A 96574-nucleotide genomic window follows, 5' to 3' on the forward strand; every position below is an offset into this window, starting at 1 on the left:
GCGGTCACCGGATCGTAGCCCACCTGGGCCGCCACGATGCCGTTGACCGTGATCTTCTTGACCTGCCCGATCACCCACTTGCCCGTGTTGTTCTCGTATTCGTAGCTCTCCTGCTTGGAGAACCCCAACGAGCTGGATTTGGTCGCGCTGGTTTGCTGGGCGAAGGCGTCGAAACAACGGACGGCGCCGCAGAGATCGACAGACGAGGAAAAGGTCGCGCCGTCCTGGGAAGTGACGGCCTGCAGCAACGGGCGGTGATATTCGGCCGTGAATCCGTCGCCCCCGGGCTTCAGACTGCTGCCATAGCTGGCCGGATAAGCCTGATCCGCCCCGCTCAAATCGTAGGCGTTCTCGACCGTGCGCAGCACGGCGGTCTCGCCGGTGCCCTCCTCCACCTTGAGCAGCTTGCCTTCGTTGTAGCGATAACTATTGCCATAGGTGTAGCGGATCCATTTTCCATTCGGACCGGTCACCGTGGTTTTGCTGGAACCTGCGCAACTGTCGGAGGTGCAGTGGGGCAATGCGCAGTTGTAGGCGCTCCAGTTGCACACCGGATACATGATCGTCGTACCCGGATACCGGTAGCTGCTGATGCCGGGAACGTAGGAATAATTCCACTCCGCAGCCGCCAACCCGGGTCCGGAAACTCCTTTTTTCAACAACGTGAAGCTGTTGTCCGAGTTGGCCCACAAATTGACGTCGTCGGTCGTATTGTTGCCGCTGCCTGCTGGCGCGCCTACGGGATAGGTCGTCACGTGCCCGCAGCTGACAGGCACGTTGCTGCGCCCGTGTTTCTGGATGTTGACCGTAAAAGTGCCCAGCGCTCCGGCGGGATGCTTGAGGGTCCCCACGGGCGCCAGCGATGCATTCAAGGGCGTTTCCGGATTGGTGCAGGAACGCAGGATCTCCCCCGTGGGCGCTTCGTTGTACTTTATCTCGGCGTTGGTGAACTCCGCGAAGCCGATGTTCCAGGCGCTCCCGTCCGGCAGAGTCACCGAACTCAGCGTCTTCCGGCCGGAAGAAGTATCCGCATAGGCATAGTTCCAGGAGCGGGTGCCATCGCTCACGCTGGAAACAAAGCTGCCTGAATAGCTGACCGTCAGCTGCCGGCCATCGCTGGCCTGCATGCCCGTCATGCGCGCCGGCGCATTCCATGCGTTGGAATAGGTATAAGTCACCCAGTTGCCGAAGCGGTCCTCGACACGGGTGGCGTAGAGCGCATTCTTTCGCCGCGTCTGGTAGGCATAGACCGGATGCCCGTTCACATCCAGCATATTTCCCTTCATATCGGGCATGCGGTACTGCGCCATCCAGTTGAACCAGTACCGCGTGCCATCGGCAGTGGTGGCGATGAACCCCTCTCCGGTCGCATTGAGCACCGTTGAAAGACAGGCGATATGGGTCTTGCCGTCGCCCGTCACCCAGGGGTAAGGCCCGCCGGACGATGGCTTGGCGATGGCCGGCTTGGCGACCAGTACATCGCCTCCCGACCCGGGCAGATCGAGATTCAAGCCTTGCCAATAGTCTTCGTAAGTGTAGCCGCCACCAGGAAGAGCGGGAGGCGCGGCCACGGAGCAACGACTGCCCGGCGAGGCGCCAGGCGCATTCCAGTCGGGGGTATGCACGGCGTTTATGTTCGGAAGATCGACAGACCAGTCGGCGAGCATGTCCTCGCTGTAATAGTCCTTGCGGTTCATGACCGTGTACGAGCGCGAGAAAGCCAGCGGCAAGCTGTCGTTGCCCGGCAGGCTCACGTCGGTCGCAGAGAACGACAAGGCGCCATTGGACAGCTGGACTTGATCGCCCGCGAAGTCGGGCCCAAGCGGAGAAACGGCCTGACTGGCCTTCAAGCGTTGGCCGGTCTCCTGCCACGCGAACTTCCCCGCCGTCTGCGCGCTGGCAGAAACATGAAAGAACAACAGCATTACCGCTACGGCTACGCGAACCATCCTTTATCCCCGGGCTCCTGGAGCCGTTCTATGGCTATGCTTCGAATTCGGTTACTCGACCTGGTTCTCGCCGACGACGGCGTAGGTCTTGGAATCGACGAATATCTCGACGACTCTTTCGCCATTGACGGCCGCCTTCTCGGGATTGCTGACCGTTATCTTGAAAACCAGCCGGCCCGTCGCCTCAGGAATGGCCTCGACGGTGTAGTCGCCGGAATCCAATCCGCGGGTGCGCGCCAGATAGCCGGCGATCTCCACCGTGGCTTCCACGCGAATGCCGGACGACGCCTTTTCCGCTGTCTGCGCCAACAACGACAGCGGCAGCAAAGCCGCCAACAGGAAAACAAATCTTTGCGACCCTCTGCCCACACGCGCCCCCTGCATCGGCTTAAGAAAATCCCCGCCCCGCTCAGAACCTCATTGCGAGGCGCTGCCGCGTCTGTATATCCCGCGCGTTGCCGAAAGGCAACGGTTGACGATTAATGTTCCACGGCTCACGGCATGCAACCGGGACATGCCGCCTTTGGGCGGAATGCTTACAGTCGTTTTTCGCCCGAAAGGGCTTACGTATCTTTACGAAAAAAGCGGGCCGAAGCCCGCTTTTCTTCAAATCCGGCAAGAAAGCAACAGCTTACTCGGCCGCCACGCCCTAACCTTCTTCCGCGACCTTCATCGACAATAGAAATCATGTCTTTCCGAGTGGGTGCGCCCCGACCTGCATCGTGCACGTCCTTGCAATGCTAAAGGACCGTCGGCGTAATCCGCAACACCTTCCCATCCACCGCATCCGTCAACACATAAATCGCCCCCTCCGGTCCCTGCCGCACATCGCGGATGCGCTGCTGCAACGCACCGAGCAAACGCTCTTCGTGCGTAACTTTGTCGCCATCCAACTCCAAACGAATCAACTCACTCGACGCCAACGCACCAAGAAACAAATTGCCGCGCCATTGCGGAAACAGATCGCCGGTATAGAACGCCATGCCGCTAAGTCCTGGCGATACCGCCCAGACATGGTGAGGCTGCTCCATACCCGGCGCCGAATTGCCGACCGATCCGGGCACGGGCTCGCCGCTGTAATCCTTGCCATGAGTGATGACCGGCCAACCATAATTGCGTCCGGCTTGCGGAATATTGAGTTCGTCGCCGCCCATCGGGCCGTGTTCGCTGGTCCATATCTGCCGCGTCACCGGATGCAGCGCGGCGCCCTGCATGTTGCGGTGGCCGTACGACCAGATTTCCCCTCTTGCGCCGGTACGCTTGACGAAGGGATTGTCGTCGGGAATGCGACCGTCAGGCCAAATCCGCACCAGCTTGCCTTGCAGCTTGTCCAATTCCTGCGCGGCAGCGGCCGCCACGCGGTTGTCGCCCTGGGTGATGAACAGATGCCCGGCATCGTCGAAGACCAGGCGTGAACCCACATGAGTGCCGTGCGAAAGTTTCGGCTCCTGGCGATAGACCACCTTCGTATCCTGCAGCGCCCCGCCCTGCAGGCGCCCGCGCACCACCGAGGTGCCGGCCTTGTTGCCGCGCAGGGTGGGCTCGGCAAAGGACAGATAGACCAGGTTGTCGCTGGCGAAGGTCGGCGATACCGCCACATCCAGCAGACCGGCCTGGCCATCGACGAAGATCTTCGGCAAGCCCGTGATGGGCGCCGACACCTCGCCCGCTGCGGAAATACGGCGCAGGCGGCCAGGCCTTTCGGTGACCAGCATGTCGCCGCCCGGCAGGAAGGCCAGCCCCCACGGATGCTCCAGGCCGGCGACCAGCTCGGTCACCGCGTAAGACCCCTTCTCGGACGCGTGCACGGTGGGCGCTGCGTTCACCGCACGCGGCTCACTGGCCGGGGAAGCAGGCTCCTTGCCGCCGCAAGCCGACAGGCCGAGCAACAGGAGGACAGCCAGAATGCGCATGGCAACGACTCCGTGGAAATGCAGGGATGCCCGGATGTTAGCACCCGCTTCCGGTAGCGGGCGGGAGACGGCGGCGCCCGGCCTCCTTGCCCGCGTACTGGCCGGAATCAGGCCCAACCCGCGTTCATGTTGTTAGCACCAAGGGAGATTGGGGGATCCGCATGCAGCACAAGCAACAGATCAAGAAATTCATACTGGAGAACTTCCTGTTCTCGGACGACGAGTCCGCGATAGGGGACCAGGACTCGTTGATACGTGGCGGCATCATCGATTCGACGGGCATCCACGAACTGATCTTCTTCCTGGAAGACGAGTTCAAACTGACCATCGTGCCGGATGAAATGATCCCGGCGAATTTCGATTCGATCCAGACCGTCGACGAATTCGTCCGCCGCAAACTCGCCGTCTGACCAGCAGGCCGCACGTGAACGGATTACCTGGCCGCGTCGCCCGCATCGCCCGGGAAACACCGCAGCGCACCGCTTTGGTGGATGGTGCGCGCATAATCGATTACGGCCAGTTCTGGCAGCAGGCGCAGGCTTTCGCTACTCGGCTGCACGAACAGGGCCTGGCGAAGGGCGATCGCCTGGCCTTGTTACTACCCAATCGCATCGAAGCCGCCGTCGCCTGCTATGGCGGCTGGCTGGCCGGTGCCGTGGTGGTGCCGTTGAACGCGCAGGCGCGCGAGCGTGATTTCGCGCCCTGGTTACAGCATTGCGGCGCCCGCCATGTGGTCTACGAACAAGGCCACCGCGATGCGGAGCTGGCGCTGGAGCAGATCGGATACGGCGGTAGCCGCACCGTGCTGGCGGATGGGGAGCCCTTGCTTCCGTCGTCTGAAGAAACAGCCGCACCGGAAATCCAGATAGTCGAAGACAGCGACACCGCGCTGATTCTCTATACCTCCGGCACCACAGGCGCACCGAAAGGAGTGATGCTCAGCCACGCCAATCTCGCCGCCAATGCCGAAGCGGTGGTGTCCTACCTTGGACTGGGACCGGAAGACCGCGTGCTCAGCGTGCTTCCTTTCTATTACGCCTACGGCGCATCGGTCCTGCATACCCATCTCATCAGCGGCGCCTGCGTGGTGCTGGCGCCCAACCTGCTGTTTCCGCACTTGGTGCTGCAGTCGCTTTCGCAGGAACGCGCCACCGGATTTTCCGGCGTGCCTTCGACCTATGCGCTTCTGCTTCAGCACACCGCCTTGGGCGAATACGATTTCTCTTCGCTGCGCTACCTGACCCAGGCCGGCGGGGCGATGTCGCCGCAGCTGACCCAGCGCCTGCGCGCCGCCCTGCCCCATCCGCGCTTGTTCGTGATGTACGGGCAGACCGAGGCGACCTCGCGCATCAGCTGGTTGCCGCCGGAAAAACTGGACGAGAAACTGGGTTCGGTGGGCATTCCCGTGCAAGGCATGCGATGGAAGGTCCTGCGCGAAGACAGCAGTCCCGCCGACGTCGGTGAAAGCGGCGAAGTGTGGGTGCAAGGCCCCAACGTGATGCAGGGCTACTGGGACAACGCGGCCGCCACCGCCAGCGTGCTCGCCGAAGGCTGGCTGCGTACCGGCGATGTGGGTTACCTGGACGGCGACGGCTACCTGTTCCTGCAAGGACGCCGCAGCGACATGATCAAGACCGGCGCGCACCGCGTGCACCCTACCGACGTGGAGGAAGTGATCGCCGAAATTCCGGGCGTGACCGAAGTGGCCGTTGTCGGCGTGGAAGACGAAATCCTGGGCCAGGTGATCAAGGCTTTCGTCGTCGCCAGCGACCTGCCGCCGCGCGCGGAAGACCGCATCAAGGCGCATTGTCGCGCCCGCTTGGCCCCCTACAAGATCCCCAAACACGTCGCCTTCGTCGACGCCCTGCCGCGCACCGCTTCCGGCAAGGTCCGGCGCGTCCAACTGATGGAACCACAGAGCACAACATGACCACTCTCGACGCCAGCACCCTTGATATCGACTACGAAGCCGAAGCGGATCGCATCGCTGCGAAACTGCGCGAAGTCACCGCGCGGCAGCTGCACCGACGCGGCCTGGTGGTAGCCATTTCCGGCGGCATCGACAGTTCGGTCAGCGCCGCGCTGGCGGTGCGGGCGCTGGGCCCCGATCGCGTGTTCACCCTGATCCTGCCCGAACAGGACTCCTCCGACGACAGCGCCGCGCGTGCGCATATCCTGGCCAAGCATCTTGGCGTGCGCACCGAGACGGTGGACATCGCGCCCGCACTGGCCGCGATAGGCTGCTACACGGCGCGCGACGCAGCGGTGCGGCATGCCTTGCCGGAATACGGCGAAGGCTGGAAATTCAAGATCGTGATCGACGGCGGCACCGAAGGCCGCATCAACCGCTTCCGCCTGATCGCGCAATCTTCCGACGGTGCGATGGTCGAACGCGAGTTGCCGCTGCAGGATTACCTGACCATTGTGGCGGCCACCAATTTCAAGCAGCGCATCCGCAAGACCCTGGAGTACTTCCATGCCGACCGCCTGAACTACGGCGTGGTGGGCACGCCCAACCGGGTGGAATACGACCAGGGTTTCTTCGTCAAGAACGGCGACGGTTCTGCCGACGTCAAGCCCATCGCGCATCTATACAAATCGCAGGTGTACGGCATGGCGCGTCACCTGGGCCTGCCGGAGCGCGTCTGCGCCGCCATTCCCACCACCGACACCTACAGCCTCAGCCAGGGCCAGGACGAATTCTATTTCGCCCTGCCCTACCAGCAGATGGACATCGCCCTGTGGGCGCTCAACCACGACGTGCCCGCGAGCGGCCTGGCTGCGGCGCTCAAGATCAGCGAAACGCAGGCGCAGGCGGTGTATGAAGACATCCGCAACAAGCGCCGCACCACCCGTTACCTGCATCAGGCCCCGGTACTGATGAGTCCGGTGGTCGAACTCGACTGAACCCGATGAACGATCTGTCGCCGCCGCCGCAGTACGTGACCCGCGACGGCGACGCCTTGCGCGACCGCGATACCGTGCTGTCGATCTGGCACGGCAACCTGGGGCAGGAAGATCGCATTGCGGCGAAGTACGAATGGTTCTATCTGGGCTGTCCGTTCGGGCCGCCTGTATTGCAGCTGCTGCACTACACGCCCGATGCCACGGATATAGGCACCGCCTGCGCGGGCCGCCGCCGCATGCTGTGGCGTGGCGAGGAGATACGCGCCGGCGTGCTGGTGGATCTGACGGTGACGCCGGCGCATCGTTCGCTGGGTCCGGCCCTCATCCTGCAACAGGGATTGATCCAGTCGGGCCGGCAGCAGCTGGATCTGCTGTACGGATTTCCCAATCCCAAGGCGGCCGCGGTTTTCAAGCGCATCGGCTACGAAAAATTCACCGACATCGTGCGTCATGCGCACGTGCTGCGCCATGCGGGATATCTGCGCAACAAGCTTCCCGCTTGGCTCGCCGTGCCCTTGGGCGCACTGGCGGATATGGTGTTCGCGGCAAAGGACAGGCTGGCGCGCGCTTTCGGGCCGCGGTTGGCTTATGCGTGGTCGGATCGTGCCGATCCGGCGATGGACCGATTGTGGCGGGATTCGGAAAAAGGCAGCGGGCTGCTGGCCATTCGCGACAGCAAACATTGCAAATGGCGGTTCGACGACTCCCCTTTGGTGCGCACGCGCTACCTGTTCCTCACTGCAGCGGGCGATGCGGGCATGCAAGCCTGGTTCGCCACGCAGGTGGAAGCGGGCACCCTGCATGTGCGCGACTTCTGGTCGGCCGCCGGCCGCGGCCGCATGGAACGTTCGCATCTGCTGGCATTGCTATGCGCCGCGCGCGAAGCCGGCCACGCATCGGTTTCCATGGAGATCGCAGCCGACGATGCGCGCCTGGAAAACTGGAAGCGTTGCGGCTTCGTCGAACGCAGCCGCCGGCCTGTGTTCGGCCGCTGGAGCCGTGACGAAACAGCGGATCCTCAGGCGATGGATCTGTTCCTGACTTCCGCGGATGAAGACGAATAGTCCAGCGAGTCTGCGTGCCCGGGAATTCCAGGCGATGCGTGCCGGCGCCGTTGCCGCCCGCGCGTCAGGCCAACCGTCTGCTCTGCCTGCGGAACAGGTAAAGCGCCAGCCAATCGGGACGGAACCGCCCCTTCGCATCGACCACCGTATCGGTTTCGAAGCCCGTCCGTCCCAGCAACCAGCCAGGCTTTGGCGCCACCGGGTTGAGCACCGGCACGCTGGTGAATACGAGTTCGTAACCCGCCTGGCGGGCGCGCTCGGCGATTTCCGGCGTATGGGCGCCATGCGGAAACGACATGGATTCGGCGTTGGGAAGCGGCTGCCCGAGATGCCGCGCCAACTCTGTCCGCGCACCGCCCAGTTCGGCGTCCACATCGGCCGCGCGCGTCATAGGCGTGTGGGTCTTGCCATGCAGGCCCAGCGCTACTCCACCTGCCTGCAACTTGCGCAGTTCGCCCACATCGACCATGTGCCGAAGGCCGTCATCGAGCGCCTGCAGATATGGGGCCAGTATTTCGTCCCTGCGCCCGGCATCTATTTTTTCGAGCCTGGCGATGGCGTTGCGCAGCGAGCCCATCGACTCGTCCTGCGGCGTCCACGCTTCGGCCAGCGCGGGCGCCATGGCGCGGGCCAGCTCATCCACCCGCAACAGGCCGCGGCGCCAGGCGGAAATCAGGCGCTCCTGAAAAAAGGGCTGCTGCGTTCCCACTGCGTCGGCCACCACGAACATCAATCCCGGCAATCCTGCGCGCTGCAGCTCCGGCAATGCGTAGTCGGCATTGTCGGACCAGCCGTCGTCGAAGGTGATCAGCAACGCATGCGGCGGCAATGCCGCGCCGGTGCGGTGCGCTTCCAGCACCTGCTGCAGCGAGACGACGTTGTAATGGCGCTTGAAGAACGCCAGCGATTCGGAAAGATGGGCGATGGACAGCGTGTAGTCGGGATCGCAGGTACGCCAGCGCGGATCTTCCGGACTCAGCGTGCGGTGGAACATCACCACGGTTAGACTGCCGGCATTGCGCAGGCGGTGGTAGAGGCCCAGCAGACCGCTGGCGTAAAGCAGTTTTTTGGAGAAGTCCTTCATGGCGCCAGCGATCGAAGTTTCCGCGATTATACCCACATACAACCGGCGCGAACTGGTGGTCCGCGCGATAGATTCGGTGCTCGCCCAGACCCGGCGCGTCGACGAAATCGTGGTGATCGACGACGGCTCCACCGACGGCACCGAGGCCTATTTGCGGGAACGTTACGGCGACCGTATCCGCTATGCCTGGCAGCCCAACGCCGGCGTCTCCGCCGCGCGCAACCATGGCATGTCGATCGCACGGGGCCGTTACTTCGCCCTGCTGGACAGCGACGACGAATGGCTGCCGGAAAAGACCGCACGGCAAGTGGAGTGGATGGAAGCCCACCCTGATTTCGGCATGGTCATCTGCGACGTGGAACGCGTGGACGGCGATCACCGCCTGATCGACGTGTTCCGCCGGCGCGACACCATTCCCGAAGACGGCTGGGTCCTGCGCTGGATCATCCACAACCCCGCCCTGGCGCCCGCGTCGGCCATGCTGCGGCGCGAAGTGGTGGAAGACGTAGGCGGGTTCGACACCGGTCTGCGCACCGCCGAAGACATCGACTTCCATCTGCGCGTGGCGCAGCGCTGGCGGATCGGCGTGGTGGAAGCCTCGCTGGTCCGCGCCATGCGCGGGCACGACGGATTGTCGGCCGAATCCTCCACGTACGACGACTACGTGCGCGTTGTCGAGCGGGCCGTCGAGAACGCCAAGGGTATGGTCGACGATACCGAGCTGCGACGCGCGCTGGCCGCTACCTACGCACGCAACGCGCGCGGAATGCTGATCCGCAAACGCTGGCGCGATGGCTGGAACCTGGCGGCGCGGGCGTGGCGGTTGACGCCCGACCGGGCCCTGCGCGGAGATCTGCTGAAACTGGTCCCTTTCGGTTTGCGTCGCGCCGTGCGCAGCCTGCTTCCCGGTTGAATCGGGCGTTGCGGCTGTCGCCGCGCGGTTGTTGCCGCAGACCGGATTCCGCTGCCGCGGATCAGCGCGCGCCCCGCCCGAACATCACCACTTCCACCGTCTGCAGCAGGATCATCAGGTCGAACACCAGGCCGTGGTTCTTCACGTAGAACAGATCGAACTTCAGTTTTTCCTCCGCGTCCTGCACGGACGCGCCGTAGGGATAGCGCAACTGCGCCCAGCCGGTGAGGCCCGGCTTCACGCAATGGCGCACGCCGTAGTAGCGGATTTCGTCCGACAGCAGATTGACGAAGTGCGGGCGCTCCGGCCGCGGCCCGACGAAGCTCATGTCGCCGCGCAGCACTGCGAACAACTGCGGCAGTTCGTCCAGGCGGGTCAGGCGGATGAATTTTCCTACCCGCGTGCTGCGGTCGTCGTCCTTGCTGGCCCAACGCGCCACGCCGTCTTTTTCCGCGTCCACGCGCATGCTGCGGAACTTGGTCAAAGTGAAGTTCTGGCCGCGCTGGCCCACCCGCGTCTGGCTGTAGAGGATCGGCCCTTCCGACTCCAGGCGTACCGCCAGGGCGACGATCAGCATCACCGGCCATGCCATCAGCAGCAGAATGCTGGCGGCGATCAGATCGAAGAAGCGCTTGCTCAATCTGCGCGGCGTGGAATAGTCGAAGCCGCCGGAGAACACCAGCCAGGACGGGTCCACCACATTGAGCTGCACCATGCCGGCTTCGCGTTCGAAGAAGGTGGAGATGTCGATGACCGATATGCCGCGCTGCACGCAGGTAAGCATGTCTTCCATGGGAAGACCGCCGCGGCGCTCGTCGGGAGCTATCACCAGCTCATCGATCTGCAGGCGCTCGGCCAGCTCGTGCAGGCCGCTTTCCGGCATTTCCAGCAGATCCTTGCTGACCAGAACCGCCTGTCCCGGCACCGGCACGAAGCCCACCACCACGAACGAACGGCGGTCTGACTGGCGACGCATGCGGCTGTTGATCAGCTCCGCGTTCTTGCCCGCGCCGAACACCAGAATCCGCTGGCGCAGCGAATCGGCGCGGATTACGCGCACCGATATCACCCGCACCAGGATCACGCCCGCCAACCCCATCGCCAGCGACATGGCCAGCACGCCGCGGCCTATATAGGTAGGCGGAATCAGGTAGTACAGGACCACCAGAGCGACGCCGCCGAAAGCGAACGACAGCGTCGCCCGCAACAGGAAATCCAGCCGGTTGTGGCGGACGTGGACCTGATACATGCCGAAGGCGGCCATCGCTCCGGTGATGAACAGCGCCACCAGCACCGCGCGCAGCGGAGCCTGCTGGGAGAAAACGAAGTGGCTTTCCGGATCGTTGTGGAAACGGATCCAGGCCGCGAACATGACCGCCAGGACCAAAGCCAGCATTTCGGCGAGCCAGAGCAAGCGCACGGCGCGGGTCTTGCGGCTTGCGTTGGCGGACTTCATCGGTCGCTTCCCACGACGGACGCGCACAGTCCGTACTGACGGCGGTGCAGAAGTTTTCCGGCGGGAGCGTCGCCGCTTCCACGCAATGTCATCGAACCAGGCATCTGTTCCCCCGTGGCGTGCCGTTCAGCGCTGGCGCTCCTTTGTTCCGGCCTCCCGCCAGGGGCCGCCGATCCAGCGCTCACCCACATGGCGTGGGCTACCCAGTACAACGCCACAGGGGTGACGATCCGGCCAAGGCCGGAATCCTTGTTCTCCTCTCCGGCAACGCAGGCGGCCCAGAAACGATTCCAGCCGCCTATGCGGCGGCTGGTCGTCAGCGTATCAACGGAAGGGCCGGTCCACGCCCATGCAGGTCATTTCACTATGAAGCGCCGATAGCGCTTGGCCGGCGACTGGCGCCAGACCGTTGGCCTGGCCTGCTGCCCCCGGACGGCAGGTACCGGCGCCTGCGCGGAGGACTGCGTGGGCGCGGGAGCGGCAACCTGCCCGCCCCGGGGCGGAATCATCGGCTGCGAGCCGTTGACGCGGATGGGGGCGCCGGTCGATTCGAATTGTTCCAAAGCGCCTATGTCGATCGTTCCATCCAAAGGCGTGCGCGGCTTCTGCGCCCCTATCGCCATTTTCGCGCGCAGCGGCGGGTCGAAAGCGGCCAGCACCAGAGGCGTCGGGAAAGGGAATGCCGCAGGCGTCGCGGGTGAATTGTTGCCGGCGTTGATCAACGGACTTCCGGCCAGCGGCCGCAGCGAGCGCTGGGCGACGCTGGTCAGCAACGGGTCGGCGCCGCGCAAGGTCCCGGTCCATTCCGCAGGCACCAGGCTGGCCGAAGCCTGTACCCAGTTGTTGCTGCCGGCGACCTTCCGGCCTCCGGACCACGGCTCACGGCTCTGCGGTCCGCAAGTGGGGACACTGACGTTGCTGGCAGGATTTTCCCGCACGATCGCAGGCGTCCCGGACGGCTGATAGACCACGTTGTTGTGCATCTCCAGCGATCCCTGGCCAAGCTGCACCAGCACCGCGTTGACCGCGCCCGTACGATCGAAAACGATCGTGTTGTTGGCCAACCGGGTTCTGCCCTGATTGCGGCCTTCCAGATCTCCCCCGATACGCAACGCGTTACCCGAACGGCTGCTGGAATTGTGGATGATCACGTTGCCGACCACGTCCGCGTCCTCTCGCCGGAGGTCGGCGGTCCATGCGGGCTTCTGCGTCTCGCAATCGGGCCCTATCAGCTCGATCTCGTGCAGATTGGAGCCCTCGATCCAGTTGTAGTAGATCTCCGCCCTCTGATGGCGCACCCGTACCAGCACTCCGCCCGTGGCGTCGTGCACATAGTTGTAGCGCATACGGAACACGGTATCGGGAAAAGCCACCTCGTCCGATTGCATGTAGATGGCATGACGGGTGTCGCCCTGGCCGGAATTGGCTATCTCGCTGTATTCCAGCGTGAACGCGCCCGAGTTCTGGTCGGCGGCCAATATTCCATGCGACGGACAATCGTGGATGTAGGCATCGCGGACAGTGACGTCATGCGCCTCGCTGAAGACGCAGGTGCTGGTGCCGCCCCTGACTTCGAAGCCTTCGAACACGATGTGGTTCGATTGCTCGAACTTGATCGTATGGCCGCCGCCCTGCAATACCGGGCGCGTGGCGCCGGCGACGCGGCGCCAGCGGATGACGACCGGATTGGCTTCGGTGCCGCCGTCGTCATCGCCCACCACGATCCCGCCGGTGTAGGTGGCGTTGCCGTCCACTTCGACGATATCGCCTGCTGCCAGATTGTTGCTGCTGAAGACCGCGGATAGCTGCGTGTATTGACGGCCAGACGGTCCCACCGTGTAAGTGGTGGCCGACGCGGCGGCAGGAATCATCGCCAGTAGACCCGCCAGACACAAAAACCTTTTCAAACATTGCATTTGCTTTTAACCCCCAGCGCCATGGCGCCGTTGATCCCCTGCCCGCACATTGTCCACATTCCGGCGTGAACGCCCCGCTAAACGGGAAGGACGAACAGACGCTTCGGACGGACTTTCCGCACATTTCACCCGGCACCAGATCGCCACGGCGGTCCCGAGGGGCGACAGCCGACAGAAGGAACGGTTGGTAGAGAGGGCGACTGTCTCGCCGGCACCCGGGCCATCGATGCCGGATGATTGACGGCTCAATTCAGTTCGTGCAAAATTCCGCTTCTAATGCGCCCGTAGCTCAGTTGGATAGAGTACCTGGCTACGAACCAGGCGGTCGGGAGTTCGAATCTCTCCGGGCGCACCACCGAGAAAGAAACAAGAAGCCAGCAGGCAACTCGCTGGTTTTTTTGTTTGCGCGACCGATGGCAACTCCGGCCGGCGGAATCCCGGCTGGACAGCGAAGCATCCGCGCAGCAGGCGCCGCTCTTCCGGCGATACGGAGCGGAAGACCGCGGACACAAAAAAAACCCTGAAAATCAGGGTTTTTTTGCTAGTGGCGGAGAGTGAGGGATTCGAACCCTCGATAAGGCTTTTGACCCTATACTCCCTTAGCAGGGGAGCCCCTTCAGCCGCTCGGGCAACTCTCCGGGATTTCGAAGCGGACAGCAATGCACCGCCTCAGCCGTTTAGGATACCGGCTGACAGAGGTGACGGCAAACGAAATCGTCAGCTGGATGAGCTGCTTTCTGCGGGTTGCGCGGGCGCGTTGGCATCTTCACCGCGTTGGATGCGCTGATAGATTTCTTCGCGATGCACAGCCACGTCCTTGGGCGCAGTGATGCCAATGCGCACCTGATTGCCCTTGACGCCCAGCACGGTCACGGTGACCGAGTCGCCGATCATCAAGGTTTCGCCAACTCGGCGAGTCAAAATCAACATTTAATTTGTCTCCTTAATCCGGCAAGAGTAGTGCCGGGAGGGCGTTTTAGCCTTAACGGAGGCGTAAACGCTTCCTGATTCATTCATCAACGTGAAACATGGTAACGGCCGGCCACTAGGACCCGCAAGCTCGCGTTTCGTGGATTTAGGGCCGTATCCGTTGGGCTACCCAAGCCGGAACGTCCGCCAGCGCCGAGGCAAGGGCGGGCCCGTCCTCACCACCACCCTGGGCGAGATCCGGGCGGCCGCCGCCCTTGCCCCCGGTCTGACTGGCGATGTGCGCCAGCAGTTCCCCCGCTTTGACCCGGCCCATTGCGGAGCCGTTCACCCCGGCCACCAGCGAAGCCTTGCCCTCGGCTGCTCCCGCCAGGACGATGACCGCATCGCCCAGCTGCTGCTTGAGCCGGTCCATGGCGTCGCGCAGCGCCTTGGCGTCGAATCCTTCCAGCCTGACGGCCAGCACGCGCACGCCCTCGATTTCCACCGCCGAGCCCGCCAGATCCGCAGTGGCACCGGAGGCAGCCTTGGCCTTCAGGCTTTCGAGTTCGCGCTCCAGCTTTTTCTGGCGCTCGGTCAGCTGCCGCACCTTCTCGACCACCTCGCCAGCGCTGCCGCCCAGCAGGGCCGCCGCTTCCTGCAGGCGCTGTTCTTCGGCGGAAACCAGATCGAGCGCGCCCTGCCCGGTCACCGCTTCGATGCGGCGCACGCCCGACGACACGCCGCCCTCGCTTACGATCTTGAACAGGCCGATATCGCCGGTGCGGCCCACGTGGGTGCCGCCGCAGAGTTCGGTGGAATAGCCGCCCATCTTCAGCACGCGCACATGCTCGCCGTATTTCTCGCCGAACAGGGCCATGGCGCCGAAATCCAGGGCTTCCTGCATGCCCATGTTGTGCACTTCGGCAGCATGGTTGGCGCGGATTTGCGCATTGACGCGGCGCTCGATCTCAGCCAGCTCGGCCGCGGTCACCGGCTGGAAGTGCGCGAAGTCGAAGCGCAGCCGGTCCGGCGCCACCAGCGAGCCCTTCTGCTGCACATGCGTGCCCAGCAGCTCCCGCAACGCCGCGTGCAACAGGTGCGTGGCGGAATGGTTGAGGATGATGGCGGCGCGGCGCGGCGCATCGACCGAACCCAGCACGTGGTCGCCGATCTTCAGGCTACCGGCCGTAACCCGGCCTACATGGCCGTGGAATTGGCCGGCGTATTTCAGCGTATCGCTTACTTCGAACTTGACGCCCTGCTCGGCCAGCACGCCGGTGTCGCCGACCTGGCCGCCGGATTCGGCGTAGAAAGGCGTGCGGTCCAGAATCACCACGGCCTCGTCGCCGGCGCCCACGGAGTCGACCGGGCGTCCTTCCTTCAACAGCGCGGCCACCACCAGTCCGCCGGCATCCAGCGCGTCGTAGCCCAGGAATTCGGTCGGCTTCAACTTCGCCACCAGCTCCGCGGGCAATCCCGAACCGGAAGAGAATTTGCCGGCGGCGCGCGCGGTTTCGCGCTGCTGCTCCATCGCCGCGTCGAAGCCGGCCATATCCACCGACAGCCCGCGCTCGCGCGCGATGTCCGCGGTCAGGTCCACGGGGAAGCCGTAGGTGTCGTACAGGCGGAAAGCGTCCGCGCCGGGAATCACTCCCTTGGCGCGCGAGGCCACGTCATCGAAGATGCGCATGCCCGAGTCCAGGGTTTCGGCGAAGCGCTCTTCCTCGGCCTTCAGGGCGCGCTCCACCAGGTCCTGCGCCGCCGGCAGCTCGGGATAGGCCTCGCCCATCAGCGCGACCAGGGTCGGCACCATCCTGTGGAAGAACGGCTGGCGTACGCCCAGCATCCAGCCATGGCGCAGGGCGCGGCGGATGATCCGGCGCAGCACGTAGCCGCGGCCTTCGTTGGACGGCAGCACGCCATCGACGATCAGGAACGAGCAGGCGCGGATGTGGTCGGCGATCACGCGCAGCGACTTGTTCTCCAGGTCCGCGGTGCCGGTCAGCTCGGAAGCCTTGGCGATCAGGGTCTGGAAGATATCGATTTCGTAGTTGGTGTGGACGTGCTGCAGGATCGCGGCGAGGCGCTCCATGCCCATGCCGGTATCCACACAGGGCGCCGGCAGCGGCACCAGGGTGCCGTCGGGCTGGCGATCGAACTGCATGAACACCAGGTTCCAGATTTCGATGAAGCGGTCGCCGTCCTCATCCGGCGAACCCGGCGGGCCGCCAGCGATATGGTCGCCGTGGTCGTAGAAGATCTCGGTGCAGGGACCGCATGGTCCGGTGTCGGCCATCTGCCAGAAATTGTCCGAAGCGTAAGGCGCGCCCTTGTTGTCGCCGATGCGGACGATGCGTTCGGCAGGGATGCCGACCATCTTGTTCCACAGCTCATAAGCCTCGTCATCGGTGTGGTACACCGTGACCAGCAGGCGCTCCTTGGGCAGCTTCCAGACCTCGGTCAGCAGTTCCCAGGCCCAGGCGATGGCATCTTTCTTGAAATAATCGCCGAAAGACCAGTTGCCGAGCATCTCGAAGAAGGTGTGGTGGCGCGCGGTGTAGCCGACCGAATCCAGGTCGTTGTGCTTGCCGCCCGCACGCAGGCAACGCTGGACGTCTGCCGCGCGCACGTAACTGCGCTTTTCCGCGCCCAGGAACACATCCTTGAACTGGACCATGCCCGAGTTGGTGAACAGCAGGGTCGGGTCGTTGCCGGGCACCAGCGGGGCCGAAGGCACGATGGTGTGGCCCTTGCCACGGAAGAATTCGAGGAAATCGCTGCGGATCTGGCTGCTGCTGAGCTTGGAAGTAGTCATCTGGCTGGCATTTGGCGGGCGGGCACGTCTGAAGTGCCGCGGCACCGACAGGATGCGGACGCGCGCTGGAGCAGACAACCCAATCCGCAAAGGTTAACAGGCCGGAACGGATCAGTCCTGCAGGTCGCCGCGCAAAGCCGACCTGACCGTATCGCCATCAAAGCCGCGCCGGTACAGGAAATCGGCCGCCTTGCGGCGCTGCACCGGGTCGGCCGAAGCCAGTTCCAGACCAAAACGACGGCGGACCAGATCCTGGGCCGCCTGACGCCAGTCGCCATCGAAGGCCTGCATGGCGGTCTCGATGGTGTCGCCATCCAGCCCATGAGTGCCCAGTTCGGCCCGGATACGGATCGGCCCCTGTCCATGCGCGGCCCGGGTGCGCACCAGCAGTTCGGCGAAGCGCGCATCGCTCTGCCACCCGTCGCCAGTCAGCCTTTCAATCGCAGCCGACGCGGCCTCGCTCTCGATTCCGCGCTCGGCCAACTTGCGGGCCAGCTCCTTGCGCGAATGTTCCCTCCGCACCAGCAGGGCCAGCGCCCGCTGCGTAGGCGTCAGTTCCCGCTGCTTGCGCTTGCGGGAACCGGACGGCGGGACATCGGCATCCCGAGCAACGGCATTGGGACCAGCGGCATCTTCTTCCGGCACGTCGACTTGGCTCCTGATCGAAAAAGCGGCGCGTCCTTGCGCCAATCCCGATCAAATCTCTGCGTCCTCTTCGACCTCGTCCGGCTTGACTTCGGTCGGCTGGAACTTGTCTCGCAGTTCGCCTTCCAGGCGCGTGGCGACCTGCGGGTTGTCCTTGAGGTACTGGCGCGAATTGTCCTTGCCCTGGCCGATGCGTTCGTCGCCGTAGCTGTACCAGGCACCTGCCTTGTCCACCAGTTTGGCTTCCACGCCCATGTCGATCAGCTCGCCTTCGCGGCTGATGCCTTCGCCGTACAGGATCTCGGTGACGATCTGCTTGAACGGCGGGGCCAACTTGTTTTTGACCACCTTGATCTTGGTCTGGTTGCCGATGATTTCGTCGCCCTTCTTGATCGCACCGATACGGCGGATATCCAGGCGCACCGAGGCATAGAACTTCAGCGCGTTGCCGCCGGTGGTCACTTCCGGGCTTTGGCCCGGCATCATCGCGCCGATCTTCATGCGCAGCTGGTTGATGAACAGCACCATGCAGTTGGAACGCTTGATGTTGCCGGTCAGCTTGCGCAGCGCCTGGCTCATCAACCGGGCCTGCAGGCCGGGCAGCTGGTCGCCCATTTCGCCCTCGATTTCAGCCTTCGGCGTCAATGCGGCGACCGAGTCGATGACCACCATGTCCACGGCGTTGGAGCGGACCAGCATGTCGCAGATTTCCAGCGCCTGTTCGCCTGTATCGGGCTGCGACAGCAGCAGATCGTCCACGTTGACGCCCAGCTTGGCAGCGTAGATGGGATCCAGCGCATGTTCGGCGTCGATGAAGGCCGCGGTGCCGCCGCGCTTCTGGCACTGGGCGATGGTCTGCAGGGCCAGGGTGGTCTTGCCGGAAGATTCGGGACCGTAGATTTCCACCACGCGGCCCTTGGGCAGGCCGCCGATGCCGAGTGCGATATCCAGCATCAGCGAGCCGGTGGGAATGGCCTCGACCGCTTCGATGATCTGGTCGCCCATGCGCATCACCGAGCCCTTGCCGAACTGGCGTTCGATCTGGGTCAGGGCCGCGGAAAGTGCGCGCTTCTTGTTCTCGTCCATCGTGGTGTCCTTGGTGGTTTGTCGGGTTGAGGGCAATTTAGCGGCCATGGGTCGCACAGGTTGCGACGCGAACTGCCGTGATCGAAATTAACTTTGCAACGCGGACTGGGGCTAGCGGACAACGGCTTGAAGACGTGTCGGAAATTTCCTGTTTGATAAATAAAGCCTTTTTCTTATTGGTGGACGAACGATGGGACGGCTGCGATATCAGCGATTGGGACGCACCAGACCGCAATACAGGCCTTCGATGGCGAAATCCTGGCCGGGCATGACCTCGATCGGCGAATAGTCGGGATTGCGCGGCAGCAGACGGATGCGGTCCTTGCCTATCTTCAGGAGCTTGACGGTGATTTCGTCGTCGATGCGCGCCACCACGATCTGCCCGGAACGTGCGTCCGGGGTGCGGTGCACGCCGATCAAATCACCATCGAAGATGCCTTCATCGCGCATGGAATCGCCCTGCACTTTCAGCAGGTAATCCGGCGCCGGGGCGAAGAAGGCGCGATCCAGCAGCACGAAATCGTCCGAACGTATGTCGGCGCCGATCGGCAGGCCGGCCGCCACGCGCCCCAGTACCGGCAGGCGAAGTGCGTTATCGGGAAGGACGGCTTCAGGCACAGGGATATCGGTATCGTCGTGGACCAGACGGATACCCCGCGCCTGCCCGGGCACCCGGCGGATCGCGCCGGCGGCCTCAAGGGCCTCGATGTGGTACTGGGCAGCGCGCACCCCGCTGAAGCCGAAAGCCTTGGCGATTTCGGCCTGGGATGGCGGCACGCCGTCGGCGCCGATGCGCTCGGCGATCATGGCCAGGATGGCTTGCTGGGTGTCGGTCAGATCCATGGTTAGTAGTAATACTACTAACGAATCTGGAAAGCAACTATTTCGTGATCAAGCCCTTGCCGACGCCGTGCTGCCTCATGAGCCGTCCTTGGACAAGGGTGAAATACAGCTCCAACGGAACAACGAAAACAAACAGCAAGGTTCCGTCGGCGCGATAGGCGTCCCGCAGCAATCGCAACCCAGTCGGGAGTTCCGCGCCTGTCGCGCTCGCCCAATGCTCGTATTGAGGAATGACAAAGATCGCCTGAATCGCAGACACCAATATAGGAAACGCCAATGCAATGAAGACAACCGCAATGGCCGCGCTTTGCCAGACGTACTCGCCGACGAAACCGTTGCGCCAAATGCTCAACAGATCGCTTCGGATGGCTCGCCAATGTCCCCGGTTGAGCCAAGCCGCAATGGCTATGACCAGAAAGCAGGCCGATAACAACTCGTCCAGGACCGACAGCAGCGCTGTCATCCAGGACGTGGAGCCGATGGCAGTCAGCTCTCCCACCACGAAACTGATCAGTGAGGAACCCGCCCAAAACGCCAAGCACATTGCCAGCGCCCGCATTCCCGGCCAACCAGGCCGCCACCAGCGTGCAGGAGCGGTATCGTCGAGCGTGGAAGGATTCAGGCAAAAGAACGGTGTCGCGAAAAAGACGAGCATCGAAACGGCCATTGCGACCAGTTCCAGCCCGTCGTTGTCATGAAGAACGAACGACACCGCGATCCAGCCCACGCACCACAGCACGCCCGGCAACCAGAAAGCCGGCGCGCGCAATGGCCATGCCAGCGCTGCGCGAGCGTGCCCATCGCGGTCCCACCAATTGCGCAATGCGCCTAGCAGCAGTGGCGGCAACATGAAGAAGAGAAATACCGCGAACAGCACCTGCGGATAGGGTCGCACGGTAGCGAATTCCAACAGCTCAAAAGCACCCCGATCAGATTCCATCGTCAGGATACCGGGCATGCCCCAAGTGAGCGCCAGCAAGAACCAAAGCCAGCCAGTGCACCAGCCTCCAGTCAGCGACGCGAATGCGATCCAGCGCCAACTTCCCCGGTTCCAGAGTTTCAATTCCGCTCAGCCCGCCAGCCCGTCCAGCCCCCGCAGCGCCGCCGCCACGGTCTGCCTGCGCACCGCTTCCCGGTCGCCATCGAAGTGGAAGACCTCGGCCCGCGCATAGCCACCACGCCGTTTCCAGCCTATCCACACCGTTCCCACCGGCTTGCCCTCGCTGCCGCCGCCGGGTCCGGCGATACCGGTGACCGCCACGGCGATGCTGGCGCCCGAATTGACCAGGGCGCCGGACACCATTTCTATCACCGTTTCCCTGCTGACCGCGCCGTGGACTTCCAGCGTCTCCGGACGCACTCCCAGCAGCGCCTGCTTGGCCTCGTAGCTGTAGGCGGCCATGCCGCAATCGAACCAGTCGGACGAGCCGGCGATATCGGTCACCGCCTTGGCGATCCAGCCGCCGGTGCAGCTTTCCGCGGTCACCAAACGATGGTGCGTATCGCGCAGGCGCACGCCGAGGTTCTGGGCGAGCGTGAGCAGATCGTGGTCGTTGGGGATGGACATTGGCGGCTTTGACGGCTTTGACGGAATGGCGACGGAGCTGCCGTTGTATCGGAAAAGCAGGCGGCTGTCTGCTACGTGCGCCCACGCCCAACGAAAACGGCCCGCCACTTCCATGGCGGGCCGCTGGTTTTCCGACCTTGCGCGATCAGTACTGGATGCGGAAGGTCACGCCATAGGTGCGCGGTGCGCCCAGGAAGGCGTTGTAGGTATTGCGCGGGTCGTTCGGAGTGGGGCTGGCGGTCTGCAGCGGACCGTCGAAACCCACCTGCACATACTCTTCGTCGAAGATGTTCAGGCCCCAGAATTCCAGCATCCAGCGCTTGCTCTTGGCGCCGATGCCGAAGCGGGCGTTGACCACCGTGTAGGCGTCCTGCATCTTCTCCACGTCCAGATCGGAACCGGTATTGAATTCGGAGGTGTACTTGGCGCCGATGTTGAAACGGCCCACCAGGCTCGCGCCGAAATCCCATTCGTAGGTCGCCGACGCGGTGCCCGACCACTCCGGTGCGAAGCTGGTCTTGTTGCCGGGCAGCTTGTACAGGGCCCCATCCGGTCCCACGAAATCGGGCGTGGGCATTTCGTCGCCGTAGAAGGTGTCGGCGTACATCAGGCCGCCCTGCAGCATCAGGCCCTTGCTGGGCTGCCACAGGATTTCGGTATCCACGCCGCGCGAGGTGACCTTGGGAATCGAACGGACCACGAAACTGGTGCCCAGGAAGCTGTTGAGCTGGAAGTCGTCGTAGGTCTGGTGGAACAAGGTCGCGTTGAGCAGCAGGTTGCCGTCCAGCCAAGTGGTCTTGGCACCCAGTTCGTAGCTATCCACGAACTCGCCGTCGAACGAAGTGTCGTTGACCGGGACGATGCCCTGCCCGCCGCTGGACAGGCCGTTGGAGGTCTGCACGCGATCCAGATTGAAGCCGCCGCCCTTGTAGCCGCGCGCCGCCGAAACGTAGGTCATCACGTGGTCGTTCCAGCGGTAGGCCGCCTTGAGCGTGCCGGACCATTCCTTCTCCTCGCGCTCCTGGTGGGTCGAACGGCCGTTGTGCAGCGCGTTGGCCCAGGGCAGGCAGCTGAAGCCGATGATGTTGCCGATCAGCGCCTGTTGTTGCGCAGCCGGCAGGGAGGCGAACGGAATGCCGCGGGTGGTCAGGGCGGTCGCGATGCGGCCGATGGCAGCCGCGCTGGGCGCGCCGGTAGGACCGAAATACGATGCGCAGGCCGGCGCGCCGTTCGGATTGGAATAGACCGAGTCCAGGGTCTTCTTTTCCCGGGTGTAGCGCAGGCCCAGGGTCAGGTCGAGCGCATCGGTCGCGTGCCAGGTGTTGTTGGTGAACAGCGCCACGCTCTTGGCGTTCTGGTCGTAGTGGTCCAGCGCGCCCAGGCCCGGCGCGAAGGTGGTGCCGAAGGCGCGGCCGGTGGTTTGCGACAGGAACAGCGGAGCGGTCGGCGATGCCGCCAGCGCCGGGTTGATCCGCGCCAGCAGGGCGGTGGACAGGAAGGCTTCGTAACCGGTGCCGATGCTGTAGGAATCGTGCCGGGTCAGATCTTCGTCGGCGTAGAACGCGCCCACCATCCAGTCGATGCTGTCGGTGGCGCCGGTCAGGCGGAATTCCTGGCTGAAGGTCTCGAAGCGGGTCAGCGATTCGTCCTCGTTCGCGTTCCGGTACAGCAGATCGGCGCCGGTGTAGTCGAAGTCCAGCGCATTGATCGACTGCCAGTCGCGCAATGCGGTGATCGAAGTCAGGGTCGCGCCGCCGAACCAGGGCGATTCCCAGTTGACTTCGGCCGAGATGCCCTTGTCCTTCATGTCCTGCTCGGTGCTGCGGTTGCTGTGGGCGATGCGTGCGAACGGATCGGCGACCGTCGGGATGGAACCGGCTCCGCCCACGCCGTTGATGATCGCGGCGGTCGAGCCGACCACGGTCTGCACGGCCGAGCAGCAGTTTTCCTCGCGGCTGGTGAAGTCGCCGATGAAGTTGATGTCCAGGTTGTCGGTCGGTTCCAGCAGCAGCTGGGCGCGGATGGAGTGGAAGTTCTGGTCGTTGTCCTCGTCCACCGTGCGCGGGCCGCGCGAGGGTTCCACATCCAGGAAACCGTCGCGCTTGCGCTTGGTGGCGTAGATACGGAATGCGGCGTTGTCGCTCAGCGCATCGTTGTACGAGCCCGAGACGCCGATGGCGCCGTAGTTGCCGACGGTGATCTCGCCTTCGGCGCTCTGCGAGTAGCTTGGGCGGCGGGTGACGATATTGATCACGCCGGCCGAGGTGTTCTTGCCGAACACGGTGCCTTGCGGGCCCTTCAGCACTTCCACCCGCTCCAGTTCGCCCAGGTCGCCGAAGCCCACGCCGTTGCGGGCGCGGTAGACGCCATCGATGATCACGCCGACCGAAGACTCCAGGCCGGCGTTGTCGCCTACCGTACCGATGCCGCGGATACGCGCGGTGGTCAGGGCTTCGCTCTGGGTACTGGTCACGGTCAGGCCGGGAACCAGCACCTGCAGGTCCTTGATATCGCGCACGCCGGTATCTTTCAGCAGCTGCTCGGGCAAGGCGGTGACCGAAATCGGCACGTCCTGCATCGCCTCTTCGCGCTTCTGCGCGGTCACCGTCATGGTGGCCAGCGTGGTGGGCTCGTCATCGGTTTTCGCCGGCGACGCGGCCTGTTGGGCTTGCGCCTGCGATACGGCAAAAAGCGCTGTGAACACAGCGACTGTCAGCATCTTGTGCTGCGGTTTTGCAACGACCATTGTTATCCCCTCCCAGGGTCATCGAATCGCAAGTTTTTGATAAATACGGTGTTGTTCTGAGTCCCCAAAAATATGTGGTAGTGGACGCTTCCCCACGTCGCCTCCCGAACTTAACACTATCTTTACGATACGGCATTTTGCAGTGCACCCATACCAAGTTTCCCAAATCGGGATGGCCTTAATGTTTCAACCGATTCGCGAGCCCGCCCACGGACCGCTAGACTTCCCCTTCCCCCCAGCTCCGGCCTTGACCTTGATTGTTGATTCCCGACCGTGAGCGATCCGGCGACCCTTACCCATACGCCGCTCATGAAGCAATTCTTCGCCGCCAAGGCGGAGTATCCGGACCTGCTGCTGCTGTTCCGCATGGGCGACTTCTACGAACTGTTCTACGACGACGCCCGCAAGGCCGCGCGCCTGCTGGACATCACCCTGACCCAGCGCGGCAGTTCGGCCGGCGCGCCGATCCCCATGGCCGGGGTGCCCGTACACGCCTACGAAGGCTACCTGGCGCGGCTGGTGGCCTTGGGCGAGTCGGTGGCTATCTGCGAGCAGATCGGCGACCCCGCGCTGGCCAAGGGCCTGGTGGAACGCAAGGTGGTGCGCATCGTCACTCCGGGCACGGTGACCGACGAGGCGCTGTTGAACGAGCGCCGCGACACCTTGCTGATGGCGGTCTCGCGTGGAAAGTCAGGCTATGGGCTGGCATGGGCCGACCTGGCCGGCGGCCGTTTCCTGGTCAACGAAGTCGACAGCGCCGATGCGCTGGAAGCCGAACTCTCGCGCCTGGAGCCGGCCGAGCTGCTGATCGCCGATGAGGAAGGCTGGCCTGCGTTCCTGACCGCGCGCACGGGCCTGCGCCGGCGCGCCCCCTGGCTGTTCGACGCCGACAGCGGACGCCGACAGCTGTTGCAGTTCTTCCGCCTGCACGACCTGAGCGGTTTCGGCATCGATGACCGCCCCCTCGCCACTGCCGCCGCCGGCGCCCTGCTCGGCTACGTGGAGGAAACCCAGAAACAGCGCCTGCCGCACCTGACCGCGATCGCGGTGGAATCGGCGGGCGATGCCATCGCCATGAATGCGGCCACGCGCCGGCACCTGGAGCTGGACACGCGCGTCGATGGCGACACCAGGCACACCCTGCTCGGCGTGCTGGATTCCACCGTCAGTCCGATGGGCGGACGCCTGCTGCGGCGCTGGCTGCACCGTCCGCTGCGCGATCGTCAGGTACTGGGCCAACGCCACCAGGCCGTGGCGGCGCTGATCGAAAGCCGCGCCGACGACGCGCTGCGCGAACGCTTCCGCGCGCTGGGCGATATCGAACGCATCCTCACCCGCGTGGCACTGCGTTCGGCGCGCCCGCGCGATCTGTCGACCTTGCGCGACGGCCTGGCCATGTTGCCAGGCATCCGCGAAACGCTCGCCCCGCTCGATTCCCCCCGGCTGCGGGCGCTTTCGGCCGAACTGGGCGAACACACCGATACCGCGCACCTGCTGGCCGCCGCCATCGCCGAGCAGCCGCCGATGAAACTCAGCGACGGTGGCGTGATCGCCGCCGACTACGATGCCGAACTGGACGAACTTCGCCGCCTGAGCACCCACGCCGACCAGTTCCTGATCGACCTGGAAACGCGCGAACGCGAAAGCAGCGGCATCAACTCGCTCAAGGTCGGCTACAACCGCGTGCACGGCTACTACATCGAGATCAGCAAGGCGCTGTCCGAACGCGCGCCGGTGCACTACACCCGCCGGCAGACGCTGAGCAACGCCGAGCGCTACATCACCGAAGAACTCAAGTCCTTCGAGGACAAAGTGCTGTCAGCGCGCGAACGCTCGCTGTCGCGCGAAAAACTGCTGTACGAGCAACTGCTCGACACGCTGGGCGTAGCGCTCGAGCCGCTGAAGCGATGCGCCTCGGCGCTGAGCGAGCTCGACGTGCTGGCCGGCTTCAGCGAGCGCGCACAGGCCCTGGACTGGTCGCAACCCGAACTGAGCGATAAACCGGGCCTGCGCATCGAACGCGGCCGCCACCCGGTAGTGGAAGCGGTGCGCGAGGAACCCTTCGAACCCAACGACCTGGTACTGGGCGGGGACGATCGCGGCGGCGAACCACGCATGCTGATCATCACCGGCCCCAACATGGGCGGCAAGAGCACCTACATGCGCCAGAACGCGCTGATCGTGCTGCTGGCCCACATCGGCAGCTTCGTGCCTGCCTCGCGCGCGGTGATCGGACCGACCGACCGCATCCTCACCCGCATCGGCGCCGGCGACGACCTGGCGCGCGGACAATCCACCTTCATGGTGGAAATGGCCGAGACCAGCTACATCCTGCATCACGCCACCGAGCAGTCGCTGGTGCTGATGGACGAAATCGGCCGCGGCACTTCGACGTACGACGGGCTGGCGCTGGCCGATGCCGTAGCGCGGCACCTGGCCGCGACCAACCGCTGCTACACGTTGTTCGCCACCCATTATTTCGAACTCACAGCGCTGGCCGAACCCGGCAGCGGTATCGCCAACGTGCATCTGGATGCAGTGGAGCACCACGATAAAAACGGCGGCGATTCGCTGGCGTTCATGCATGCGGTGAAGGACGGCCCGGCCGATCGCAGCTTCGGCCTGCAGGTCGCCGCGTTGGCTGGCTTGCCGAAGACCACGGTGCAACAGGCGCGTCGTCGCCTGGCGGAACTCGAACAACGCGGTGGCGAAAGCCATGCCGCGCAGATGGCGCCGCAGGCATTGGACGCACCGCAACAGTTCGGCCTATTCGCCCCAGCAACCTCTGCGGCGCAGGAGGCACTGGCCGCACTCGACCCCGATGAGTTGACGCCCAAGCAGGCGTTGGAAGCGCTGTACCGCCTCAAATCACTGCTGTAGGTCGGGGCTACGCCCCCGACGTACGGATACCCAAACGACACGAGCGTCGGGGACGTAGCCCCGACCTACGATTGCGCATCGCACCATTGAACGACACTATCGAATTGGTTGCGAAAAACGATTTTCATTAATCGTTCGCATTGGCTAACCTACTGACTGATCGCCAACGTCAAAGGACGCCAGCCATGTGCATCTCCGCAGGAAGAGTTGGCCACCCACCGCTCCTGCCGCGTCCTGATGCCTCGCGAAACGCCGATTTGCCGCCAGCCCGTCATGAGGCTCGCGTATCCACATGCAAGCTGCGCATATGCACCGGAACGTGACCGCATAAAGCGATCGCATCGGATGTTCGCACGCCAAAACAATCCCAAACCGAAAACCCCAACTGCCAGAGGTAAAGAACCATGTCTACCGAAGCGAAGTGCCCGTTCCACCAATCCGCCGGCGGCGGCACGACCAACCGCGACTGGTGGCCCAAGCAACTGCGGCTGGATCTGTTGAACCAGCATTCCGCCAAGTCCAATCCGTTGGGTGGGGATTTCGACTACGCAGAGGAGTTCAAGAAGCTCGACTACCACTCGCTGAAGAAGGATCTGCGCGGGCTGATGACGGATTCGCAGGACTGGTGGCCGGCCGACTTCGGCCACTACGGTGGCCTCTTCATCCGCATGGCCTGGCACAGCGCCGGCACCTACCGTATCCAGGACGGCCGCGGCGGCGGCGGCCGCGGGCAGCAACGTTTCGCACCGCTCAATAGCTGGCCGGACAACGTAAGCCTGGACAAGGCGCGCCGCCTGCTGTGGCCGATCAAGCAGAAGTACGGCCAGAAAATTTCCTGGGCCGATCTGATGATCCTCGCCGGCAATGTCGCATTGGAAACGATGGGCTTCCGCACCTTCGGTTTCGGCGGCGGCCGCCCCGACGTGTGGGAACCCGACCAGGACGTGTACTGGGGCCGCGAGACCACGTGGCTGGGCGGCGACGTGCGCTACGCGCACGGCGACCCGGGCGTGGCGAAAGGTGGCGACCAGGCCGTGCTGGTGTCCGACGACAAGGCCGATGGCGACGCGCACAGCCGAAATCTCGAGAACCCGCTGGCCGCCGTGCAGATGGGCCTGATCTACGTCAACCCGGAAGGCCCCGACGGCAACCCCGATCCGCTGCTGGCGGCGAAGGACATCCGCGATACCTTCGCCCGCATGGCGATGGACGACGAGGAAACCGTCGCCCTGATCGCCGGTGGCCACACGTTTGGCAAGACGCATGGCGCCGGACCAGCCGATAACGTCGGCCCCGAGCCCGAAGCAGACGAGCTGGAGGCCCAGGGTTTCGGTTGGCACAACAAGTTCGGCAGCGGCAAGGGTGGCGACACCATCACCTCCGGCATCGAGGTCACCTGGACCCAGACCCCGACGCTGTGGAGCAACAAGTTCTTCGAGAACCTGTTCGGCTTCGAGTGGGAGTTGGAGAAATCGCCGGCCGGCGCACACCAATGGGTGGCCAGGGGTGCGCCTGAGGACGTGCCGCACGCGCATGACGCCTCCAGGAAGCAGCGCCCGAAGATGCTCACCACCGATCTGTCGCTGCGCTTCGATCCGATCTATGGGCCGATCTCAAAGCGCTTCCTTGAGAATCCACAGTCTTTCGCCGATGCCTTCGCTCGCGCCTGGTTCAAGCTGACCCATCGCGACATGGGGCCGCGAGCGCGCTACCTGGGCCCGGAAGTGCCGAAGGAAGAATTGGTGTGGCAAGACCCGATTCCCACCATCGACCACGCCCTGGTGGACGCAGCCGACATCTCCGCGCTCAAGACGAAGATCGCCGCGTCCGGTCTGTCGATATCCGAACTGGTCTCCACCGCGTGGGCCTCGGCGTCGACCTTCCGCGGTAGCGACAAACGCGGCGGTGCCAACGGCGCACGCATCCGCCTCGCCCCGCAGAAGGACTGGGAAGTGAACCAGCCCGGGCAACTGGCGAAGGTGCTGAAAGCACTGGAACGCATCCAGTCGGAGTTCAACCTGGAAGCGAGCGGCGGCAAGAAAATCTCACTGGCCGACCTGATCGTGCTGGCTGGCGGCGTCGGCGTGGAGCAGGCGGCGAAAGCGGCGGGCAACGACATCAGCGTGCCATTCAGCCCAGGACGTGCGGATGCGCGTCAGGACCAAACCGACGTCGAATCGTTCGCGGTGCTGGAGCCGATCGCCGACGGCTTCCGCAATTACACCAAGGGACGTTACAGCGTGCCTGCCGAAGCGCTGCTGGTCGACCGAGCGCAACTGCTCACTCTTACCGCGCCGGAGCTGACGGTACTGGTTGGCGGCTTGCGCGTGCTGGGTGCGGGTGGCGGCAAGCACGGTGCGTTCACCGATCGACCGGGCACGCTGAGCAACGACTTCTTCGTCAACCTGCTGGACATGGGCACGGAATGGAAACCGGCCTCTGAGGCACGCGAAGCCTTCGAGGGCCGTGACCGCAAGACCGGCGCCACCAAGTGGACCGCGAGCCGCGTCGACCTGGTGTTTGGTTCCAACTCCGTGCTGCGCGCGCTTTCCGAGGTATATGCAAGTTCCGATGCGCAACACAAGTTCGTCAGGGATTTCGTGGCCGCCTGGACCAAGGTGATGAACCTGGATCGCTTCGATCTTGCCTGATCCGGGAGGAGCAGGTTCCTCTTCGGGCATCAGCGCGGCCGACCAACGGCAGGAGGCCAGGCAACATGGAAAGGGCGCGATTTTCGCGCCCTTTTTTGAGCGCCGGCACACCCTTCGCTTCGGCCTGAGGTCAAAGTGTGAGTACAGCCCTGCTCCGAATAGGGATAGCATGGCTGTCCGCTTCATACCCACGTCCTGGAGGACGCCGACATGAGCACCAACAGCCTCGCCGAAGAACTGTTCCAGCAATTGCAGGGCGCACCGTTGCAGCAGGTTTCCCAACAACTGGGCACCGGCCAGATGCAGACCGCCAGCGCCATCAGCGCGGCATTGCCGCTGCTGCTGGGCGCATTGGGCAAGAACACTGCCGAACCCCAGGGCGCCGAAGCCCTGTTCGGCGCCCTGCAGCGCGATCACACCGGCCTGGACCTGGGCAGCGTGCTGGGCGCGGTCCTGGGCGGCAGCGCAGCCCCGGCGGCACAGAGCAACGGTGCGGCGATCCTCGGCCACATCTTCGGCGGCGCCCAGCCGCGCGCAGAGGCCAGCCTGGGCCAGGCCACCGGCCTGGGCGGCGACAAGGCCGGTCAGCTGATGAAGATCCTGGCCCCGATCGTGCTGTCGTTCCTGGCCCAACGCTTCATGAGCCAGGGCAATGCGAATCCCAGCGGCCTCAGCCAGATACTCGGCCAGGAGCGTCAGGTCGCGCAGCAGCAGGGCGGCCTGGGCGGCGGATTGCTCGGCGCGGTGCTGGACCAAGACGGCGACGGCCAGTTGGGCCTGGGCGATCTGCTGAAGATCGGCGGCGGATTGCTGGGCGGCAAGCGCTGAGCCCGATTCTCCCTGTCATACGGAAAACGCCGGCATCACTGCCGGCGTTTTTTTGTTGCATGAAAAAAACCCGTCGTTCGACACAACAGAAATACCGTTCGTGGTGGGCCTACGAAGAGTCCCGTTCGTGGTGAGCCTGTCGAACCACGCTTTTCAAGGGAAAATCAGCTTCACGCGATTTGAGACAACTCGCAAAGAGCGTGGTTCGACAGGCTCACCACGAACGGGATGGGGGAATCCGAACAGGAGAATCCAATCCGATTTTTGTTCGGACCATCCTTCCCGGATTACAACGCGTCCAGATCCCCCAACGCCTGTATCAGCCGCCGCGCCCGTTTGTCCGGCTTGTGCTCCGGCGCGCGATAGCCGTTGCGTTCGGCGGCGCGTTGCGCGCGTACCTGTTCGCGTTGCGCGCGCGATTCTTCGCTTTCGGCATAGAGCGTCTGCGCAACGCTGGCCGGCCCGCGCTGTTCGCTGAGCGCCAGCACCTGGATTTCGAAGCGCTCCTCGCCACGCGATACCTTCAAACCATCGCCGACCCGCACCATCCGCGACGGTTTCGCGCGCTGCCCGCCCGCCTCCACTTTCCCGGTTTCCACGGCCTGCTTGGCCAGGCTGCGTGTCTTGTAGAAGCGCGCGGCCCAGAGCCAGATGTCCAGGCGGATGGAGGGGGATTCGATCATTGGAGGAGAATGATGTCGGGAAGGCGGGATATTATCCTTTGTCACGGTATGGTTGCCGTATTGACAATAGTTAGGCCTGCGAGCGCACATCTATGAGTTCTTGGGAAGCAGCACTGCCGATCGCCGACGTCGTACCGCAGGCCAATTTGGCTCGCAGCCCCGCATTCTTTCCTGTTTCGGTTACAAAATTGGCCGTAATGTCCGTGTGCACATTTGGCCTGTATCAGATTTACTGGTTTTACAAGAACTGGCGCCTGGTGAAGAGCCGCGATCAGTCGCGCATTTCTCCTCCGTGGCGCTCGGTTCTTGGCCTATTGTTTTGCTATCCGCTGTTCCGCCGAGTTCGATTCATGGCCCAGCAACAAGCGATTGCGACGCCATCTGCGGCGTTATTGTTCACCGCATGGATTGTGGCGACCCTGTTGAGCTACTCGCCTCCTCCTTACCTGCTCTTATCGTTCGGCTCAGTACTGTTCATGCTCCCGATCCAACGAGCCGTCAATCGCATCAACGCGCGCATCGCTCCTCAGCATGATCCGAACCGTCGATTTGGTGCTTTGAACATTGTAATAGTACTAGTTGGCGGTCTACTCGCCATCTTGAGTGTGATTGGCGCATTCATCGAATCGGTGCAGGCTTAACAATTCATCCAAGCCGAAGCCGCTTCGCGGCCTGGCTTAGTTCAAGCATTAGGCTTCATGGGAGCATCATGGCAATTCATTGGACGCAAACCATAGACACGGTCGATTGGGATGAGATGTCCGAGCTCTATCGCATCGCCCCTCTTGGCACCAAGAGCGGCGATTGGTTGAAGACCGCTTATTCGAACAGCATGTTCAAAAGCCTCGCGTTCGATGACGAAAGGATTATTGCTGCCGGACGCGCCGTTGCCGACGGAGTGGACTGCTCTTATCTCTGCGACATTGTGGTCCACCCTTCCTATCAGGGCTCCGGCCTTGGGAAAGAGCTCATACAAAGATTGGTTGACCTTTCCAAAGGCCATCGCAAAATCATCCTGTATGCCGTTCCTGGTCGGGAGCCGTTCTATGCCAAATTCGGCTTCCGTCGCATGAACACAGCCATGGCCATTTTTGCCGACCCGCAAAAAGCAGCAGCGGATGGATATACGCAGTGAAGCCTGGCAATTCATTCAGGCCGCTTCGCGAATCCATCTAATTCAAGTGCTCAAAGGAAAAGCTAATGAGCGACAGCGTTTCATTAGGCGGTTGCCAATGCGGCTCGATCCGCTACGAAATTTCTGGCGAGCCCCTGGATCTGTACATATGCCATTGCAGAGAGTGCCGGAAACAATCGGCTTCCGCCTTCGGCATCTCTTTCATCGTGCCGTACGCTGCATTGCGCTTGACCCAGGGAGCCCCGAAATTCTGGTCGCGGCCCACCGACACCGGCAACACGCTCGACTGCGCATTCTGCCCGGACTGCGGGTCCCGGCTATGGCATCAGCGGCGCGGTTCCACCGACACTGTCAGCGTGAAAGGCGGCTCCCTGGATGAGCCCGTCGATCTTCGGCAGGCCGTGCACATCTGGACCTCGCGCATGCTGCCTGGAGTCATCGTCCCTCAAGGCGCTGCTCAGTTCCCCGGCGAACCGGAAAATTAGCGCAGCTCTGCTGCACAGCAAGGCCCGACGACTCATTCAAGCCGAAGCGGTTCCGCATCGCATAAAGCAAAACGGCCACCCTGAGGTGGCCGTTTCGTTGATGCTGGGAAGTAACGCTTACTCTGCGGCGGCAGCGGCAGCCAGCTTGGCGGCCTTGGCCTGCTGGCCGGCGGCCAGGTCTTCCTTGATGCGGGCGGCCTTGCCTTCCAGATCGCGCAGGTAGTACAGCTTGCCCGCGCGGACCTTGCCGCGGCGCTTCACTTCCACCGAGTCGATGGTCGAGCTGTGGGTCTGGAACACGCGCTCGACGCCGAAGCCGTGCGAGATCTTGCGCACGGTGAAAGCGGAGTTGAGGCCGGCGTTCTTCTTGCCGATCACCACGCCTTCGTAGGCCTGCACGCGCTCGCGGTTGCCTTCCTTGACCTTCACGTTCACCACGACGGTGTCGCCGGGGCCGAAAGCGGGCAGTTCGCGCTTGATCTGGGCGGCTTCGAAATCAGCCAGGATGTTCATGTTGAGCTTGGTCATGGTGGCACCGTGTAAGTGTCGTGGGCGTGTCGTTCGACAACTGGAAACTGATGCAGTCACCGGATTGTGCTGCACGATATTATTGTGGGGTTCCGCCTACTCGGGTTCCGGCAGGCGAGCCGCATATTCTAACCCAAAATTTGTCGGCGGGGCAAAGGGTTAGCTGACTTTAGCCCCTCTCCCGCCGGGAGAGGGTTGGGGTGAGGGTACGGCGGAGTCCGGATGCACAAGCCGTGGCTTCCTCACCAAGTCCGCAAAGCCGCTTGCGTCTATTCCCCAAACTGCCAGCACTCCCACTCCGCCGCACCCCCATCCGGCGCTACGCGCCACCTTCCCCCGCTGGGGGAAGGGAATCTCTCCGGAACGCCTCCAGCAGCGCCCGGTCGGCTTTGGACAGGGAAGCCTCGTCCAGCAGTTCTGGTCGGCGCAGCCAGGTCCGCCCCAGGGCCTGCTGGCGGCGCCAGCGCGCGATGGCCGCATGGTCGCCGGAGCGCAGGACCGCCGGCACCTCGCCCAGGGCATGGCTGGCCGGATGGGTGAAATGGGGGCAGTCCAACAAGCCGTCGGCCTCGAAACTGTCCTGTGCCGCCGACTCGGCATCGTTCAGCGCGCCCTCCTGGAGTCTCGCCACCGCATCGATTAGCACGGCCGCGGCCAGCTCCCCGCCGGACAACACGTAGTCGCCGATGGAAATCTCTTCGTCCACCTCGGCCGCCACCAGGCGCTCATCGACGCCTTCGTAGCGACCGCAGAGCAGAACCAGGCGCGGCAGCGCGGCAAGTTCGCGGACCTTGCGCTGGGTCAAAGGCGCGCCCTGCGGCGTCAGATAGATCACCCTGGCCGGCAACTCGCTGTCCGCGCGCGCGGCCGACAGGCAGGCCTGCAACGGCTCGATCATCATCACCATGCCCGGCCCGCCGCCGAAGGGGCGGTCGTCTACCCGGCGGTAATTGCCCTCGGCATAGTCGCGCGGATTCCAGCCGTGCAGCGACAGCAGCTGGCGCTCCTGGGCGCGGCCGACCACCCCGAAACCCGCGCATTGCGCGATGAATTCGGGAAACAGGCTGACCACGTCGATTCGCATCAGAAATCCGGATCCCAATCCACGGTGATCAGGCCGGCTTCGAAATCCACCGACTTGACGAAATCCGGTTCGACGAACGGAACCATGCGGTCGCGATCGCCGCGAATCGACAACACGTCGTTGGCGCCGGTGGAAAACAGGTGCGAAACGGTGCCGAAGTCCACGCCTTCCACATTGACCACCCGGAATCCTTCCAGGTCGACCCAGTAGAATTCGCCCGCCTTGGGCGGCGGCAATGCCGAACGCGGCACATAGATATCGGTGCCGCGCATGGCTTCGACCACATCGCGGTCGGTCACGTCCGGAAACGTGGCCACCAGATGCTTGCCCGATTCCTTGCCGCGCGCGCCTTCGAACTGGCGCTCGCGGCCTGCGGCGTCGACCAGGATCCACGGCTGGTAGCGGAAGATCGCATCGCGCGGCTCCGTCCAGGACTCGATCTTGATCTGACCGCGTATGCCGAAGGCGCCGACGATCCTGCCCAGCAGGATCCGACGTTCGTTATCGCTCATGGGGGAAAAGGACGGCGCTCGACACGCCGTCCTGGCGGATCAGGCCGAAGCCTGCGCCGCGACCTTGCCCGCTTCCTTGTACAGGTTGCGGACCTTGTCGGTCATCTGCGCGCCCTGGCCGACCCAATGGTCGACGCGTGCGGTGTCCAGCTCGATGCGCTTTTCGTTGCCCGAGGCAACCGGGTTGTAGTAACCCAGGCGTTCGATGTTGCGGCCGTCGCGCGCGCTGCGCGAGTCGGTGACGATGATGTGGTAGAACGGACGCTTCTTGGCGCCGCCACGGGTAAGGCGAATCTTGACCATTGTGATGCTTTCCTGTGTTGCCCAGTCGCCATTGCGGCGCGGTGAACCGACAATTCTAAGCCATTGAATTGCGGAAGGAAACCCCGCCAACCTCTCGTTTTGTAGAGGCAAGCTTGCTCGGCTGGGCGGCCCATGGAAAGAGCAAGCCGAGCAAGCTCGGCTCTACAAGGCTTGCCAGGCTTGGGTTTCCAGGGCTTTCTGCAGAATCGACGAAAGCTTTGAGTCGGCCTCGAACTCCGTCTCATCAATACTTGCGATTGACTGGATCCCGCTGGCATTGCTGGTGAATGCAGCCCGGAACCCGCCCAACCCAGGCAGGTGGACCCGGCGAACGACTTGCGCGACCCCGGACTCCCGCAGGCCCGCCTGTAGCAATTGTTCGGACGTCCCGCGCAGTGCTGGGGCCTCGGGCCAAACTATCTGTGCCCCATCCCAGAAACCGAGGTTCCATACCGATCCTTCCGAGATCCTGCCCTCGGCATCGACGAACAGCGCATCGTCGTAGCCCTGCCCCAGCGCCAGCCGGCGGTAATGGAACAAGGGAAAGGTGCCCACATGCTTGATATGCGGCAACGGGCGCTGGAACTCGAACGATTTCACCCGCAGCGCACGGGCCGATGACGATGCAGGAGGCGATAGCGAGATCAAGACATCAGGAGCGAAGCTTCCCGCCGGCTTGCGATAGTCGAAGCTTCGCGAGAACACCGTGGCGCGCAAGGTGCAGTCCGGGTTATCGACGGTCGCCTGGCGCATTTGTTCGCGCACGGACGGAAAATCCAGTTCGGCGCCGAACAGTTCGCGTGTCGCCGCTTCCAGCCGCTTCCGGTGCAATTCCAGCCCTTGCACCGCACGGTCGCGCACCTGCATGGAAGTGAAGTGGCCATAATTGACCAGCGCGAGAGCACGCAGCTCGTCCGCATTTGCCGGTCGTCCGTTGAACAAAGCTGCGTGCATGCCGATTCCGGTTTTTTTTCAAGAAAGCTGAAAACCGTCGTTCCCGCGAAGGCGGGAATCCAGCGACTTGGCTCCTGCGAGTTCGAAGTCGCTGGATTCCCACCTTCGCAGGGATGACGGCAACAATTTTTACGTCGCGGAACTGCCGGTCCATTCCCGCACCGACGCTGGCAGGAACCTCAACGGAACGGTATACCGCCGCCACGTGCGCCCATCATGCCCTTCATGCCGCGCATCAGGCCCTTCATGCCGCCGCCGGCCAGCTTGCCCATCATTTTTTCCATCTGCTGGTACTGCTTGAGCAGACGGTTGACGTCGGCCGGCGTGGTGCCGGAACCGCGGGCGATGCGGGCGCGGCGCGAGCCGTTGAGCAATGCGGGATTGCGGCGTTCCTTCTTGGTCATCGAGCCGATGATGGCGACCATGCGCGGCACTTCCTTGCCGGTGACCTGCTGCTTCACGTTCTCGGGCACCTGGCCCATGCCGGGCAGCTTGTCCATCAGGCCGCTGATGCCGCCCATGTTCTGCATTTGCTCGAGTTGATCGCGCATGTCATTGAGGTCGAACTTCTTGCCCTTGGCGACCTTGGCCGCGAGCTTGGCGGCTTTTTCCTGGTCGACGTTCTGTTCCACCTGTTCGACCAGCGACAGCACGTCGCCCATGTCGAGGATGCGGCTGGCGACGCGGTCGGGGTGGAAGATATCCAGGCCGTCCGGCTTTTCGCCCACGCCGATGAACTTGATCGGCTTGCCGGTGACGTAACGCACCGACAGCGCCGCGCCGCCGCGTGCGTCGCCGTCGGTCTTGGTCAGCACCACGCCGGTCAGCGGCAGCGCTTCGGAGAACGCCTTGGCCGTGGTCGCCGCGTCCTGGCCGGTCATCGAATCGACCACGAACAGAGTTTCGACCGGATTGATGGCCGCATGCAGCGCCTTGATTTCCGACATCATCGCTTCGTCGATGGCCAGGCGGCCGGCGGTGTCGACGATCAGCACGTCGGCGAACGACTTGCGCGCATCGGCGATCGCGGCTTTGACGATATCGACCGGCTTCTGCGACGCGTCGGACGGGAAGAACAGCACGTCCACCTGCTGGGCCAGCGTTTTCAGCTGCTCGATGGCGGCGGGACGGTAGACGTCGGCGCTGACCACCATCACCTTCTTCTTGCGCTTTTCCTTCAGGTGCTTGGCCAGCTTGGCCACGGTGGTGGTCTTGCCCGCACCCTGCAGGCCGGCCATCAGGATCACCGCCGGCGCCGGTACGTTGAGGTTGAGGTCGGTGGCGGCCGAACCCATCACCGCGGTCAGTTCGTCGCGAACGATCTTGATCAGCGCCTGGCCGGGGGTGAGGCTCTTCAGCACTTCCTGGCCGACCGCGCGCACCTTGATGCGTTCGATCAGGGCCTGCACCACCGGCAGGGCCACGTCGGCTTCGAGCAAGGCGATGCGCACTTCGCGGGTGGCCTCGCGGATGTTTTCCTCGCTCAGGCGGCCACGGCCGCGCAGGCGCTCGATGGTGCCGGAAAGACGCTGGGTAAGGGACTCGAACATGCGCGAAAGCCGTGATCAAAAGAAGGGCGAAGTATAACGGCACCCACCCGGCCCGACTTCCCAATCGAGAACGGTTCTCGGAAACGGCGCGCTATGCCAAACTGCTGGCATGTGGATCTCGCTCGCGGCCGTCGTTTTCTATCTGCTCGCCACTGGCATGCTGGTGCGCGCGGTAGCGCAGGACCAGGTGTCCGCCAGCCGCGCTTGGCTATGGCCAGCGCTTGCTGGCGTCGCCTTGCATGGGCTCTATCACCTGCTGGTGGCCTGGCGCACACCCGGAGGCCCGGACATGCATTTCTTCTCCGCGCTGTCGCTGGTCGGGCTGGGCATGGCGGCCATGACCACGGCCGTCGGCGCGCAGGGGCGCATGGCAGGGCTGGGCGTGCTGTCTTTCCCGCTGGCCGCGGCACTGCTGATGGTCTATCACCTGTATGGCCATGAGCCCTCACCCGGCCTGGATTGGCGTCTGCAGCTGCACGCCTGGATGGCTTTGCTGGCCTACGCGACGCTGGCGATCGCCGCACTGCTGGCGGTCATGCTGTGGGCACAGGAACGCGCGCTGCGCCGCCGCGAGTTCCATGCCTGGTTACGCGCCCTGCCTCCGCTGACCGAGCTGGAAGAACTTCTGTTCCGCACCATCAGCGTCGGCTTCCTGTTGCTGACCGCGACCCTGCTGACCGGCGTGCTGTTCGTGGAAAACCTGTTCGCCCAGCACCTGATCCACAAGACCGTGCTCAGCGTGCTGTCCTGGCTGGCCTTCGGTGCCTTGCTGATAGGCCGCTGGCGCTACGGCTGGCGCGGCAACAAGGCGGTGCGCTGGACCCTTACCGCCATGGCACTGCTGCTGCTGGCCTTCTTCGGCAGCAAGTTCGTGCTGGAACTGGTTCTGGAGCGGGCCAGTTAGGCAATCGGACTCGCAGGAGCTGCGTAAGCTGCGACCGAACATTACCGGCGTGGCACGGATCCGCATGTGCCTTCAACATCGCAGCTTACGCAGCTCCTACAAGGGCTGGATCGCATTCCTGGTAGTCAGACCTCCGGCGGACCTCGCTTGCCGCGACGCAGCATTTCTTTGCTGAAACAATATTTGCCTTGACAATTATTGCACGGGCGAGGATATTTGCCCGCCATGAGCCCCTCCTCCCACACCCCTGAAGCCAACATGGGCCTGCTTTTCCGGCAGGTCCGCGACGCCATGTGGGCCGACATGGCCCGCGAAATGGCCGCCGCCGGGCATGAACTCACCTACAGCCAATTCGTGACCATCAAGCGTCTGGCCACGGATTCGTCCGACGGGGTTACCGACCTGGCCCGCTGGGCGCAGGTCAACCCGGGCGCCATGACGCGACTGCTGGACAAGCTGGAAACCCGTGGCCTGTTACGGCGCATCGCCGACCCCGGCGACCGTCGCGCACTCCACATCGTGCTGACCGATGCGGGCCAAGCCATCTGGTCCGACATCCAGCACTGCGGCGAGCGCGTACGCGCCCGTGCCATGCAGGGCCTGGATGACGGCGAACGCGAACAGCTGTTCCGCCTGCTGAATCAGGTTTTGCAGAACCTTACGCCCCCTACCGCCAACGACGATTGATCCCATGCGCATTCCCCTCTCTGCGCGCGGCCTGAGGCCGGCGCTTTCCGTATTGGCTCTCGGCCTGTTGCTGGCCGGTTGCGCCAGCACCCATGGCCTGGAACCCAAGACCGCGCTGCGGGATGCGGACACTTTGTCCTCCAGTCGCAGCCTTTCCAGCGGCGCGCTCAGCGCGGCCGATTTCCCGCGTCAGGACTGGTGGAGCGCGCTCGGCGATCCGCAGCTGGACGCACTGATCGACGAAGCCTTGCAAGGCACACCGTCGCTTGAAGCCGCCGACGCACGCCTGCGCAAGGCGCAGGCCCAAGCCGGGCTGGCCGATGCGGAACGCAAGCCGACGCTGAGTGCAAGCGGGCAGTATTCGGGCGTGCAGTTGCCCGAAACGCTGGCGCCGGAACCGTTGGGCGGTTCGTACATCGGCAGCACGGTGCTGATGCTGAACTTCAAGTACGGATTGGATCTGTGGGGCGGCAAGCGCGCGCAGTTCGAAGCCGCGGTCGGCCAGGCCAAGGCGGCCGAAGTCGATGCACAGGCGGCGCGCCTGACGCTGTCTTCCAACATCGCCCGCACCTATGTCGGGCTGGCCCAAGCCTACGCGGCGCTGGACGTAGCCACGCGCGAGCACGAACGCGCCACGCATCTGCGCAGCCTGGGCGAACAACGGGTCAAGGCGGGCCTGGACAACCAATTGCAGCTGCGCCAGGCCGAAAGCACCATCGCCAGCGCCGAACAGCAGGCGCAAGCGGCGCAGCAGCAGATCGACATGGCGCGCACCGCGCTGGCTGCATTGCTTGGCCAGGGCCCGGACCGCGGACTGGCGATTGCCCGCCCGACGGTGTTGCAAGCGCGCACTCCCGTAGTGCCGCAAGTGTTGCCCAGCGAATTGCTGGGGCATCGTCCGGACGTCGTTGCAGCGCGGTGGCGCGTGGAAGCCGCAAGCCGCGGCATCGACGCAAGCAAGGCATCGTTCAAACCCAGCATCAATCTCAGCGCGATCGTGGGCCTGGCTTCGGGTGGGCTCTCGGATCTTTTCAGCAGCGATGCGTTGCTGGGTCTCGGCGGCCCCGCCATCAGTCTGCCGATTTTTGATGGCGGACACCTGCGCAACCAACTGGACGCAAGCGATGCGGATTACGACCTGGCCGTCGCCAACTACAACCAGTCGCTGGTCGGCGCGCTGCACGAAGTCACCGATGCGCTGCAGAGCGCGCGTTCGCTCGATCGACAGATCGAAACCTCGCAACGGGCGCTGGCCGCTGCGAAGTCGGCCTGGGACCTTGCGCAGACCCGCTACCGCGCCGGCCTTGGCACGCAGCTCGACGTGCTGGCCGCGCAACGCCCGCTGCTACAGCTGGATCAACAGATCGCGGCGCTGCAGGCGCAGCGGCTCAACGCAGGCATCGACCTGGACCGCGCCCTGGGCGGTGGTCTGATTTTCGAACAACCCCACACCTCCATCGCCAATACCACGGCCACGCCATGACTTCCAAGATCAATCCCGAAGCTTCCACTCCCGCCGCCGCACCCGCCGCGCCGAAGAACAGCAAGCGCAAGCGCGCGCTGGGCATCGTCGCGTTGCTGGTGATCGTGGGCGCCATCGCCTGGCTGGCCTACTACCTGATGTACGCGCGCTGGCACCAGGACACCGACGACGCCTACGTGCAGGGCAACGTGGTCGCCATCGTGCCGCAGACAAGCGGCACCGTGATCAGCATCGATGCCGACGACGGCATGAAGGTCGAGGCCGGGCAGACGCTGGTGCACTTGGATGCCAACGACGCGCAGGTCGCCTACGATCAATCGGTCGCGAATCTGGCCGGCACCGTGCGCCAGGTCCGCGGCTTCTACAGCAGCGTCGATGCCGGCCAATCGGATCTGCGCGCACGCGAAGTCGCGGTGGCGCAGGCGCGCGCCGACGTGGCCCGTCGCAGCGGCCTGGTGGCCAGCGGCGCGGTTTCCAGCGAAGAGTTGGCGCATGCGCGCGACGTGCTCGCTTCGGCCGAAGCGGCGCTTGGCAGCTCGCGCGGCAACTTGTCGCGCAGCCGCGCGCTGGTCGACGCCACCACCCTGTCCAAACAGCCGCAGGTGCAGGTGGCGGCCTCTCAGCTTCGCCAGGCGTATTTGAATCTGCAGCGCTCGGCCATCGTCGCGCCCGTTTCCGGTTACGTGGCCAAGCGCCAGGTGCAACTGGGCCAACGCGTACAGCCTGGCACCACCTTGATGACCATCGTGCCGCTGGAACAAGTGTGGGTGGAAGCCAACTTCAAGGAAACCCAGCTCGGCCATATGCGTATCGGCCAGCCGGTCGAAGTGCATTCGGATCTGTACGGCAGCGACGTGGAATACAACGGCAAAATCGCTGCGCTCGGGCTAGGCACCGGCAGTTCGTTCTCGCTGCTGCCGGCGCAGAACGCCAGCGGCAACTGGATCAAGATCGTGCAACGCGTTCCCGTGCGCATCGAACTGGATCCCAAGCAGCTTGCCGAGCATCCGCTACGCCTGGGCCTGAGCATGAGCGTGGACGTGACCGTGCGCGATCAAGCCGGTCCGTCACTGGCCCTTGCGCGCAAGGACGTGAAGCCGATCCTGGCCACGCTGGCCTACCAGCGACAGCTGGCCGACGCCGATGCGCTGATCGCACGGATCATCGAAAGCAACCTGCCCGCTTCCGCACGCAACTGATCCGCACATGGCCACCATCGCAACAGAGGAAGAAAGCTTCGGCCTGCCGGCGACGCCGGAGCCGGCGGCCAGGCCGTTCGCGCCGCCGAACCTGGCGCTGACCACCATCGGCCTGGCGCTGGCCTCGTTCATGCAGGTGCTGGACACCACCATCGCCAACGTCTCGTTGCCGACCATCTCCGGCAACCTGGGCGCCAGTTCCAATCAGGCGACGTGGGTCATCACCTCGTTCGCTGTGAGCAACGCCATCGCGCTGCCGCTGACCGGCTTCATGGTCCGCCGCTTCGGCGAACGCAAGGTATTCATGTGGGCCACGCTGGCTTTCGTCATCGCCTCGCTGCTGTGCGGACTGGCCAACAGCATGGGCCTGCTGGTGGCGGCGCGCGCGTTGCAGGGTTTCGTCTGCGGCCCGATGTATCCGGTGACCCAGGCGCTGCTGATCTCCATCTATCCACCGCAGAAACGCGGACAGGCCATCGCCTTGCTGGCCATGGTCACCGTGGTCGCACCCATCGCCGGACCCATTCTGGGCGGCTGGATCACCGACAACTACAGCTGGGAGTGGATCTTCTTCATCAACATTCCCATCGGTATCTTCTCCAGCATCGTGGTCGGCCGGCAATTGAAGGGCCGCCCGGAAAAACTGGAACGCCCGAAGATGGACTACATGGGCCTGTCGATGCTGGTGCTGGGCGTGGGCGCGCTGCAGATCCTGCTGGACCTGGGCAACGACGAGGACTGGTTCAATTCGACCAAGATCGTCGCCCTTTCGCTTATCGCGGCGGTCGCATTGACGGTGTTCGTGATCTGGGAACTGACCGACAAGGATCCCATCGTCAACCTGCGTCTGTTCCGTCATCGCAACTTCGCGGCGGGCACGATCGCGATGGTCATGGCGTACGCGGCGTTCTTCGCCGTCGGCTTGCTGGTGCCGCTGTGGCTGCAGCGCAATCTGGGCTACACCGCCATCTGGGCGGGTTTCGCCAGCGCGCCGATCGGCATCCTGCCGGTGCTGCTGACGCCGTTCGTGGGCAAATACGCGACCAGAATGGACTTGCGCTGGTTGGCCACGTTCGCCTTCATCGTCATGGCCGCAACCAGCTTTTTCCGCTCGGGCTTCAATCTTGAAGTCGATTTCGAACGAGTCGCGATGATACAGCTGGTGCAGGGACTGGGCGTCGCCTTGTTCTTCATGCCGGTGCTGACCATCCTGCTGTCCGATCTGGAGCCGCACGAGATCGCGGCAGGCTCAGGGTTGGCGACCTTCGTGCGAACGCTGGGTGGCAGCTTCGCCGCGTCGTTGACCACCTGGGCGTGGAGCCAGCGCACGACCATTCATCACGCGCAGTTGACCGAACACATATCCGCTTACGACCCGGCGACGATGCAGACCGTGCAGACGCTGGGCAACGGCGACGTGCAGCGCGGCGCGGTGGTGTTGAACCAGATGATTTCGCAACAGGCCACGCAGATCGGCTTCAACGAGGTCTTCCACCTGCTGGGAATCCTGTTCCTGGCGGTGATCCTGTTCGTGTGGTTCGCGCGGCCGCCGTTCGCTGCGAAGATGGGTGGTGGCGCTGCCGCTGGCGGCCATTGACGTTGCCGCTGTAGGAGCGACGCGAGTCGCGAAGCCCTCGGCGATCGGGCAATGGGAGCTTCGCGACTTGCGTCGCTCCTACGACCGTCTATTCCGATGCTGCTTCAAGCGCATCGGACAGCCGCTCCACAGCGATCACTTCCATCGCCTTGAACGCCCCCGACTTCGGCGCATTTCCTTTCGCCACGATCGCCCGCTTGAACCCATGCGTGGCCGCTTCGCGCAAACGCTCTTCGCCATTGGGAATCGGGCGGATCTCGCCGGACAATCCGACTTCGCCGAAGGCGATGGTCTTCTCCGGCAACGGCTTGTCGCGCAACGACGACAGCACGGCCAGCAATACCGGCAGGTCGGCTGCGGTCTCCTGCACGCGGATGCCGCCGACCACGTTGACGAACACGTCCTGATCGCTGGTGACGATGCCGCCGTGCCTGTGCAACACAGCCAGCAGCATCGCCAACCGGTTCTGCTCCAACCCCACTGCGACCCGGCGCGGATTGGACAGAGGCGATGAGTCCACCAGCGCCTGCACTTCCACCAGCAGCGGACGCGTGCCTTCGCGCGTGACCATCACGCAGCTTCCCGGTTGCTGGGTGCTGCCGCCGGACAGGAAGATCGCCGAAGGATTGGGAACTTCCTTCAGGCCTTTCTCGCCCATCGCGAACACACCCAGTTCGTTGACCGCGCCGAAGCGGTTCTTGAAGGCGCGCAGTACGCGGAAGCGGCTGCCGCTCTCGCCTTCGAAATACAGCACCGCGTCGACCATGTGTTCGAGCACGCGCGGGCCGGCGATGCCGCCTTCCTTGGTGACGTGGCCGATCAGGAACACGGCCGTGCCGGTTTCCTTGGCGTAGCGCACCAGACGCGCTGCGCTTTCGCGCACCTGACTCACCGAACCCGGCGCGGCGGTCAGCGAATCGGTCCATAGCGTCTGCACCGAATCGGCGACGATCACCTTGGGTTGCGCGGCGACGGCGTGGTCCAGGATCTTCTCGATCCCGGTTTCAGCCAGCGCCCGCAACCCCTCCATGGGCAGTCCCAGGCGCAAGGCACGGCCGGCCACCTGCGCCAGCGATTCTTCGCCGGTCACGTAAAGCGACGGCAGCGATTGCGACATCTGCGCCATCGCCTGCAGCAACAAGGTCGATTTACCGATGCCCGGGTCGCCGCCGACCAGCACCACCGCGCCTTCGACCAGTCCGCCGCCCAGCACGCGGTCGAATTCGCCTATACCGGTGGAAACGCGAGCTTCCTCGCTGCTGCGCACGTCCTTGAGCGCGGTGATCTGCGGCGCTTCCAGCTTGCCCGCCCAGCCGCTGCGTCGCGATGCTGCTGGCGCGCCGGCGGCCGGCTCCAGCACGATTTCGGACAAGGTGTTCCAGGCGCCACATTCGGCGCATTGGCCCTGCCACTTGTTGTGTTCGGCGCCGCATTCGCTGCAGACGTAGGCGGTCTTGCTCTTGGCCATGATGTTTTCGTTCGGCGAACCAGCGCACAGGATAGACGCGCGCCATCGCGCAGGGCGAGACTGGCGCCGTGCGAAGCCGGCTTCGCAGCCCCTCAGGCCATCCGGAGCGCGGCCCGGGTGACGACTTCAGCGTCCTGGTGCTGGGTCAGCGCGGAATTCCGCGTTTGTTCCTGCCGGGCGCTCGCTTCCGCCATTTGCTGCGTGCTCTGGGCCAGCGGGGTATTCAAACCCTGCATGGTGTCCACGCTGGCGCGTCGGTGGGCAGGATCGTCCAGCCGCCCTTGCACCGCGAAAGTAAGCTTGGCATCGCCGCTCATCACCACATGGTCGATCCCGCGCATGCCCTGTTCCTTGGCCGCCACGGCCAGATGGCCGCTCAGCTGGTCGCTGCGCAGATCGGGCGTGCGATTGTGTTTGGCATCGATGGCGTGGATGCCTCGCGCCGCATCGCGGAACAGGGAATGCTCGGGGTGGTTTGGGTCGTTGAGCAGAACACCTTTGCCCCGTGCGGGGTGCGGCAAGTCATCTGCCTGCTTCGGCAATGCGGATCGCGGTTCCTGTCCGATGGTTTGCTGCACAGGCACCGGCTGCTGCATCAGCTGCTTGACCGCGGCGTGCTCAAGCGACTGGGTGCGCGCGTCCAGGCTCGGGATCACCGTCTCGGTCATCAGATGCCGTTGGGTGGCTTCATTACCTGCACCTGCCGCGTGCTTGATGACCGACCGTGTCTGCCAGGCGTTCATCAGGCCGCCAGGTCCAAGATAAGTCGCTTCCGCGGCAAGGACGCCGCCCACTCCTGCTCCGGTTACCGCCAGGGCCGTGGGTGCATGCCCGGTCAGATTGCGCACTCCGCGCCCGGTTTGATCGAATGCCCGGTCGATGTCGGCTCCGGCGTGTTCAGCGGATTTCCGCAAATTCGCACCGGTCTGGTTGGCGGTCTGTTCCAGCAGCTGCGCGCCCTGACCCGCGGTCTGCCGGACGCTGTTCGCGTCGCGTCCGGCATGATCCAGCGCTCCTCTGGCCTGTGCGGTCTTGAGGTCGCAGTACGCGTCGGTGGCCTGATCGCGCCGATCCGCTTCCTGGCGCAGGCCCGGTGCGATCTTGTCCGCGAAAGGCAGATGGCTTGCGGCCCGCAGCAAGGCATTGCTGGTTTCATTGCCCCAACGCTGGGTCACGCATTGCGCCATCGGTACCGCAGCTTCCAGGTATCCCGTCGCCATGCGAACCTGCGCGACCGCTTCGCCGCCAGCGCGCACTTGCAAACCGGATACCTTGCCGAAGGTCTGCGCGCCGAGTTCGGCAGCCTGGCCGGTGACCTTGCCGCCCACCCGATAGCCGTCACCCAAGGTGTCCAGGGCAACATCGGTAACCCTGCCGGCGACGGCGATCCCCTCGCCCGCCCGCTTTCCCACGTACGCTCCCGCCACGGCTCCGCTCAACACATTCAGCAGTGGCCCTGCGTCCTTGGCCACTTCGCTGATTGCCGGTTCTTTCGGCCGATCGATCAGATTGCCCTGGGCGTCCCGCATCTTGGCTTCAAGCATGGGCTGTATCTGCCCGGCCGCAGTGGGCACCTGCTTCAGGGTCCTGCTGCCGGAATGCTCGGCAAGGTAGTCGATCAGACCCAGCGCGTCCTGCTGGGCTTGTTTGCTATGGGGCAGGAGTTGTCCCAGCTGCGTGGTCAGCAGCTGCCGCGCTTCCGGCAGACGCGAAACATCGGCCGCCATGGTGGCGACAGCTCCCATCTGCATCCGTTGCAATGCGTCCATGCGGCCGATCATGGCTTGGCCGTCGGTGAGGACTTCGCCTTTGACTTGATAGGCGGTGATGATTTTGTCGGTGTCGAAAACCGAGAGGCCTTGTTTTTCAGCGTAGCGCTGTGCAGTGGCGGGATTCAAGCCCGAGGAATTGAAGGTGATGGCGGGAATACCGGTAATCGCGGAAGCTGAAGAGGCCAAGCCGCCGCCTAATGAATGCCCCGCTATTTCAAAATCATTACCCAATGGCGACAGACTCAAGTCATTCGCAAGCCTCATGGCGCGGTTGTAGTAATCGCTCTCCAGACCTACACCCTGGATACCGTTATTCACCCAATCTTCTGCTGCAGACTCCCGGGTAACCTCTTTACCCTCGCTGTCGTGTGCTATCACCGCCCCATTGGAACCCTTGTAACAGACGACCGGCTTTACATCAGAACCGAAAACCCGAGGGTCAGCCAAATAGATTTCAGCGCGAAAATTGGAATCGTCAGGCTGCAGATACTGCCTAATCTGCTGGTCAGTCCAGTTCACGCCGGCCTGACGCAAGAGTTCAGGATGCTCGCTCGCACGTATCCAGCCCGGTTGCGATGAAGGCCTGTGGGCTGCAGATTCGTAGACGTCATCCGCCAATCCTGCTATGTCACGCACATGATATTGCTGCGTCAGCGCATCTGCTTGGCGAGAAATCTGCAAATCACCGGATTGCAACGATTGCGCCCGCATTGCAGACAGCAATTCGTTCTGCTGCCGCACCTGCGATATTTTTTCCTCCAGCGTCCGTGGATCCTGGGACGGGAGTACTGGCCCGACAGTCACAGTGGGCGTAGTCATGTTCGGCTCCTTGCCTTGGGTTGACACAGCAATCAACGCTGTTCAACCTGCCACTGTGCATCCTTGCTGTCAATCGCACAGGCCACTTAAAAAAGATAGTGAAGTCACATTTAACAGGGGAGATAAACGATGTCCAGGAATGGACTCATGCTCGCTTTCGGTAACCTTTTCGCCGCGCTACTGCTATCGTCGTGCCTGATTGCTTGCCACGCGCAACCCACAGGCAAACCCGCCACGGCAGGCTTTCCCGCCAGCAATTATTTCGAAGGCAAAGCCCTGGAACTGGCCGAGGCAGTTGATCGCAACGATGCGGCCGACGTTCGGCGGCTAATCAAGCAGCAAGGCGTCAATCCCGATGTGATCTTCGACGAGAGCGCCATGCCCATGGTGGCTTGGCCGGTGTTCAACAAGAATCTGCCGGGTTTGAAACTATTGTTGGACAACGGTGCCGACCCCAACGCGCGCCGCATCGATTCGCAACGCACAAGCGGGCAGCAACGCAACAACGCACTGGTCTTCGCCGCTGGCAATGCAGACTCGCGTTATCTGACCATGCTGCTCGATTACGGCGGCGATCCTAATACCCACAATTCCAATGGAGAACCGCTGACCTACGTGGCCACGCTGCAGGATCAATGGCCTAATGTAAAGGTTCTGATCGAGCATGGCGCCAATATCAATGAAGGCCTCTATGTTCCTGAAAGCTACAACACGGTAGTTGCCTGGTATTCGAGTTTCGGTAATTTCGAACAGGTCTATTGGCTTCTTCAGCATGGTGCCGACCCTACCCGTACCACCGAAACGCAGAGAGGGTCGGTCAATAAAACTCGCATGCCCGTCGTTGACGATATCTACTGGCTGCCGGTTAAACCGCAGATAGTCGAATGGCAACGCAAATGCCAGCACTGGCTGCGCATGCACGGTATCGAGCGGCAACCAATGCCGACATACATGAAAGAGCGCCGTATCAAGCTGGGACTTCCTAGCGAGGAGAAGGATATCCCCCTGCTGTAAATGCCTCACGACTCGTTTAACGAAAGCATGGACGCATCAAGATGAATGAACGGGAAAATTCATTGGCCTTTTTTGGCCTCAAACTGGGGCTGCTGTTATCGACATGCTTGGCTGCCTGCCAGGCGAAACCTGCAAGCGAACCCACAACTGCAACTTTTTCCGCCAGCAACTACTTCCAAGGCGAGGCCCTGGAGCTGGCCGAAGCAGTCGATCGCAACGATGCAGCCGACGTCCAACGGCTGATCAAGCAAGAAGGCGTCAACCCGGATGTGATCTTCGACGAGAGCGCCATGCCCATGGTGGTTTGGCCGGTATTCAACAAGAACCTGCCTGGCTTGAAGTTACTGCTGGACAACGGAGCCAATCCCAACGCTCGTCGCATCGATTCACAACGTCCAAGCGGGCAGCAACGCAATAATGCTCTGGTTTTTGCCGCCAGCGACGCCGACTCGCGCTATCTGGCGATGTTGCTCGATTACGGTGGGGATCCCAACACTCACAACTCCAATGGTGAAGCGCTGACCCATGTGGCTTATTTGCAAGATCAATGGCCAAACGTAAAGATGCTGATCGAGCGTGGCGCCAACGTCAACGAAGGCCTCTATGCACCAGAGGGCTACAACACCGTGGTCAATTGGTATTCCCGTTTTGGCAATTTCGAACAAGTCTACTGGTTGCTCCAGCATGGGGCCGATCCCACCCGTACTACCGAGACCCAGAAAGGATCGGCCAATAAGACCCGCATGCCCGTGGTTGACGATATCTACTGGCTACCGGTCAAACCGCAGATAGTCGAATGGCAACGCAAGTGCCAGTATTGGCTGCGGGACCACGGTATCGACCGGTCGCCCATGCCGACCCAGATAAAGGACAGCCGTATCCAGCTTGGGCTGCCCAGCGAAGAGAAAGACATCCCGCTTTTATAAGGCATCTCGCAACGACGAAGCGCGGAAGCATCGACAGACAACGCACCGATTTGCTGGGCTTAGAGAATTCGGCCCTGCAACCGATTTGCAACAAACTCTTGCAATAATTCCATTATTCCGGAATTATGGAAATATGGACACATCCGAAACAGTCGAAGCCCTTCGCGCCCTGGCCCACGACCATCGACTTGCCGCCTATCGGGCCCTTGTACAGGCAGGCCCGAATGGCATGGCGGTCGGCGAGCTTCGCGACGCGCTGGACTTGCCTGCCGCCACGCTCACGGCCCATTTGAACCAATTGCGCGCGGCGGGACTCGTCAACGACGAAAGGGAGGGGCGTGTCATCCGGATACGTGCCGACTACGGCCGCATGAACGGCCTGATCGGCTTCCTGACGGAGAACTGCTGCGGCGGCAAATCCTGCGCGCCAGCGCCCAAGAAAGTTCTGCGTTGACCCACGACCAATGGAATCGAAATGGAAGACAAGACCTACAACGTTCTGTTTCTCTGCACCGGCAACTCAGCCCGGAGCATCATGGCCGAAGCGATCCTCAACGTCCTGGGCAAGGGACGATTCAAGGCATTCAGCGCCGGCAGCAACCCGAGCGGGAGGGTTCAGCCCATGGCGCAGGAGCTTGCCGAAGCTATCGGCTACGACACCATCGATATCCGCAGCAAGAACTGGGATGAATTCGCTGCCGAGGGCGCGCCCGAGATGGACATGGTCATCACCGTCTGCGACAACGCGGCCGGCGAATCCTGTCCCGTTTGGCTCGGCCACCCCGCGCTGGCGCACTGGGGCGTGCCCGACCCTGTTGCCGTCACCGGCGATGAAGACACCCGCCGCCGCGCCTACACCGCCGCTTTCGCCACGCTCCGCCGACGAATCGAGTTGCTGCTGGCACTGCCGCTGCAAAGCCTGGACCATCTGGCGGCGCAGGCCAAACTAAGGGAAATCGGGAAGGTCGGCGCGGAATGACCTCGAAGCGATTGTTGTCCGAATTCCTGGCCACCGGACTTCTGCTGGTAACGGTAGTAGGTTCCGGGATCATGGCCGAACGCCTGGCCGGCGGAAACGGCGCCATCGCCTTGATCGCGAACACCCTGGCGACCATCGGCGGGCTCTACGTCCTGATCGAAATATTCGGCCCCGTTAGCGGGGCGCACATGAATCCCGCGGTCAGCGCGGTCATGGCCGCGCGCGGCGGCTTGCCGTGGAAGACGCTGCCCGGATACGTCGTTGTCCAACTGGCAGGCGCCGCATGCGGCGCCTGGCTGGCCAATGCGATGTTCGAACTGCCTGTCCTGGAATTCTCGACAAAAACCCGCGCGGGAATCGGGCAATGGTTGGGCGAGATAGTCGCGACCGCCGGCCTGCTGCTCGTTGTTCTGCGCGCGCCGTCCGCACGCGTTGCGGCGTTGGTTGCCGCCTACATCGGCGCCGCCTACTGGTTTACTTCTTCAACCTCTTTCGCCAATCCAGCGGCCGCTTTCGGACGAATGTTCAGTGATAGTTTCGCCGGCATCTCTCCCCACGACGTTCCCGGATTCGTGATTGCCGAAGGCATCGGCGCGGCGATGGGAATGGCCATCAACAAGCTCTTGGGCCCCACCGATCATGCGTGACTCCGTGCTATTGCCGAACGTCGACACCGGGCTGTTCGCGCTCCCCACTTTGGAGCAGCTTTCGCCGCCCGCCCGGGCGACCCATCCGCCCCGCTTCCTGCTGCTCTACGGCTCGCTTCGCAAACGGTCTTTTAGCAAGCTCCTGGCTCTTGAGGCTGCACGCCTGCTCGAAGCGATGGGCGCGGAAACGCGCGTATTCGACCCCGCGGGCCTGCCTTTGCCCGATGCCGAACCGGATACGCACCCGAAGGTGCAGGAACTTCGCCAGCTAGCCCAATGGGCGGAAGGCATGGTCTGGAGCTCGCCCGAGCGTCATGGCGCGATGTCGGGAATCATGAAAGCGCAAATAGACTGGATACCCTTGTCGCATGGCTCGGTGCGCCCGACGCAGGGAAAGACGCTGGCGGTGATGCAGGTGTCCGGCGGCTCGCAATCGTTCAATGCCGTCAATCAGCTGCGGATCCTGGGGCGATGGATGAGGATGCTCACGATCCCCAACCAATCCTCGGTCGCCAAGGCCTTCAATGAATTCGACGATGCCGGCCGGATGAAGCCGTCTGCCTTCTACGATCGCGTCGTGGACGTGATGGAGGAGCTGATGAAGTTCACCCTGCTCACGCGCGATGTTTCTCCCTTTCTGGTGGACCGCTACAGCGAAAGGAAAGAAAGCGCCAAAGCGCTGTCCAAGCGTGTCGGTTTCCGAACCATCTAACGAAAAAGCCGCCCTTTCGGGGCGGCCTTTTTGCAGAATCTGGTGCCGGAAATAGGAATCGAACCTACGACCTCATCATTACGAATGACGCGCTCTACCAACTGAGCTATTCCGGCGAGGCCGTGAATTCTAGGGGTCGCAGGGGGTGGGGTCAATTCACCAGTTGCAGGCGGAGCTCCTTGGGCAGGGCGAAAACCATGCTTTCCGGCTCTCCGTCCAGCTCGGCCACCCCGTTGGCGCCCAGCTCGCGCAGGCGCTCGATCACACCCTGCACCAGCACGTCCGGTGCCGAAGCGCCCGCAGTCACGCCGATGCGGGTCTTGCCCGCCAGCCACGACGGCTCGATTTCCGCGGCTCCATCGATCAGATAGGCCTCCACGCCTTCGCGCTCGGCCAGCTCGCGCAGGCGGTTGGAATTGGAACTGTTGGGCGACCCCACCACCAGCATCAGATCGCAACGCGCAGCCAGCTCGCGCACGGCATCCTGGCGGTTCTGGGTGGCGTAGCAGATGTCGTCGTGGCGCGGGCCCTGCATCTCCGGGAAACGGGCCTGCAGCGCTTCGATGATGCCGCGGGTGTCGTCCACCGACAGCGTGGTCTGGGTGGTATAGGCCAGGTTCTGCGGCTGCTCCACTTGCAGCGTGGCCACGCCTTCCAGGTCTTCCACCAGATAGATCCGCCCCGTCCCGTATTCGCTGTTCCACTGGCCCATGGTGCCTTCCACTTCCGGGTGTCCGGCATGGCCGATCAGCACCACGTCGCGGCCGGCGCGGCAATGGCGCGCGACTTCGAAATGGACCTTGGTGACCAATGGGCAGGTCGCGTCGAAGATCTTCAGGCCGCGCGAAGCGGCTTCGGCGCGCACCGCCTGCGATACGCCGTGCGCGCTGAAGATCACCGTGGCGTTGTCGGGCACTTCGTCGAGTTCTTCCACGAACACCGCGCCGCGGTTGCGCAGGTCTTCCACCACGAAGCGGTTGTGGACCACCTCATGGCGGACGTAGATCGGTGCGCCCAGGGTTTCGATGGCGCGCTTGACGATCTCGATGGCGCGGTCGACCCCGGCGCAGAAACCCCTGGGATTGGCGAGAAGGATGTCCATGGCTCGATTATGGACCTTTGGCCTTGCGCTTGCCGTCAAAAAGGCCGAACAAAGCGATGCCGACGGCACCCGCGACGATGGCCGAATCGGCCAGATTGAAGGCCGGCCAGTAGTGCTCGCGCCAGTGCCACTGGATGAAATCGACGACGTGCCCGTGCATCAGGCGGTCGATGACGTTGCCCAGCGCTCCGCCGATCACCAGCGCGTAGGGCACTGCCTGACGCCAGTCCCCGCGCGCCGTGCGCGACAGCCAGAATCCCAGCAGGCCGCTGATGGCGACAGCGAGGATCGTGAAGAACCAGATCTGCCAGCCGCCCGCATCGCTCAGAAAACTGAACGCAGCCCCGGTGTTGTAGGTGCGGTACCAGTTCCAGAAACCTTCGATAACCGGGATGGCGGTGTATTCCGGCAGCTTCGCCAGCACCCAGGCTTTGCTCAGCTGGTCCAGAGCGATGACGACGATGGACAGGATCAGCCAGGTGAGGGCGCTGGGTTTGGGGTGATTGGACATGTGGGACGACGCCTTCGTTTGTTCCCTTCTCCCACCGGGAGAAGGAAACGCAAGATCAGAACCACTTCCTGTCTTCGCCCGGACCTTCGATATTGGAGACGCAGCGGCCGCACAGCTCCGGGTGCCGCGCATCCACACCGACGTCGGCGCGATGGTGCCAGCAACGCACGCACTTGGCCTTGGTGCTCGGTTGCGCCAGCACGAACACCTCGTCTGCGTTGACTGCCGAGACGGTGACGTCGCCGCTGATGAACAGGAAGCGCAGTTCTTCGGCAAGCGGCTGCCATTTGACGGCCGTTTCCGCATTCGCCGACACCGCGATTTCCGCGTCAAGCGCCGCGCCGATCACGCCGTTGGCGCGCATCGGTTCCAGCACCTTGGCCATCTGCTCGCGCAGCGCCAGCAGCTTGTCGAAGTCTTCCGCCGACAAAGGCGCATCCGCAGGCAAAGGCGCCAGGCCGTCGTACCAGGTGGTGAACAGCACGTTGGCCGCGCGTTCGCCCGGCAGGAAGCCCCAGATTTCGTCGGCGGTGAAGCTGAGGATCGGCGCGACCCAGCGCGTGAACGCTTCCAGGATATGGAACATCGCGCTCTGCGCCGAACGGCGGCCGCGCGAATCTTCCCGCATGGTGTACAGGCGGTCCTTGGTCACGTCCAGGTACAGCGAGCCCAGATCGACGCTGCAGAAATTGAGCAGGGTCTGCACGATTTCGGCAAAGTCGTAGCGCTCGTAAGCCGCGACGATCTTCTGCTGCACTTCGAAGGCGCGATGCACGACCCAGCGATCCAGCGCCACCATGTCCGCGGGCGCCACCAGATCGCGTGCGGGAACGAAACCATCCAGATTGCTCAGCAAAAAACGCGCCGTGTTGCGCAGGCGGCGATAGGCGTCGGCGTTGCGCTTCAGGATTTCCTGCGACAGCGACATCTCGTTGCTGTAGTCGGCCGAGGCTATCCACAGGCGCAGGATGTCCGCGCCCAGCGTCTTCATGATGTCCTGCGGCTCGATTCCGTTGCCCAGCGACTTGGACATCTTGCGGCCGTTCTCGTCCACGGTGAAACCGTGGGTGAGGCACTGCCGGTAAGGCGCGTGTTTGTCGATCGCCACGCCGGTGAGCAGCGAAGACTGGAACCAGCCGCGATGCTGGTCCGAACCTTCTAGATACAGATCGGCCGGCTTGCCGAAGCCGCGATCCAGCAGCACGCCTTCATGGGTGACGCCGGAATCGAACCACACATCCAGGATGTCGGTGGTCTTCTCGTAGTCCTTGGCTTCCTCGCCCAGCAGTTCGGCGGCATCCAGCGCATACCAGACGTCCACACCGCCCTGCTCCACTTTGTCGGCTACGGCGCGCATCAGCTCCACCGTGCGCGGATGCGGTTCGCCGGTTTCGCGGTGCACGAACAATGTGATCGGCACGCCCCAGGTGCGCTGGCGGCTGATGCACCAGTCGGGCCTGCCTTCGACCATGCCTGCGATGCGCGCCTCGCCCCAGGTGGGATACCACTTCACGTGCTTGATAGCAGCCAGCGCGTCGCGGCGCAGGTGGGCCTGCTCCATCGAGATGAACCATTGCGGCGTGGCCCGGAACACCACCGGCGTGCGGTGGCGCCAGCAGTGCGGATAGCTGTGCTCAAGCTTGTGGAAGGCGAGCAGCGCGCCGCTTTCGCGCAGCGCTTCGACGATGGCGTCGTTGGCTTTCCAGATATGCATTCCCGCCAGCGCGACTTCGCCGGCAGGCGGCGTGGACGGCAGGTACACCCCGCGGCCGTCCACCGGATTCATCTGCGCCGCGCTGTAGCGTTCGATCAGGCCGTATTTCTGGCCTACCACGAAATCTTCCTGGCCATGGCCCGGTGCGGTGTGCACGGCGCCGGTGCCGTCTTCGGCGGAGACGTGGTCGCCCAGGATCACCGGGATCTCGCGTTCGGCATAGAAGGGATGCTTCAACACCACGCCTTCCAGCGCGCTGCCCTTGGCGTGCGCATGCGTCACCGGGTCGGCGACACCATAACGCTGCAGCGCACGCGCGGCGAGCGCTTCGGCGACCACCAGCCAGCGCCGCTGGCCGTTGTGCGCCGGCCCTTCGACCAGCGCGTAATCCAGGTCCGGACCCAGCGACACAGCTAGGGAGGCGGGAAGCGTCCAGGGCGTGGTGGTCCAGATCGGCACCGCCACTTCCACCCCTTCCGGCACGGTCACGTCGAACGCCGCGGCCAATGCCTTGACATCGCGCACGGTGTAGGCGACATCCACTGCGGGCGACACCTTGTCCTGGTATTCGATCTCCGCTTCGGCCAGCGCCGAGCCGCAATCGAAACACCAATGCACGGGCTTGGCGCCGCGCAGCAGATGGCCGTTGGCCACGATCTTGGCCAGCGCGCGGATTTCGTCGGCTTCGAACTTGAAATTGAGCGTGAGGTAGGGGTTTTCCCAATCGCCGATCACGCCCAGGCGCTTGAAGTCGCGGCGCTGGAGGTCGATCTGTTCGTTGGCGAACTCGCGGCATTTTTCACGGAACTGCGCCGCGTCGAGTTTCACGCCGACCTTGCCGTGCTTTTTCTCCACTGCGATCTCGATCGGCAGGCCATGGCAATCCCAGCCCGGCACGTACGGCGCGTCGAAACCCGCCACGTACTTCGATTTGACGATGATGTCCTTGAGGATCTTGTTGACCGCATGGCCCAGGTGGATGGCGCCGTTGGCGTAGGGCGGGCCGTCGTGCAGCACGAACAATGGCCGGCCCTTGGCGTTGGCCCGCAGTTGCGCGTACAGGCCGTCGGCCTCCCAGCGCGCCAGGGTCTGCGGTTCGCGCTTGGGCAGGTCGCCGCGCATCGGGAATTCCGTGGCGGGCAGGTGCAGCGTTGCTTTGTAATCCTGGGTCACGCGGTCGCTCGTAGTCGTTGTTCGGAAAGGAGGCGGCGCGCGGTTCCGGCGTCGCGTTGCATCTGCTCGGTCAGTGAGGGTAGATCGGGGAATTTGAGTTCGTCGCGCAGCTTGGCGACGAATTCGACTTCGATATGGCGCCCGTACAGATCGCCGTCGAAATCGAACAAGTGCGCTTCCAACAGAGGTTCTACGCCGTCGACGGTGGGACGCGTGCCGAAACTGGACACCGACGCATGGGGGCGCTCGCCCACTCCATGCACCCAGGTCGCGTAGATGCCGGAAAGCGCCGGCACTTTCGGAAAGCGCAGATTGGCGGTGGGGAAACCCAGCGTGCGGCCCAGCTGCTTGCCGCGCACCACGCGTCCGCCGATCGAATAAGCGCGGCCCAGCAGACGCGAGGCGTCGGTGAAGTCGCCGCTACGCAGGGCCTCGCGGATACGGGTGCTGGAAACGCGTTCGCCCTGCAGCAGCACCGGCTCGATTTCGTTCGCGGAAAAGCCGAGTTCGCGGCCCATCTGTTTCAGCAGGGGCAGATCGCCGCCGCGCCGATGGCCGAAACGGAAATCCGGACCGATCCAGACCTCGCGCGCTTCCAGCCGGCCGACCAGCAGGCTGCGCACGAACTCCTCCGCGCCCATGGCCGACAGGCGGGCGTCGAAGCGCAGCAGGCCGACGCTGTCCGCGCCCAGGTCGCGCAGGCCCCGGTACTTGCCGCGCGCCAGGGTCAGGCGCGGCGGCGGCAGGTCGCGGGAAAAGAACTCGCGCGGCAGCGGCTCGAAGCTCAGCGCCACCGCCGGCAAGGACAAATCGCGGGCACGGGCGACGGCGTGGCGCACCAGCGTCCGATGGCCCAGGTGCAGACCGTCGAAGGCGCCGATGCAGACCACGCTACCGTGCGGGAACAACGCCCCACCATCGACGTCACGAAACAGCCTGCTCATCACCATGAAGTATAGCCGGGCAGCCGCAACTCAATGTCCGCGCAGGTCGTGGGGACGGATGCCCTGCAGCCACAGCAAGGCACCGTAGACAGCGCCACCGGATCCGACAAGAACCGCCAGGCGCCAGCCCCGCTGCCACCAGGACCATGGCGTCCAGTCCTGCCAGAGCCACAGAAGCGCTGTCAGCACCAGGATCATGGCCAGACTGGCGACGACGATCTGGCGGATGAATTTCCTCCATCCGGGCTGCACCTCGTACACCGCCGCTCGCCGCAGGTACCACCACAGCTGCAGTGCGTTCAGCCATCCTGCCAAGGCGATGGCCAGCGCGAGCAGGGCGTGCATGCCGGGCAAGTGTTCCAGAGCTGCGAACCACCTGCCGCCGCTTTTGGCCAGCGCAACCTGGCCAGCATCGGTGAAGGCCAGCACGGACGCGAACAGCAATGCGGTGAACAGGGCGTTGGCGACCACCGAGACCACGGCCGCCTTGACCGGGGTACGGGTGTCCTGTCGCGAATAAAAAGCCGGAGCCAGCACTTTGACCAGCAGGAACGCCGGCACCGCCATCGATTGGGTCATCAGGCTGAGGCTGCTCATGCGGGTATCCACCGCATCGAACTCGCGATACTGGAACAAGGTCGACATCAGCGGCTGCGCGCACATCACCAGGCCGATGCATGCCGGAATGCCGATCAACAGGCAGAGCCTGAATCCCCAGTCCAGGCCCTTCGAGAAGCCCGCCGGATCGGTGGAAGCGTGACGGCTGGACAAGTGCGGCAGGATCACCGTGCCGATGGCGACGCCGAACATGCCCAGGGGGAATTCCAGCAAGCGGTCGCTGTAGTAGAGCCAGGTAACGCTGCCGCCCACCAGGAACGAAGCCATCAGGGTGTTGAGCAACAAGTTCACCTGTGCGACGGATGAGCCGAACAAGGTCGGCACCATCAACTTCATGATCTTGCGCACGCCCGCGTCGGCCGCACCCCAACGAGGAGTCGGCAGCAGACCCAGCTTTGCCAGCGACGGCAACTGGAACGCCAACTGCAGGATGCCGGCGGCGAAGACACCCCAGGCCAGGGCGAGAATGGGATCCAGCCCCAAGCGCGGCATCAACGGGGTCAGCCACAGCGCGGCCGCGATCATCGAGACGTTCATCAGTACCGGGGACAGCGCCGGTATCGCGAACCTCCCGTAGGTGTTGAGAATGCCGCCGACCAGCGAGGCCAAAGAGATGAACAGCGCGTACGGGAAAGTGATCCGCAGCATTTCCGTCGCCAGTCGGGCCTGCTCGCTGCCTACCTCGAACCCCGGGGCGAACAGACGCATGACCCAGGGCGCCGCCAGGACCGCGACCGCGGTCAGCACCAGCAGGGCCGCAGTGAGCGTGCCGGCGACCCGGTCCACCAGGTCTTTCACCGCCCGCTGGTCGCCCCTGGCCTTGTATTCGGCCAGCACTGGCACGAAAGCCATGGAAAACGACCCTTCCGCCGACAGCCGCCGCATGAAGTTGGGGATGCGGAAGGCCACCACGAAGGCGTCCATGGCCGGCCCGGCCCCGAAAACCGCCGCGTAGATCTGGTCCCTGACCAGCCCGGACAGCCGGGACAGGAAGGTCATGGAGCTGAAAACGGCCGTGGAACGCAGCAGACCCTTGCCGCTCATGGAGGGGCTCCCCCCGGGTTGACCCAAGTCCTTGAATACCCCATAATTTCGCGTTCGTTTTTCCGCATTCCGCCCATTACCGCTCCACCCAACGATTTCCTAGGATACCCACCGTGGCAAATATCAAGTCCGCCAAGAAGCGCGCCAAGCAGGCCGTCGTGCGCAATATGCGCAATACCGGCCAGCGTTCGATGCTGCGCACCGCCGTCAAGAAAGTGCTCAAGGCGCTGGACGCCAACGACGCCGCCGGCGCCCAGGCTGCTTTCGCCGTGGCTCAGCCGATCCTGGACCGCTTCAGCGCGCGCGGTCTGATCCACAAGAACAAGGCCGCCCGCCACAAGAGCCGCCTGACCGCCCGCATCAAGGCCCTGCAAGCCGCCTGATACGCAGCGATCCGCAGCACCAAAAAACCCGGCTCCGGCCGGGTTTTTTGTTGCCGAATGGGCAATGCGCAGGGCGGGCACTGCCCGCCTTGGCCTTGCATTTCGCGTAAAGCCTCGGCGGGCAGTGCCCGCCCTGCGCGCCTGCTCAGCCGGCATCGCGCGCTTCCTGCTCGTCCTCTTTGAGACGGTCGAAGAAGGCCATCACGTCCTTCATGATCGGCCAGGTGCCTTCGCGCGAAACGGCGGAGGTCACGTACCAGGGCTGGGTCCAGCCCAGCTCGGCGATCACTTCGGCGGCACGGGTGGCGGCCTCGTCCTCGAACATCAGGTCGGCCTTGTTCAGCACCAGCCAGCGCGGCTTCTGCAGCAGCTCGGGATCGTGCTTTTCCAACTCTTGTTCGATCGCGCGGACCTGCTCGGCCGGGGAGATCTCCACCCCGCCCTCCATCGGCGCCATGTCCACCAGATGCAGCAGCAGGCGGGTGCGCTGCAGGTGGCGCAGGAACATCGCGCCCAGGCCCGCGCCGTCGGCAGCGCCCTGGATCAGCCCGGGAATATCGGCGATCACGAAGCTGCGGTGGGCTTCCACGCTGACCACGCCCAGATTGGGATACAGGGTGGTGAACGGATAGTCCGCGACCTTGGGCGTCGCCGCCGACACGGCCCGGATGAAAGTGCTCTTGCCGGCGTTGGGGAAGCCCAGCAGACCCACATCGGCCAGCAGCTTCAGCTCCATCTTCAGCGTGCGCGCCTCGCCCTCTTCGCCCGGCGTGGCCCGGCGCGGCGAGCGCGTCACCGAACTCTTGAAATGCATGTTGCCCAGGCCGCCCTTGCCGCCCTTGGCCACCAGCAGGCGGTCGCCGTGCCGGGTCAGGTCGCCGATCAATTCGTCGGTGCCGACGTTGGTGATGGCCGTGCCCACCGGCACGGTGATCACCAGGTCGTCGCCGCCCTTGCCGTAGCGCTGCTGGCCCATGCCGTTCTCGCCGCGCTGGGCCTTGAAGATGCGCTGGTGGCGGAAGTCGACCAGGGTGCTGATGTTCTCGTCGGCCTCGATCCACACGCTGCCGCCGTTGCCGCCATCGCCGCCGTCCGGCCCGCCCAGCGGAATGAACTTCTCGCGACGGAAGCCGATGCAGCCGTCGCCGCCATTGCCGGCTATGACATCAATTTCTGCTTCGTCTACGAGTTTCATAAGGATTGGTTCGACAGGAGGTCTAGAAAACAGCCAGGAAGTTTGAAGTCGTCATCCCAGCGAAAGCTGGGATCCATTTTGACTTTGCTCTGAGTTCGCAGGGCGTAAAGCCAAAATCAAGATCAAGATGGATCCCAGCTTTCGCTGGGATGACGATCGATTTGATGACAATCGATTTATTGCGTTGGCACTTGATTGTCGAGACTACCAGGCAAGAAACGAAAAGCCCCGCACGCGGCGGGGCCATTCGCTCGTTGCCGCGAAAGCTTACGCCTCGGCGACGACGCTCACGGTGCGGCGCTTTTTGGCGCCCTTCACCGAGAACTCGACCTTGCCGTCGACCAGCGCGAACAGCGTGTGGTCGCGGCCCAGACCCACGCCCGGACCCGGATGGAACTCGGTGCCGCGCTGGCGCACGATGATGTTGCCTGCGTCGATGGCCTGGCCGCCGTAGATCTTGACGCCCAGCATCTTCGGATTGGAGTCGCGGCCGTTGCGCGAGGAGCCTACGCCCTTTTTATGTGCCATGACTTATCTCCTTACTTGCTGTCACCACCGGCGATGCCGGTGATTTCGATTTCGGTGTAGTGCTGCCGGTGGCCCATCTGCTTCTTGTGGTGCTTGCGGCGGCGGAACTTGATGATGCGCACCTTGTCGGCGCGACCATGGGACTTGACGGTAGCGGTGACCGAAGCGCCTTTCAGCGCGTCGCCGAGCTTGACGCCCTCGCCGTCGCCCAGCATCAGGATCTGGTCGAACTTGATCTCCTTGCCGGCTTCGGTTTCGAGCTTCTCGACGCGAATCGTTTCGCCCGTCATCACGCGGTATTGCTTACCGCCGGTGACTAGAACTGCGTACATGGGTGTTTCCTTCTGTAGTTATTTTATTGACCCTGCCGCCATCGAGGGCGGACAGAAGCGGAATTGTAAGCCTTTCAGCAGGTTAGGGTCAACATTCCAGTCTTCCGGACCCCTTTGGGGCGGGAGCGGCGTCCCGCCGCGAGCTTCCACCGGCCTCCTGCAGACTCCGAGGGAGTCGGCGCCCCGTTGAGAGCTCGCGGCGGGACGCCGCTCCCACGACCCGTCCATCTTCTTGTCCGCCACCGCCCGGCGCGGCCAGACCGCCTTTTAATATGGGCATTTGCCCCCAGATCGAGGGATCGCTACGCTTCCCTGTTCGCTGACCGGATCCCCCACCCGATGGCCATGGACTTCATCCGCATTCGCGGCGCGCGGACGCATAACCTCAAGAATATCGATCTCGACCTGCCGCGAGACAAGCTGATCGTGATCACCGGCCTGTCCGGGTCGGGCAAGTCGTCGCTCGCCTTCGACACCATCTATGCCGAAGGACAGCGCCGCTACGTGGAGTCGCTGTCGGCCTACGCGCGCCAGTTCCTGAGCGTGATGGAGAAGCCCGATGTGGACCACATCGAGGGCCTGTCGCCGGCGATCTCGATCGAACAGAAATCGACCTCGCACAACCCCCGCTCCACGGTCGGCACCATCACCGAGATCTACGACTACCTGCGCCTGCTGTATGCGCGGGTGGGCCTGCCGCGCTGCCCGGACCACGGCTATCCGCTGGAGGCGCAGACCGTCAGCCAGATGGTGGACCAGGTGCTCGCGCTCGATGGAGAGCAGCGCTACATGATGCTGGCGCCGGTGATCCGCGAGCGCAAGGGCGAACACGCCCAGGTCTTCGACCAGTTGCGCGCGCAGGGCTACGTGCGCGTGCGCGTGGATGGCGAGCTTTACGAGATCGACGCGGTGCCGGCGCTCGCCCTGCGCCAGAAACACACCATCGAGGCGGTGATCGACCGCTTCAAACCGCGCGAGGACATCAAGCAGCGTCTGGCCGAAAGTTTCGAGACCGCGCTCAAGCTGGGCGACGGCATGGCTTCGGTGCAATCGCTGGACAACGCCGACGCCGCGCCGCTGCTGTTTTCGTCCAAATACAGCTGCCCGGTCTGCGATTACTCGCTGCCGGAGCTGGAACCGCGCCTGTTCTCGTTCAACTCGCCGGTCGGCGCCTGCCCGACCTGCGACGGCCTGGGCGTGGCCCAGTTCTTCGATCCGGCGCGGGTGGTGGTGCACCCGGAACTCTCGCTTTCCGCAGGCGCGGTGCGCGGCTGGGACCGGCGCAACGCCTACTACTTCCAGCTGATCGCATCGCTGGCCAAGCACTACCGGTTCGACGTGGACGCACCGTGGCAATCGCTGCCCGAAAGCGTGCGCCAGGCCGTGCTGTACGGCAGCGGCAGCGAGCTGATCACCTTCACTTATCTGACCGATTCGGGCGGGCGCAACCAGCGCAAGCACAAGTTCGAAGGCATCGTGCCGAATCTGGATCGCCGTTATCGCGAAACCGAATCGGCGGCGGTGCGCGAGGAACTGGCCAAGTACATCAGCGATCAGCCCTGCCCGGACTGCGGCGGTGCGCGCCTGAACCGTTCGGCGCGCAACGTATTCGTCGCCGACCGCGCATTACCGGAATTGGTGGTGCTGCCGGTCGACGAAGCGCTGGCGTTCTTCCGCAAGCTCTCGCTGCCGGGCTGGCGTGGCGAGATCGCGACCAAGATCGTCAAGGAGATCGGCGAACGCCTCGGTTTCCTGGTCGATGTGGGACTCGACTACCTGACTCTGGAACGCAAGGCCGACACGCTCTCCGGTGGCGAAGCGCAGCGCATCCGTCTGGCGTCGCAGATCGGTGCCGGACTGGTGGGCGTGATGTACGTGCTGGACGAACCCAGCATCGGCCTGCACCAGCGCGACAACGAGCGCCTGCTGGGCACGCTGACCCGCCTGCGCGATCTGGGCAATACGGTGATCGTGGTGGAACACGATGAGGATGCTATCCGCGCCGCCGATTACATCCTCGATATCGGGCCCTATGCTGGCGTGCACGGCGGCGAGATCGTGGCCGAAGGACAGCTGGCCGACATCCTGAAGGCGCCGCGCTCGCTGACCGGACAGTTCCTGTCGGGCAAGCGCCGCATCGAGATCCCGACCTTGCGCCACAAGCCGAACCCGAAGATGACTTTGCATCTGCGAGGCGCCAGCGGCAACAATCTCAAGGAAGTGGATCTGGATATCGCCGCGGGCCTGTTCACCTGCATCACCGGCGTATCCGGTTCCGGCAAGTCCACACTGATCAACGACACGCTGTACACGCTGGCGGCCAACGAGATCAACGGCGCTTCGCACAAGCCGGCGCCGTACCGCGAGGTGGAAGGCCTGGATCTGTTCGACAAGGTCGTGGACATCGACCAATCGCCGATCGGACGCACGCCGCGTTCCAACCCGGCGACCTACACCGGCTTGTTCACGCCCTTGCGCGAGCTGTTCGCGCAGGTGCCCGAATCGCGCGCGCGCGGCTATTCGCCGGGGCGCTTCAGCTTCAACGTGCGCGGCGGCCGTTGCGAAGCCTGCCAGGGCGACGGCCTGATCAAGGTCGAGATGCACTTCCTGCCCGATGTGTACGTGCCTTGCGACGTTTGCCACGGCAAGCGCTACAACCGCGAGACACTGGAGATCACCTACAAGGGCCACAACATCAGCGACATCCTGGAGATGACGGTCGAGGACGCGCTGAAGCTGTTCGAACCCGTGCCCGCGCTGGCCCGCAAGCTGGAAACCCTGATCGACGTGGGCCTGAGCTACATCAAGCTGGGCCAGAGCGCGACCACGCTGTCCGGCGGCGAAGCGCAGCGCGTGAAGCTGTCCAAGGAACTGTCGCGCCGCGATACCGGGCGCACGCTGTACATCCTGGACGAGCCGACCACCGGCCTGCACTTCCACGATATCGAGCATCTGCTGGCGGTGCTGCACAAGCTGCGCGACGACGGCAACACCATCGTGGTGATCGAACACAATCTGGACGTGATCAAGACCGCGGACTGGGTGGTGGACCTGGGCCCGGAAGGCGGCCACCGCGGCGGACAGATCCTGGCCACCGGCACGCCCGAACAGATCGCCGCGCACCCGGCGTCGTACACGGGGCAATTCCTGGCCAAACTGCTGCCCAAGTCGAAGGCCGCCAAGGGCGAGAAGCCGGCTGCGCTGGCCAAACCCGCGGTTCTGCCGCAGCGCAAATCGGTACTCAAGCAAGCGGCGAAGGATGCCAAGGCAGCGGCGAGCGCAGCAAAGAAAGCGACGAAGAAGAAGGCGGCCAAGTGACCGGCCAGGCAGGCTTGCAGGGTGGGCCGGTCGCGCGTGTCGTCATCAGCGTGCGCTGGGGCGACATGGATGCGTTCAACCATGTCAACAACGCGCAGTATCTGCGCTATCTGGAAGAAGCGCGCGTGCAATGGCTTGCCGGCATTCCCGGCATGTCGTTGTCGGACCGCATCGCACCGGTGCTGGTGGCCAGCAACGTCAACTACCGGCTACCGATCGAATGGCCGAACGAGATCGCGGTGGAGTTGTTCATCGAAAAAATCGGCAACAGCAGCCTGACCATGGGCCATCGCATGTCGTCTTCGACCGATGCGTCCGTGCTGTATTCCGACGGCAATGTGGTGATGGTGTGGATAGATACGCAGACCGGCAAGAGCGTGCCGGTGCCGGAAGCCGTAAAAGCGGCGGCGACCTGATTTTCCCTTCTCCCCTCGGGAGAAGGTGCCCGAAGGGCGGATGAGGGAATGTATCGTCCGCTTGTATTGAAAGTTTGAAGGCCTGGGAATTTCCATTCCCTCATCCGGCGCTGCGCGCCACCTTCTCCCGAGGGGAGAAGGGAAAATCAGGGCACCGGCTTCCGCACCACCAGCTCCGACAAAATCTCCCGCCCATCCTGCAGCTTGAAGTTCACCACCACCTTGCTGCCTTCCTTCAACGGCGCGCGCGGCTGCATCAGCATCAGATGCAGGCCGCCGGGCTTGAGCGTGGCCGAATCGTCGGGAGCGATCCTCAGCTGTTCTATCTCGCGCATGCGGTTGACGCCGTCCACATTGCGGGTTTCGTGGATCGACACTTCGCCGAAAGCCGGGCTGCTGGCCGATATGATCACTACCGGCATCGGACAGGGATTGGCGATACGGCCGAACCCGGCCATCATCGGCATGGCTGCGGGAGGCAACCGCACCCAGCCCTCCTTCATCGCCGGCGCGCATTCTTTCGCGCTCGCCTGCAGCGCAGCGGCAGTCAACAGAAGCGCAACCGCGCATTTCGCGAGCTTCCGCCCGGCCCGCATCCACTCGCCATGATGTCTTTTGTCCATGCGCTTATGATATCCGCCGGACCTTCCGGAGAAAGTGAATGACCGCACTCGTCGAAATCATCGCCCATGGCGCGATCCGCGAGATCCGCCTGGCGCGCGGGCCGGTCAACGCGCTCAACACCGACCTGTGCCGGGCGCTGATCGCTGCATTGAATGCGGCAATGGCCGACGGCGTGCACGGCATCGTCCTGTCCGGTAACGAGAAAGTGTTTTCAGCCGGCCTGGACGTGCCTCATCTGATGTCGCACGGCCAGGACCGCCATGCCTTGCTGGACAGCTGGCACGCCTTTTTCGGCGTGGCCCGCACCCTGGCCGAATCGCGGGTGCCGGTGGTGGCGGCACTGACCGGGCACTCTCCCGCCGGCGGCTGCGTGCTGGCCCTGTGCTGCGACTACCGGATCATGGCGCGCAGTCCGGACCCTGCGCGGCCCTTCGCCATCGGCCTCAACGAAACCCAGGTCGGGCTGGTGGCGCCGGAAGGCATCCAGCAGCTGTTGCGCAGAGTGGTCGGCATCTACCGCGCCGAACGTCTGCTGGTGGCCGGCGAACTGGTGCCCGCCGAACGCGCACTCGAGATCGGGCTGGTCGATGAGTTGGTCGCCGGCGACGAAGTGGTGCCGCGTGCGGTGGCGTGGCTGCAACGGCTGTTGCAGTTGCCCAGCCATCCCATGCTGCAGACCCGCACCATCGCCCGTGCCGACCTGGTGGCCGCGTTGCACCCCGACAACATCCAGATGGACCGTTTCATCGAGGCGTGGTATTCGCCGGACACGCAGACGGCCTTGCAAGCGCTGGTGGCGAAGCTGGGCAAGTAGATCGGGGCTACGCCCCCGACGCGCGGGAACTGTTCGCCCTGGAGTCGGGGGCGTAGCCCCGACCTACGGACCGGTAGCTACAGGCCGGGACGGATCGCTGATCCAGCCGCTCCAGGAGCCCGCATAGACGCGCGCGCCGTGCAGACCGGCGTGCTCCATGGCCAGCAGCAGATGGCAGGCGGTGACGCCGGAGCCGCACATCACCACGACTTCTTCCGGCTTGCGTCCGGACAGCGCCGGCGCAATCTGGTCGTGCAATTCCGCGGGCGATTTGAAACGGCCATCGCGCAAGTTCTGCGGAAACGGATGATTCAGCGCACCGGGAACATGGCCGGCTACCGGGTCCAAAGGCTCGACCTCGCCACGGAAGCGTTCCGGTGCGCGGACATCGAACAGCCAGCCCGTCGGCTCGCCGAGACGCGACAACACTTCGTCTGCATCGGCGATCGTTGCGCGATCGAACCGCGCCGGGTACGGTGCGGCTTCGTCGATGCGGGTCGTTTCGCCGGTTTCCGGCAACTGGCCGGCGCGCCAGGCGCCCAGTCCGCCGTTCAACACCGCAACGCGCTCATGGCCCAGCAATTTCAACAACCACCACAACCGCGCGGCGGCCATGCTGCCATCGCCCGCGTCGTACACCACGACCTGATGATGTGGCGCGATACCCCATTGGCCGAGCTTGCGGGTGAAATCTTCGTCTTCCGGCAGCGGATGCCTGCCCTGCCCGGTCTTCCGCAGGTCCGAGAGATCCTCGTTGAGATCGGCATACACGGCGTGCGGGATATGCGATCGCTCGTAACCGGGACGACCCTGGGCCGGATCGACGAGCGAGAATCGCGCGTCGACGATGCGCAGGTCGCGGTTGCCCAGCTCGGCGGTCAGACCCTGCGGGTCGATCAAAGTGGTCCATTTCATGCGATGCCCGCCAGTCTTTCGCGCAAGTTGAACAACATGGCCGCCGTCGCGCCCCAGATGCGCTGGCCGGGCCAGTCGTACTCCAGCACCGCACGGCGACGTCCACGGTAGTCCACTTCCACCCGTCGCAGGTTTTCCGGCGCCATCAGGAAATCCAGCGGCACTTCGAACACGTCCGCCACTTCGTCAGGATTGGGCACCGCGACATAGGCCGGGTCGATCGCCGCCACCACCGGCATCACCCGGAAACCGCTGATGGTGGTGAAAGGGTCCAGGAATCCCAGCGGGGATATCTGCCTGGCGGTGAGCGCGATCTCTTCGTTGCTTTCGCGGATGGCTGCGGCGACCGGATTGAGATCGCTGGTTTCTATGCGGCCGCCCGGGAAGCTGACCTGCCCGCCATGGTGGCGCAAGCCGTCGGTGCGGCGAGTCAGCAATACCTGCGTGCCGTGCTTGCGCGGCACCAGCCCCGCCAGCACCGCCGATTCGACCGGCGGCCCCGGAGGCAGCAGATCGACCAGTTCCTCATGGTTCCAGCCATCCCGCGTCGGCATCGCGGTCAATGGATGCAAGGCCCCTAACAAGGCCTCGCGTTCGCGCAGCAGCGACTCGAAACCCGCGCGCGACTGCTCGCGTCCGGGTAGGACCTCCATCAAACGCAGGCGTTCGTCATCGTTCATTTGCGGCCAGCGGGCAATCTCTGCGGTCGTCCGCAGACAACCTTGGCATAGCCCGTCGTCAGCCAGGGTACAAACGCCGATGCACGGGCTGAGCACGGCGCGGTAAGCGGAATTCATCGAATCGGACACCAGCCCAAGCATAGCGCCTGTACAGCGCGCATTGCCCGGAACAAAACGGCACTTCAGAAAAAGGCTACGCCGGCACTGGGCCGGCGTAGCGGGACTTCACTCTCCGCGTACGTGATTCCCGGATAGAGGGCATCACGTCCATGGATCCCCGCCTTCGCGGGGATGACGTTTCGGCAAAGCCGCCTGCGCTATGCGCAGGCGGGCCGAAACGTCACTTGACGCTGACCAGCTTGACTTCGAAAACCACGGCTTGGTTCGGGCCGACCGGCGACTGCGGGGTGTTGCCATAGGCCTTGTCGGCCGGCAGCACCACTTCCCAGCGGGCGCCGGTGGGCATCTGCACGATGGCTTCGCGCAGACCCGCCAGCGGGATTTCACTGACCTTGATCGCCATCGGCGCGGGCGCCGTGGTCTGGCCCTGCTGCGGGCTGAAGGTGTCGACGAAAGTACGGCCGTCGCTCAGCGAACCCTTGTACTGCATGGTCACGTTGCTGGCCTGGGTCGGCTTGGCGCCGCTGCCTGCTTCGATCACGCGGTACTGGATGCCGCCGGGCAGGCTCTGTACGCCGGCCTTGGTCTTGTTCTGGGCCAGGAAGGCGTCGCTCTTGGTCTTGTTCTCGGCCGAAGCCTTGTCGAACGCGGCCTTGGCCTTCTCCATCTGGCGCTTCTGCATGGTTTCCACGGCGGTACGCAGCTGGGCCACGGGAACGGTGGGCTCCTTCTTGCCGTAGCCTTCCTGCAGGGCCTTGACGACCGTATTGATGTCGACGGCTTCGCCGCTTTCGACAAGGTTGCGGCCAAGGTCGTAACCAAGCGCGTAGCTCAGTGCATTTTTGTCGGGCGCCGGCGTGGTTTGCGCGAAGGCGGAGCCGGCTACCAGGGTCATGGCCGCAAGGGTGGCGGCAAGCAAACGCAACTTCATTATCAACAAACCTCCGGTTATGGAATGGGGCGGTCGAACCGCCCCAGTAGGACGCGCTAGGATAGCCGCCGAGGGGCTTAACCGCCAGTGACGACGGGGCTTGTGACCCGCTTGCAAGCCTTAAGTTCCGCCTGATTCCCTCACATTACGATAGCGACCATGACCGACTCCCCCGTTACCACCAGCCACCAGGACGGCATCCGCCGGATCACCGTCAACCGGCCCGACAAGCTCAATGCGCTCAACGGGGCGACCCTGGACGCGCTGTTTGCGGCCTTCGACAATGCCGCAGAGGACCCCGGCACAAGGGTGCTGGTGCTGACAGGGGCTGGCCCGAAGGCGTTCGTGGCTGGGGCCGATATCGCTGAAATGTCGGGCCTGCGCCCTGTCGAGGGCCGCGATTTCTCGCTGCGCGGCCAGCGCGTGATGCGCCGGATCGAGACCATGCCCAAGCCGGTCATCGCAATGGTGAACGGATTCGCACTGGGCGGCGGGCTGGAATTGGCCATGGCCTGCCATCTGCGGATCGCAGCCGATACGGCCAAGCTGGGACAGCCTGAAATCAATCTGGGCCTGATTCCCGGATTCGGCGGCACCCAGCGCCTGCTGCGTCTGGCCGGACGCGCGGCCACGCTGGAACTCTGCCTGCTGGGCGCCCCGATCGATGCGGCGCGCGCGCTGCAATTGGGCATAGTCAATCGTGTGGTCGCCGCCGCCGATCTGGAAGCCGAGACGCTCAAAGTGGCCGAACAGCTCGCGCAAGCAGCGCCGTTGGCATTGCGCGGCACGCTCGATGCGGTGAACGTGGGTGGTGAATGCGCCATCGAGGAGGGCCTGCAATACGAAACCGCGCAATTCGGCCTGATGTTTTCTACGGACGATATGCGCGAAGGCACGCGCGCGTTCCTGGAACGCCGCAAGCCCGTCTTCAGCGGGACTTGAATCGGTGGAAACCGAAGCAACCGGCGATCCGCACGACTGCAGCCGCGGCGAATTCCTGTCGCGATTGCTGGCAGCCGACGATATCGATGCCGCGATAGAAGCGGGACTGATGGGCTTCGCTCCCTGCCCTGCCTGCGATCCCGTCGTTGTTGCGCGAGTGGCCGCAGAGCAGAAGCGTCTGGCCACCGCGTGGGCAGCACGCGACCGATACCTTGCCCGCAAGGCCAGACTGGCGCGGCGCGCTGAAGAACGCGAAGCGCGGCGCGCTTCGTCTCTGCCCGAAAGAAAAAGCGCGCTGCCCGCAGCCGCTGCCGCCATCCTGGCGCGCGCCAAGGCCAAGGCTGCGGAGCGCACGAAGCGATGACCCTCGCCGCCAAGCGCAGCAGGACGCTGAAACCCGATGAGGTTCGCGAGTTGTTTTCGCGTCTGGCCGAACTCAACCCGCATCCCACCACCGAGTTGGCCTACACCACCCCTTTCGAATTGCTGGTGGCGGTGATCCTGTCCGCGCAGGCCACCGACGTGGGCGTCAACAAGGCCACGCGGAAACTCTTTCCGGTCGCGAATACTCCCGCTGCTCTCCTCGCATTGGGCGAGGAGGGCCTGAAGCCTTATATCGCCACCATCGGCCTGTTCAACGCCAAAGCCAAGAACGTCATCGCCACCTGCCGCATCCTGGTGGAGCAGCACGGCGGCGAAGTGCCACGCGACCGGGCCGCGCTGGAAGCCTTGCCCGGCGTAGGCCGCAAGACCGCCAACGTGGTCATGAACACCGCCTTCGGCGAGCCGACCATCGCCGTGGACACGCACATCTTCCGCGTCGCCAATCGCACGGGATTGGCCCCGGGCAAGGACGTGCGCGCGGTCGAGGACAAGTTGATGAAGGTGGTGCCTGACGACTACAAGCAGGATGCCCATCACTGGCTCATCCTGCATGGGCGTTATGTATGCAAGGCGAGGAAACCCGATTGCCCGCAATGCGTGATCCGCGACCTTTGCCGCTTCAAAGACAAGACCCCGGACGAATCGAACCGCTGATCGGCCTCCGATAGGAGGCGGCACCTGGAACACCCGTGGGAGCGGCGTCCCGCCGCGAGCTCTTGGCCAAAACTCCCGTAGCCGAAATCCATGCGTCGGGGGCGTAGCCCCGACCTACGGAGCTCGCGGCGGGACGCCGCTCCCACATCTCTCGATATACCGTCGGTCAGGTAAAGCGGCGGCTCTGCGCATCGACGACCTGCTCACCGTCCTCTTTCGCGAAGGCGCCCTGTTGCGGTTGCGGCAGCAGCTCGAGCACCCGCTCGGAAGGCCGGCACAGCGCCACGCTCAGCGGCGAGACCACGATGGGCCGGTTGATGAGCAGGGGGTGGGAAACCATCGCGTCCAGCAAAACGTCTTCGCTCAGCGAATCATCGCCCAGACCGAGTTCGTGGTACGGCGTGCCCTTCTCGCGCAACAACTCGCGCGCGCCTATTCCCATGCGCTGCAGCAAGGAAACCAGCATGGGTCGGCTCGGCGGTGTCTTCAGGTACTCGACGACATGCGGCTCGATGCCGGCATTGCGGATCATGGCCAGCGTGTTGCGCGAGGTCCCGCAGTCGGGGTTGTGGTAGATGACGATGTCGACGGCCCGCGTGCCCATAAGGGATGTTCCTGGAAAATATGCGAATGGCTTCAGTCTCTCATGGCCAAGATAGCGATCCATGGCATTTTCGATGCACGGAAAGAATCAAAAGTGTCATCCAAGCGAAATAAGACAGCTTTGTCACAATAACGCAATCTTCACGTACTAGCCTGCGCGGCATCTTCCCACCGCCCCAGGCCTTTCCCATGAAACTGTCGCGCTCCACCCTTACTCTCGCTTTGCTGGCCGCCGTGGCCGCACCAGCAGCACACGCCGAAATCGCTCTCGACGTCATCGGCGGTTCCGAGGTCTCGTTCGAAGGCCTGGTGCAGGCCGATTTCTACAATTTCGACACGGACGGCATCGACTACGGCGCGGATTCCGCCAGCGACCTCGACGGCAAGGACTACCTGCAGGAAATGCGGCGCGCCGAGCTGGTATTGAAAGGCAAAGGCCCGGGCAATTTCGAATGGGTGCTCGGCTACGACGCCAAAGACGACAAGTTCCTGGACGCCAATATCAAGTACAAGTTCGGCAATAACGCAAACCACTTCTTCCAGGTCGGTCAGTTCAAGCAACCGGGTGCGACCATGGAAGAACTGTCCTCGACCAAGAACAACGACTTCGTCTCCAAGTCCTCCATCACCAACAGCCTGGGCACTCCGCGCCGCGTCGGCGCGCAGTACAACTACGGCGACAATAACTGGGCGCTGACGGCCAGCTACTTCGGCCGCGAGCTGACCCGCAACCGCGAACACGGCAGCGGCTATGCTCTGCGCGGCTACTGGGCCCCGATCAACGAGACGGGCAACATCCTGCACTTCGGTGCTTCCTACATCGACAAGGACACCGACAGCGACGGTATCCGCTTACGCGCGCGTCCGATGGCCGACCTGGTGCCGACCCGCTTCGTGGATACCGGCAGCAGCCTCACCAGCGCCGCCAGCCTGAACAACCGCACCGACCGCGCCAGCACGATCGGCGTGGAGGGCTTGTGGGTGCATGGACCGTTCAAGCTGCAGGGCGAATACATGTCTATCGACGTCAAGCGCACCGACGGCCTGGACGACTTCAGCGGCAACGGCTACTACGTTTCGGGCCTGTGGAACATCACCGGCGAGACCTGGGGCTACAAGGCCGGCGTGCCGACCACCCCGCTGCCGGACGATCCGACCAAGGGTTTGTGGCAGCTCGGTCTGCGTTACGACACCATCGACCTGACCGACGGTGCCGTGGTCGGCGGCGAAATGGACAGCATCACCGCTGGCGTCAACTGGTACTGGCGTTCCAACTTCAAGTTCATGCTGAACTACGCGATGGTCAAGCAGGAAAAGGGCGTGCTGAACGACGACCCGAACGTGATCGAAGCCCGCGTCCAGTTCTACTGGTAATCGAACGAGCCGTCCGCCTGCGATCCCTCCCCGCAGGCGACCGAAGCGCGGCCAATGGCCGCGCTTTTTTTATGGACAACCCACATGTCGCTGTCACATTTCGGTCTTTTTGAAGACACGCAGTTGTCACGCAAACGTCGTGGAATGCGCACCAGCGGCACGAGCCGCGCATTTCCTAACCAGGAGCTACCCGTGTTCAACTCCCTCAAATCCCGCGTCGCGGTGTTGGCCCTGGCGGCCGCATTCTCGACCAGTGCAATGGCCGCCGATGTCACCGGCGCCGGCGCCTCGTTCGTGTACCCGGCCATGTCCAAGTGGTCGGCCGATTACAAAAAGGCCTCCAACAAGCAGGTCAACTACCAGTCCATCGGCTCCGGCGGCGGCATCGCCCAGATCAAGGCCGGCACGGTCGATTTCGGTTCCTCCGATGCGCCGTTGAAGCCCGATGAGCTGGCCAAGTTCGGCTTGGCGCAGTTCCCGTCGGTGATCGGCGGCATCGTGCCCGTGCTCAACGTGCCCGGCGTGGCCGCCGGCGCGCTGAAGCTGGACGGCGAGACCCTGGGCAACATCTTCCTGGGCAAGATCACCAAGTGGAACGATCCGGCCATCGTCGCCCTCAACGGCGGCGTGCAGCTGCCCGACGCCAAGATCACGGTCGTGCACCGCTCCGACGGTTCGGGCACCACCTTCAACTTCGTCAACTACCTGTCCAAGGTCAACGCCGAGTGGAAGAGCAAGGTCGGCGAAGGCACCTCGGTCAAGTGGCCGGTGGGCATCGGCGGCAAGGGCAACGAAGGCGTGGCCGCTTACGTCAAGCAGATCAAGGGCGGCATCGGCTACGTGGAGCTGTCCTATGCGCTGCAGAACAAGATGACCTATTCGCGCATGAAGAACGCCGCCGGCAACTTCATCGTACCCAGCGACGACAGCTTCCAGGCCGCCGCGAATAGCGCTGAATGGGGTTCTTCCAAGGACTTCTACTTGGTGATGACCAACGCTCCGGGTGCCGAATCCTGGCCGATCACCGCCACCAACTTCATCCTGATGTACAAGCAGCCGAAGAACGCTGCCGGGGCCAAGGGCGCCAAGGAATTCTTCCGCTGGGTCTACAAGAGCGGCGATGCGCAGGCCAAGGCGCTGGGCTACGTGCCGCTGCCGGCCGGCCTGGTGCAGCAGATCGAGACCTATTGGTCGCAGAACATGGCTTACTGAGCAGTGACGTACTGAACGACGGGATCTCTCTCCCCCCAAGGTCGTTCGAAGGGCGTGGATCGCAAGATCCGCGCCCTTTTTCTGTTTCGGCGTCGAAAAAGCGTCATGCGGTCACCCGCCCGCGCAGAAAACGTCGGATGCGCCTGCCGTGCGAGCTCACAACCACCGCCAGAGGCCCTGCCCGCGCGGGTGACGGACTTCACAAATACGGCGTCATACGCGTGTAACAAAAACATCATTTCATGGCGTACCTGCCGGCACTATCGTCGGCGCCTTGGTTATACGGAGCCATCACCATGAACCTGAAGCCGGCGCGCGCCGCCCTGCTCACCCTTTCCGTCACGCTGATTCTGGCGGCCTGCAAACCCGCCGACAACGCCGCGCCGACCGCTGGCGCACCGGAAGCAGGCGCCCCTTCCACCGCCACGGCGAACAACCCCAACGCCGCCGAGATCTCCGGCGCGGGCGCTTCCTTCATCTATCCGCTGGTGTCCAAATGGTCGGCCGACTACAACGCCGCCACCGGCGCCAAGGTCAACTACCAGTCCATCGGCTCGGGCGGCGGCATCGCCCAGATCAAGGCCGGTACCGTGGATTTCGGCTCCACCGACAAGCCGCTTTCCCCTGAAGAACTGGCGCAGTCGGGCCTGGGCCAATTCCCGTCCGCGATCGGCGGCGTGGTTCCGGTGATCAATGTGGAAGGCCTGCAGCCCGGCCAATTGAAGCTGACCGGCGCGCTGCTGGCCGACATCTTCCTGGGCAAGATCGCCACGTGGAACGACCCCGCCATCGCCGGCGCCAACCCGGGCGTGGCACTGCCGGCCGGCAAGATCAGCATCGTGCACCGCTCGGACGGTTCGGGCACCACTTTCAATTTCTCCAACTACCTGTCCAAGGTCAGCCCGGATTGGAAAACCAAGGTCGGCGAAGGCACTTCGGTGCAATGGCCGGTCGGCGTGGGCGGCAAGGGCAACGAGGGCGTGGCCTCGTACGTGAAGCAGATCAAGGGCTCCATCGGCTATGTCGAGCTGGCTTACGCGCTGCAGAATCAGATGCCGTACGCCTCGCTGCAGAACTCCGCCGGCAACTACGTGCAGCCGAATGCGGAAACCTTCGCCGCCGCGGCCGCCAGCGCCGACTGGGCCAACGCCAAGGATTTCAACCTGGTCATCACCAACGCGCCGGGCGCCAATGCGTGGCCGATCACCGCCACCAACTTCATGCTGATGTACAAGCAGCCGAAGGACGCCAAGCGCAGCGCCGACACGCTGGCCTTCTTCAAGTGGGCCTTCGAGAACGGCCAGGCGCAGGCCAGCGAACTGCACTACGTGCCGTTGCCGCCGGAACTGGTGAAGCAGATCGAAGCGTACTGGGCGAGCGAATTCAAGTGACGGATTGGCCCGCGCGCAGCGCGGCTTTGCCAACCCGTCATCCCCGCGAAGGCGGGGATCCATGGACTTGGCTCGATGTTCGTACCGAAAACAAAGTCACTGGGTTCCCGCCTTCGCGGGAATGACGATCCTAGGAATCCATGAACGCCATCGCCACCCCCATCGTTCCCCATAGCAAGCGCGACCTCGCCGACGCGCGCAACGATCGCCTGTTCCGTTGGGTGCTGACCGGCACCGTGGCCTTCGTGCTGGTGGCGCTGGCCACCGCCGCCCTGTCCATGCTGTGGGGCGGCCGCGAGGTCCTTGAAACGGAAGGCCTGAGCTTCTTCTATTCCTCGGAATGGAACCCGGTCGAGAACAAATACGGCGCACTGGCACCGATCTACGGCACCATCGTCACCGCGGTGATCGCCATGCTGATCGCGGTTCCGGTGAGCTTCGGCATCGCCTTCTTCCTCACCGAAGTCGCCCCGCGCTGGCTGCGCGGTCCGGTGGGCACGGCGATCGAACTGCTGGCCGGCATTCCCTCCATCATCTACGGCATGTGGGGCCTGTTCGTGCTGGTGCCGGTGATGACCGAATACGGCACCCCCTGGCTCAACGACCACATCGGCACCATTCCCTATATCGGCGTGTTCTTCCGCGGGCCGCCCTTGGGCATCGGCGTGCTGACCGCGGGCTTCGTGCTGGCGATCATGGTCATTCCCTTCATCAGCTCGGTGATGCGCGAAGTGTTCCTGACCGTACCGCAGCGGCTGAAGGAATCGGCCTACGCGCTGGGTTCCACCAAATGGGAAGTCAGTTGGGACATCGTGCTGCCCTACACGCGCTCGGCGGTGATCGGCGGCATCTTCCTGGGCCTGGGCCGCGCGCTCGGCGAGACCATGGCGGTGGCCTTCGTCATCGGCAACACCGTCAGCCTGTCCGCTTCGCTGCTCGAGCCGGGCACCACCATCGCCGCGTTGATCGCCAACGACTTCGGCGAAGCCACCGAAACCTATCGCTCCGCGCTCCTGCTGCTGGGCTTCGTGCTGTTCATAGTCACTTTCATCGTGCTGGCGATCGCGCGCTACATGCTGATGCAACTCTCGCGCAAGGAGGGCAACTGATGAGCGCCAACAAAGTCGCCGCCGGCCTCTACCGCCGGCGCAGCATCGTCAATGTGATCGCACTGGTGCTGTCCTGCGCCACCGCGCTGTTCGGCCTGTTCTTCCTGGCCTGGATCCTGTGGACGCTGGTCGCCAAGGGCATCTCCGGCATCAACTGGCAGCTGTTCACCCAGATGACCCCGCCGCCGATGCAGGAAGGCGGCCTGGCCAACGCGTTCTTCGGCAGTGCGGTGATGTGCGGGCTGGCGATCCTGATCGGCACTCCCCTGGGCGTGCTGGCCGGCACCTGGCTGGCCGAGTACGGCAACGCGCGCAAAGCCGGCACCGTGGTGCGCTTCGTCAACGACATCCTGTTGTCGGCGCCGTCCATCGTGCTGGGCCTGTTCGTGTACACCCTCTTCATCATGCAGTTCGGCGGCGGTTTCTCCGCCCTGGCCGGCGCGCTGGCACTGGCATTCATCGTGCTGCCGGTAGTGGTGCGCACCACAGACGAAATGCTGCGCCTGGTGCCTTCGCAGATGCGCGAGGCCGCTTTGTCGCTGGGCGTGCCGCAATGGAAGGTGATCGTGCAGGTGCTGTACCGCAGCGCCTCGGCCGGCATCGTCACCGGCATCCTGCTGGCGCTGGCGCGCATCAGCGGCGAAACCGCCCCACTGCTGTTCACCGCCTTCGGCAGCCAGTACTGGAACGCCAACATCACCCAGCCTATGGCCAGCGTGCCGGTGGTGATGAACCAGTTCGCCGGCAGTCCGTACGAATCCTGGCAGACATTGGCCTGGGCCGGCGCATTGGTCCTGACCGTGTTCGTACTCCTCATCAGCCTGAGTGCGCGCGGCGTCCTGCTGCGCAACAAGATCTCCAATGACTAATCTCTTTTCGGACCCGGCCATGAACGACGTTCAACGCAACGATTCCACCCAGCGGATCACCACGGTGACCACCGAACGCGGTGCGATCCCGCCGTCTCCGGTGAAGCTGGAAGCCAAGGGGCTGGATTTCTACTACGACAAGTTCCATGCGCTGAAAAGCATCAACCTGGAGATCCCCGAGAAGCGCGTGACCGCGCTGATCGGCCCCTCCGGTTGCGGCAAGTCGACGCTGCTGCGCATCTTCAACCGCATCTACGCGCTGTACCCGAAGATGGAGGCCAAGGGCGAAGTGATCCTGGATGGCGAAAACATCCTGTCGCCGAAGTATCCGATGAACCGGCTGCGCAGCAAGGTCGGCATGGTGTTCCAGAAGCCGGTGCCGTTTCCGATGACCATCTACGAGAACATCGCCTACGCCATCCGCCACCACGAGAACCTCTCCAAGGCCGACATGAACGACCGCGTGGAGCACGCGCTCAACCAGGGCGCGCTGTGGGGCGAGGTGAAGGACAAGCTGGGGCAGAGCGCGCTGGGCCTTTCCGGCGGCCAACAACAGCGCCTGTGCATCGCGCGCGCGGTGGCGCTGAAACCGGACGTGCTGCTGCTGGACGAACCGACCTCGGCGCTGGACCCCATCTCCACCAGCCGCATCGAGCAACTGGTCGAAGAGCTGAAGAAGGACTACACCATCGCCATCGTCACCCACAACATGCAGCAGGCCGCGCGCGTTTCCGACTACACCGCCTTCATGTACCTGGGCGACCTGATCGAACACGACGTGACGTCCAACATCTTCTCCAGTCCGAAGAAGCAGCAGACCGAGGACTACATCACGGGTCGATTCGGATGAGGCGGGGAACAGGGAAACAGGAATGGAGAACGGATAAAGCGAAATCCTTTGTTCCCACTCCCGCACCCCACTCCCGCCATCGCCGAAACGCCGTTTTCCCACTCCCTATTCTCCATTCCCCATTCCCGGCCTTCCTATGAGCACCCAACCGCACGAACACATCGTCAAAAGCTACGATGAAGAACAGCGCCGCCTGGTCGGCGAGATCCTGCACATGGGCGGGATGGCCGTCGCCCAGCTGGAAGCCGCGCTGGACGTGGTGGAACGCCGCGACGACCGCGCCGCGCAGCGCATCATCGCCAACGACATCGAGATCGACAAACTGGAATCCAAGATCAGCCACGATGTGATGCAGCTGGCGCTGCGCGGGCCGATGGCGCGCGACCTGCGCGAGATCCTGGCCGGCCTGCGCATTCCGTCCGACATCGAACGCATCGGCGACTACGCGGCCAACGTGGCCAAGCGCTCCATCGCGCTGAACGTGTCGCCGCCGGTTCCCCACACCACCAACCTGCGCGCGCTGGGCCGGCTGGCCGCGCGCCAGGTCAGCGACGTGCTGGAGGCCTACCGCGAAGGCGACGCCGACCGCGCTCTGATGGTGCGCGCGCGCGATGCGGAACTGGATGCGCAGTACACCGCTCTGTTCCGCGAACTGCTGACCTACATGATGGAGGACGCGCGCAACATCACTCCCTGCACGCACCTGCTGTTCATGGCCAAGAACCTGGAACGCATCGGCGACCACGCCACCAACATCGCCGAAAACATCTGGTTCCTGGTCCACGGCGACCAGCCCCTGCCCCCGCGCGACAAGCGCGACGACACCAGCACTACCGGCGCGGTCTGATCGCGCCGACAGCATGAATCGGAAGTAACCGGAACGGGCGGCCGCGAATCCTTCCCCGCCCTACCCCTCTCTTTTGTCACTGTCAGGCATGGCGCAACGGCGGCATGCTGCCGTCACGGAGAGGGAATGAACAGCGCAATCGCGAGCACCCACTATTCGGCCGACGATCTGGCCGCCGCCCGTGCCGGCGATCTGGCCGCGTTGCAACGGGTGCTTGCCCAGTCGCGGCAAAATCTGCGCCGTTACGCCGAATACCATTGCAATATCAACGACACCGAGGATGCGGTGCAGGAAAGCATGATCCTGGTTTCGCGCCGGATCGGTGACCTGCGCGTGCTGGAATCCTTCGCTTCCTGGCTGTTCCGCATCGTCAAACGCGAGTGCAATCGCCTGAAACGCGGGTTACGCATGCTGACGGGCGACGCGATCACCGAGGACATTCAGCCCACCTGTAGTTTCGAGCCAGTGGAACTGCGCCACGATGTGGCGGCGGCGTTGGAATCGCTGCCCCCTCACTACCGCGAGATCATCCTGCTGCGCGACCTGGAAGGCTATTCCATAGAGGAACTGGCGCAACGTCTCGGACTGAACCGCGAGGCGGCCAAATCGCGCCTGCACCGGGCGCGCGTACTGACCCGCGAATACCTGGCGCCTGCAGGTTCCGCGTGACCGCTGCATTCGCCTTTGTGCCGGCCAACCGATTGCGCAAACCCCGCGTTGCCGCACTGCACACAGACCGCTAACCCATCACCGCTACACTTCCACCACAACCCGCGGCCAGCCCGCATCCCCAGGAGCAATGCCATGAGCAAGTCCAACCAGAAACCCGTTTCCCTCGCCCTCTCCGCCGCTCTCGTCGGTGGACTGGCCCTGTCCGCTTCCGCGTTCGCCATGCAGCCGCTGGCCCAGGGCTACCTGCTGTCGGCCACCGCAGACGCCGGCGAGAAAGCCGCCGAGGGCAAATGCGGCGAAGGCAAGTGCGGCATGGAGAAGGTGGATACCGACAAGGACGGCAAGGTCTCGCGCGCCGAGTTCACCGCGGCCCACGCCGACAAGGCCGACAAGTTCGACGGCATCGACACCAACAAGGACGGCTTCATCGACGCCGCCGAGCACAAGGCCCATGCCGCCGAAGGCAAGTGCGGCGAAGGCAAATGCGGCGCGGACAAGAAGAAGACCGATGCCAAGGCCGACCATGCCGAAGGCAAGTGCGGCGAAGGCAAGTGCGGCGGCAGCATCTGATTCCGTCGTACTGATTGGATGAAACCGACTCTGCCAGATGCCAGTGCCGGAATAGGCCTGCGGCGCGCCCTGCTGGGCGCGTTGCAGGAAGCGCCCGCGGGCGCGTTCGATTTCCTCGAATGCGCCCCGGACAACTGGATCGGGATCGGCGGCAGGTACGGTGCGGCGTTGGAACAGCTGTCGGCACGCCACCCCATTACCTGCCATGGGCTTTCCCTCTCGCTCGGCGGCGTAGCGCCGCTGGACGAGACCTTCCTTGCACGCGTGCGCCGCTTCCTGGATCGCCACCAGGTCGCTCTTTACAGCGAACACCTGAGCTACTGCACCGACGACGGCCACCTCTACGACCTGATGCCGATCCCTTTCACCGAGGAAGCCGTGCGCCACGTCGCCGCCCGCATCCGTCGCGTGCAAGAGGTCCTGGGCCGGCGGATCGCAGTGGAGAACGTCTCCTACTACGCCGCCCCCTACCAGGCCATGGACGAAGTGGATTTCGTCAACGCGGTACTGGCCGAAGCAGACTGCGACCTGTTGCTGGACGTCAACAACATCTACGTCAACGCCATCAACCACGGCTACGACGCCCACGATTTCCTGGCGCGCATGCCGACGGCGCGCATCTCCTCGTACCACATCGCCGGCCATTACGACGAAGCGGACGACCTGAAAGTCGACACCCATGGCGCCGCCGTGAAAGAAGACGTCTGGTCGCTGCTGCAAAGCGCCTACCGGCTGCATGGCGTGCACCCGACCTTGCTGGAGCGCGACTTCAACTTCCCCGCCATGCCGGTATTGCTGGCCGAGGTGGAGCGCATCCGCGAGCTGCAGCGCGCCACCGGCAGCGCAGAAATTCCGGTTGCCGCCCGTGGCTGAAACGCTGCGCCGGCAACAGTTCGAACTGGCCGCGCATCTGCGCGACCCCGACGCCCATGCGCCGCCTCCCGGGTTGGAGGACCGCCGCCTGGCGATCTATCGCGATCTATTCTTCAACAATATCGAGGGGCTGCTGTCCGGCAATTTCCCCGTCATCCGCAAGACCCTGGGCGAGCAGCGTTGGCGCGCGCTCGCACGCCGGTTCTATGCGCAGCACCGCAGCCACGCGCCGCTGTTCGCCGAGATAGGCCGGGAGTTCATCCGTTTCCTGCAGGAACGCGCGGAAGGCGGAACCGACGATCCTGCCTGGCTGGCGGAGATGGCGCACTACGAATGGGTGGAGCTCGGCCTGCAGATCGCCGACGACGAAATCCCCGCCAACGATGCGGCCGGCGATCTGCTGGCCGGCGTACCTGTGCTCTCGCCCACTGCGTGGGCCCTGGCCTACGCCTGGCCGGTACAACGCATCGGTCCGGACTACCAACCCGGGAAGCCGCCGGGAACGCCCACGCTGCTGCTGGTAAGGCGCGATGCGCAGTACGAGATACGTTTCGCGGAAATCTCGCCGCTGGTGTATCGCCTGCTCGAAATCCTGCGCATGGGCGAAAGCAGCGGACGCCAGGCGCTGGAGCAACTGGCCGCAGAAGCCGGCGTCGCCGACCTGCCCGCCTTCATCGAGCAAGGCCGCGCCATGCTCGTGCGCATGCGCGAAGAAAGCACGCTGCTGGGCACTCGGTTGTAGGAGCGGGCCCTGCCCGCGACGCTTTTCGATCGATGGAGGCAAAAAAGCGTCGCGGGCAGGGCCCGCTCCTACAGGGGTGGCTTGCGGGCTCTGTTACGCTTGTTGCGATGACCAGCCCAGACGAACCATTGCCGATCACCCCGATGTCCCGCCGTTTCCGCGGCTTCCTGCCCGTGGTCGTGGACGTGGAAACCGGCGGTTTCGACTGGAATCGCCATGCGCTGCTGGAAATCGCAGTGGTGCCCATCGACCTGGACGAAAGCGGCGCGTTCGTCATGGGCGAAACCGCCAGCGCGCACCTGATTCCCGCGCCCGGCACCGACATCGATCCGAAATCGCTGGAGATCACCGGCATCGTGCTGGACCACCCTTTCCGCCTGGCCAAACCCGAGAAGGAAGCGCTGGAGCATGTGTTCGCGCCGGTACGCGCGGCGATGAAAAAACACGCTTGCCAGCGCGCGATCCTGGTCGGACACAACGCGCACTTCGACCTCAATTTCCTCAACGCCGCCGTCGCCCGCTCGGGGCACAAGCGCAATCCGTTCCACCCTTTCAGCGTTTTCGACACGGTGACCATGGCCGGCCTGGCCTACGGTCAGACCGTGCTGGCGCGCGCGGTGCAGGCCGCGGGCATGGAATGGAACGCCGACGACGCCCATTCGGCCGTCTACGATACCGAACAGACAGCGCGTTTGTTCTGCAAGATCGCCAACGCGTGGCCGAAGCCCGCCTGAGACGTCAGTCGGGCACCGGCGCCACCGTCGGCGCGCGTGCGCCCAGCGTGGCGCCCGCCGAGGCGACTACTACCGCGATGATCGCCAGCCATTGCAGCAGACCGAGTTGTTCGTGTAGGAACGCGAATCCGCACAGCGCGCCGATGGCCGGCTCCAGGCTCATCAGCATGCCGAAGGTGCGCACCGGCAAACGGGTCAGGGCCATCATCTCCAGACTATAGGGCAAGGCCATCGACAACGCGGCCACGCCTATCCCCGCCGGCAGCAAGGCCGGCGCCAGCAACGCCATGCCCGACTCCATCACGCCCCATGGCACTGCGACCACCGCAGCGATCGCCGCGCCAAGCGCGACAGTCTGCGCGCCATGGTCCGCACCCGCTTTTTGTCCGAACACGATGTGGAGCGCCCAGCACAGACCCGCACCCAACGCATAGGCGACGCCCAGCGGGTCCAGCGCCGCATGCTGCTCCGACCAGGGCACCAGCAACAACAGGCCACCCACCGCCAGCGCCACCCAGCCCACGTCGCGCAGGCGTCGCGAACCCAACAGCGCCAGCCCTAGCGGACCGGTGAATTCCAGCGCGATGGCGACGCCCAGCGGTATCGTCTGCAGCGAAAGGTAGAACAGCGTGTTCATCACGCCCAGCGAGACGCCGTAGCCCAGCAGCATTCGCCACGGCAGCGTGCGCCAGGTCATGCGCCAGGGACGCAGCACCAGCCACAACATCAATGTTCCGAAAGCCAGGCGCAGCGAAGTCGCGCCCAGGGCGCCCACGACCGGGAACAGGCTCTTGGCCAGACTGGCGCCAAGTTGGATGGAGAACATCGCAACCAGCAGAAGCAGTACGGGCATCAGCACCGATGCGGTGGGGCGGGAGGTGGTCATCGACTTGCCTGATGTGGGATCGCAGTAGCTCGGAGTTCAGTTGCGGCAATCGTTCAAGGTGCGCGCACGCCGTGTTCGTCCAGGATCCTGCGCACACGATCCAGCGGAATCGCTTCGGCGGTATGGCCGTTGCCGCTGACCGTGGTGGCCATGAACAGCGAGTTGTAGACCGCTTCTTCCACCGCATCGACGCTGGCCTGGAACACGCCGCTCATCTGTTCGTTCGCAAGTTCGGTGGTGGTGTGGCGCGGCGCATCGAAGGCGCGGCGCACCGACGGCGCAGTCGAGAACGCCAGCGCATAGTCGCCGCTGCCGTTGGACGCCGAGCTGCCCGTGCGTCCCAGCCCCATCATCGCCCGCGAGGCGAGGCGCCGCAGGTTGCGGTCGCTCAGCGGCGCGTCGGTGGCGATGACGATGATCACCGAGCCGTCGCCGCGGTCGTCGGCCGGACCAATTTCGACATCGGACGACCGCGCAGCGACCGCGTTCTGGAACGCGTAGCGCCCCAACTCGCGGCCTACCGGCGCACCGGATACCTGCAGCACGCCGCCGAAATTGCTCTGCACCAGCACGCCCACCCTCCAACCGCCAAGACTTTCCGGAAGCACGCGTGAAGACGTGCCGATGCCGCCTTTCCAGCCGAAGGCGATGGTGCCGGTGCCCGCGCCGACGCTGCCCTCCTGCACCGGTCCCGACCTGGCGCTTTCCAATGCGCGCCGCACTGCTTCGGCGGTGACCGGACGTGCACGGATGTCGTTGAGATCGCCGTCGTTGGTCTCGCCGACCACCGGATTGATCGAACGCACCTGCTGCATGTCCGGTTGCTGCAGCAACCACGCGGCCATCGCATCGGCGGCTTTCCACACGCACAGGGTGCAGGTGAGCAGGATCGGCGTTTCCAGTTCGCCCAGTTCGTTGATCTGCGTGCTGCCGGCGAACTTGCCGAAGCCATTGCCGACATGCAGTGCGGCCGGCACGCGCGAACGATAGGCGTTGCCTTCGTGCGGCAGGATCGCGGTGACGCCGGTACGCACGCGCTCGCCTTCGATCAGGGTGACCTGGCCCACCCGCACGCCGGCCACGTCGGTAATGGCGTTGTTGGCGCCCGGGGCGAATATTCCCGGCGCCACGCCGAGATCGCGCGCCCGCACGCGCTCCTGCGCCGCCAGTGGCGCGGTCGACGCGGCCAACAGCAAACCCGCCGCGATGCAACGGAACAGGGCCAATGCCGGATTGTGCATGCGATCTCCGCGAAGTGGTTCTGAAGGATTCGGCCAGCGACCGGTCAGCGTCGCTGGCGCACCGCTTCGAACAGTGTGATTCCGGTGGCAACCGAGACATTGAGGCTTTCGATATCGCCCGGCATCGGGATCTTCACCAGTCCGTCGCAATGCTCGCGCGTGAGCCTGCGCATGCCGTCGCCTTCGCCGCCCAGCACCAGCGCCACGTTGCCGCGCAGATCGGTGTCGTAAAGCGAGGCTTCGGCTTCGCCGGCCAATCCGTAGATCCACACGCCCGACTTCTGCAGATCGCGCAGGCAGCGCGCCAGATTGGTCACCGGAAAAACGGGAAGCCGGTCCGCCGCGCCGGCCGATGTCTTGCGCACCGTCGCATTCACCGGCGCCGATTTGTCTTTGGGGATAACCACTGCGGTAGCGCCGGCAGCAGCCGCGCTGCGCAGGCAGGCGCCCAGGTTGTGCGGATCCTGCACGCCGTCCAGCACCAGCACCAGCGCCTTGCCTTCCGCAGCCTCGATCAACCCGGCCAGTTCGCCCTCGTCCCAGGTCCTGGCGGCTGCATAGCGCGCGACCGCACCCTGATGGCGCACCGAGCCGCCCACGCCGTCCAGCGCCTGCTGGGTGACGCGGCGCACTTCGATGCCCTTGCGGCGCGCGTTCTCTTCTATCTCGGTGATGCGCGGGTTCTTGCTGCCGGCTTCCAGCAATATTTCCCGCACGTTGTCGGCATCGTTCTCGATGGCAGAAGCCACCGCGTTGATGCCGGCGATCCATTGGTTCTGTTTGCTCATGATGCTCTTGTCATTAGATTCCCTTCTCCCTCTGGGAGAAGGTGCCCGAAGGGCGGATGAGGGAGTGGATTATCAGCGAAAGCGAACTTCCACTAGCAAGTCATTCCCATTCCCTCATCCGGCGCTACGCGCCACCTTCTCCCGATGGGAGAAGGAAGCAACGTCAGTACTTCTGCTTCTTCTGCTTGGCCGGCTGCCCGCGCGGCGGCAGTCCCTGTACCTGCTTCTCTTCGGCCAGCTTGAAGTCGATCTTGCGCTCTTCCAGGCTGGCCTTCATCACCACGATGCGGACCTGGTCGCCCAGGCGGAAGACCATGCCGCGGCGCTCGCCGCTGAGCGTCTTGCGGATCGGATCGAAGTGGTAGTAGTCGTGCGGCAGCTGGGTCACGTGGACCAGACCGTTGACCTTGGAATCGTTGAGCTCCACGAACAGGCCGAAACTGGTCACCCCGCTGATCACGCCATCGAACTGCCCGCCCACGTGCTGCTCCATCCACGCGGCGCGGTAGCGTTCGTCCACCTCGCGTTCGGCCTCGTCGGCGCGGCGCGCGCGTTCGGAGCATTGCAGCGACAGCGCCGCCATCTGGTGCTGGGAATACAGGAATTTCTCCGGCTTTCCGCCGCTCAGCGCGTACTTGATCGCACGATGCACCAGCAGGTCGGGATAGCGGCGGATCGGCGAGGTGAAGTGGGCGTACGCCGCCAGCGCCAGGCCGAAGTGGCCCGCGTTGTCGGGCGTGTATACCGCCAGGCTCTGGCTGCGCAGCACCACAGATTCCAGCAGCGCCACGTCCGGACGCTCGCGGATCTTCTTCAGCAACTGGGTGAAATCGCGCGGCTGCACCTTCGCCCACGGCGGCAGGCTCAGCTTGAACTCCTTCAGGAACTCCAGCAGATCGGCGTACTTGGATTCCGGCGGCCGGTCGTGCACGCGGTACGGCGCGGCAATGTGCGCGCCCAGCAGATATTTGGCCGCTTCCACATTCGCTGCGATCATGCATTCCTCGATCAGCTTGTGCGCGTCGTTACGCTGCAGCATGCCGGCCTGGGTGACTTCGCCGCGGTTGTCCAGCACGAAACGCACTTCGGAGGTTTCGAATTCGATCGCCCCGCGCTTCTCGCGCGCCTTGGCCAGCACGTGGAACAGCTGGTACAGACGCTCGACCTGCGGCAGTTGCGCGCCGATGGCCTGGCGCGCGTCCTCGTCGTTCTCGCCGACCGCGTTCCAGACCTGGGTGTAGGTCAGGCGCGCGTGCGAGTTCATCACCGCTTCGTAGAACCTGGACGAGGTCACTTCGCCGTTGCGGTCCACCTGCATGTCGCAGACGAAACACATGCGGTCGACCTTGGGATTGAGCGAACAGATGCCGTTGGACAGCGTCTCCGGCAACATCGGTACGACGAAACCGGGGAAGTACACCGAAGTCGCGCGCTTCTGCGCTTCGTCGTCCAGCGGCGTACCGGGACGCACGTAGTTGGACACATCGGCGATGGCCACCACCAGGCGGAAACCCTGACGGTTGGTTTCGCAATAGACGGCGTCGTCGAAATCCTTGGCGTCTTCGCCGTCGATGGTGACCAGCGGCATGTCGCGCAGGTCCACTCGCCCGGCGATCATCGAATCGTCGACCGTCAGCGGCACTGCGGCGGCTTCGTCCAACGCTTCCTGCGGAAACTCATGCGGGATCTCGTGCCCATGGATCGCCGCTTCCACCACCAGCGAAGGCGTCAGTTTGTCGCCCAGCACCGCGATGATGCGGCCCATCGGCGGACGTCGCGCATCCGGCGTCTGAGTCAGTTCGGCGACGACCAACTGGCCGTCCACCGCGTCGCCGCGCTGGTCCGGCGGAATCAGCACATTGCGCTGCACGCGCTTATCGTCGGGAACCAGGTAACTCATACCCGCTTCCAAAGTGAAACGGCCGATCAGGCGCGACAGGCGCCGTTCCAGCACTTCCACGATGCTGCCTTCGCGGCGGCCGCTGCGGTCGATGCCGGTGACGCAGGCCATGGCCCGGTCGCCGTGCATGACCTTGCGCATCTCGTTGGGCGGCAGGAACAGGTCGTCGCCGGTGCCTTCATCCGGCCTGAGGAAGCCGAAGCCATTGGGATTGGCGATCACCACGCCCGGAATCAGGTCCATCTGCTTGGCCGGAGCGAAGCCGCCGCGACGGTTCTGCAGCAGCTGGCCGTCGCGGACCATGGCGCCCAAGCGCTTGCCCAGCGCATCGAAACGCTCCGGTGCGGTCAGCCCCAGGCTGGCAGCCAGGTCTTCGGCGGTCTGCGGGCCTTCGGCGGCGGCCAGTTCGGCAAGAATGGCCTCGCGGCTGGCGATGGGGTCGGCATAGCGCTCGGCTTCGCGCGCGGCGTGCGGGTCGCGGAAATCCACGCGTTGCGGAGGACGCGGCTGCCTGGATCCGGTGGCCGGGCCTTTCCTGGCCGGCGCAGGCTTGCCCGCTGGCAGATCGGGCATCCATGGCGGCAACTTGGACTTGGGGGCCGCGCCCGCTTTTTTCGCTCTTCCGGCCTGCTTGCCGGACTTGCCCGCCGCGGGCCTGGACCCGCCTTTCGTTGGCTTCTTCGTCATGCCCTCATGTTACACCCCGACTGAATACCGGCCGTGACCGCGCAGCCATCCGTTGACATACCGCCGCGCAATCCGGAGAATGCGCGCCCTGCACCTGCCCAGGTGGCGGAATTGGTAGACGCACTAGCTTCAGGTGCTAGCGGGGGCAACTTCGTGGAGGTTCGAGTCCTCTTCTGGGCACCAAGGTAAAAGCAAAACCCTCGCGCAAGCGGGGGTTTTTGCTTTTCCGGGCCTTGAGCTTTCGCGCCCGGACAACATTCCTGCGTTAACTTGGCTGTGCCCGCCCTGTTTTTTGCCATGCCCACGGACTTAGGCGATGGAACCGCAACAAATTCTCTTCCTGACCATCCTGACCGCCACCCTGGCCTTGTTCATCAGCGAGAAGCTGCGCGTGGACGTGGTGGCCATGCTGGCGCTGCTGGCCCTTACCCTTACCGGGATCCTGGGCCCCAGGGACGCGCTGTCCGGATTTTCGAGCGAGCCGGCGATCATCGTGGCGGCCGTGTTCGTGCTGTCGTCGGGATTGTCGGCCACCGGCATCACCGACCGCATCGGCGCCGGCATCGCGCGCGCGGCCGGGGGCAGCGAGTGGCGCACGATCGCGGTGGTGATGCCCGCGACCGCCGCATTGGCCGCTTTCTCGCACCACCTGATGGTCACGGCGATGATGCTGCCCATCCTGATGCGCCTGGCGCGCGAACAGAAGCTGGCCACCTCGCGCCTGCTGATGCCGATGTCGCTGGCGGCCTCGCTGGGCACGACCCTCACCTTGGTCAGCGCACCGGCGTTCCTGCTGGCCAACGACCTGCTCAAGCGCGACGGACAGCCGTCGCTGGACATCTTCGCCATCACCCCGATCGGCGTGGCGCTGGTGCTGCTGGGCACGGTGTACATGTTGCTGGGGCGCTGGCTGGTGCCCAAACGCAGCGGCGAATCCCCGCAGCCGGACTACCTGCGCCTGGAGCGCTACTACACCGAACTGGTGGTGGAAGCCGATTCGCCGTGGATCGGCAAGACCCGCCAGGCCTTCGACGACACCTTCGGCGAACGCCTGCAGGTGGTGGACTGGCTGCGCCATGGCACGCGCCGCCGCCACCAGTACGACGACAGTCAGTTCGTCGCCGGCGATGTGCTGCTGGTCCGTGCATCGCCCGACGAAATCGCCTCGATCAAGGACGAGCCTGGCCTGGCGCTGCATGCCGTGGCCAAGTACGGCGAAAACCCCGCCGACGGCCATCAGCCGGAGCTGCTGGGCGAAGAGCAACTGGTCCAGGCGGTGGTCGCGCCGCACTCGGAATTCGCCGGCCGCAGCGTGGCCAGTATCGATTTCCTGCGCAACCTGGGCGTGGTGGTGGTGGGACTGTGGCGCAAGGAAGGCTGGCTGCACGGCGAGCTTTCCGAAATGCCTTTGCAGGAAGGCGATCTGCTGGTGCTTTGGGGCCGCCAGTACAATTTCGAACAGCTCGCCGAGCATCATGGTTTCCTCATGCTGATGCCGTTCGGCGCCAGGAAGAAGACCCGCAGCCGCGCGCCGCTGGCCCTGCTGATCATGGCCGGCGCGATCGCCGCCGCCGCTACCGAACTGCTGTCGCCGCAGATCGCGTTCCTGACCGGGGCCATAGCCATGGTGCTGACCCGCTGCGTGGGCGTGGAACAGGCTTATCGCGAGATCGATGTGCGCATCTTCGTGATGATCGCCGGAGTGATTCCGTTGGGCATCGCCATGGAACGCACCGGAACCGCGGCCATGTTCGCGGACTTCCTGCTCAGGCACGCCTCGCACTGGTCGCCGCTGACCCTGCTGCTGGTGATGTTCGGCGCGGCCGCAATGCTGACCCAGATACTCTCCGACGCCGCGACCACCGTGCTGCTGTGCCCTATCGCGCTGGCCCTGGCCGACGGGCTGGGATTGCCTCCGGTGCCGTTCGTGGTGTGCACGGCGATGGGCGCGGTGGCGTCGTTCCTCACCCCCATCGGCCACCATGGCAACCTGCTGATCCTCAACCCCGGCCAGTACACCTTCGGCGATTTCCTGCGCGTCGGCGCTCCGCTGACCGCCCTGATCGCCATCGTCACCGCCTGGATTGCGCGCTGGATGTGGCTCGGCGGCCCCCTGCTGCCGGCGATGGCCGGTTAAAATCGGACATCGATAGCAGACCGACCCGAGTAATGACCGAAACCATCCGCCCCACCTTCCACGGCTTCGAACAGATCCCGCTGCGCGAATACGCCGAACGCGCCTACCTGGACTATTCGATGTACGTGGTCCTGGACCGCGCCCTGCCCTTCATCGGCGACGGCCTGAAGCCGGTGCAGCGCCGCATCATCTACGCGATGAGCGAGCTGGGCCTCAACGCCACCGCCAAGCCCAAGAAATCGGCGCGCACCGTGGGCGATGTGATCGGCAAGTTCCACCCCCATGGCGACAGCGCCTGCTACGAAGCGCTGGTGCTGATGGCGCAGCCGTTCTCCTACCGCTACCCGCTGATCGAAGGCCAGGGCAACTTCGGCTCGCCGGACGATCCCAAGTCGTTCGCGGCCATGCGCTATACCGAATCCAAGCTGACGCCCATCGCCGAAGTGCTGCTGGGCGAGCTGGGCCAGGGCACGGTGGACTGGACGCCCAACTTCGACGGCACCCTGCAGGAACCGACCTGGATGCCGGCGCGCCTGCCGCATCTGCTGTTGAACGGCACCACCGGCATCGCGGTCGGCATGGCCACCGACGTGCCGCCGCACAACCTCAACGAGATCGTCAGCGCCTGCATCCGTCTGCTGGACGATCCGCAAGCCACGGTCGCCGACCTGTGCGAACACGTGCGCGGCCCCGACTATCCGACCAGCGCCGAGGTCATCACCCCGGTCGCCGACCTGCGCGCGATCTACGAAACCGGCAACGGCAGCGTGCGCGCCCGCGCCACCTTCCAGAAGGAAGGCGGGCAGAACATCGTCATCAACGCGCTGCCCTACCAGGTCTCGCCGTCCAAGGTGATCGAGCAGATCGCCGCGCAGATGCGCGCCAAGAAACTGCCGTGGCTGGAAGACATCCGCGACGAATCGGACCATCTCAACCCGGTCCGCGTGGTCCTGATCACCCGTTCCAACCGGGTCGATGCCGAACAGCTGATGGGGCACCTGTTCGCTACTACCGACCTCGAAAAGAGCTACCGGGTCAACCTCAACATCATCGGCCTGGACGGCCGTCCGCAGGTCAAAAACCTGCGCACGCTGCTGGGCGAATGGCTGGAGTTCCGCACCAGCACGGTGACTCGCCGCCTCAACCACCGCCTGGAAAAAGTCGAGCGCCGCCTGCACCTGTTGGAAGGCTTGCTGGTCGCCTTCCTCAACCTGGATGAAGTGATCCGCATCATCCGCACCGAGGACGAACCCCGCGACGCGCTGATCGCACGCTTCAAGTTGAGCGAGGAACAGGCCGACTACATCCTCGACACGCGCCTGAAGCAGTTGGCGCGGCTGGAGGAGATGAAGATCCGCGGCGAGCAGGACGAACTGGACGCCGAACGCGACCGCCTGATCTCCACGCTCGCTTCCAAAGCCAAACTGAAGAAACTGATCAAGGACGAACTGCTGGCCGATGCGAAAAAGTTCGGCGACGCGCGCCGCTCCCCGCTGGTCGCACGCGAAGCGGCCCAGGCGCTGGACGAAACCGAACTGGTCGCCAGCGAACCGATGACCGTGGTGCTGTCGGAGAAAGGCTGGATCCGCGCGGCGAAGGGCCATGATGTGGACGCCGCCGGCATGTCCTACCGCGAGGGCGACAACCTGCTGGCGGCGGTGCGCGGGCGCAGCACGCAGCAGGTCGCGTTCCTGGATTCGGAAGGCCGCAGCTATTCCACCGCCACCCATACGCTGCCTTCGGCGCGCGGCAACGGCGAGCCGCTGACCGGCCGCTTCTCGCCCGCCTCCGGCGCGTCTTTCGTGGCCTTGGCCACCGGCGACAACGATGCGCGCTTCGTACTGGCTTCCTCGCATGGGTACGGCTTCGTCACCCGCTTCGAGAATCTCACCGGCCGCCAGAAGGCCGGCAAGGTGATGTTGAATCTGTCCAGCGGCGCCAAAGTGCTGCAGCCGGCGCACACGGCCGACCCGAAGACCGACCGCATCGTCGCCGTCACCAGCGCCGGGCACATGCTCGCCTTCGCGCTGGCCGACCTGCCGGAGCTGGACAAAGGCAAGGGCAACAAGATCATCGAGATACCCAAAGCCAAGTTGGGCACCGAACGCGTGGTGGCGGTTGCGGCGGTATCGCCGGGCAGCACGCTGCTGGTGAAGAGCGGACAGCGCACCATGAGCCTGTCGTTCAAGGACCTGGACGAATATCTGGGTACGCGCGCGTCCCGTGGCGGCCTGTTGCCACGCGGCTGGCAAAAGGTAGACGGATTGGCGGTGGAATAATGGAGGCCGACTTCTGGCTGCAACGATGGGAAGAAGGCCAGATCGGCTTCCATCGTCGCGAGGTGATGCCACTGCTGCAATCCCACTGGTCCGGGCTGGGCCTTGCGCCCGATAGCCGAGTGTTGGTGCCGCTGGCCGGGAAAAGCCTGGACATGCACTGGCTGGCGGCCCAAGGGCACCGCGTTCTGGGAATCGAGCTCTCACCGCTGGCCGTGCAGCAATTCTTCGACGAAGCCGGTGTACGGCCGCGCCGGTCCCGCAGTCGTTACGGAGAGCATTTCGCAGGTGGTTCGATCGAAATCATCGTGGGAGACGCCTTCGCTGCAGACGCGGACCTGTTTGCGGATATCGCCGGCGTTTACGACCGTGCCGCGCTCATTGCGCTTCCGCTCGATTTGCGGCTCCGCTACGTGAATGCCGTCTACGGCGCGCTGCCGGGGACCTGCAAGGGCCTGCTGATCACACTGGAATATCCCCAGCCGGAAAAAGCGGGGCCTCCCTTCTCGGTGGACGCCGATGAAGTCGCGCAGTTGTTCACTCCGCTTTGGCGCGTGGACTCGCTGGAGCGGCGAGACATCCTGGAACAGGAAGAGCGGTTCCGCGCCGAAGGCGTCAGCGCACTGACGACCGCCGTCTACCGTCTGCAGAAGTCCGCATAGGCCGGCGTAGGGTCAACCTTCAGGCTTGGCGTCGCCGAGTTTGGTCAGCAGATAGTTTTCGATGCCCAAACGCTTGATCAGGCCCAACTGCTGCTCCAGCCAGTGCGCGTGGTCTTCCTCGGTGTCTTTCAGCTGCGTCAGCAGCACCGCGCGGCTGACGTAATCGCCGTGGGTTTCGCACAGGGCGATGCCCTTGGCCAGTCGGGCGCGCACTTCATATTCCAGGTCCAGGTCCTTGCGCAGCATCTCCTCGACGGTCGCGCCGGGCACGAACGGCGTCGGGGACATGTCCGGATCGCCTTCCAGGAACAGGATGCGGCGCAGCAGCGCGTCGGCGTGGTCGGTCTCTTCCTGCATCTCGTGGTGGATGCGCTCGTAGAGCACGTGCAGGCCCTGGTCTTCATAGCGGCGCGAGTGGATGAAGTACTGGTCGCGGGCGGAGAGTTCGCCGCGCAACAGTTGCTTCAGGTATTCGACGACTTCGGGATGGCCTTTCACGGGCGCGCTCCGGTTGGGGACGGTGCGGATTTTGCCGCAACCGGAAAAGCGATGGCTCAATCGGAATCAGTCGCATCCGCAGTCGCCCCCGGCATGGAATAATCGCCCGGAAATCTCCGTCGCCCCTTACTGGAACCCCACCATGCTCAAGTGGATCAGGCGCCTGGCGCTGCTGTCGTTGTTGCTGGTGGTCGCAGGTGTCGGAACGGGGTGGTGGCTGCTGCTCGGCAGCCTGCCCAGACTGGACGGCGAGCTGGCCCTGCCCGGCCTGTCCGCACCGGTCACGGTGAGCCGCGATGCCTTGGGCGTGGTCACCATCGACGCCGCCAACGAAGCCGACATGGCGCGCGCGCTCGGTTACGTGCACGCGCAGGAACGCTATTTCGAGATGGACCTGATGCGCCGCACTTCCGCGGGCGAGCTGTCGGAACTGTTCGGACCCATCGCGCTGGATCTGGACAAGAAACGCCGCGTGCATCGCATGCGCGCGCGGGTGATGGCCGACCTGGACGATTTCGCCGGTGGCAAACGCGCGCAGTTGCAGGCTTATACCGAAGGCGTCAATGCCGGTCTGGACGGTTTGAGGACCAGGCCATGGCCGTACCTGCTGCTGCGCCAGCAGCCACGGCGCTGGGAACTGGCCGATTCGGCCTTGACCGGCTATGCGATGTACTTCGACCTGCAGGATTCGGAGAACACGCGGGAACTGGCGCTTTGGAGAATAAAGTCCGCGGTTCCGCCCGCGCTGTACGCGCTGCTGACCCATGACGGCACCGAATGGGATGCGCCGCTGTTCGGCGCGGCGCGCGGCGATGCCGCGCTGCCCGGCGCCGATGCGGTCGATCTGGCCAAACTGCCCGTGCCGGCGACCAAGGACCTGGCCCCGTTGGCCGAAAAAGGCACGCCGGGCAGCAACAACTGGGCGGTAGCCGGCGCGCTGACCGCCGATGGCCGCGCCATCGTCGCCGACGACATGCACCTTGGCCTGCGCGCGCCCAATATCTGGTTCCGCGCGCGGCTGCGATATCCCGATAGCCGTGCGCCCGGCGGTAGGGTGGATATTTCCGGGTTCACGCTGCCGGGTTTTCCGGCGGTCGTGGTCGGCAGCAACGGCCATGTCGCCTGGGGTTTCACCAACAGCTACGGCGACTGGGCCGACTGGGCCGAACTGCCGGCATGCCCGGACGGCGCGCAAGGTTGCGCGAAGCGCACGGTCTTCCACGAAAGCATCAAGGTCGCCGGCGCGGCGCCCGTCGACTTCCTGGTCCGCGAAACGGCATGGGGCCCGATCCTGCACGAGTCCAAGAACGGCACCTCCCTGGCGCTGCGCTGGACGCCGCAATTGCCGGGATCGCTGCGGGTTTCGTTCGCGGACCTCGCGGTCGCCCGCGATGTCGCCGGCGCGTTTTCGGTCGCGGATGCTTCCGGCATACCCGCGCAGAATTTCACCGTGGCCGATTCCAGCGGCAAGATCGGCTGGCGCGTGATCGGCGGATTTCCCAAACGCGATCCCGGCTGTCTGGCCACAGCGCCGGAACAGCACGTCGCGCTTCCGGGCATGGCCGTTGCCACTGACGCTACGCAAGCCGATGCCGGCGCTACCGAAGCAACGCTTGCGTGCTCGCCATGGACGACGGACGCCGCCGCGTCTCCGCGCCTGCTCGACCCGCCTTCCAACCGCTTGTGGACCGCCAACAACCGCACCATGGACGACGCAGGCCTGAAGCTCGCCGGCGACGGCGGTTATGCGCTGGGCGCGCGCGCCAGACAGATCCGCGACGACCTTTTCTCCCGCGACCGCTTCGACGAAAAAGGCCTGCTGGCCATCCAGCTGGACGACCGCGCCGTATTCCTGCAGCGCTGGTGGGCTTTGCTGCAGAAGGAAGGCGCGCACGATAAAACGCCGGCGCTGAGCGCACTGGCCAAGGCTGCGGGCCACTGGGAAGGACGCGCCAGCGCCGATTCGGTCAGCTACCGCATCGTCCGCGCCTGGCGGCTGGCCGTGCATGCCCGCATCGCCGATGGCCTGACCGCGCCTGCACAGGTTGCGCTCGGCGAAGATTTCATCATGCCCGATCTGCCGCAGCTGGAAGGCGTGGTCTGGCCATTGCTCACCGAACGCCCCGCCAACCTGCTGTCGCGCCGCTTCGCCAGCTGGGAAGCATTACTGGAAGACGCCGCGCGCCAGGTCCGCGACGACCTGTCCGCACAAGGCCCGCTGGAACAACGCACCTGGGGCGAGCGCAACACGGCGAAGATCTGCCACCCGCTGGCCAATGCCCTGCCCACGCCGCTCAAGCCCGCGCTGTGCATGCCCGCCGATCGACTGCACGGCGACGGCGCCATGCCGCGCGTGCAAGGCCCCTCGTTCGGCGCCAGCGAACGCATGGTGGTCTCGCCCGGCCACGAAGCCGACGGCATCATCCACATGCCCGGCGGTCAGAGCGGCAACCCGTTGTCGCCGTTCTGGGGAGCGGGTCATGAAGACTGGGTGCACGGACGGCCGACGCCGTTTTTGCCGGGGAAGACCGAATACACCTTGACCTTGAAACCATAAAAGCCCCTCTCCCATCGGGAGAGGGGTTGGGGTGAGGTTACGGCGGAGTGGAATTGCTGCAACCGAACGCGGAACTAGAATAGTTCTTCACCACTCTCACTTCGCCCTACCCTCACACCCCAAGGGTGCTTGCTGCGCAGC

85 protein-coding genes, 4 tRNA genes and 1 pseudogene are annotated in these 96574 nt (G+C 64.2%); 47 read left to right on the forward strand and 43 right to left on the reverse strand.

Annotation, left to right across the window (positions count from 1 at the left end):
- From CSC73_RS14325 to CSC73_RS14335, 3 genes and pseudogenes are all read right to left on the reverse strand, one after another.
- A pseudogene (locus CSC73_RS14325) lies at window positions 1-1949 on the reverse strand (RHS repeat protein); the annotation flags it as partial.
- A gap of 51 nt (window positions 1950-2000) precedes the next feature.
- Window positions 2001-2285: a hypothetical protein gene (locus CSC73_RS14330; RefSeq protein WP_163841467.1), complete on the reverse strand. Its 285-nt coding sequence runs from the start codon at window positions 2283-2285 to the stop codon at window positions 2001-2003.
- Between the two features lie 404 nt (window positions 2286-2689).
- The gene (locus CSC73_RS14335; protein WP_163841472.1) at window positions 2690-3862 is read right to left on the reverse strand and encodes a PQQ-dependent sugar dehydrogenase; all 1173 of its coding nucleotides are present in this window, start codon (window positions 3860-3862) and stop codon (window positions 2690-2692) included.
- Window positions 3863-4023: 161 nt separating this feature from the next.
- On the opposite strand from CSC73_RS14335, the gene CSC73_RS14340 reads away from it, so the two are divergent.
- Genes CSC73_RS14340 through CSC73_RS14355 form a run of 4 tightly spaced genes read left to right on the forward strand, consistent with a single transcriptional unit; the run spans window position 4024 to window position 7833 of the window.
- Window positions 4024-4272, forward strand: a complete 249-nt coding sequence (locus CSC73_RS14340; protein WP_093280582.1) for an acyl carrier protein — start codon at window positions 4024-4026, stop codon at window positions 4270-4272.
- Between the two features lie 14 nt (window positions 4273-4286).
- On the forward strand, window positions 4287-5792 hold the full coding sequence (locus CSC73_RS14345) for a class I adenylate-forming enzyme family protein (protein ID WP_163841475.1): 1506 nt from the start codon (window positions 4287-4289) through the stop codon (window positions 5790-5792).
- Window positions 5789-6769, forward strand: coding sequence for an NAD(+) synthase (gene nadE, locus CSC73_RS14350; RefSeq protein ID WP_163841480.1), 981 nt, complete (start codon window positions 5789-5791; stop codon window positions 6767-6769). Before CSC73_RS14345 ends, nadE begins: the two co-directional genes overlap by 4 nt.
- A gap of 5 nt (window positions 6770-6774) precedes the next feature.
- Window positions 6775-7833 carry a hypothetical protein gene (locus tag CSC73_RS14355; RefSeq protein ID WP_163841483.1) on the forward strand — a complete coding sequence of 353 codons (1059 nt, stop codon included), beginning with the start codon at window positions 6775-6777 and terminating at the stop codon, window positions 7831-7833.
- A gap of 64 nt (window positions 7834-7897) precedes the next feature.
- On the opposite strand, the gene CSC73_RS14360 is transcribed toward CSC73_RS14355, so the two are convergent.
- On the reverse strand, window positions 7898-8917 hold the full coding sequence (locus tag CSC73_RS14360) for a polysaccharide deacetylase family protein (RefSeq protein WP_163841492.1): 1020 nt from the start codon (window positions 8915-8917) through the stop codon (window positions 7898-7900).
- Here CSC73_RS14360 and CSC73_RS14365 point away from each other — a divergent pair.
- Window positions 8916-9830, forward strand: a complete 915-nt coding sequence (locus CSC73_RS14365) for a glycosyltransferase family 2 protein (RefSeq protein ID WP_163841493.1) — start codon at window positions 8916-8918, stop codon at window positions 9828-9830. The genes CSC73_RS14360 and CSC73_RS14365 overlap by 2 nt on opposite strands.
- A 61-nt stretch (window positions 9831-9891) precedes the next feature.
- On the opposite strand, the gene CSC73_RS14370 is transcribed toward CSC73_RS14365, so the two are convergent.
- Both CSC73_RS14370 and CSC73_RS14375 read right to left on the reverse strand, forming a co-directional pair.
- Window positions 9892-11286 carry a TIGR03013 family XrtA/PEP-CTERM system glycosyltransferase gene (locus CSC73_RS14370; protein ID WP_163841494.1) on the reverse strand — a complete coding sequence of 465 codons (1395 nt, stop codon included), beginning with the start codon at window positions 11284-11286 and terminating at the stop codon, window positions 9892-9894.
- Between the two features lie 356 nt (window positions 11287-11642).
- The gene (locus CSC73_RS14375; RefSeq protein ID WP_163841496.1) at window positions 11643-13157 is read right to left on the reverse strand and encodes a right-handed parallel beta-helix repeat-containing protein; all 1515 of its coding nucleotides are present in this window, start codon (window positions 13155-13157) and stop codon (window positions 11643-11645) included.
- 323 nt (window positions 13158-13480) lie between these two features.
- On the opposite strand from CSC73_RS14375, the gene CSC73_RS14380 reads away from it, so the two are divergent.
- A tRNA-Arg gene (locus tag CSC73_RS14380) sits at window positions 13481-13557 on the forward strand.
- Window positions 13558-13747: 190 nt separating this feature from the next.
- Here CSC73_RS14380 and CSC73_RS14385 read toward each other — a convergent pair.
- The 9 genes from CSC73_RS14385 to CSC73_RS14425 form a co-directional block, all read right to left on the reverse strand.
- Window positions 13748-13840 (reverse strand) — tRNA-Ser (locus tag CSC73_RS14385).
- 79 nt (window positions 13841-13919) lie between these two features.
- Window positions 13920-14132, reverse strand: a complete 213-nt coding sequence (gene csrA, locus CSC73_RS14390; protein ID WP_163841498.1) for a carbon storage regulator CsrA — start codon at window positions 14130-14132, stop codon at window positions 13920-13922.
- Between the two features lie 145 nt (window positions 14133-14277).
- A complete protein-coding gene (alaS, locus tag CSC73_RS14395) occupies window positions 14278-16926 on the reverse strand; it encodes an alanine--tRNA ligase (protein WP_163841499.1) in 2649 nt (882 codons plus the stop codon).
- A 111-nt stretch (window positions 16927-17037) separates the two neighbouring features.
- The gene (gene recX / locus CSC73_RS14400; protein ID WP_163841500.1) at window positions 17038-17571 is read right to left on the reverse strand and encodes a recombination regulator RecX; all 534 of its coding nucleotides are present in this window, start codon (window positions 17569-17571) and stop codon (window positions 17038-17040) included.
- A 51-nt stretch (window positions 17572-17622) separates the two neighbouring features.
- Window positions 17623-18657 (reverse strand): recombinase RecA, encoded by a 1035-nt coding sequence (recA, locus tag CSC73_RS14405; RefSeq protein WP_163841502.1) that lies wholly within the window; start codon window positions 18655-18657, stop codon window positions 17623-17625.
- Window positions 18658-18864: 207 nt separating this feature from the next.
- Window positions 18865-19500 (reverse strand): transcriptional repressor LexA, encoded by a 636-nt coding sequence (gene lexA / locus CSC73_RS14410; protein WP_163841503.1) that lies wholly within the window; start codon window positions 19498-19500, stop codon window positions 18865-18867.
- A 37-nt stretch (window positions 19501-19537) separates the two neighbouring features.
- A complete protein-coding gene (locus tag CSC73_RS14415) occupies window positions 19538-20563 on the reverse strand; it encodes a hypothetical protein (RefSeq protein WP_163841504.1) in 1026 nt (341 codons plus the stop codon).
- A 6-nt stretch (window positions 20564-20569) separates the two neighbouring features.
- Window positions 20570-21067: a CinA family protein gene (locus CSC73_RS14420; protein WP_163841506.1), complete on the reverse strand. Its 498-nt coding sequence runs from the start codon at window positions 21065-21067 to the stop codon at window positions 20570-20572.
- A gap of 145 nt (window positions 21068-21212) precedes the next feature.
- A complete protein-coding gene (locus CSC73_RS14425; protein ID WP_211840895.1) occupies window positions 21213-23786 on the reverse strand; it encodes a TonB-dependent receptor in 2574 nt (857 codons plus the stop codon).
- Window positions 23787-24122: 336 nt separating this feature from the next.
- On the opposite strand from CSC73_RS14425, the gene mutS reads away from it, so the two are divergent.
- From mutS to CSC73_RS14440, 3 genes are all read left to right on the forward strand, one after another.
- Complete coding sequence (mutS, locus tag CSC73_RS14430) at window positions 24123-26693, forward strand: DNA mismatch repair protein MutS (RefSeq protein WP_163841686.1); 2571 nt, start codon at window positions 24123-24125, stop codon at window positions 26691-26693.
- A 404-nt stretch (window positions 26694-27097) separates the two neighbouring features.
- Window positions 27098-29344 carry a catalase/peroxidase HPI gene (katG, locus tag CSC73_RS14435; protein ID WP_163841509.1) on the forward strand — a complete coding sequence of 749 codons (2247 nt, stop codon included), beginning with the start codon at window positions 27098-27100 and terminating at the stop codon, window positions 29342-29344.
- Between the two features lie 210 nt (window positions 29345-29554).
- Window positions 29555-30172 carry a DUF937 domain-containing protein gene (locus CSC73_RS14440; RefSeq protein WP_163841511.1) on the forward strand — a complete coding sequence of 206 codons (618 nt, stop codon included), beginning with the start codon at window positions 29555-29557 and terminating at the stop codon, window positions 30170-30172.
- A gap of 287 nt (window positions 30173-30459) precedes the next feature.
- On the opposite strand, the gene CSC73_RS14445 is transcribed toward CSC73_RS14440, so the two are convergent.
- Complete coding sequence (locus CSC73_RS14445; protein WP_163841513.1) at window positions 30460-30855, reverse strand: RNA-binding S4 domain-containing protein; 396 nt, start codon at window positions 30853-30855, stop codon at window positions 30460-30462.
- 92 nt (window positions 30856-30947) lie between these two features.
- Here CSC73_RS14445 and CSC73_RS14450 point away from each other — a divergent pair, with 92 nt between their 5' ends.
- The 3 genes from CSC73_RS14450 (at window position 30948) to CSC73_RS14460 (ending at window position 32475) form a co-directional block, all read left to right on the forward strand.
- Window positions 30948-31496 (forward strand): hypothetical protein, encoded by a 549-nt coding sequence (locus CSC73_RS14450; RefSeq protein ID WP_163841516.1) that lies wholly within the window; start codon window positions 30948-30950, stop codon window positions 31494-31496.
- 68 nt (window positions 31497-31564) lie between these two features.
- Window positions 31565-31990 carry a GNAT family N-acetyltransferase gene (locus CSC73_RS14455; RefSeq protein ID WP_163841518.1) on the forward strand — a complete coding sequence of 142 codons (426 nt, stop codon included), beginning with the start codon at window positions 31565-31567 and terminating at the stop codon, window positions 31988-31990.
- A 65-nt stretch (window positions 31991-32055) separates the two neighbouring features.
- Entirely contained in the window at window positions 32056-32475 is a 420-nt protein-coding gene (locus CSC73_RS14460) for a GFA family protein (RefSeq protein ID WP_163841520.1), read from the forward strand.
- 117 nt (window positions 32476-32592) lie between these two features.
- Here the strand turns inward: CSC73_RS14460 and rplS are convergent, their stop codons facing one another.
- The 6 genes from rplS to ffh form a co-directional block, all read right to left on the reverse strand.
- Window positions 32593-33003, reverse strand: coding sequence for a 50S ribosomal protein L19 (rplS, locus tag CSC73_RS14465; RefSeq protein WP_093280946.1), 411 nt, complete (start codon window positions 33001-33003; stop codon window positions 32593-32595).
- A 319-nt stretch (window positions 33004-33322) separates the two neighbouring features.
- Window positions 33323-34087: a tRNA (guanosine(37)-N1)-methyltransferase TrmD gene (trmD, locus tag CSC73_RS14470; protein ID WP_163841522.1), complete on the reverse strand. Its 765-nt coding sequence runs from the start codon at window positions 34085-34087 to the stop codon at window positions 33323-33325.
- Entirely contained in the window at window positions 34087-34599 is a 513-nt protein-coding gene (gene rimM, locus CSC73_RS14475) for a ribosome maturation factor RimM (protein ID WP_163841524.1), read from the reverse strand. The genes trmD and rimM overlap by 1 nt, the downstream gene beginning before the upstream one ends.
- A 39-nt stretch (window positions 34600-34638) precedes the next feature.
- Window positions 34639-34902: a 30S ribosomal protein S16 gene (gene rpsP, locus CSC73_RS14480; RefSeq protein ID WP_093280962.1), complete on the reverse strand. Its 264-nt coding sequence runs from the start codon at window positions 34900-34902 to the stop codon at window positions 34639-34641.
- A gap of 162 nt (window positions 34903-35064) precedes the next feature.
- On the reverse strand, window positions 35065-35856 hold the full coding sequence (locus CSC73_RS14485; RefSeq protein ID WP_163841526.1) for an aminotransferase class IV family protein: 792 nt from the start codon (window positions 35854-35856) through the stop codon (window positions 35065-35067).
- Window positions 35857-36035: 179 nt separating this feature from the next.
- Window positions 36036-37406 carry a signal recognition particle protein gene (gene ffh, locus CSC73_RS14490; protein WP_163841528.1) on the reverse strand — a complete coding sequence of 457 codons (1371 nt, stop codon included), beginning with the start codon at window positions 37404-37406 and terminating at the stop codon, window positions 36036-36038.
- A 109-nt stretch (window positions 37407-37515) separates the two neighbouring features.
- On the opposite strand from ffh, the gene CSC73_RS14495 reads away from it, so the two are divergent.
- From CSC73_RS14495 to CSC73_RS14515, 5 genes are all read left to right on the forward strand, one after another.
- Entirely contained in the window at window positions 37516-38310 is a 795-nt protein-coding gene (locus CSC73_RS14495; RefSeq protein ID WP_163841536.1) for a cytochrome C assembly family protein, read from the forward strand.
- 225 nt (window positions 38311-38535) lie between these two features.
- Window positions 38536-38997, forward strand: a complete 462-nt coding sequence (locus tag CSC73_RS14500) for a MarR family winged helix-turn-helix transcriptional regulator (RefSeq protein WP_163841539.1) — start codon at window positions 38536-38538, stop codon at window positions 38995-38997.
- Between the two features lie 4 nt (window positions 38998-39001).
- Entirely contained in the window at window positions 39002-40480 is a 1479-nt protein-coding gene (locus CSC73_RS14505; protein ID WP_163841542.1) for an efflux transporter outer membrane subunit, read from the forward strand.
- The gene (locus tag CSC73_RS14510) at window positions 40477-41679 is read left to right on the forward strand and encodes an HlyD/EmrA/EmrK family protein (protein ID WP_163841545.1); all 1203 of its coding nucleotides are present in this window, start codon (window positions 40477-40479) and stop codon (window positions 41677-41679) included. Before CSC73_RS14505 ends, CSC73_RS14510 begins: the two co-directional genes overlap by 4 nt.
- 7 nt (window positions 41680-41686) lie before the next feature.
- The gene (locus CSC73_RS14515; protein ID WP_163841548.1) at window positions 41687-43276 is read left to right on the forward strand and encodes a DHA2 family efflux MFS transporter permease subunit; all 1590 of its coding nucleotides are present in this window, start codon (window positions 41687-41689) and stop codon (window positions 43274-43276) included.
- 88 nt (window positions 43277-43364) lie between these two features.
- Here CSC73_RS14515 and radA read toward each other — a convergent pair whose 3' ends face one another.
- Entirely contained in the window at window positions 43365-44744 is a 1380-nt protein-coding gene (gene radA, locus CSC73_RS14520) for a DNA repair protein RadA (protein WP_163841551.1), read from the reverse strand.
- Between the two features lie 92 nt (window positions 44745-44836).
- On the reverse strand, window positions 44837-47335 hold the full coding sequence (locus CSC73_RS14525; protein WP_163841554.1) for a Tle-like phospholipase domain-containing protein: 2499 nt from the start codon (window positions 47333-47335) through the stop codon (window positions 44837-44839).
- Window positions 47336-47482: 147 nt separating this feature from the next.
- On the opposite strand from CSC73_RS14525, the gene CSC73_RS14530 reads away from it, so the two are divergent.
- The 6 genes from CSC73_RS14530 to arsH all read left to right on the forward strand — a co-directional run bounded on the left by CSC73_RS14530 (window position 47483) and on the right by arsH (window position 51613).
- Complete coding sequence (locus tag CSC73_RS14530) at window positions 47483-48349, forward strand: ankyrin repeat domain-containing protein (RefSeq protein ID WP_163841557.1); 867 nt, start codon at window positions 47483-47485, stop codon at window positions 48347-48349.
- Window positions 48350-48390: 41 nt separating this feature from the next.
- Entirely contained in the window at window positions 48391-49275 is an 885-nt protein-coding gene (locus CSC73_RS14535; RefSeq protein ID WP_163841560.1) for an ankyrin repeat domain-containing protein, read from the forward strand.
- 133 nt (window positions 49276-49408) lie between these two features.
- On the forward strand, window positions 49409-49729 hold the full coding sequence (locus CSC73_RS14540; RefSeq protein ID WP_163841564.1) for an ArsR/SmtB family transcription factor: 321 nt from the start codon (window positions 49409-49411) through the stop codon (window positions 49727-49729).
- 21 nt (window positions 49730-49750) lie between these two features.
- Window positions 49751-50254 (forward strand): arsenate reductase ArsC, encoded by a 504-nt coding sequence (locus tag CSC73_RS14545; RefSeq protein WP_163841567.1) that lies wholly within the window; start codon window positions 49751-49753, stop codon window positions 50252-50254.
- Window positions 50251-50901 carry an aquaporin gene (locus CSC73_RS14550; protein ID WP_163841569.1) on the forward strand — a complete coding sequence of 217 codons (651 nt, stop codon included), beginning with the start codon at window positions 50251-50253 and terminating at the stop codon, window positions 50899-50901. The genes CSC73_RS14545 and CSC73_RS14550 overlap by 4 nt, the downstream gene beginning before the upstream one ends.
- Window positions 50894-51613 carry an arsenical resistance protein ArsH gene (gene arsH / locus CSC73_RS14555; protein WP_163841585.1) on the forward strand — a complete coding sequence of 240 codons (720 nt, stop codon included), beginning with the start codon at window positions 50894-50896 and terminating at the stop codon, window positions 51611-51613. The genes CSC73_RS14550 and arsH overlap by 8 nt, the downstream gene beginning before the upstream one ends.
- A gap of 40 nt (window positions 51614-51653) precedes the next feature.
- On the opposite strand, the gene CSC73_RS14560 is transcribed toward arsH, so the two are convergent.
- From CSC73_RS14560 to murJ, 6 genes are all read right to left on the reverse strand, one after another.
- A tRNA-Thr gene (locus CSC73_RS14560) sits at window positions 51654-51729 on the reverse strand.
- Window positions 51730-51764: 35 nt separating this feature from the next.
- Window positions 51765-52715 carry a 4-hydroxy-3-methylbut-2-enyl diphosphate reductase gene (gene ispH, locus CSC73_RS14565; RefSeq protein WP_163841588.1) on the reverse strand — a complete coding sequence of 317 codons (951 nt, stop codon included), beginning with the start codon at window positions 52713-52715 and terminating at the stop codon, window positions 51765-51767.
- 7 nt (window positions 52716-52722) lie between these two features.
- Window positions 52723-53226: a signal peptidase II gene (gene lspA / locus CSC73_RS14570; protein ID WP_163841591.1), complete on the reverse strand. Its 504-nt coding sequence runs from the start codon at window positions 53224-53226 to the stop codon at window positions 52723-52725.
- Between the two features lie 55 nt (window positions 53227-53281).
- Entirely contained in the window at window positions 53282-56113 is a 2832-nt protein-coding gene (ileS, locus tag CSC73_RS14575) for an isoleucine--tRNA ligase (RefSeq protein WP_163841594.1), read from the reverse strand.
- On the reverse strand, window positions 56110-57057 hold the full coding sequence (locus CSC73_RS14580) for a bifunctional riboflavin kinase/FAD synthetase (protein ID WP_163841689.1): 948 nt from the start codon (window positions 57055-57057) through the stop codon (window positions 56110-56112). Before CSC73_RS14580 ends, ileS begins: the two co-directional genes overlap by 4 nt.
- A gap of 30 nt (window positions 57058-57087) precedes the next feature.
- Complete coding sequence (gene murJ, locus CSC73_RS14585; RefSeq protein ID WP_163841596.1) at window positions 57088-58719, reverse strand: murein biosynthesis integral membrane protein MurJ; 1632 nt, start codon at window positions 58717-58719, stop codon at window positions 57088-57090.
- 113 nt (window positions 58720-58832) lie between these two features.
- Between murJ and rpsT the strand changes: the two genes are divergently transcribed.
- Complete coding sequence (rpsT, locus tag CSC73_RS14590) at window positions 58833-59102, forward strand: 30S ribosomal protein S20 (protein WP_163841599.1); 270 nt, start codon at window positions 58833-58835, stop codon at window positions 59100-59102.
- Window positions 59103-59247: 145 nt separating this feature from the next.
- Here rpsT and obgE read toward each other — a convergent pair whose 3' ends face one another.
- The 3 genes from obgE to rplU all read right to left on the reverse strand — a co-directional run bounded on the left by obgE (window position 59248) and on the right by rplU (window position 61157).
- The gene (gene obgE / locus CSC73_RS14595) at window positions 59248-60297 is read right to left on the reverse strand and encodes a GTPase ObgE (protein ID WP_163841601.1); all 1050 of its coding nucleotides are present in this window, start codon (window positions 60295-60297) and stop codon (window positions 59248-59250) included.
- A gap of 267 nt (window positions 60298-60564) precedes the next feature.
- Window positions 60565-60825, reverse strand: a complete 261-nt coding sequence (gene rpmA, locus CSC73_RS14600) for a 50S ribosomal protein L27 (RefSeq protein WP_093281069.1) — start codon at window positions 60823-60825, stop codon at window positions 60565-60567.
- Between the two features lie 11 nt (window positions 60826-60836).
- A complete protein-coding gene (gene rplU, locus CSC73_RS14605) occupies window positions 60837-61157 on the reverse strand; it encodes a 50S ribosomal protein L21 (RefSeq protein WP_093281073.1) in 321 nt (106 codons plus the stop codon).
- A gap of 339 nt (window positions 61158-61496) precedes the next feature.
- Between rplU and uvrA the strand changes: the two genes are divergently transcribed.
- Window positions 61497-64475 (forward strand): excinuclease ABC subunit UvrA, encoded by a 2979-nt coding sequence (gene uvrA / locus CSC73_RS14610; protein WP_163841604.1) that lies wholly within the window; start codon window positions 61497-61499, stop codon window positions 64473-64475.
- Between the two features lie 14 nt (window positions 64476-64489).
- Window positions 64490-64891: an acyl-CoA thioesterase gene (locus tag CSC73_RS14615; RefSeq protein ID WP_281352933.1), complete on the forward strand. Its 402-nt coding sequence runs from the start codon at window positions 64490-64492 to the stop codon at window positions 64889-64891.
- A 146-nt stretch (window positions 64892-65037) separates the two neighbouring features.
- On the opposite strand, the gene CSC73_RS14620 is transcribed toward CSC73_RS14615, so the two are convergent.
- The gene (locus tag CSC73_RS14620; protein WP_211840896.1) at window positions 65038-65487 is read right to left on the reverse strand and encodes a copper chaperone PCu(A)C; all 450 of its coding nucleotides are present in this window, start codon (window positions 65485-65487) and stop codon (window positions 65038-65040) included.
- A gap of 65 nt (window positions 65488-65552) precedes the next feature.
- On the opposite strand from CSC73_RS14620, the gene CSC73_RS14625 reads away from it, so the two are divergent.
- Window positions 65553-66329, forward strand: a complete 777-nt coding sequence (locus CSC73_RS14625; RefSeq protein ID WP_163841607.1) for an enoyl-CoA hydratase/isomerase family protein — start codon at window positions 65553-65555, stop codon at window positions 66327-66329.
- 63 nt (window positions 66330-66392) lie between these two features.
- On the opposite strand, the gene CSC73_RS14630 is transcribed toward CSC73_RS14625, so the two are convergent.
- From CSC73_RS14630 to CSC73_RS14640, 3 genes are all read right to left on the reverse strand, one after another.
- Window positions 66393-67244 carry a sulfurtransferase gene (locus CSC73_RS14630; protein WP_163841610.1) on the reverse strand — a complete coding sequence of 284 codons (852 nt, stop codon included), beginning with the start codon at window positions 67242-67244 and terminating at the stop codon, window positions 66393-66395.
- Entirely contained in the window at window positions 67241-68041 is an 801-nt protein-coding gene (locus CSC73_RS14635) for an NUDIX hydrolase (protein ID WP_163841612.1), read from the reverse strand. The genes CSC73_RS14630 and CSC73_RS14635 overlap by 4 nt, the downstream gene beginning before the upstream one ends.
- 223 nt (window positions 68042-68264) lie before the next feature.
- On the reverse strand, window positions 68265-68975 hold the full coding sequence (locus CSC73_RS14640) for an FKBP-type peptidyl-prolyl cis-trans isomerase N-terminal domain-containing protein (protein ID WP_163841615.1): 711 nt from the start codon (window positions 68973-68975) through the stop codon (window positions 68265-68267).
- A 159-nt stretch (window positions 68976-69134) separates the two neighbouring features.
- On the opposite strand from CSC73_RS14640, the gene CSC73_RS14645 reads away from it, so the two are divergent.
- Genes CSC73_RS14645 through nth form a run of 3 tightly spaced genes read left to right on the forward strand, consistent with a single transcriptional unit; the run spans window position 69135 to window position 70955 of the window.
- A complete protein-coding gene (locus tag CSC73_RS14645) occupies window positions 69135-69917 on the forward strand; it encodes an enoyl-CoA hydratase/isomerase family protein (RefSeq protein ID WP_163841617.1) in 783 nt (260 codons plus the stop codon).
- Window positions 69918-69972: 55 nt separating this feature from the next.
- Entirely contained in the window at window positions 69973-70281 is a 309-nt protein-coding gene (locus CSC73_RS14650) for a hypothetical protein (RefSeq protein ID WP_163841694.1), read from the forward strand.
- Complete coding sequence (nth, locus tag CSC73_RS14655) at window positions 70278-70955, forward strand: endonuclease III (RefSeq protein ID WP_163841621.1); 678 nt, start codon at window positions 70278-70280, stop codon at window positions 70953-70955. The genes CSC73_RS14650 and nth overlap by 4 nt, the downstream gene beginning before the upstream one ends.
- 166 nt (window positions 70956-71121) lie before the next feature.
- Here nth and arsC read toward each other — a convergent pair whose 3' ends face one another.
- A complete protein-coding gene (arsC, locus tag CSC73_RS14660; protein WP_163841624.1) occupies window positions 71122-71559 on the reverse strand; it encodes an arsenate reductase (glutaredoxin) in 438 nt (145 codons plus the stop codon).
- 188 nt (window positions 71560-71747) lie between these two features.
- Between arsC and CSC73_RS14665 the strand changes: the two genes are divergently transcribed.
- From CSC73_RS14665 to rnt, 12 genes are all read left to right on the forward strand, one after another.
- Window positions 71748-72932: an OprO/OprP family phosphate-selective porin gene (locus CSC73_RS14665; protein WP_163841628.1), complete on the forward strand. Its 1185-nt coding sequence runs from the start codon at window positions 71748-71750 to the stop codon at window positions 72930-72932.
- Window positions 72933-73076: 144 nt separating this feature from the next.
- Complete coding sequence (gene pstS, locus CSC73_RS14670; protein ID WP_425502329.1) at window positions 73077-74144, forward strand: phosphate ABC transporter substrate-binding protein PstS; 1068 nt, start codon at window positions 73077-73079, stop codon at window positions 74142-74144.
- Between the two features lie 296 nt (window positions 74145-74440).
- The gene (gene pstS / locus CSC73_RS14675; protein WP_163841633.1) at window positions 74441-75535 is read left to right on the forward strand and encodes a phosphate ABC transporter substrate-binding protein PstS; all 1095 of its coding nucleotides are present in this window, start codon (window positions 74441-74443) and stop codon (window positions 75533-75535) included.
- A gap of 140 nt (window positions 75536-75675) precedes the next feature.
- Entirely contained in the window at window positions 75676-76644 is a 969-nt protein-coding gene (gene pstC, locus CSC73_RS14680; protein WP_163841637.1) for a phosphate ABC transporter permease subunit PstC, read from the forward strand.
- Window positions 76644-77513: a phosphate ABC transporter permease PstA gene (gene pstA / locus CSC73_RS14685; protein WP_163841640.1), complete on the forward strand. Its 870-nt coding sequence runs from the start codon at window positions 76644-76646 to the stop codon at window positions 77511-77513. Before pstC ends, pstA begins: the two co-directional genes overlap by 1 nt.
- On the forward strand, window positions 77506-78363 hold the full coding sequence (gene pstB / locus CSC73_RS14690) for a phosphate ABC transporter ATP-binding protein PstB (protein ID WP_170299069.1): 858 nt from the start codon (window positions 77506-77508) through the stop codon (window positions 78361-78363). Before pstA ends, pstB begins: the two co-directional genes overlap by 8 nt.
- Window positions 78364-78499: 136 nt before the next feature.
- Complete coding sequence (phoU, locus tag CSC73_RS14695; RefSeq protein ID WP_163841645.1) at window positions 78500-79210, forward strand: phosphate signaling complex protein PhoU; 711 nt, start codon at window positions 78500-78502, stop codon at window positions 79208-79210.
- A gap of 126 nt (window positions 79211-79336) precedes the next feature.
- The gene (locus CSC73_RS14700) at window positions 79337-79879 is read left to right on the forward strand and encodes an RNA polymerase sigma factor (protein ID WP_163841648.1); all 543 of its coding nucleotides are present in this window, start codon (window positions 79337-79339) and stop codon (window positions 79877-79879) included.
- Window positions 79880-80014: 135 nt separating this feature from the next.
- Window positions 80015-80452: an HvfA family oxazolone/thioamide-modified RiPP metallophore gene (locus CSC73_RS14705; RefSeq protein ID WP_163841651.1), complete on the forward strand. Its 438-nt coding sequence runs from the start codon at window positions 80015-80017 to the stop codon at window positions 80450-80452.
- An 18-nt stretch (window positions 80453-80470) separates the two neighbouring features.
- Window positions 80471-81325: an HvfB family MNIO-type RiPP peptide maturase gene (locus CSC73_RS14710; RefSeq protein WP_163841654.1), complete on the forward strand. Its 855-nt coding sequence runs from the start codon at window positions 80471-80473 to the stop codon at window positions 81323-81325.
- A complete protein-coding gene (locus CSC73_RS14715; RefSeq protein ID WP_163841656.1) occupies window positions 81318-82067 on the forward strand; it encodes an HvfC family RiPP maturation protein in 750 nt (249 codons plus the stop codon). Before CSC73_RS14710 ends, CSC73_RS14715 begins: the two co-directional genes overlap by 8 nt.
- A 107-nt stretch (window positions 82068-82174) precedes the next feature.
- Window positions 82175-82801, forward strand: a complete 627-nt coding sequence (gene rnt, locus CSC73_RS14720; protein ID WP_163841658.1) for a ribonuclease T — start codon at window positions 82175-82177, stop codon at window positions 82799-82801.
- Window positions 82802-82805: 4 nt separating this feature from the next.
- Here the strand turns inward: rnt and rhtA are convergent, their stop codons facing one another.
- The 4 genes from rhtA to rnr form a co-directional block, all read right to left on the reverse strand.
- Window positions 82806-83687 (reverse strand): threonine/homoserine exporter RhtA, encoded by an 882-nt coding sequence (gene rhtA / locus CSC73_RS14725; RefSeq protein WP_163841661.1) that lies wholly within the window; start codon window positions 83685-83687, stop codon window positions 82806-82808.
- Window positions 83688-83740: 53 nt separating this feature from the next.
- Window positions 83741-84928, reverse strand: a complete 1188-nt coding sequence (locus tag CSC73_RS14730; RefSeq protein WP_163841664.1) for a DmpA family aminopeptidase — start codon at window positions 84926-84928, stop codon at window positions 83741-83743.
- Window positions 84929-84972: 44 nt separating this feature from the next.
- A complete protein-coding gene (rlmB, locus tag CSC73_RS14735; protein WP_163841667.1) occupies window positions 84973-85716 on the reverse strand; it encodes a 23S rRNA (guanosine(2251)-2'-O)-methyltransferase RlmB in 744 nt (247 codons plus the stop codon).
- Between the two features lie 163 nt (window positions 85717-85879).
- Window positions 85880-88303, reverse strand: coding sequence for a ribonuclease R (rnr, locus tag CSC73_RS14740; protein WP_163841670.1), 2424 nt, complete (start codon window positions 88301-88303; stop codon window positions 85880-85882).
- 96 nt (window positions 88304-88399) lie between these two features.
- Between rnr and CSC73_RS14745 the strand changes: the two genes are divergently transcribed.
- The 4 genes from CSC73_RS14745 to CSC73_RS14760 all read left to right on the forward strand — a co-directional run bounded on the left by CSC73_RS14745 (window position 88400) and on the right by CSC73_RS14760 (window position 93378).
- A tRNA-Leu gene (locus CSC73_RS14745) sits at window positions 88400-88486 on the forward strand.
- A gap of 133 nt (window positions 88487-88619) precedes the next feature.
- A complete protein-coding gene (locus CSC73_RS14750; RefSeq protein ID WP_163841673.1) occupies window positions 88620-90440 on the forward strand; it encodes an SLC13 family permease in 1821 nt (606 codons plus the stop codon).
- Window positions 90441-90472: 32 nt separating this feature from the next.
- Window positions 90473-92719, forward strand: coding sequence for a DNA topoisomerase IV subunit A (parC, locus tag CSC73_RS14755; RefSeq protein WP_163841675.1), 2247 nt, complete (start codon window positions 90473-90475; stop codon window positions 92717-92719).
- Entirely contained in the window at window positions 92719-93378 is a 660-nt protein-coding gene (locus tag CSC73_RS14760) for a thiopurine S-methyltransferase (RefSeq protein ID WP_163841678.1), read from the forward strand. The genes parC and CSC73_RS14760 overlap by 1 nt, the downstream gene beginning before the upstream one ends.
- 12 nt (window positions 93379-93390) lie before the next feature.
- On the opposite strand, the gene bfr is transcribed toward CSC73_RS14760, so the two are convergent.
- On the reverse strand, window positions 93391-93876 hold the full coding sequence (gene bfr, locus CSC73_RS14765) for a bacterioferritin (RefSeq protein WP_163841680.1): 486 nt from the start codon (window positions 93874-93876) through the stop codon (window positions 93391-93393).
- Between the two features lie 142 nt (window positions 93877-94018).
- Here bfr and CSC73_RS14770 point away from each other — a divergent pair, with 142 nt between their 5' ends.
- A complete protein-coding gene (locus tag CSC73_RS14770) occupies window positions 94019-96433 on the forward strand; it encodes a penicillin acylase family protein (RefSeq protein WP_163841683.1) in 2415 nt (804 codons plus the stop codon).
- Window positions 96434-96574 lie beyond the last annotated feature (141 nt).

The sequence above is a fragment of the Pseudoxanthomonas sacheonensis genome, from assembly GCF_010093305.1.
Taxonomy (GTDB): Bacteria; Pseudomonadota; Gammaproteobacteria; order Xanthomonadales; family Xanthomonadaceae; genus Pseudoxanthomonas_A; species Pseudoxanthomonas_A sacheonensis.

What these genes read in the sequence shown, in the direction of transcription:
- phoU (WP_163841645.1), top strand. Translation starts at nt 78,500, where the DNA reads ATGAGCACCCAACCGCACGAACACATCGTCAAAAGCTACGATGAAGAA.
- CSC73_RS14510 (WP_163841545.1), top strand. Translation starts at nt 40,477, where the DNA reads ATGACTTCCAAGATCAATCCCGAAGCTTCCACTCCCGCCGCCGCACCC.
- CSC73_RS14500 (WP_163841539.1), top strand. Translation starts at nt 38,536, where the DNA reads ATGAGCCCCTCCTCCCACACCCCTGAAGCCAACATGGGCCTGCTTTTC.
- CSC73_RS14625 (WP_163841607.1), top strand. Translation starts at nt 65,553, where the DNA reads ATGACCGCACTCGTCGAAATCATCGCCCATGGCGCGATCCGCGAGATC.
- arsH (WP_163841585.1), top strand. Translation starts at nt 50,894, where the DNA reads ATGCGTGACTCCGTGCTATTGCCGAACGTCGACACCGGGCTGTTCGCG.
- CSC73_RS14515 (WP_163841548.1), top strand. Translation starts at nt 41,687, where the DNA reads ATGGCCACCATCGCAACAGAGGAAGAAAGCTTCGGCCTGCCGGCGACG.
- CSC73_RS14730 (WP_163841664.1), bottom strand. Translation starts at nt 84,928, where the DNA reads ATGCACAATCCGGCATTGGCCCTGTTCCGTTGCATCGCGGCGGGTTTG.
- CSC73_RS14360 (WP_163841492.1), bottom strand. Translation starts at nt 8,917, where the DNA reads ATGAAGGACTTCTCCAAAAAACTGCTTTACGCCAGCGGTCTGCTGGGC.
- CSC73_RS14440 (WP_163841511.1), top strand. Translation starts at nt 29,555, where the DNA reads ATGAGCACCAACAGCCTCGCCGAAGAACTGTTCCAGCAATTGCAGGGC.
- CSC73_RS14370 (WP_163841494.1), bottom strand. Translation starts at nt 11,286, where the DNA reads ATGAAGTCCGCCAACGCAAGCCGCAAGACCCGCGCCGTGCGCTTGCTC.
- CSC73_RS14540 (WP_163841564.1), top strand. Translation starts at nt 49,409, where the DNA reads ATGGACACATCCGAAACAGTCGAAGCCCTTCGCGCCCTGGCCCACGAC.
- CSC73_RS14340 (WP_093280582.1), top strand. Translation starts at nt 4,024, where the DNA reads ATGCAGCACAAGCAACAGATCAAGAAATTCATACTGGAGAACTTCCTG.
- CSC73_RS14700 (WP_163841648.1), top strand. Translation starts at nt 79,337, where the DNA reads ATGAACAGCGCAATCGCGAGCACCCACTATTCGGCCGACGATCTGGCC.
- CSC73_RS14710 (WP_163841654.1), top strand. Translation starts at nt 80,471, where the DNA reads ATGAAACCGACTCTGCCAGATGCCAGTGCCGGAATAGGCCTGCGGCGC.
- CSC73_RS14335 (WP_163841472.1), bottom strand. Translation starts at nt 3,862, where the DNA reads ATGCGCATTCTGGCTGTCCTCCTGTTGCTCGGCCTGTCGGCTTGCGGC.
- pstA (WP_163841640.1), top strand. Translation starts at nt 76,644, where the DNA reads ATGAGCGCCAACAAAGTCGCCGCCGGCCTCTACCGCCGGCGCAGCATC.
- rplU (WP_093281073.1), bottom strand. Translation starts at nt 61,157, where the DNA reads ATGTACGCAGTTCTAGTCACCGGCGGTAAGCAATACCGCGTGATGACG.
- CSC73_RS14760 (WP_163841678.1), top strand. Translation starts at nt 92,719, where the DNA reads ATGGAGGCCGACTTCTGGCTGCAACGATGGGAAGAAGGCCAGATCGGC.
- CSC73_RS14640 (WP_163841615.1), bottom strand. Translation starts at nt 68,975, where the DNA reads ATGAAGTTGCGTTTGCTTGCCGCCACCCTTGCGGCCATGACCCTGGTA.
- CSC73_RS14375 (WP_163841496.1), bottom strand. Translation starts at nt 13,157, where the DNA reads ATGATTCCTGCCGCCGCGTCGGCCACCACTTACACGGTGGGACCGTCT.
- murJ (WP_163841596.1), bottom strand. Translation starts at nt 58,719, where the DNA reads ATGAGCGGCAAGGGTCTGCTGCGTTCCACGGCCGTTTTCAGCTCCATG.
- lexA (WP_163841503.1), bottom strand. Translation starts at nt 19,500, where the DNA reads ATGGATCTGACCGACACCCAGCAAGCCATCCTGGCCATGATCGCCGAG.
- CSC73_RS14365 (WP_163841493.1), top strand. Translation starts at nt 8,916, where the DNA reads ATGGCGCCAGCGATCGAAGTTTCCGCGATTATACCCACATACAACCGG.
- CSC73_RS14550 (WP_163841569.1), top strand. Translation starts at nt 50,251, where the DNA reads ATGACCTCGAAGCGATTGTTGTCCGAATTCCTGGCCACCGGACTTCTG.
- CSC73_RS14530 (WP_163841557.1), top strand. Translation starts at nt 47,483, where the DNA reads ATGCTCGCTTTCGGTAACCTTTTCGCCGCGCTACTGCTATCGTCGTGC.
- nadE (WP_163841480.1), top strand. Translation starts at nt 5,789, where the DNA reads ATGACCACTCTCGACGCCAGCACCCTTGATATCGACTACGAAGCCGAA.
- obgE (WP_163841601.1), bottom strand. Translation starts at nt 60,297, where the DNA reads ATGAAACTCGTAGACGAAGCAGAAATTGATGTCATAGCCGGCAATGGC.
- rpsP (WP_093280962.1), bottom strand. Translation starts at nt 34,902, where the DNA reads ATGGTCAAGATTCGCCTTACCCGTGGCGGCGCCAAGAAGCGTCCGTTC.
- CSC73_RS14770 (WP_163841683.1), top strand. Translation starts at nt 94,019, where the DNA reads ATGCTCAAGTGGATCAGGCGCCTGGCGCTGCTGTCGTTGTTGCTGGTG.
- CSC73_RS14355 (WP_163841483.1), top strand. Translation starts at nt 6,775, where the DNA reads ATGAACGATCTGTCGCCGCCGCCGCAGTACGTGACCCGCGACGGCGAC.
- pstS (WP_425502329.1), top strand. Translation starts at nt 73,077, where the DNA reads ATGCGCACCAGCGGCACGAGCCGCGCATTTCCTAACCAGGAGCTACCC.
- pstS (WP_163841633.1), top strand. Translation starts at nt 74,441, where the DNA reads ATGAACCTGAAGCCGGCGCGCGCCGCCCTGCTCACCCTTTCCGTCACG.
- katG (WP_163841509.1), top strand. Translation starts at nt 27,098, where the DNA reads ATGTCTACCGAAGCGAAGTGCCCGTTCCACCAATCCGCCGGCGGCGGC.
- CSC73_RS14485 (WP_163841526.1), bottom strand. Translation starts at nt 35,856, where the DNA reads ATGCACGCAGCTTTGTTCAACGGACGACCGGCAAATGCGGACGAGCTG.
- trmD (WP_163841522.1), bottom strand. Translation starts at nt 34,087, where the DNA reads ATGCGAATCGACGTGGTCAGCCTGTTTCCCGAATTCATCGCGCAATGC.
- rplS (WP_093280946.1), bottom strand. Translation starts at nt 33,003, where the DNA reads ATGACCAAGCTCAACATGAACATCCTGGCTGATTTCGAAGCCGCCCAG.
- CSC73_RS14635 (WP_163841612.1), bottom strand. Translation starts at nt 68,041, where the DNA reads ATGAATTCCGCTTACCGCGCCGTGCTCAGCCCGTGCATCGGCGTTTGT.
- CSC73_RS14450 (WP_163841516.1), top strand. Translation starts at nt 30,948, where the DNA reads ATGAGTTCTTGGGAAGCAGCACTGCCGATCGCCGACGTCGTACCGCAG.
- CSC73_RS14455 (WP_163841518.1), top strand. Translation starts at nt 31,565, where the DNA reads ATGGCAATTCATTGGACGCAAACCATAGACACGGTCGATTGGGATGAG.
- pstC (WP_163841637.1), top strand. Translation starts at nt 75,676, where the DNA reads ATGAACGCCATCGCCACCCCCATCGTTCCCCATAGCAAGCGCGACCTC.
- pstB (WP_170299069.1), top strand. Translation starts at nt 77,506, where the DNA reads ATGACTAATCTCTTTTCGGACCCGGCCATGAACGACGTTCAACGCAAC.
- CSC73_RS14580 (WP_163841689.1), bottom strand. Translation starts at nt 57,057, where the DNA reads ATGAGCAGGCTGTTTCGTGACGTCGATGGTGGGGCGTTGTTCCCGCAC.
- CSC73_RS14705 (WP_163841651.1), top strand. Translation starts at nt 80,015, where the DNA reads ATGAGCAAGTCCAACCAGAAACCCGTTTCCCTCGCCCTCTCCGCCGCT.
- nth (WP_163841621.1), top strand. Translation starts at nt 70,278, where the DNA reads ATGACCCTCGCCGCCAAGCGCAGCAGGACGCTGAAACCCGATGAGGTT.
- rnr (WP_163841670.1), bottom strand. Translation starts at nt 88,303, where the DNA reads ATGACGAAGAAGCCAACGAAAGGCGGGTCCAGGCCCGCGGCGGGCAAG.
- arsC (WP_163841624.1), bottom strand. Translation starts at nt 71,559, where the DNA reads ATGGGCACGCGGGCCGTCGACATCGTCATCTACCACAACCCCGACTGC.
- rlmB (WP_163841667.1), bottom strand. Translation starts at nt 85,716, where the DNA reads ATGAGCAAACAGAACCAATGGATCGCCGGCATCAACGCGGTGGCTTCT.
- CSC73_RS14505 (WP_163841542.1), top strand. Translation starts at nt 39,002, where the DNA reads ATGCGCATTCCCCTCTCTGCGCGCGGCCTGAGGCCGGCGCTTTCCGTA.
- radA (WP_163841551.1), bottom strand. Translation starts at nt 44,744, where the DNA reads ATGGCCAAGAGCAAGACCGCCTACGTCTGCAGCGAATGCGGCGCCGAA.
- CSC73_RS14535 (WP_163841560.1), top strand. Translation starts at nt 48,391, where the DNA reads ATGAATGAACGGGAAAATTCATTGGCCTTTTTTGGCCTCAAACTGGGG.
- CSC73_RS14425 (WP_211840895.1), bottom strand. Translation starts at nt 23,786, where the DNA reads ATGCTGACAGTCGCTGTGTTCACAGCGCTTTTTGCCGTATCGCAGGCG.
- CSC73_RS14420 (WP_163841506.1), bottom strand. Translation starts at nt 21,067, where the DNA reads ATGTCCATCCCCAACGACCACGATCTGCTCACGCTCGCCCAGAACCTC.
- CSC73_RS14460 (WP_163841520.1), top strand. Translation starts at nt 32,056, where the DNA reads ATGAGCGACAGCGTTTCATTAGGCGGTTGCCAATGCGGCTCGATCCGC.
- alaS (WP_163841499.1), bottom strand. Translation starts at nt 16,926, where the DNA reads ATGACTACTTCCAAGCTCAGCAGCAGCCAGATCCGCAGCGATTTCCTC.
- CSC73_RS14645 (WP_163841617.1), top strand. Translation starts at nt 69,135, where the DNA reads ATGACCGACTCCCCCGTTACCACCAGCCACCAGGACGGCATCCGCCGG.
- rhtA (WP_163841661.1), bottom strand. Translation starts at nt 83,687, where the DNA reads ATGACCACCTCCCGCCCCACCGCATCGGTGCTGATGCCCGTACTGCTT.
- rpmA (WP_093281069.1), bottom strand. Translation starts at nt 60,825, where the DNA reads ATGGCACATAAAAAGGGCGTAGGCTCCTCGCGCAACGGCCGCGACTCC.
- CSC73_RS14620 (WP_211840896.1), bottom strand. Translation starts at nt 65,487, where the DNA reads ATGCGGGCCGGGCGGAAGCTCGCGAAATGCGCGGTTGCGCTTCTGTTG.
- CSC73_RS14750 (WP_163841673.1), top strand. Translation starts at nt 88,620, where the DNA reads ATGGAACCGCAACAAATTCTCTTCCTGACCATCCTGACCGCCACCCTG.
- parC (WP_163841675.1), top strand. Translation starts at nt 90,473, where the DNA reads ATGACCGAAACCATCCGCCCCACCTTCCACGGCTTCGAACAGATCCCG.
- CSC73_RS14545 (WP_163841567.1), top strand. Translation starts at nt 49,751, where the DNA reads ATGGAAGACAAGACCTACAACGTTCTGTTTCTCTGCACCGGCAACTCA.
- uvrA (WP_163841604.1), top strand. Translation starts at nt 61,497, where the DNA reads ATGGCCATGGACTTCATCCGCATTCGCGGCGCGCGGACGCATAACCTC.
- mutS (WP_163841686.1), top strand. Translation starts at nt 24,123, where the DNA reads ATGAAGCAATTCTTCGCCGCCAAGGCGGAGTATCCGGACCTGCTGCTG.
- rimM (WP_163841524.1), bottom strand. Translation starts at nt 34,599, where the DNA reads ATGAGCGATAACGAACGTCGGATCCTGCTGGGCAGGATCGTCGGCGCC.
- CSC73_RS14630 (WP_163841610.1), bottom strand. Translation starts at nt 67,244, where the DNA reads ATGAAATGGACCACTTTGATCGACCCGCAGGGTCTGACCGCCGAGCTG.
- CSC73_RS14525 (WP_163841554.1), bottom strand. Translation starts at nt 47,335, where the DNA reads ATGACTACGCCCACTGTGACTGTCGGGCCAGTACTCCCGTCCCAGGAT.
- rnt (WP_163841658.1), top strand. Translation starts at nt 82,175, where the DNA reads ATGACCAGCCCAGACGAACCATTGCCGATCACCCCGATGTCCCGCCGT.
- lspA (WP_163841591.1), bottom strand. Translation starts at nt 53,226, where the DNA reads ATGTCCAATCACCCCAAACCCAGCGCCCTCACCTGGCTGATCCTGTCC.
- CSC73_RS14665 (WP_163841628.1), top strand. Translation starts at nt 71,748, where the DNA reads ATGAAACTGTCGCGCTCCACCCTTACTCTCGCTTTGCTGGCCGCCGTG.
- ffh (WP_163841528.1), bottom strand. Translation starts at nt 37,406, where the DNA reads ATGTTCGAGTCCCTTACCCAGCGTCTTTCCGGCACCATCGAGCGCCTG.
- ispH (WP_163841588.1), bottom strand. Translation starts at nt 52,715, where the DNA reads ATGGACATCCTTCTCGCCAATCCCAGGGGTTTCTGCGCCGGGGTCGAC.
- CSC73_RS14445 (WP_163841513.1), bottom strand. Translation starts at nt 30,855, where the DNA reads ATGATCGAATCCCCCTCCATCCGCCTGGACATCTGGCTCTGGGCCGCG.
- csrA (WP_163841498.1), bottom strand. Translation starts at nt 14,132, where the DNA reads ATGTTGATTTTGACTCGCCGAGTTGGCGAAACCTTGATGATCGGCGAC.
- recA (WP_163841502.1), bottom strand. Translation starts at nt 18,657, where the DNA reads ATGGACGAGAACAAGAAGCGCGCACTTTCCGCGGCCCTGACCCAGATC.
- CSC73_RS14495 (WP_163841536.1), top strand. Translation starts at nt 37,516, where the DNA reads ATGTGGATCTCGCTCGCGGCCGTCGTTTTCTATCTGCTCGCCACTGGC.